The sequence below is a fragment of the Saccharomonospora xinjiangensis XJ-54 genome, from assembly GCF_000258175.1.
GTDB lineage: Bacteria > Actinomycetota > Actinomycetes > Mycobacteriales > Pseudonocardiaceae > Saccharomonospora > Saccharomonospora xinjiangensis.
The window spans coordinates 2,884,775-2,998,642 of the sequence record NZ_JH636049.1 but is presented as its reverse complement, the minus strand read 5'-3'; the positions used below and the strand labels follow the sequence as shown (position 1 = coordinate 2,998,642).

The 113,868-nt window shown below is 68.6% G+C and carries 108 protein-coding genes (2 of these 108 only partly in view); 52 read left to right on the top strand and 56 right to left on the bottom strand.

The window, feature by feature from the left end:
* The 4 genes in view from SACXIDRAFT_RS13455 to SACXIDRAFT_RS13440 are tightly spaced (at most 2 nt apart) and all read right to left on the bottom strand, a layout consistent with a single transcriptional unit that may run on beyond the window.
* Positions 1-166: the beginning of a GTP-binding protein gene (locus tag SACXIDRAFT_RS13455; RefSeq protein WP_006239115.1), read on the bottom strand. 434 nt of this gene lie to the left of the window's left edge; 166 of the gene's 600 nt are visible here — the first part of the coding sequence; the start codon lies at positions 164-166; the stop codon falls past the left edge of the window.
* Complete coding sequence (locus tag SACXIDRAFT_RS13450; RefSeq protein WP_006239114.1) at positions 147-503, bottom strand: DUF742 domain-containing protein; 357 nt, start codon at positions 501-503, stop codon at positions 147-149. The genes SACXIDRAFT_RS13455 and SACXIDRAFT_RS13450 overlap by 20 nt, the downstream gene beginning before the upstream one ends.
* A 2-nt stretch (positions 504-505) precedes the next feature.
* The gene (locus tag SACXIDRAFT_RS13445) at positions 506-901 is read right to left on the bottom strand and encodes a roadblock/LC7 domain-containing protein (protein ID WP_006239113.1); all 396 of its coding nucleotides are present in this window, start codon (positions 899-901) and stop codon (positions 506-508) included.
* Complete coding sequence (locus SACXIDRAFT_RS13440) at positions 901-2,400, bottom strand: ATP-binding protein (protein ID WP_006239112.1); 1,500 nt, start codon at positions 2,398-2,400, stop codon at positions 901-903. The genes SACXIDRAFT_RS13445 and SACXIDRAFT_RS13440 overlap by 1 nt, the downstream gene beginning before the upstream one ends.
* Positions 2,401-2,674: 274 nt before the next feature.
* Between SACXIDRAFT_RS13440 and nfi the strand changes: the two genes are divergently transcribed.
* Positions 2,675-3,388, top strand: coding sequence for a deoxyribonuclease V (gene nfi / locus SACXIDRAFT_RS13435; protein WP_040922170.1), 714 nt, complete (start codon positions 2,675-2,677; stop codon positions 3,386-3,388).
* Here nfi and SACXIDRAFT_RS13430 read toward each other — a convergent pair.
* Entirely contained in the window at positions 3,366-4,118 is a 753-nt protein-coding gene (locus SACXIDRAFT_RS13430; RefSeq protein WP_006239110.1) for a ZIP family metal transporter, read from the bottom strand. The genes nfi and SACXIDRAFT_RS13430 overlap by 23 nt on opposite strands.
* A gap of 290 nt (positions 4,119-4,408) precedes the next feature.
* Here SACXIDRAFT_RS13430 and SACXIDRAFT_RS13425 point away from each other — a divergent pair, with 290 nt between their 5' ends.
* The 4 genes from SACXIDRAFT_RS13425 (at position 4,409) to SACXIDRAFT_RS13410 (ending at position 9,454) form a co-directional block, all read left to right on the top strand.
* Positions 4,409-6,199 carry a thiamine pyrophosphate-requiring protein gene (locus SACXIDRAFT_RS13425; RefSeq protein WP_006239109.1) on the top strand — a complete coding sequence of 597 codons (1,791 nt, stop codon included), beginning with the start codon at positions 4,409-4,411 and terminating at the stop codon, positions 6,197-6,199.
* Between the two features lie 99 nt (positions 6,200-6,298).
* A complete protein-coding gene (locus SACXIDRAFT_RS13420; RefSeq protein WP_006239108.1) occupies positions 6,299-7,312 on the top strand; it encodes a LuxR C-terminal-related transcriptional regulator in 1,014 nt (337 codons plus the stop codon).
* 154 nt (positions 7,313-7,466) lie between these two features.
* A complete protein-coding gene (locus tag SACXIDRAFT_RS13415; protein WP_006239107.1) occupies positions 7,467-7,790 on the top strand; it encodes a type VII secretion target in 324 nt (107 codons plus the stop codon).
* A complete protein-coding gene (locus SACXIDRAFT_RS13410) occupies positions 7,787-9,454 on the top strand; it encodes an alpha/beta hydrolase (RefSeq protein WP_006239106.1) in 1,668 nt (555 codons plus the stop codon). The genes SACXIDRAFT_RS13415 and SACXIDRAFT_RS13410 overlap by 4 nt, the downstream gene beginning before the upstream one ends.
* 69 nt (positions 9,455-9,523) lie before the next feature.
* Here SACXIDRAFT_RS13410 and SACXIDRAFT_RS13405 read toward each other — a convergent pair whose 3' ends face one another.
* The 3 genes from SACXIDRAFT_RS13405 to SACXIDRAFT_RS13395 form a co-directional block, all read right to left on the bottom strand.
* Complete coding sequence (locus SACXIDRAFT_RS13405; protein ID WP_006239105.1) at positions 9,524-10,837, bottom strand: citrate synthase; 1,314 nt, start codon at positions 10,835-10,837, stop codon at positions 9,524-9,526.
* A gap of 165 nt (positions 10,838-11,002) precedes the next feature.
* Positions 11,003-11,932, bottom strand: coding sequence for a carbohydrate kinase family protein (locus tag SACXIDRAFT_RS13400; protein WP_040922647.1), 930 nt, complete (start codon positions 11,930-11,932; stop codon positions 11,003-11,005).
* 156 nt (positions 11,933-12,088) lie between these two features.
* Positions 12,089-12,676: a TetR/AcrR family transcriptional regulator gene (locus SACXIDRAFT_RS13395; RefSeq protein WP_006239103.1), complete on the bottom strand. Its 588-nt coding sequence runs from the start codon at positions 12,674-12,676 to the stop codon at positions 12,089-12,091.
* 71 nt (positions 12,677-12,747) lie between these two features.
* Here SACXIDRAFT_RS13395 and SACXIDRAFT_RS13390 point away from each other — a divergent pair, with 71 nt between their 5' ends.
* Positions 12,748-13,941, top strand: coding sequence for an acyl-CoA dehydrogenase family protein (locus tag SACXIDRAFT_RS13390; RefSeq protein ID WP_006239102.1), 1,194 nt, complete (start codon positions 12,748-12,750; stop codon positions 13,939-13,941).
* 4 nt (positions 13,942-13,945) lie between these two features.
* On the opposite strand, the gene SACXIDRAFT_RS13385 is transcribed toward SACXIDRAFT_RS13390, so the two are convergent.
* The 4 genes from SACXIDRAFT_RS13385 to pdxH form a co-directional block, all read right to left on the bottom strand.
* Positions 13,946-15,157: an amidohydrolase gene (locus SACXIDRAFT_RS13385; RefSeq protein ID WP_006239101.1), complete on the bottom strand. Its 1,212-nt coding sequence runs from the start codon at positions 15,155-15,157 to the stop codon at positions 13,946-13,948.
* Positions 15,158-15,168: 11 nt separating this feature from the next.
* Positions 15,169-16,080 (bottom strand): aldose 1-epimerase family protein, encoded by a 912-nt coding sequence (locus SACXIDRAFT_RS13380; protein ID WP_006239100.1) that lies wholly within the window; start codon positions 16,078-16,080, stop codon positions 15,169-15,171.
* A 100-nt stretch (positions 16,081-16,180) separates the two neighbouring features.
* Positions 16,181-17,488 (bottom strand): MFS transporter, encoded by a 1,308-nt coding sequence (locus SACXIDRAFT_RS13375; protein WP_006239099.1) that lies wholly within the window; start codon positions 17,486-17,488, stop codon positions 16,181-16,183.
* A gap of 74 nt (positions 17,489-17,562) precedes the next feature.
* Entirely contained in the window at positions 17,563-18,279 is a 717-nt protein-coding gene (pdxH, locus tag SACXIDRAFT_RS13370; RefSeq protein WP_006239098.1) for a pyridoxamine 5'-phosphate oxidase, read from the bottom strand.
* A gap of 269 nt (positions 18,280-18,548) precedes the next feature.
* Here pdxH and SACXIDRAFT_RS13365 point away from each other — a divergent pair, with 269 nt between their 5' ends.
* Positions 18,549-19,727 (top strand): citrate synthase 2, encoded by a 1,179-nt coding sequence (locus tag SACXIDRAFT_RS13365; RefSeq protein ID WP_006239097.1) that lies wholly within the window; start codon positions 18,549-18,551, stop codon positions 19,725-19,727.
* Between the two features lie 4 nt (positions 19,728-19,731).
* On the opposite strand, the gene SACXIDRAFT_RS13360 is transcribed toward SACXIDRAFT_RS13365, so the two are convergent.
* Positions 19,732-21,435 carry an SDR family oxidoreductase gene (locus SACXIDRAFT_RS13360; RefSeq protein WP_006239096.1) on the bottom strand — a complete coding sequence of 568 codons (1,704 nt, stop codon included), beginning with the start codon at positions 21,433-21,435 and terminating at the stop codon, positions 19,732-19,734.
* 175 nt (positions 21,436-21,610) lie between these two features.
* On the opposite strand from SACXIDRAFT_RS13360, the gene SACXIDRAFT_RS13355 reads away from it, so the two are divergent.
* From SACXIDRAFT_RS13355 to sepH, 4 genes are all read left to right on the top strand, one after another.
* Positions 21,611-23,422 (top strand): L-lactate permease, encoded by a 1,812-nt coding sequence (locus SACXIDRAFT_RS13355; protein ID WP_040922646.1) that lies wholly within the window; start codon positions 21,611-21,613, stop codon positions 23,420-23,422.
* Positions 23,423-23,427: 5 nt separating this feature from the next.
* Positions 23,428-24,801 carry a serine hydrolase domain-containing protein gene (locus SACXIDRAFT_RS13350; RefSeq protein WP_006239094.1) on the top strand — a complete coding sequence of 458 codons (1,374 nt, stop codon included), beginning with the start codon at positions 23,428-23,430 and terminating at the stop codon, positions 24,799-24,801.
* A gap of 45 nt (positions 24,802-24,846) precedes the next feature.
* Positions 24,847-25,983, top strand: a complete 1,137-nt coding sequence (gene serC / locus SACXIDRAFT_RS13345) for a phosphoserine transaminase (RefSeq protein WP_006239093.1) — start codon at positions 24,847-24,849, stop codon at positions 25,981-25,983.
* Between the two features lie 181 nt (positions 25,984-26,164).
* Positions 26,165-27,049 carry a septation protein SepH gene (gene sepH / locus SACXIDRAFT_RS13340; protein WP_006239092.1) on the top strand — a complete coding sequence of 295 codons (885 nt, stop codon included), beginning with the start codon at positions 26,165-26,167 and terminating at the stop codon, positions 27,047-27,049.
* Between the two features lie 111 nt (positions 27,050-27,160).
* Here sepH and SACXIDRAFT_RS13335 read toward each other — a convergent pair whose 3' ends face one another.
* Complete coding sequence (locus SACXIDRAFT_RS13335; RefSeq protein ID WP_006239091.1) at positions 27,161-28,315, bottom strand: NAD-dependent epimerase/dehydratase family protein; 1,155 nt, start codon at positions 28,313-28,315, stop codon at positions 27,161-27,163.
* A gap of 149 nt (positions 28,316-28,464) precedes the next feature.
* On the opposite strand from SACXIDRAFT_RS13335, the gene SACXIDRAFT_RS13330 reads away from it, so the two are divergent.
* The gene (locus tag SACXIDRAFT_RS13330; RefSeq protein WP_006239090.1) at positions 28,465-28,986 is read left to right on the top strand and encodes a GtrA family protein; all 522 of its coding nucleotides are present in this window, start codon (positions 28,465-28,467) and stop codon (positions 28,984-28,986) included.
* Here the strand turns inward: SACXIDRAFT_RS13330 and SACXIDRAFT_RS13325 are convergent.
* The 4 genes from SACXIDRAFT_RS13325 to SACXIDRAFT_RS13310 form a co-directional block, all read right to left on the bottom strand.
* On the bottom strand, positions 28,910-31,168 hold the full coding sequence (locus tag SACXIDRAFT_RS13325; protein ID WP_006239089.1) for a glycosyltransferase family 2 protein: 2,259 nt from the start codon (positions 31,166-31,168) through the stop codon (positions 28,910-28,912). The genes SACXIDRAFT_RS13330 and SACXIDRAFT_RS13325 overlap by 77 nt on opposite strands.
* Positions 31,169-32,113: an NAD-dependent epimerase/dehydratase family protein gene (locus SACXIDRAFT_RS13320; RefSeq protein ID WP_006239088.1), complete on the bottom strand. Its 945-nt coding sequence runs from the start codon at positions 32,111-32,113 to the stop codon at positions 31,169-31,171.
* A 335-nt stretch (positions 32,114-32,448) separates the two neighbouring features.
* The gene (locus SACXIDRAFT_RS23590) at positions 32,449-33,486 is read right to left on the bottom strand and encodes a DUF2537 domain-containing protein (protein ID WP_006239087.1); all 1,038 of its coding nucleotides are present in this window, start codon (positions 33,484-33,486) and stop codon (positions 32,449-32,451) included.
* Positions 33,487-33,507: 21 nt separating this feature from the next.
* A complete protein-coding gene (locus tag SACXIDRAFT_RS13310) occupies positions 33,508-34,308 on the bottom strand; it encodes a TrmH family RNA methyltransferase (RefSeq protein ID WP_040922644.1) in 801 nt (266 codons plus the stop codon).
* Positions 34,309-34,546: 238 nt separating this feature from the next.
* Between SACXIDRAFT_RS13310 and SACXIDRAFT_RS13305 the strand changes: the two genes are divergently transcribed.
* Together SACXIDRAFT_RS13305 and SACXIDRAFT_RS13300 are read left to right on the top strand one after the other, a co-directional pair.
* On the top strand, positions 34,547-36,043 hold the full coding sequence (locus SACXIDRAFT_RS13305; RefSeq protein WP_006239085.1) for a glutamate-cysteine ligase family protein: 1,497 nt from the start codon (positions 34,547-34,549) through the stop codon (positions 36,041-36,043).
* A 196-nt stretch (positions 36,044-36,239) separates the two neighbouring features.
* Entirely contained in the window at positions 36,240-36,863 is a 624-nt protein-coding gene (locus SACXIDRAFT_RS13300) for a superoxide dismutase (protein WP_006239084.1), read from the top strand.
* A 113-nt stretch (positions 36,864-36,976) separates the two neighbouring features.
* Here SACXIDRAFT_RS13300 and SACXIDRAFT_RS13295 read toward each other — a convergent pair whose 3' ends face one another.
* The 4 genes from SACXIDRAFT_RS13295 to SACXIDRAFT_RS13280 form a co-directional block, all read right to left on the bottom strand.
* Positions 36,977-38,323, bottom strand: coding sequence for an MFS transporter (locus SACXIDRAFT_RS13295; RefSeq protein ID WP_006239083.1), 1,347 nt, complete (start codon positions 38,321-38,323; stop codon positions 36,977-36,979).
* 45 nt (positions 38,324-38,368) lie between these two features.
* Positions 38,369-38,803 carry a MarR family winged helix-turn-helix transcriptional regulator gene (locus SACXIDRAFT_RS13290; RefSeq protein ID WP_040922168.1) on the bottom strand — a complete coding sequence of 145 codons (435 nt, stop codon included), beginning with the start codon at positions 38,801-38,803 and terminating at the stop codon, positions 38,369-38,371.
* A gap of 95 nt (positions 38,804-38,898) precedes the next feature.
* Entirely contained in the window at positions 38,899-39,630 is a 732-nt protein-coding gene (locus tag SACXIDRAFT_RS13285) for an isocitrate lyase/PEP mutase family protein (RefSeq protein ID WP_006239081.1), read from the bottom strand.
* Positions 39,627-40,331, bottom strand: coding sequence for a cytochrome P450 family protein (locus SACXIDRAFT_RS13280; RefSeq protein ID WP_006239080.1), 705 nt, complete (start codon positions 40,329-40,331; stop codon positions 39,627-39,629). The genes SACXIDRAFT_RS13285 and SACXIDRAFT_RS13280 overlap by 4 nt, the downstream gene beginning before the upstream one ends.
* Before the next feature lie 234 nt (positions 40,332-40,565).
* On the opposite strand from SACXIDRAFT_RS13280, the gene SACXIDRAFT_RS13270 reads away from it, so the two are divergent.
* Positions 40,566-41,288: an ArsR/SmtB family transcription factor gene (locus SACXIDRAFT_RS13270; RefSeq protein ID WP_006239079.1), complete on the top strand. Its 723-nt coding sequence runs from the start codon at positions 40,566-40,568 to the stop codon at positions 41,286-41,288.
* 244 nt (positions 41,289-41,532) lie between these two features.
* On the opposite strand, the gene SACXIDRAFT_RS13265 is transcribed toward SACXIDRAFT_RS13270, so the two are convergent.
* Positions 41,533-42,999: an NCS2 family permease gene (locus SACXIDRAFT_RS13265; RefSeq protein ID WP_006239078.1), complete on the bottom strand. Its 1,467-nt coding sequence runs from the start codon at positions 42,997-42,999 to the stop codon at positions 41,533-41,535.
* Between SACXIDRAFT_RS13265 and SACXIDRAFT_RS23825 the strand changes: the two genes are divergently transcribed.
* Positions 42,923-43,318: a DUF2530 domain-containing protein gene (locus tag SACXIDRAFT_RS23825; protein WP_345702384.1), complete on the top strand. Its 396-nt coding sequence runs from the start codon at positions 42,923-42,925 to the stop codon at positions 43,316-43,318. The genes SACXIDRAFT_RS13265 and SACXIDRAFT_RS23825 overlap by 77 nt on opposite strands.
* 36 nt (positions 43,319-43,354) lie before the next feature.
* Here the strand turns inward: SACXIDRAFT_RS23825 and SACXIDRAFT_RS13255 are convergent, their stop codons facing one another.
* Complete coding sequence (locus SACXIDRAFT_RS13255; RefSeq protein WP_006239076.1) at positions 43,355-46,183, bottom strand: sacsin N-terminal ATP-binding-like domain-containing protein; 2,829 nt, start codon at positions 46,181-46,183, stop codon at positions 43,355-43,357.
* Positions 46,184-47,167 (bottom strand): DUF3027 domain-containing protein, encoded by a 984-nt coding sequence (locus tag SACXIDRAFT_RS13250; protein WP_006239075.1) that lies wholly within the window; start codon positions 47,165-47,167, stop codon positions 46,184-46,186.
* 115 nt (positions 47,168-47,282) lie between these two features.
* Here SACXIDRAFT_RS13250 and SACXIDRAFT_RS13245 point away from each other — a divergent pair, with 115 nt between their 5' ends.
* From SACXIDRAFT_RS13245 to SACXIDRAFT_RS13235, 3 genes are read left to right on the top strand one after another with little or no spacing between them, the layout of a single operon-like run.
* Positions 47,283-48,068 (top strand): glutaminyl-peptide cyclotransferase, encoded by a 786-nt coding sequence (locus SACXIDRAFT_RS13245; protein ID WP_040922641.1) that lies wholly within the window; start codon positions 47,283-47,285, stop codon positions 48,066-48,068.
* Positions 48,069-48,106: 38 nt separating this feature from the next.
* Positions 48,107-49,915, top strand: coding sequence for an MFS transporter (locus SACXIDRAFT_RS13240; RefSeq protein ID WP_006239073.1), 1,809 nt, complete (start codon positions 48,107-48,109; stop codon positions 49,913-49,915).
* A gap of 10 nt (positions 49,916-49,925) precedes the next feature.
* Positions 49,926-50,423 (top strand): DUF2771 family protein, encoded by a 498-nt coding sequence (locus SACXIDRAFT_RS13235; protein ID WP_006239072.1) that lies wholly within the window; start codon positions 49,926-49,928, stop codon positions 50,421-50,423.
* Between the two features lie 63 nt (positions 50,424-50,486).
* Here SACXIDRAFT_RS13235 and SACXIDRAFT_RS13230 read toward each other — a convergent pair whose 3' ends face one another.
* The 3 genes from SACXIDRAFT_RS13230 to SACXIDRAFT_RS13220 all read right to left on the bottom strand — a co-directional run bounded on the left by SACXIDRAFT_RS13230 (position 50,487) and on the right by SACXIDRAFT_RS13220 (position 52,656).
* Positions 50,487-51,683 (bottom strand): globin domain-containing protein, encoded by a 1,197-nt coding sequence (locus SACXIDRAFT_RS13230; protein WP_006239071.1) that lies wholly within the window; start codon positions 51,681-51,683, stop codon positions 50,487-50,489.
* A 15-nt stretch (positions 51,684-51,698) separates the two neighbouring features.
* Positions 51,699-52,145, bottom strand: coding sequence for an RrF2 family transcriptional regulator (locus SACXIDRAFT_RS13225; protein ID WP_006239070.1), 447 nt, complete (start codon positions 52,143-52,145; stop codon positions 51,699-51,701).
* Positions 52,146-52,269: 124 nt separating this feature from the next.
* Complete coding sequence (locus SACXIDRAFT_RS13220; protein WP_006239069.1) at positions 52,270-52,656, bottom strand: cold-shock protein; 387 nt, start codon at positions 52,654-52,656, stop codon at positions 52,270-52,272.
* Positions 52,657-52,816: 160 nt separating this feature from the next.
* On the opposite strand from SACXIDRAFT_RS13220, the gene SACXIDRAFT_RS23585 reads away from it, so the two are divergent.
* Complete coding sequence (locus SACXIDRAFT_RS23585; RefSeq protein ID WP_232285300.1) at positions 52,817-53,050, top strand: hypothetical protein; 234 nt, start codon at positions 52,817-52,819, stop codon at positions 53,048-53,050.
* Here SACXIDRAFT_RS23585 and SACXIDRAFT_RS13215 read toward each other — a convergent pair.
* Positions 52,945-53,670, bottom strand: coding sequence for an HAD family hydrolase (locus SACXIDRAFT_RS13215; RefSeq protein WP_083840115.1), 726 nt, complete (start codon positions 53,668-53,670; stop codon positions 52,945-52,947). The two genes, SACXIDRAFT_RS23585 and SACXIDRAFT_RS13215, sit on opposite strands and share 106 nt — an antisense overlap.
* 81 nt (positions 53,671-53,751) lie before the next feature.
* Here SACXIDRAFT_RS13215 and SACXIDRAFT_RS13210 point away from each other — a divergent pair, with 81 nt between their 5' ends.
* The 3 genes from SACXIDRAFT_RS13210 (at position 53,752) to SACXIDRAFT_RS13200 (ending at position 56,497) form a co-directional block, all read left to right on the top strand.
* Positions 53,752-54,372 carry a TetR/AcrR family transcriptional regulator gene (locus SACXIDRAFT_RS13210; protein ID WP_006239066.1) on the top strand — a complete coding sequence of 207 codons (621 nt, stop codon included), beginning with the start codon at positions 53,752-53,754 and terminating at the stop codon, positions 54,370-54,372.
* 17 nt (positions 54,373-54,389) lie between these two features.
* Positions 54,390-55,358 carry a R2-like ligand-binding oxidase gene (locus SACXIDRAFT_RS13205; RefSeq protein WP_006239065.1) on the top strand — a complete coding sequence of 323 codons (969 nt, stop codon included), beginning with the start codon at positions 54,390-54,392 and terminating at the stop codon, positions 55,356-55,358.
* 101 nt (positions 55,359-55,459) lie between these two features.
* The gene (locus tag SACXIDRAFT_RS13200) at positions 55,460-56,497 is read left to right on the top strand and encodes an ion channel (protein WP_006239064.1); all 1,038 of its coding nucleotides are present in this window, start codon (positions 55,460-55,462) and stop codon (positions 56,495-56,497) included.
* Positions 56,498-56,675: 178 nt separating this feature from the next.
* Here the strand turns inward: SACXIDRAFT_RS13200 and SACXIDRAFT_RS13195 are convergent, their stop codons facing one another.
* Positions 56,676-58,358, bottom strand: coding sequence for an AMP-binding protein (locus tag SACXIDRAFT_RS13195; protein WP_006239063.1), 1,683 nt, complete (start codon positions 58,356-58,358; stop codon positions 56,676-56,678).
* Positions 58,359-58,460: 102 nt separating this feature from the next.
* Here SACXIDRAFT_RS13195 and SACXIDRAFT_RS13190 point away from each other — a divergent pair, with 102 nt between their 5' ends.
* Both SACXIDRAFT_RS13190 and SACXIDRAFT_RS13185 read left to right on the top strand, forming a co-directional pair.
* Positions 58,461-58,835 (top strand): YccF domain-containing protein, encoded by a 375-nt coding sequence (locus tag SACXIDRAFT_RS13190; RefSeq protein WP_006239062.1) that lies wholly within the window; start codon positions 58,461-58,463, stop codon positions 58,833-58,835.
* Positions 58,836-58,844: 9 nt separating this feature from the next.
* The gene (locus tag SACXIDRAFT_RS13185) at positions 58,845-59,471 is read left to right on the top strand and encodes an SRPBCC family protein (RefSeq protein WP_006239061.1); all 627 of its coding nucleotides are present in this window, start codon (positions 58,845-58,847) and stop codon (positions 59,469-59,471) included.
* A 77-nt stretch (positions 59,472-59,548) separates the two neighbouring features.
* Here the strand turns inward: SACXIDRAFT_RS13185 and SACXIDRAFT_RS13180 are convergent, their stop codons facing one another.
* Genes SACXIDRAFT_RS13180 through SACXIDRAFT_RS13155 form a run of 6 tightly spaced genes read right to left on the bottom strand, consistent with a single transcriptional unit; the run spans position 59,549 to position 64,296 of the window.
* Positions 59,549-60,367, bottom strand: coding sequence for a metallophosphoesterase (locus SACXIDRAFT_RS13180; RefSeq protein ID WP_006239060.1), 819 nt, complete (start codon positions 60,365-60,367; stop codon positions 59,549-59,551).
* A gap of 37 nt (positions 60,368-60,404) precedes the next feature.
* The gene (locus SACXIDRAFT_RS13175; protein ID WP_006239059.1) at positions 60,405-61,202 is read right to left on the bottom strand and encodes an HAD-IIA family hydrolase; all 798 of its coding nucleotides are present in this window, start codon (positions 61,200-61,202) and stop codon (positions 60,405-60,407) included.
* Positions 61,203-61,204: 2 nt separating this feature from the next.
* Positions 61,205-62,320 (bottom strand): sulfate/molybdate ABC transporter ATP-binding protein, encoded by a 1,116-nt coding sequence (locus SACXIDRAFT_RS13170; RefSeq protein ID WP_006239058.1) that lies wholly within the window; start codon positions 62,318-62,320, stop codon positions 61,205-61,207.
* Entirely contained in the window at positions 62,317-63,135 is an 819-nt protein-coding gene (locus SACXIDRAFT_RS13165; RefSeq protein ID WP_006239057.1) for an ABC transporter permease, read from the bottom strand. Before SACXIDRAFT_RS13165 ends, SACXIDRAFT_RS13170 begins: the two co-directional genes overlap by 4 nt.
* The gene (gene modA / locus SACXIDRAFT_RS13160) at positions 63,119-63,880 is read right to left on the bottom strand and encodes a molybdate ABC transporter substrate-binding protein (protein ID WP_006239056.1); all 762 of its coding nucleotides are present in this window, start codon (positions 63,878-63,880) and stop codon (positions 63,119-63,121) included. Before modA ends, SACXIDRAFT_RS13165 begins: the two co-directional genes overlap by 17 nt.
* The gene (locus SACXIDRAFT_RS13155) at positions 63,877-64,296 is read right to left on the bottom strand and encodes a TOBE domain-containing protein (protein WP_006239055.1); all 420 of its coding nucleotides are present in this window, start codon (positions 64,294-64,296) and stop codon (positions 63,877-63,879) included. The genes modA and SACXIDRAFT_RS13155 overlap by 4 nt, the downstream gene beginning before the upstream one ends.
* 104 nt (positions 64,297-64,400) lie before the next feature.
* Between SACXIDRAFT_RS13155 and moaA the strand changes: the two genes are divergently transcribed.
* The 5 genes from moaA to SACXIDRAFT_RS13130 all read left to right on the top strand — a co-directional run bounded on the left by moaA (position 64,401) and on the right by SACXIDRAFT_RS13130 (position 69,258).
* Positions 64,401-65,465: a GTP 3',8-cyclase MoaA gene (moaA, locus tag SACXIDRAFT_RS13150; protein WP_006239054.1), complete on the top strand. Its 1,065-nt coding sequence runs from the start codon at positions 64,401-64,403 to the stop codon at positions 65,463-65,465.
* Between the two features lie 38 nt (positions 65,466-65,503).
* Positions 65,504-65,815, top strand: coding sequence for a MoaD/ThiS family protein (locus tag SACXIDRAFT_RS13145; RefSeq protein ID WP_006239053.1), 312 nt, complete (start codon positions 65,504-65,506; stop codon positions 65,813-65,815).
* Positions 65,816-66,022: 207 nt separating this feature from the next.
* On the top strand, positions 66,023-66,895 hold the full coding sequence (locus tag SACXIDRAFT_RS13140; RefSeq protein ID WP_006239052.1) for a phosphatidylinositol-specific phospholipase C/glycerophosphodiester phosphodiesterase family protein: 873 nt from the start codon (positions 66,023-66,025) through the stop codon (positions 66,893-66,895).
* A 479-nt stretch (positions 66,896-67,374) separates the two neighbouring features.
* Complete coding sequence (locus SACXIDRAFT_RS13135; protein ID WP_006239051.1) at positions 67,375-68,049, top strand: LysM peptidoglycan-binding domain-containing protein; 675 nt, start codon at positions 67,375-67,377, stop codon at positions 68,047-68,049.
* Positions 68,050-68,619: 570 nt separating this feature from the next.
* Entirely contained in the window at positions 68,620-69,258 is a 639-nt protein-coding gene (locus SACXIDRAFT_RS13130) for a class I SAM-dependent DNA methyltransferase (RefSeq protein WP_006239050.1), read from the top strand.
* A 114-nt stretch (positions 69,259-69,372) separates the two neighbouring features.
* On the opposite strand, the gene SACXIDRAFT_RS13125 is transcribed toward SACXIDRAFT_RS13130, so the two are convergent.
* The 4 genes from SACXIDRAFT_RS13125 to SACXIDRAFT_RS13110 all read right to left on the bottom strand — a co-directional run bounded on the left by SACXIDRAFT_RS13125 (position 69,373) and on the right by SACXIDRAFT_RS13110 (position 72,575).
* The gene (locus SACXIDRAFT_RS13125; RefSeq protein ID WP_006239049.1) at positions 69,373-70,362 is read right to left on the bottom strand and encodes a molybdenum cofactor biosynthesis protein MoaE; all 990 of its coding nucleotides are present in this window, start codon (positions 70,360-70,362) and stop codon (positions 69,373-69,375) included.
* Complete coding sequence (gene moaC / locus SACXIDRAFT_RS13120; protein ID WP_006239048.1) at positions 70,359-70,877, bottom strand: cyclic pyranopterin monophosphate synthase MoaC; 519 nt, start codon at positions 70,875-70,877, stop codon at positions 70,359-70,361. Before moaC ends, SACXIDRAFT_RS13125 begins: the two co-directional genes overlap by 4 nt.
* Complete coding sequence (locus SACXIDRAFT_RS13115) at positions 70,874-72,274, bottom strand: NAD-dependent malic enzyme (RefSeq protein ID WP_006239047.1); 1,401 nt, start codon at positions 72,272-72,274, stop codon at positions 70,874-70,876. The genes moaC and SACXIDRAFT_RS13115 overlap by 4 nt, the downstream gene beginning before the upstream one ends.
* A gap of 106 nt (positions 72,275-72,380) precedes the next feature.
* Positions 72,381-72,575, bottom strand: a complete 195-nt coding sequence (locus tag SACXIDRAFT_RS13110) for a hypothetical protein (RefSeq protein ID WP_083840111.1) — start codon at positions 72,573-72,575, stop codon at positions 72,381-72,383.
* A gap of 64 nt (positions 72,576-72,639) precedes the next feature.
* Here SACXIDRAFT_RS13110 and SACXIDRAFT_RS13105 point away from each other — a divergent pair, with 64 nt between their 5' ends.
* The 3 genes from SACXIDRAFT_RS13105 to SACXIDRAFT_RS13100 all read left to right on the top strand — a co-directional run bounded on the left by SACXIDRAFT_RS13105 (position 72,640) and on the right by SACXIDRAFT_RS13100 (position 75,571).
* Complete coding sequence (locus SACXIDRAFT_RS13105; RefSeq protein WP_040922636.1) at positions 72,640-74,889, top strand: helicase-associated domain-containing protein; 2,250 nt, start codon at positions 72,640-72,642, stop codon at positions 74,887-74,889.
* A gap of 110 nt (positions 74,890-74,999) precedes the next feature.
* The gene (locus tag SACXIDRAFT_RS23070) at positions 75,000-75,158 is read left to right on the top strand and encodes a hypothetical protein (protein ID WP_157599665.1); all 159 of its coding nucleotides are present in this window, start codon (positions 75,000-75,002) and stop codon (positions 75,156-75,158) included.
* Between the two features lie 2 nt (positions 75,159-75,160).
* The gene (locus SACXIDRAFT_RS13100; RefSeq protein ID WP_006239043.1) at positions 75,161-75,571 is read left to right on the top strand and encodes a type II toxin-antitoxin system VapC family toxin; all 411 of its coding nucleotides are present in this window, start codon (positions 75,161-75,163) and stop codon (positions 75,569-75,571) included.
* A 113-nt stretch (positions 75,572-75,684) separates the two neighbouring features.
* On the opposite strand, the gene SACXIDRAFT_RS13095 is transcribed toward SACXIDRAFT_RS13100, so the two are convergent.
* The 6 genes from SACXIDRAFT_RS13095 to SACXIDRAFT_RS13070 form a co-directional block, all read right to left on the bottom strand.
* Complete coding sequence (locus tag SACXIDRAFT_RS13095) at positions 75,685-76,275, bottom strand: DUF742 domain-containing protein (RefSeq protein WP_006239042.1); 591 nt, start codon at positions 76,273-76,275, stop codon at positions 75,685-75,687.
* Positions 76,268-76,687 carry a roadblock/LC7 domain-containing protein gene (locus SACXIDRAFT_RS13090; RefSeq protein WP_006239041.1) on the bottom strand — a complete coding sequence of 140 codons (420 nt, stop codon included), beginning with the start codon at positions 76,685-76,687 and terminating at the stop codon, positions 76,268-76,270. The genes SACXIDRAFT_RS13095 and SACXIDRAFT_RS13090 overlap by 8 nt, the downstream gene beginning before the upstream one ends.
* 112 nt (positions 76,688-76,799) lie before the next feature.
* Positions 76,800-77,408 carry a GTP-binding protein gene (locus SACXIDRAFT_RS13085; protein ID WP_006239040.1) on the bottom strand — a complete coding sequence of 203 codons (609 nt, stop codon included), beginning with the start codon at positions 77,406-77,408 and terminating at the stop codon, positions 76,800-76,802.
* Positions 77,389-78,246, bottom strand: coding sequence for a DUF742 domain-containing protein (locus tag SACXIDRAFT_RS13080; RefSeq protein WP_006239039.1), 858 nt, complete (start codon positions 78,244-78,246; stop codon positions 77,389-77,391). The genes SACXIDRAFT_RS13085 and SACXIDRAFT_RS13080 overlap by 20 nt, the downstream gene beginning before the upstream one ends.
* Before the next feature lie 100 nt (positions 78,247-78,346).
* On the bottom strand, positions 78,347-78,802 hold the full coding sequence (locus SACXIDRAFT_RS13075) for a roadblock/LC7 domain-containing protein (RefSeq protein ID WP_005441445.1): 456 nt from the start codon (positions 78,800-78,802) through the stop codon (positions 78,347-78,349).
* A 3-nt stretch (positions 78,803-78,805) separates the two neighbouring features.
* Positions 78,806-82,069, bottom strand: a complete 3,264-nt coding sequence (locus SACXIDRAFT_RS13070) for a sensor histidine kinase (protein ID WP_006239038.1) — start codon at positions 82,067-82,069, stop codon at positions 78,806-78,808.
* A gap of 573 nt (positions 82,070-82,642) precedes the next feature.
* Between SACXIDRAFT_RS13070 and SACXIDRAFT_RS13060 the strand changes: the two genes are divergently transcribed.
* From SACXIDRAFT_RS13060 to SACXIDRAFT_RS13045, 4 genes are all read left to right on the top strand, one after another.
* Positions 82,643-83,668 (top strand): ABC transporter substrate-binding protein, encoded by a 1,026-nt coding sequence (locus SACXIDRAFT_RS13060; protein ID WP_006239037.1) that lies wholly within the window; start codon positions 82,643-82,645, stop codon positions 83,666-83,668.
* Between the two features lies 1 nt (position 83,669).
* On the top strand, positions 83,670-84,440 hold the full coding sequence (locus SACXIDRAFT_RS13055) for an ABC transporter permease (protein WP_006239036.1): 771 nt from the start codon (positions 83,670-83,672) through the stop codon (positions 84,438-84,440).
* A gap of 138 nt (positions 84,441-84,578) precedes the next feature.
* Positions 84,579-85,400, top strand: a complete 822-nt coding sequence (locus SACXIDRAFT_RS13050; protein ID WP_006239035.1) for an ABC transporter permease — start codon at positions 84,579-84,581, stop codon at positions 85,398-85,400.
* A gap of 1 nt (position 85,401) precedes the next feature.
* Positions 85,402-86,196 carry an ABC transporter ATP-binding protein gene (locus SACXIDRAFT_RS13045; protein ID WP_006239034.1) on the top strand — a complete coding sequence of 265 codons (795 nt, stop codon included), beginning with the start codon at positions 85,402-85,404 and terminating at the stop codon, positions 86,194-86,196.
* A gap of 8 nt (positions 86,197-86,204) precedes the next feature.
* Here SACXIDRAFT_RS13045 and SACXIDRAFT_RS13040 read toward each other — a convergent pair whose 3' ends face one another.
* Complete coding sequence (locus SACXIDRAFT_RS13040) at positions 86,205-89,066, bottom strand: sensor histidine kinase (protein ID WP_006239033.1); 2,862 nt, start codon at positions 89,064-89,066, stop codon at positions 86,205-86,207.
* 186 nt (positions 89,067-89,252) lie between these two features.
* On the opposite strand from SACXIDRAFT_RS13040, the gene SACXIDRAFT_RS13035 reads away from it, so the two are divergent.
* Positions 89,253-90,221, top strand: coding sequence for an ABC transporter substrate-binding protein (locus SACXIDRAFT_RS13035; protein ID WP_006239032.1), 969 nt, complete (start codon positions 89,253-89,255; stop codon positions 90,219-90,221).
* A 24-nt stretch (positions 90,222-90,245) separates the two neighbouring features.
* Complete coding sequence (locus SACXIDRAFT_RS13030; protein ID WP_006239031.1) at positions 90,246-91,892, top strand: DNA repair helicase XPB; 1,647 nt, start codon at positions 90,246-90,248, stop codon at positions 91,890-91,892.
* A 73-nt stretch (positions 91,893-91,965) separates the two neighbouring features.
* Here the strand turns inward: SACXIDRAFT_RS13030 and SACXIDRAFT_RS13025 are convergent, their stop codons facing one another.
* Positions 91,966-92,304: an alpha-amylase inhibitor gene (locus SACXIDRAFT_RS13025; protein ID WP_157599664.1), complete on the bottom strand. Its 339-nt coding sequence runs from the start codon at positions 92,302-92,304 to the stop codon at positions 91,966-91,968.
* 123 nt (positions 92,305-92,427) lie between these two features.
* Between SACXIDRAFT_RS13025 and SACXIDRAFT_RS13020 the strand changes: the two genes are divergently transcribed.
* Entirely contained in the window at positions 92,428-93,339 is a 912-nt protein-coding gene (locus tag SACXIDRAFT_RS13020) for a DUF72 domain-containing protein (RefSeq protein ID WP_006239029.1), read from the top strand.
* 10 nt (positions 93,340-93,349) lie between these two features.
* Here the strand turns inward: SACXIDRAFT_RS13020 and SACXIDRAFT_RS13015 are convergent, their stop codons facing one another.
* Entirely contained in the window at positions 93,350-93,928 is a 579-nt protein-coding gene (locus SACXIDRAFT_RS13015; RefSeq protein ID WP_006239028.1) for a type 1 glutamine amidotransferase domain-containing protein, read from the bottom strand.
* Positions 93,929-94,371: 443 nt separating this feature from the next.
* Complete coding sequence (groL, locus tag SACXIDRAFT_RS13010; protein ID WP_006239026.1) at positions 94,372-96,000, bottom strand: chaperonin GroEL; 1,629 nt, start codon at positions 95,998-96,000, stop codon at positions 94,372-94,374.
* A gap of 341 nt (positions 96,001-96,341) precedes the next feature.
* Between groL and SACXIDRAFT_RS13005 the strand changes: the two genes are divergently transcribed.
* From SACXIDRAFT_RS13005 to SACXIDRAFT_RS12990, 4 genes are all read left to right on the top strand, one after another.
* Positions 96,342-97,298 carry a siderophore ABC transporter substrate-binding protein gene (locus SACXIDRAFT_RS13005; protein ID WP_006239025.1) on the top strand — a complete coding sequence of 319 codons (957 nt, stop codon included), beginning with the start codon at positions 96,342-96,344 and terminating at the stop codon, positions 97,296-97,298.
* A gap of 83 nt (positions 97,299-97,381) precedes the next feature.
* The gene (locus SACXIDRAFT_RS13000; protein ID WP_006239024.1) at positions 97,382-98,326 is read left to right on the top strand and encodes an ABC transporter permease; all 945 of its coding nucleotides are present in this window, start codon (positions 97,382-97,384) and stop codon (positions 98,324-98,326) included.
* Positions 98,323-99,339 (top strand): iron chelate uptake ABC transporter family permease subunit, encoded by a 1,017-nt coding sequence (locus SACXIDRAFT_RS12995; protein WP_006239023.1) that lies wholly within the window; start codon positions 98,323-98,325, stop codon positions 99,337-99,339. Before SACXIDRAFT_RS13000 ends, SACXIDRAFT_RS12995 begins: the two co-directional genes overlap by 4 nt.
* On the top strand, positions 99,336-100,094 hold the full coding sequence (locus SACXIDRAFT_RS12990; RefSeq protein ID WP_006239022.1) for an iron ABC transporter ATP-binding protein: 759 nt from the start codon (positions 99,336-99,338) through the stop codon (positions 100,092-100,094). The genes SACXIDRAFT_RS12995 and SACXIDRAFT_RS12990 overlap by 4 nt, the downstream gene beginning before the upstream one ends.
* 6 nt (positions 100,095-100,100) lie before the next feature.
* Here the strand turns inward: SACXIDRAFT_RS12990 and SACXIDRAFT_RS12985 are convergent, their stop codons facing one another.
* From SACXIDRAFT_RS12985 to SACXIDRAFT_RS12970, 4 genes are all read right to left on the bottom strand, one after another.
* Complete coding sequence (locus tag SACXIDRAFT_RS12985) at positions 100,101-101,585, bottom strand: serine/threonine-protein kinase (protein WP_006239021.1); 1,485 nt, start codon at positions 101,583-101,585, stop codon at positions 100,101-100,103.
* A gap of 84 nt (positions 101,586-101,669) precedes the next feature.
* The gene (locus tag SACXIDRAFT_RS12980) at positions 101,670-101,876 is read right to left on the bottom strand and encodes a cold-shock protein (RefSeq protein WP_005441480.1); all 207 of its coding nucleotides are present in this window, start codon (positions 101,874-101,876) and stop codon (positions 101,670-101,672) included.
* Between the two features lie 144 nt (positions 101,877-102,020).
* Positions 102,021-102,614, bottom strand: a complete 594-nt coding sequence (locus SACXIDRAFT_RS12975) for an AIM24 family protein (RefSeq protein ID WP_006239020.1) — start codon at positions 102,612-102,614, stop codon at positions 102,021-102,023.
* Between the two features lie 4 nt (positions 102,615-102,618).
* Positions 102,619-103,296, bottom strand: a complete 678-nt coding sequence (locus SACXIDRAFT_RS12970; RefSeq protein ID WP_006239019.1) for a TIGR00266 family protein — start codon at positions 103,294-103,296, stop codon at positions 102,619-102,621.
* 75 nt (positions 103,297-103,371) lie between these two features.
* On the opposite strand from SACXIDRAFT_RS12970, the gene moeA reads away from it, so the two are divergent.
* The 5 genes from moeA to SACXIDRAFT_RS12945 all read left to right on the top strand — a co-directional run bounded on the left by moeA (position 103,372) and on the right by SACXIDRAFT_RS12945 (position 109,405).
* Positions 103,372-104,577, top strand: a complete 1,206-nt coding sequence (moeA, locus tag SACXIDRAFT_RS12965) for a molybdopterin molybdotransferase MoeA (RefSeq protein ID WP_006239018.1) — start codon at positions 103,372-103,374, stop codon at positions 104,575-104,577.
* A gap of 226 nt (positions 104,578-104,803) precedes the next feature.
* Positions 104,804-105,064 (top strand): GlsB/YeaQ/YmgE family stress response membrane protein, encoded by a 261-nt coding sequence (locus SACXIDRAFT_RS12960; protein WP_006239017.1) that lies wholly within the window; start codon positions 104,804-104,806, stop codon positions 105,062-105,064.
* A gap of 172 nt (positions 105,065-105,236) precedes the next feature.
* Positions 105,237-105,920 carry a phosphatidylserine decarboxylase gene (locus SACXIDRAFT_RS12955; RefSeq protein ID WP_006239016.1) on the top strand — a complete coding sequence of 228 codons (684 nt, stop codon included), beginning with the start codon at positions 105,237-105,239 and terminating at the stop codon, positions 105,918-105,920.
* 19 nt (positions 105,921-105,939) lie between these two features.
* Entirely contained in the window at positions 105,940-106,926 is a 987-nt protein-coding gene (locus SACXIDRAFT_RS12950; protein WP_006239015.1) for a CDP-alcohol phosphatidyltransferase family protein, read from the top strand.
* Between the two features lie 235 nt (positions 106,927-107,161).
* A complete protein-coding gene (locus tag SACXIDRAFT_RS12945; protein WP_006239014.1) occupies positions 107,162-109,405 on the top strand; it encodes an AAA family ATPase in 2,244 nt (747 codons plus the stop codon).
* A 63-nt stretch (positions 109,406-109,468) separates the two neighbouring features.
* Here SACXIDRAFT_RS12945 and SACXIDRAFT_RS12940 read toward each other — a convergent pair whose 3' ends face one another.
* Together SACXIDRAFT_RS12940 and SACXIDRAFT_RS12935 are read right to left on the bottom strand one after the other, a co-directional pair.
* The gene (locus SACXIDRAFT_RS12940; RefSeq protein WP_006239013.1) at positions 109,469-110,116 is read right to left on the bottom strand and encodes a LytR C-terminal domain-containing protein; all 648 of its coding nucleotides are present in this window, start codon (positions 110,114-110,116) and stop codon (positions 109,469-109,471) included.
* The gene (locus SACXIDRAFT_RS12935) at positions 110,113-110,436 is read right to left on the bottom strand and encodes a DUF3263 domain-containing protein (protein ID WP_006239012.1); all 324 of its coding nucleotides are present in this window, start codon (positions 110,434-110,436) and stop codon (positions 110,113-110,115) included. Before SACXIDRAFT_RS12935 ends, SACXIDRAFT_RS12940 begins: the two co-directional genes overlap by 4 nt.
* 129 nt (positions 110,437-110,565) lie before the next feature.
* On the opposite strand from SACXIDRAFT_RS12935, the gene SACXIDRAFT_RS12930 reads away from it, so the two are divergent.
* From SACXIDRAFT_RS12930 to thiC, 3 genes are all read left to right on the top strand, one after another.
* Positions 110,566-111,123, top strand: coding sequence for a peptide deformylase (locus tag SACXIDRAFT_RS12930; protein WP_006239011.1), 558 nt, complete (start codon positions 110,566-110,568; stop codon positions 111,121-111,123).
* A gap of 104 nt (positions 111,124-111,227) precedes the next feature.
* Positions 111,228-112,031 carry a hypothetical protein gene (locus tag SACXIDRAFT_RS21790; protein ID WP_006239010.1) on the top strand — a complete coding sequence of 268 codons (804 nt, stop codon included), beginning with the start codon at positions 111,228-111,230 and terminating at the stop codon, positions 112,029-112,031.
* A gap of 237 nt (positions 112,032-112,268) precedes the next feature.
* Positions 112,269-113,868, top strand: the 5' portion of a protein-coding gene (thiC, locus tag SACXIDRAFT_RS12920) for a phosphomethylpyrimidine synthase ThiC (protein ID WP_006239009.1). Its footprint extends 47 nt past the window's final position; the window shows 1,600 of its 1,647 coding nt (coding positions 1-1,600); its start codon is at positions 112,269-112,271; the stop codon falls past the right edge of the window.

The window sequence follows — 113,868 nt, the reverse complement described above, 5'->3', positions numbered from 1 at the left end:
CGCCGACGCTCGCGGCGGTCATGGTCTCCTCGGTGCGCAGCGGGGCGATCTCGCTGACCGAGCCGATCAAGGTCGTCTTGCCGACGCCGAACGCGCCGACGACCAGGATCTTGACCGACTCGGCGACGGTCGGGGACACATAACGCTCAGAGCTTTCGGAGCCCATTCAGCACTTTCTCCAGCAGTTCGATTTCGGGGATGACGAGTCGCTGCGGGCTGGAACGCACCACGAGATGCCCTGTGTCGATCAGATCCGACGCGAGCACGACGACGACGCTCACCGGAAGGCGAAGGTGCGCCGCGGCCTCCGCGACCGACAGCACACCCCGGCACAACTCCACCAGCGAGCGCTTCTCCCTGCTCGCCGACATCGGCAGCTGCGACTCGGGGTTGGCGACCAGCAGAGTCTCCGGCCGCAGCGTGTTGCGCGACGGGTGGGCACGCCCGCCCGTGATCACGTACGGCCGGATCGGCCGATCCTCGTACTCGCTGGGGCGGTCCATGGTCAGCGGCTGCGGGTCGGCGTGCTGAGGGTCCGCTCACCGATCTGGAGCACCTGTAGCTGCATCTGCTGCGCGATCAGACCAGGGTCGATGACGGGGTCTGTGACCACGGCGAGGCGCGAGCCGTCGCCTGCGCCGCGCACGAACAGGAACCCGCCGTCGAACTCGACCATCACCTGCTTGGGGTCACCACCGGAGCCGAACTCGTCGCCGACGCCCCTTCCGAGGGAGGTCAGACCCGCGCACGCCGCGGCGAGTTTGTCGGCGACGTCGGTGGCGGTGTGGTTCGTCTTCACCTTGAGCAGGCCGTCGGAGGTGAGCACGATCGCGTGCCGTACTCCGCGCACGCTCCTGATCTGCTCCAGCATCCAACTGTTGTCACCGGCATTGGCAACCATTACTCCTCCGAAGTGTCTTCAGGGTCGGAAGGCGGGTTCGGTGTCGCGGCGATGCGGTTGGTCGCGGCGGGGTCCGAACTGAGGAAGGCGCTCATCCACTGCCCCGCCTGTTCCGCCGCCTGCCTCGGGTCGGCAGGCTTCGCGGGAACGACGGGCAGGTCCATGGTGATCTCGGTGCTGTTCCCTGCCGCGGCCTTGGCCTCACCTCGGCGGGATTTGCGGCGCGGCAGCACGGGCGACTCGTCGGCGGAGCGGGCCGCACCTCCCGGTTCGCCCGAGACGGCGGGGCCGGGCAGCGGCAACTGCTGGGATCGCGGCGAGGGCTCCGGCTTCGCCACCTGTACGGGTCTGAGGTTGTCGGCCGTGTTGTGCTGCCGGGAGAGCGCGAGCTGCCCGCTCATCGCGGGGTGTCCCGACGGCAGCGGCTCGGTCAGCTCCGAAGGCACCATGACGATGGCGCGCACCCCGCCGTACACGGACTCGCCGAGATCGACACGGAAGCCGTAACGCCGCGCGTAGGTGCCGACTGAAGGCAACCCCGTCTGCGGTACCTCGCCGAGTGTGAAGAGATCGACATCCTTCTCGCCCGAGGCGATGGCCCTCGCCTGTTCGAGCCTCCTGTCGTCCATGCCGACACCGCAATCATCGATCTCGATCACGGCGCCGCGTTGGACGTGCCGCAGTGTCACGAGCACGTTAGTGGTGGGCGGCGACGACTGCGCCGCGTTGGCCAGCAGCTCCGCGACGATGTGGATGAGCGGCTCCGCCACCCTCGCCGTGACGGCGATCGCGGGGTCCCCCGACGCCTCCACCCGCTGGTAGGAGGTGATGCGGCCGGCCGCACCGCGCACGACGTCCGAAAGCGGCAGCGCCTCGTTCCACTGCTGGCCAGGGCGTTCACCGCAGAGCGCGGCGAGCGACTGCGCGTACCTGGCCTGCTGAGCGGCGGCGTGATCAACGCGCATGCTCGTCTCCAGCACGTCCGGATCGTTCGGATGCCGGTTGACCATGCGACCGGCCTCCTCCTGTATGCGGTGCGAGGAGGTCTGCACCTTGCGAGCCAGCGAGACGACAGCGGTGTGGACGGCGCTGCGTTGTGCCAGGTAGATGTCCCTGGCGTTCACGACGAGTGCCCTCATTCGCTCGAACTCGTGCGCTGCCTCGGGGTGCGTGGGGCCGTCGGGAAGCGGCGGCAGCAGTGTTTCGTCGGTGAGCGATTCCATGTAGCGCACGAAGGCTTCGTGCACCTCGCGGTTCGCGGCGTACTCCCTCGCGAGAGCGGCGTGGGAAGCCGCTGCGGCTCTTGCCGACCGTACGGTCAGCGCGACACAGGCGGCCAGAGCGGCCAGCGCCGCGACGCCGGGTGCCAGCCACCACACCTGACCGGTGTCGCCGGTGGCGAGGACAATCGAGGTCACGACCACGTAGGCGGTGGCGAGTGCGCCACACACCCAGGCGAGCGGATGCGGCCCACGCGGGGAGGTCGGGGAGGATTCCATGATCACCCAGAGATCGGTCGGGCTTGCCGGAACATGTCGGCACACCGCGTCATCGGCGCGCCGGAAACCGTGAATTCCAGTGCACCTCCATGCGATCCCCAGAAAAAGCCGACGGCACGAATGGCCTAGTTCTTACTGCTCCGCTCAGCGTAGTCGATCTTTCTGACCCCCGTACAGTCCGCGAAGGGCACACCCGCGTCTTCCGCGCTGTGCCCATGCTGTCGAGAATGGACGGCACAAGGCTTTCGTGCCGAAAGGAAACGGGGGAAGGCACGTGGAAATCCGGCTCCAGCCGTGGCCGAAGACGATACCCGAGGCCATCGAGACGCAGCGTCGTTTGCGGGGCAGGATAAGGACCGTTGACGATGCTGAGCACGCCGTGCGAACGGTCGCCGGTGTTGACGTCGCCTACGAAAGGGACGGCGACCGCCTCGCCGCGGCGGCGGTCGTGCTCGACTACGCCTCTCTTGAGGTGGTCGAGACGTCCACCGTGATCGCGACGGCGGAGTTCCCTTACGAGCCCGGCCTTTTCGCCTTCCGGGAACTTCCCGCGCTGGTGGAGGCCCTGCGAGAGCTTGCGACCACGCCGGATCTGATCGTGTGCGACGGGCACGGCCTCGCCCACCCTCGCCGCTTCGGGCTCGCCTGTCACCTCGGGTTGCTTGCCGATGTCCCGACGTTCGGGGTCGCGAAGACCGTGTTCGTCGGCGAGTTCGTTCCGCCTGCGTCGAGGCGGGGGGCGTGGTCACCGCTCACCGTGGGCGACGAGGGCTGGGGCAACGGTGAGAACATCGGCGCCGTCGTGCGCACTCGCGACGGCGTGAAGCCGGTGTTCGTCTCGGTAGGCCACCGGATCAGCCTCGACACGGCACGCGCCCACACGATCACGCTCAGTCGGCACGCCCGGCTGCCCGAGACGACGCGCCGCGCCGACCACCTCTCCCGCGAAGTGCTGGCAGGGCGCATCAGCCCCAGCGTTGGACGGTGAACGCGGTCAGGAACCCGACCGTGGTGATCAGTCCGGTGAGGACATGCGTTCGCTGGAACGCCTCAGGGATCATCGTGTCGGCCACCATGGCGAGGATGCCGCCTGCGGCGACAGCCGTGATCACGGCGATCGTGGCGGCAGGCGCTCCGTCGAGGAGGAGACTTCCCAGCAGCGCGGCCCCGCCGCACGCGAGCGCGATTCCCGCCCACACGCCGAAAACATAGCCCGCGCTCCGCCCCGCCCGCTTCATGCCAGCGGCACTCGACAGTCCCTCGGGGATGTTGGAGATGAACACGGCGGCGAGCACGGTGACACCGACCCCACCTCCACCGAGAACCGACAGTCCCAGCACAACCGACTCGGGAATTCCGTCGAGCAGCGCGCCGATGGCGATGGCCGCCCCGCTTCCCTTGGCCTCGTGCTCGGAGGGCTGGTGCGGGCCCGACCGTTTGCGGTGGCGGGCGCCGCGCCGGGACAGCAGCTCGTTCGCCACCACGTACGCGCACGCGCCCACCAGGAATCCCAACGACGTCGCGAGCAGCCCTCCGGTGCGCTCGGCCTCGTCCACCAGCTCGAAAGCCAGCGCCGACACCAGCACACCCGCGCCGAAGGCCATCACACCGGCCACCACGGCGGGCGGAATCGCGAACCACCAGCCCGCCGCGGCCCCGAGCAGCAGCGCCGAGCCCGCGAGCAGACCCCACAGTCCCGCTTCCAGCCACACCGTCATCACGCGTGTCCCCTTCCCACACCGTGAGTTCGAGTACCCACACCGCCGTGTCCAGCCGTGTCCAGCCGTGTCCTCAGCCTGTGTACGGGTGTCTGCACCCTGCGCTGCAAACACGCGTACGAGAACTGCGGACACGTGCGGAAAGTGCAGGCACCCGTGCGGGAAGTGCGGACACCCGTGCGGGAAGTGCGGACACGCGTGCGGGAAGTGCGGACACGGTTGAGAGGCACCCTTTCGGGTAGCCGACTCGCAGATTGGCGCTTCAGCAGCTTCTGCGCGAGGAGGGACAGATGGCCCAGACGGTCGGCGACTACCTGCTCCGGCGACTGCGGGACTGGGGTGTTCGACAGGTCTTCGGCTATCCCGGCGACGGCATCAACGGCATCGTCGCCGCGTTCGGGAAGGCGGACAACCAGCCGAGGTTCGTGCAGTCGCGGCACGAGGAGATGTCAGCGTTCGAGGCCGTGGGTTACGCGAAGTTCAGCGGCGAGGCCGGTGTCTGCCTCGCCACCTCGGGCCCGGGAGCCATCCACCTGCTGAACGGTCTCTACGACGCGAAACTCGACCACGTCCCCGTCGTCGCCGTGGTGGGCCAGACCGCCCGCAGCGCGATGGGTGGCAGCTACCAGCAGGAGATCGACCTCCAGGCGCTGCTGAAGGACGTCGCGTCGGAGTACCTGGTCGAGGTCAACGTCGCCGAGCAGTTGCCCAACGCTCTGGACCGCGCCTTCCGTACGGCTCTGTCGAGGAAGGCCCCGACGGCGCTGATCGTCCCGGCCGACCTTCAGGAGCAGGAGTACACGCCGCCCCGGCACGAATTCAAGCAGGTGCCGTCGAGCCCGCCGAGCACGCCGAGAGCCGTGGTGATCCCGCCGGAGGACGAGATCGCGCACGCGGCCGAGGTGCTGAACGCGGGCGAGCGGGTGGCGATCCTCGCAGGGCAGGGCGCCCGCAACGCGGCCGAGGAGCTGATGCGCACCGCCGACGTGCTCGGGGCCGGGGTCGCCAAGGCGCTGCTCGGCAAGGACGTCTTACCGGACGACCTCCCCTACGTCACGGGTGCCATCGGCCTGCTCGGAACCCGGCCCAGTTACGAGCTGATGCGCGACTGCGACACGCTGCTGATCGTCGGCTCGAACTTCCCGTACTCGCAGTTCCTGCCCGAGTTCGGCCAGGCGAGGGCCGTGCAGATCGACATCGACGGCGGCCTGATCGGCATGCGCTATCCGACCGAGGTGAACCTGGTCGGCGAGGCGAAGGCCACACTGCGGTCGCTGCTTCCCCTGCTGGAACGCAAGACCGACAGGTCGTGGAGGGACACACTCGAGCGCAACGTCGCCGACTGGTGGACCACGCTGCACGGCCAGGCCATGCTCGAAGCCGACCCGGTCAACCCGATGCGGGTGGTGCACGAGTTGTCGCACCGCGCCCCGCACGACGCGATCGTCACGGCGGACTCCGGGTCCTCGACGAACTGGTACGCCCGTAACTTGATGATGCGGGGGCGGATGCGGGGCTCGCTTTCGGGCACGCTCGCCACGATGGGCGCCGGTGTGCCCTATGCGATCGGCGCGAAATTCGCGCATCCCGATCGTCCGGTGATCGCGCTGGTCGGCGACGGCGCGATGCAGATGAACGGCATGGCCGAACTCGTCACCATCGCCCGATACCGGAAGCTGTGGCAGGACCAGCGGCTGGTGGTGTGCGTGTTCAACAACCACGACCTCAACCAGGTCACGTGGGAGCTGCGGGCGATGGGCGGCGCGCCGAAGTTCGAGGAGTCCCAGAGCCTTCCCGACGTCCCCTACGCCAAGTTCGCCGAGCTGATGGGCCTCGTGGGCATCACTGTGGACGACCCCGGTGACCTCGGCGCGGCCTGGGACACGGCGCTGGCCGCCGACCGGCCTGCCGTGCTCGATGTCCACTGTGATCCCGAACTGCCGCCGATCCCGCCGCACGCCACGTTCGATCAGGTCAAGTCCGTCACGGAGGCCCTGCTCAAGGGCGATCCCAACGCCTGGCACGTGCTGGTGCAGGGCGCGAAGACCAAGGCGAGGGAGGTGCTGTCGGGTTCGCGCTGACGGCACCCGAAGGCGGCCGGAAAGCATCCCCCGGTGAGCCGTCGATGACGGTACGGTGATCGCCACGTCGTCACGGCGAACACCGACACAGGGGGCCGGATGCTGGACTGCCTTGGCCTTGACGAGCAGGCCGAACGGATCTATCGCCTGCTGCTCGAAAGGCCGGAGAGCGACCCCTCACTGCTCGTCGAGAACCTCGGGCTTTCGCAGACCATCGTCACGGCCGCGTTGACGACGCTGGGCGAACTCGGCCTCGTCGAACGACTTCCGGCCGGCAAGGTGCGGCCCGTGCATCCGGCCATCGCCTTTCCCCCTCTGCTGGCGGGCGCTCGAAAGGCTCTGCGGGCCGAGGAGCAACGCCTGCACCTGGCTGCGGCGGCGGCCGAGGAGCTGGCCGCGCACGCCGTCAGGGGCGCGGCGTCGGCCACATCGGACGTGCAGCAGAACGACGGCACCGCAGCGGCCCTGCGCTGCCTCGAACACATCACCGCCACCGCCGCGCGCAGACTGGACGCGCTGGCGGCGGCAGGACCGTCGCCGGGTATCACCGACCCCACCGACTACACGCCGATCGTGGAGTTCGCCGTGAGCCTCGCCGAACGTGGCGTGCACCTTCGCGTGATCATGCTCGACAGCATCAACTACCTCACGCCGCTGGTGGCGGGCGCTCACCGCATGCGCGCGGCCGGTGTCGAGATCAAGACCGCGCCCGCGCTGCCGGTCTGGACGCTCGTGGTCGATGGCGAGTACGTCGTCTCCGCCGTCGATCCCGACGACCACACGCGGGGCAGCATCCTCGTGCGCACGCCCGGCGCGGTGGCCGCCGCCACCGACCTCTTCGAGCACTACTGGGCCTCGGCCACCTCGCTCGGCGGCGAGGAGCCCGGCGATGGACCTGCACCCTTGAGCAGGGCACAGAAGCAGTTGCTGATCATGGTGGCCAATGGCAGCAAGGACGAGGCCGTCGCGCGCCGGTTCGGCGTGTCCACCCGCACGGTGCGACGCATGATCGCCGAACTGTACTCGCTGGCCGGCGTGTCCAGCCGCATCCAGCTCGTGTTCAGGGCGGCTCAGCTCGGCTGGCTCGACGGTTCCGAACTCGACCGCGTTTGACCTCGGCTGACTTCGGCCCGAACCCGGCCGTCCTCGATCTCATCTCGGCCCGGCCTTGTCCTACGGCGGCCATGGCCGCTCACGGACGGACCCGGCCTCCTCACCTGCGCGTCCGACAGGACAAAGGACGCACGCAGGCGGAGGAGGACCAACCATGGCCACCACGGAAGTGGACAGCGAGGCGTTGCGGGCGGCTGCACGGAGCGCGTCGCGGACAGGCGAGCAGCTCTCCGAGAGTGCGGCAGGTTGCACGCTCGGCTGCGCCGCGAACGCTCTCGCGGGTTTCACCTCGGGTCCGGCGCTGGCGAAGGCGGCGGAGTCGCGGAAAAGCGGCGTGCGGGCGCTTTCCGACGAGCTGAGCTCGCTCGGTGAGCGTCTGGCGCAGGCAGCGGATCGGTACGAGGCGACCGACACCGACGCGGCAGGGGGACTCGACCGCATTCTCGCCCTGCTCAAGGCCGGGGTGACGACGCGGTGAACACCGAACAACTTCGTGCCGCCGACTTCGGCGCCGTTGACAGCGACGCAGGCGCCTGGCTGGCTCTCGCCGACGCGCTGTCGGACTCCGCGCGGCAGGTCGGCTCCGAGGTGCTCGCGGCCATCCGGAGTGGCGCCTGGCGAGGTTGCTCCGCCGACAAGGCGTGCGATGCGATCAGCGGCAACCAGGAACAACTGACCAGGTCTGCCGACGACATCGAGCGCGTCGCGACGGCGCTGGCGAAAGCGGCCGACGGCTGGCGAGGAGCGCAGGGCCGCCTACGCAGGGCCTGCGAGCAGGCGCCCGCGCTCGGGCTGCGCATCGCTGCTGACGGCACCGCCGAGCCGCTTCCCGGACGGGACGCGCAACCGCGGGACGTGCAGGAGCTGAGTTCCCTCGCCAAAGGGGCGCTCGCCGAGGCGAAGTCGATCGACGCCGAACTGGCCGCCCTCCTCGGCGAGGCAGGTGGCCAGGCGAGCACCACCGGGCTCGGCGGCGCGTCCCTCACCGTGCCGTCCGGCAAGACCCCCGACGAGATCGCGGCGTGGTGGAACGGACTGAGCCCCGCACAGCGCGACGAACTCGTCAAGCGGCAACCCGAAGTGATCGGCCGTCTCGACGGAGTGCCCGCCGCCTACCGCCACAGGGCCAACCTCGCCGTGCTCGACGAGAAGATCGACGACACCACCGGCGCCGAGCGGCAACGGCTGAAGGAGATCCGGGCCCGGATCGACGCCTCCCGCTCCGGCTCCGACGCCGCCGACGACATGTACCTGCTGAAACTCGACACCTCGGGCGACGGCAAGATCGTCGTATCCATCGGGAATCCCGACACCGCCGACAACGTGTCCGTCTACGTACCCGGCACCACCGCCGCGCTGTGGGGTGATCTCGACACCGATCTCGACCGCGCCAAGGCGATGTTCGACAAGGCGAGCGGCAACGGCGGCGACGTGGCCTCGGTGCTGTGGCTCGACTACGACGCCCCCGACAGCGTGCTGCTGCACGCGCCCGACCCCACCTACGCGGAGAAGGGCGGCCCCACGCTGAGGTCGTTCGTGGACAGTCTCAAAGCGACACACCAGGACGGGGTGCCGCACACGACGCTCGTGGCGCACTCCTACGCCTCCCTCGTGGTCGGCGAGGCGGCGAAGCAGTCGCCGGGAATGGAGGCCGACATCGTCACGGTGGGCGGCGCCGGGTTCGGCCTCGACGACACATCGGGAACCGACGTCGAGAAGGCGCTGAACCTCGAAGGTGAAGTCTACAGCGCCACGGGCGGGACGGACGTGATCCGCGCCGCCCACGGTTTCGAGGTACACGGTGACGGCCCCTCCGAACTGAAGGGAACGGAGAAGCTTTCGGTCTCCCCCTTCACGGGCCACACCGGCTATTGGGACGACGAGAAGTTCCTCTCCGACGTCTCCGCCGTGATCACCGGGGACAAGGACGACGTCTCGGGCCCATCCGGCCTGCAAACGTTCGTGGACGATGTCCTCACCGTGGACCCCGGCAACGACGAGTGGCTCGGCGAGGTCGGCAAGGACGTGTCCGCCGTGATCAAGGGCGGCGTCGAGACAGTCTCCAGCGCTGGAGACAAGATCGGCGCCGTCATCGACGGCGGTATCGACTCCGCGAAGCAAAGCCTGGAGAAGATTTTCTGACCCGCGTGAGAGGACCACCGCCCGACAGGACGGTGGCCCTCTCACGTGATCTTCGCCGTGATACCCGGCTCAGCGCTCCGACAGCGGCTTGTAGTCGCGCTGCTTCTCGCCGGTGTAGATCTGCCGAGGACGGCCGATCTTGGTGGCGGGGTCGGTCATCATCTCGCGCCAGTGCGCGATCCAGCCGGGCAGGCGGCCGAGGGCGAACAGCACGGTGAAGAACTGCGTCGGGAAGCCCATCGCCCGGTAGATCAGACCGGTGTAGAAATCGACGTTCGGGTAGAGCTTGCGCTCGACGAAGTAGTCGTCCGACAGCGCCCGCTCCTCCAGCCGCTTGGCGATGTCGAGCAGCTCGTCACCACCGGCGATCTTGGAGAGGATCTCGTCTGCGGTCTGCTTGATGATCTTCGCGCGCGGGTCGTAGTTCTTGTAGACCCGGTGCCCGAAGCCCATCAGGCGGACACCCTTCTCCTTGTTCTTGACGCGGTTGACGAACGTATCGACGTCGCCACCGTCGGCCTTGATGCCCTCCAGCATCTCCAGCACCGCGCTGTTGGCACCACCGTGCAGCGGGCCGAACAGCGCCATGATGCCAGCCGAGATGCTGGCGAAGAGGTTCGCCTCCGAGGAGCCGACGAGGCGGACGGTGGACGTCGAGCAGTTCTGCTCGTGGTCGGCGTGCAGGATGAAGAGGAGATCGAGCGCCTTCGCCATGGTGGGGTCGATCTCGTACGGCTCGGCAGGCAGCCCGAACGTCAGGCGCAGGAAGTTCTCGACGAGGCCGAGCGAGTTGTCCGGGTAGAGGAACGGCTGGCCGATCGACTTCTTGTAGGCGTAGGCCGCGATGGTGGGCACCTTCGCGAGCAGCCGGATCGTCGAGAGTTCGACGTTGTCGGTGTCGGCGGGGTCGAGCGAGTCCTGGTAGAAGGTGGACAGCGCCGACACCGCGCTCGACAGCACCGGCATCGGGTGCGCGTCGCGCGGAAAGCCGTCGAAGAACCGCTTCAGATCCTCGTGCAACAGCGTGTGCCTGTTGATCTTCGAGGTGAAGTCGTCCAACTGCTGCTTCGTGGGCAGCTCACCGTAGATGAGCAGGTAGGAGACCTCGATGAACGTCGAGTTCTGCGCGAGCTGTTCGATGGGGTAACCGCGGTAGCGCAGGATGCCTTGCTCACCGTCGATGTACGTGATCGCCGAAGACGTGGCGCCGGTGTTGACGAAGCCGGGATCGTAGGTGATGTACCCGGTCTTGGCGAGCAACTTGCCAAGCTCGATCCCTGGCGCGCCCTCCACGGCGCGAACGACGTTCAACTCGTGCTCGCCAGTCGGCAGGCGGAGTTGGACCTTCTCGCCCCCGGTCTGCGCCGCAGTCGCGTCGGACATGCACATGCCTCTCACGGTCACACGGGCCGGCTGTGACCGCAGGTCATGCGGGTCACACACTTCGCACACCGCCCCGCTGGGGTATGAATGCCCTCTAACGCTAGTCCAGAAGAGGCTGGTTACGCAGCCGTGGTGTTACCCACAGCTAACCGAGTGCGACCAGGTTCACACGCACTGCTGCAACTCCCGCTCGGTCGGCGGTTCCGCCCCGCGACGCGACACTGTGACCGCCGCCGCACGGCAGGCGAACGAGAGCAGATCGCGGCACTCGCGCTCGGACAGCGCGGAAACGTCTTTCACCTGGTGACGGACCAGCCACGCCAGCATGGCACCCTGCACCGTGTCGCCCGCGCCGATCGTGTCAACCACCTCGACCGCGATCCCGGGCACGGTGACCTCGGCACCCGAGGACGTGAGGAGAGTTACGCCGTCAGCTCCTTTGGTCAGGACCACCGCACGCGGCCCCGCGTCGAGCCACGAGCGCGCCGAGGTGAGCACGTCGTCGATGTCCGTTGCTCCGGCGAGCCAGCCCGCGTCGTCGAGTGACAGCTTGAGCAGGTGCACCGACGGCAGCCAGGAGGCGAACCGCACCCGGTAGGCGTCGGGATCGGGGATCATGTCGGCGCGGATGTTCGGGTCGAGTGCGGTCAGCACGCCGCGCCCGTGTTCCCTGCGCAGCACCGTCTCGTACACGCGCGCACCCGGTTCGAGCACCATGCCGAGTGTGCCGACCGACAGCGCGGCCGTGTCGTCGGGAAGCGGGCCGGGGTCGGCGACGAGCCGGTCGGCCGTGCCGTCGGTGTAGAAGCTGTAGCGCGCGCTGGAGTCGTCGTCGAGCGTGACGACGGCCAGCGTGGTCGGCTCGGCTCCCCGCTGCACGAGCGACGTGTCCACACCGGACTCTTGGAGCCTGCGGACGAGCGCGTCGCCGAAGGCATCGGTGGACACCCTCGACAGGAACGCCGTTGGAACGCCGAGCCGGGCCGCCGCGATGGCGACGTTGTACGGACCACCTCCGAGCCGAGGGGCCAGCAGGTCACCTTCAGCGCCTGCGGGGACGAGGTCAACGAGTGCTTCACCACCGGACACGATCACGGCTGCCGATGCTAGTGCCCTCACGAGTGCCTCCACCACGTTCTCGGTCGGGAGGGACGGCCCCGGAGCGCACCGTGCTCGGCACGACGGTGGAACGGCCGGTAGCGCGCGGGCTTGCCGTCGTCTCGCTCCTCGGGTGGTTTCCGTTGTCCCTGATCAGCCGGGCAGGCCGCCGCGCAGCCCGTTCAACAGCAGCTCCGCAAGAGCCTCGAACGCCTCGGCGTCCGTAGTGCGGGCTTTCGAGCCGACCACGCCGGACTGGATCGACTCGACGAGGATGCCCGCCATCTCGGCGATCGCGTCCGCGTGGCTGTCGCGGAACACCCCCTGCTCGACGCCGTCGGCGATGAACTGCCTGATGCGCCGCGCCGCCGCCTCTGAGTTGAACGCGTACACCGCGCGAGCGGGTTCGAATGCCGCGACGTCGGCCATGAACGCCGCTGACGCCCTGTCCAGTTCCGCCGAAACGCCCGCCAGGTAGGTGCGCACGGCCGTGGCGGCGTCGTCGAGACCCGCCACCTGCTCCTCGATGCGCTCCGCCGCGCCCTTGAAGAAGTGGGCGACGACCTTGGCCGCGAGTTGTTCCTTGCTCGGCGCCAGCGCGTACAGCGTGGTCTTCGAACACCGCAGCTTGGCCGCGAGGTCGTCCAGGGTGAAGGAGACGAAACCCTCGGCCAGGAACAACTCCTCCAGTTCGGCGAGCAACACACGCTGCCGTCGGGTTCGGGGGCCGCTGGGACGCATGGCGCCATCGTACGTTGTAGTACTCTGGATCGGACTTCAGTACTAATCACAGTACGCTTTCGGAGGCATCGATGCCCACGACGCCCACGACACCCGCAGGGTCCACAAGGCCCACCGGGTCCACCGTGCAGCGCCTGCTCCCTGACACCGAGTCCGAGGACCTGCTGGCACTCGCCCGCGAGATCGCGCGCGACGAGCTGGCGCCGCTGGCCGCCGAGTACGAGGAGAAGGAGACCTTCCCCCGCGAACAGTTCCGCATCCTGGGCAGAGCGGGGCTGCTCGGACTGCCGTACTCGCAGCGGTGGGGTGGCGGCGAGGTGCCGTACGAGGTGTACCTCCAGGTACTCGAGGAGATCGCCAGAGCCTGGATGTCGGTCGGCGTCGGCCTTTCCGTGCACACGATGTCGTGCTACGCGCTCGCCGAGTTCGGCACCGACTCGCAGCGCGACCGCTGGCTGCCCGCGATGCTGGAGGGTGAGTTGCTCGGCGCGTACGCGCTGTCGGAGCCCCACGCCGGGTCGGACGCAGCCGCGCTCTCGACACGGGCGCGTCGCGACGGCGACGCCTACGTCGTCAACGGGGTCAAGGCGTGGACCACGCACGGCGGCCACGCCGACTACTACACGACGATGGTGCGCACGTCCGACGACGGCGGCCGGGGTGTCAGCTGCCTGCTCGTCGATGGCGACACGCCGGGGCTCACGGCAGCGCCGCCGGAGCGGAAGATGGGGCTCACCGGCTCCACCACAGCCCAAATGATCTTCGAGGACGCCCGCGTTGGCGCCGACCGCCTGATCGGCGACGAAGGGCAGGGCCTGAAAATCGCGCTGTCGTCACTCGCCTCCGGCAGGCTCGGCATCGCGGCCTGCTCGGTCGGGCTCGCACAGGCCGCCCTCGACGAGGCCGTCGCCTACGCGAAGCAGCGCACCCAATTCGGCAAGCCGATCATCGACTTCCAGGGGCTCGAATTCCTGCTCGCCGACATGGCCGCAGCCGTGGACTCCGCGCGGGCTACGTACCTCGACGCCGCGCGCCGCCGCGACAGGGGAATGCCGTTCACCCGGCAGTCGTCGGTGGCGAAACTCGTCGCCACCGACGCCGCCATGAAGGTGACCACCGACGCCGTCCAGGTGCTCGGCGGCGCCGGGTACACGCGCGACTTCCCCGTCGAGCGCTACCTGCGCGAGGCGAAGGTGCCCCAGATCTTCGAGGGCACCAACCAGATCCAGCGCATGGTGATAGCACGGGAACTGCGCAAGGCGTGAGCGCTCACTCGCGATAGCGGCGGTCGGCGACCACACCCTCGCCTGCCGCCTCGTCGTAGTGGTACACCTCGCGGCCCCGCACGAACACGCGCAGGGCGCGGTTCATCACGTCGAGCGGGTCGCCCGACCAGATCGCGACATCGGCGTCGAGGCCGGGCTTGAGTGCGCCGACGCGGTCGTCGAGACCGAGGATCCTGGCCGGGTTGACCGTCAGCGCCCGCAGGGCCGTCTCCGGGTCGAGCCCGTCCTTGACGGCGAGTGCGGCCTGGTAGACGAGGAAGTTGATCGGGACGACCGGGTGGTCCGTGGTGATCGCCAGCTGCACACCGGCGCGGGCGAGGATGCCTGCCGACCGCAGCGTACGGTGGCGCAGCTCGACCTTGCTCCGGCTGGTGAACAGCGGCCCGAGGATCACCGGGACGTTCCGCTCCGCGAGGAAGTCGGCGATGAGGTAGCCCTCGGTGCCGTGGTTCACGACGAGCTTGTAGCCGAACTCCTCGGCGATCCGCACCGCCGTCACGATGTCGTCGGCGCGGTGCGTGTGCTGGTCCCAGTACAGCTCGCCGTCGAGGACGCGCGTCAACGTCTCCAACGTCAGGTCCACCTCGAACGGCTTGCCCTCGGCTGCGGCGGCGTCGCGCTGGGCCGCGTAGTTACGGGCCTTGGTGAACGCCTCCCGCAGCACCGCGGCGACACCGAGCCGGGTGGATGGCGTCTTGTCCTTGTCACCGTAGACGCGCTTGGGGTTCTCCCCGAGCGCGCTCTTCACGCTGACGTGCTCGGCGAACACCATGTCGAGCACCGTGCGGCCCCAGGTCTTCACGCCCACCGTCTGGCCGCCGATGGGGTTGCCGGAGCCAGGCTTGATCACCACGCTGGTGACACCGCCCGAGAGCGCGTCGTCGAACCCCACCTCGTAGGGGTCGATGCCGTCGAGAGCCCTGAAACGGGCGCCGTTCGGGTCGGTCATCTCGTTGGTGTCGTTGCCCGACCAGCCCTCGCCGTCCTCGTGGACACCGAGGTGGGCGTGCGCGTCGATGAAGCCGGGCAGGACCCAGGAGCCGGAGGCATCGACGAGTTCCGCCCCGTCCGGCACATCGACCTCGGCCTGCGTGCCGACAGCGAGGATCTTGCCGTTCTCCAGGAGTACCGTGCCGCCGTCGATGGGCTGCCCCTCGACGGGGACAACGTAGCCACCAATGATCGCAGTCGTCATGGTTCGCAACGCTAACGAATGTGGACGGCGATGCCCCACGAGGCACGCCAGGAAGCCCCGGGTTCGAGATCGATGAGGTCGGTTCCCGAGTTCAGCGCGTCGGCGGGACACGTCATCGGCTCGATCGCGATCGCCCTTCCCCGCCCCGGATAGTCGGACGGCGTGAACACCTGCACCCAGCCGAAGTCGGTGTCGGTCCACAGGTCGAGCGTGGTGTCGTGGTGGGACAGCAGGTGGTGGTACCTGCCGTCGTCGTAGGGCACGAGCCCGCCGAACGCCGTGTCGAGGTCGAGGCCGCCCACGATGCGACCGCCCCGCAGGTCGTGGTCGGTGCCCTCGACGTCGGTCTCCTCACCGAAGGGCAACTGCTCGTCGGCGACGTGGGGGCGCACGCGCGACGCCGCGAGCGTCAGCGTGAGGTCGTCGGTGGGCACATCGCCGATCCGCAGGTAGGGGTGCGTGCCAACTCCGAAGCCGACCGGCTTGTCCCCCTCGTTGCGTACCTCGTGTGTGACGGTGAGCCCGCGAGGGGCGAGTTCGTAGGTGATCTCCGCGTGCAGCGGGACCGGCCATCCCGCCTCCGCCCCGACCTCCACGGCGAGCCGGATGAACCACTCACCGTGTTCCAGCAGCTCCCATTCCTTGCGGCGAACGAGACCGTGGATGGCGTTACCCCTCGCCTCCTCGGTGACCTCCAGTTCCTGCGGCTCGCCCTCGTAGGTCCAGCGCGCGCCCTTGGTGCGGTTGGGCCACGGCAGCAACACCTGGCCCGCCGCCTTCGGTGGCGCCTCCTCCGCGTCGAACGTCTCAAGGTAAGGAACTTTGTTGATCTCGAAAGCCCGCAGTCCGGCGCCGATCTCGGTGACGACGGCGCGAGCGCCGCCCCTCGTCAGCTCGAACTGTTCCCCCGTCGGATTCGCCATGCCGCAGACGATACCGATGACACGAGACGCTGCGTGCCGTGTCCGCACCTCACGCACGGGTGTTGGCACTTGCGGTACCGGTGTTCGCAGATCGGGGGCGTCAGGGGCGGGGTTCGGCTCCCGTCCGGGCTCGGTAGTGCCAGAACGTGGGCAGCAGGAGCACGGCCACCACGACGCCGACGATCACCAACGCTCCTCCGCCCGCCGTCGCCGCGGCGGTTCCCACTCCGGCGGCAGCCCACCCGTGCGTCAGGTCGGCCAGCCTCGGCCCGCCCGCGACCACCACGGTGAAGACGCCCTGCATCCGCCCCCGCATCTCGTCCGTCGCGGCCGTCTGGAGGATCGCCTGCCGGTAGATGGCGCTGGCCATGTCGGCGGCCCCGCCTATCGCGAGGAACACCACCGCGAGCCACAGTGACTGCGCGAGCCCGAATCCCACCATGGCGGCGCCCCACACCGCGATCGCCGCCACGACGGCCACACCGTGTCTGCTGATCCGATGCGCCCACCCTGACATCAGCCCCAGCAGGAGCGCACCGAGCGGGATTCCCGCGAACAGCCAGCCGAGCGCCGTCCCACCGCCGGGCGGGTCGCCGAAGGTCCGCTCAGCCAGCTCGGGGAAGAGCGCCCGTGGCATGCCAGCGACCATCGCGATGACATCCACGACGAACGAGGCGAGCAGCACCTTCTGCGTCGTCAGGTAACGGAATCCCACGACGACGTCACGCAGCCCTGCCGTCCGGATCTTGCCGGAGAGCGGCGGCAGGGACGGCAGCCGCCAGATCGCCCACAACACGGCGAAGAGCGCGGCCGTGTCCACGAGGTACAGGGTCGAAAGCCCCATGACCGGCAGCAACGCGCCTGCGGCCATCGGCCCGAACACCGCGCCGAAGGTCATCACGGTGCTGGTCAGCGCGGCGGCGGACGACAGCAGATGCTCGGGCACGAGACGCGCGACAACGGCCTGCCGCGTCGGCATGCTCACGGCGAAGAACGCCTGGTTGACGCTCAACAGCACGAGCACGACCCACACCGAGTCGAGCCCGGCGAACGCCTGCGCCCACAGCAGCAGTGCGGTGACGGCGATACCGACGTTGGTGACGAGCAGCAGCGAACGCCGGTCCACCGTGTCGGCGACGGCCCCGCCCCACAGCCCGAACACCAGCAGCGGCACGAGCCCGAACAACCCGGTGAGGCCGACATATGCCGAGGAGCCGGTGATGTCGTAGATCTGTTTGGGCACGGCCACGGCCGTCAACTGGCTGCCGAGTGCGGTCACGACCGAGCTGAGCCACAGCCGCCGGAACGCCGGAATCCTCAGTGGCCTCCGGTCGGCGACGACCGCGCCGGCAATCCTGCGGACACGTCCTCGGGGCGCGGGCCGCGCCGGGGATGTCTGTTCGGCCACGGGCGAAGCTTAGCCGAGCTAACGACCTGGTCTCGTCGGCGTCGCCCTACCCGCGACCGGACACTCGCGCGGGCTCAGGGGGCGACGCGGCGAACCCGCCAGCCGTCCTCGGTGCGGACGAAACGCAGCCGGTCGTGGAGCCGGTCCTGCCTGCCCTGCCAGAACTCGACCACCTCGGGCCGGATACGCCAGCCACCCCAGTGTGGCGGCACCGGAATCCGCTCGACGTCGTGGAACCGGCGCTCGATGGCCCTCAACGCGGTGTCGAGGTCACGCCTGCCATCGACGACCTGCGACTGCGGCGACGCCCACGCACCGAGCTGCGAACCGCGCGGCCTCGTCGCCCAGTACTCCGCCGTCTCCGCGGGGCCCACCTTCTCCACCTCGCCCCGGACGTGCACCTGCCGGTGCAGCGGGTACCAGGGGAATGTGGCGGACGCATACCGCGTCACCGTGAGGTCGTGGCTCTTCGCGGAGGTGTAGTTGGTGTAGAAAACGATGCCGCGCGCGTCGAGCCCCTTGCACAGCACCGTGCGTGAGGAGGGGAGGCCGTCGGCGTCGGCCGTGGCCAGCACCATGGCGTTGGGCTCGGGAAGGCCGTGTGCGAGCGCCTCGTCGAGCCAGCGCTGAAGCTGCTCGGTCCAGGTCGGCGCGAGATCCGACTCGTCGAGAGAGCCGCCGTTGTAGGCGACCCGCATGGCGGGTAGTCGCACAGCGACATCGACGAGGCCGTCGGCAGCGTTGACATCCGTGTCACGCACGTTCTCAGCGCCGTTCCCGACTTCGGTCATCGCAACCTCCCGCACCTACCTGATCTCCCCGGCTTGTGGCCGACGGTAAATGGTCTCACAGGGACGCGAAAGTGCGTGAATGGTGACTGGGCCCACTCAGCGAGGAGAAGCGAATTCTGAATCGTTCTCGGAATCGTGACCGAAACCACCGTCGTTTTGATTGCTACCTCTCAGTAACACGGGCAAAGTCACTTGCCTACGCGCGACGAGGCGTGTGAAGCGTGACCTCCCGCGCCAGTGAAGACCGACTCGCACGAAAGGTCCACGCCATGACATCCACCTCGACGAGCGGGCAGACGACAGGCGCGGCGGGGGCCGGCGAACCGGACGACGGTTTCCGCCCCGGCCTCGAAGGCGTTGTCGCGTTCCGCACCGAGATCGCCGAACCCGACCGAGACGGAGGAGCGCTGCGTTATCGCGGCGTTGACATCGAAGAACTGGCGGGCGCGGTCGGCTTCGGCGACGTCTGGGGGTTGCTTGTCGATGGCCATTTCGAAACCGGGCCGACCGCCGACGAACCGTTTCCCATTCCCGTCCGCAGCGGCGACGTACGCGCTGACGTCCAGTCGGCGCTGCCCGCGCTCGCCCCGCGATGGGGTCTCGGCCCGCTGCTCGACATCTCCGATGCCGACGCCCGCGAGCAGGTCGCGCGCGTGTCCGCCACCGCTCTATCGTTCATCGCGCAGTCGGCGCGCGGCAGCCTCCGCCCCGACCTTCCCGCCGTGCCGGAGTCCCGCGTCGCGGAGGCCGAAGGCACCACAGAACGATTCCTGGTCCGCTGGCGAGGCGAGCCCGACCCCGCTCACGTGAAGGCGCTCGACGCCTACTGGGTCTCGGCCGCGGAGCACGGGCTCAACGCGTCCACCTTCACCGCGCGGGTGATCGCCTCGACGGGAGCCGACGTCGCCGCGGCGTTCTCCGGCGCCATCGGAGCCATGTCGGGCCCGCTGCACGGTGGCGCGCCTGCGCGGGTGCTTCCGATGATCGAGGAGGTCGAACGCACCGGCGACGCGCGCGCCGTCGTGAAGAGCATCCTCGACAAGAAGGAACGGCTGATGGGCTTCGGGCACCGTGTGTACCGCGCCGAGGACCCGAGGGCGAGGGTGCTGCGGCGCACCTGCCGGGAATTGAACGCGAAGCGGTACGAGGTGGCGGCCCAGCTCGAACAGGCCGCGCTCGCGGAGCTGCGCGAACGGCGGCCGGACAGGGCCATCGAGACCAACGTCGAGTTCTGGGCCGCGGTGATCCTCGATTTCGCCGAGGTGCCCCCCGCCATGATGCCCGCGATGTTCACGGCGGCACGGACAGCGGGCTGGGCCGCCCACATCCTGGAGCAGAAGCGCACGGGCAGGCTTGTGCGGCCCTCGGCGAGCTACGTCGGCCCCGGTCCACGGGCCCCGCGCGAGGTGCGCGGCTGGGATCGGGTGGCAGGAGCCACAGGAGCCTGACGCTTCAGACCCGGCGCAAGGCTGCGCGCACGAGCCCCGGAGCCCAGCGGGCGAGCAGGCGCGCGGCCTTCGCCTCCGCGGTGGGTGTCACCACAGGCAGGTCGTTCTCCACGGCCCGCAGCACATCCTTCGCCACGAGTTCCGGACGGGCGTTGCGCGCGGTGTAGAAGCGCTGGGCACGCTGCCTCCTGCGCTGCTGCTCCGCGTCGTCGGTGCCGGTGAAACGTGTCGAGGCGACGATGTCAGTGGCGACGAATCCGGGACACACGGCGCTGACCCCGACGTCCGACGCGGCGAGTTCAGCTCGCAGCGACTCCGACAGCATCAGCACGGCCGACTTGACGGTGGAGTACGCGGGCAGCATGGGGTTGGGCAGGAACGCCGCCATCGACGCGAGATTGACGAGGTGGCCGCCCTCGCCCCTGGCCACCATGTGCGGCGCGAAGAGCCTGCATCCGTGCAGCACACCCCAGAAGTTCACGTCGAGCAGCCGCCTCCACTCCTCCTCCGTCGTGTCGAGAAGCGGCCCGGCCATCCCGATGCCCGCGTTGTTCACCACCACGTCGGGCACACCGAGGTCGCGGACGACGGCATCGGCGAAGGCCCGCATGGCCTCCCCGTCGGCGACATCGACGTGGTGTGCCGCCACCGTCACCCCTGCCGACCGCACGGTGTGGGCCGTCTCGGCGAGTGACTCGGCATCGACGTCGGCGAGCACGAGATCGGCGCCTTCTCTCGCGAAGGCCAGCGCCGTGGCCTTGCCGATACCCCTCGCCGCACCGGTGACGACCACGAGCCGTCCGTCGAACCTGCCGACGCGCAACGCTGCCCTGCGCGCCCTCCTCAGCGCCCGCGTTTCCGCTCCACCCTCGACGTGCGCGACGAACTCGGCCGTCGCCGAGGCCACCCGTGCCGCATCGGAGCGCACGACCCAGTGGCCGCCGGGGATGCGCCGCACCCTGAGGTTCGGCGCCAGCTCCGCCACCTCCGTCTGCAACGGCACGCCGACGAACGGGTCGTCGCGCGGCGCGAGCACCTGAACCGGAACATCGACGGGGACCGGCCTGCGCCGCTCACCGGCACGGATGTTCGCCCGGTACAGGTTGAGGCCGAAGACGGCGTCGGCCGTCACGGGTGCGTTCTCCGCAGGCTCTCGCCTGCGCAGTACGGCGGAGGCGATGCCCGTGCGCCAGGCCAGTTCCGGCAGCACCGGCATTCGGAAGAACGCGAGGTAGGACGATTTCGCCAGCTGGGCGAGCACCGCACCGAGCGTTCCCGGTCGCCGCAGGCCCGACCGCAGCCAGCGAGCGGCGTGGTCGAGCGAGGGACCGGAGATCGAGGTGAACGACGCGACCCTGCCGGGCAGCCACGGTCCCGCGATCGCGTGCCACGCCTGGATGGAGCCCCAGTCGTGGGCGAGCAGGTGGACAGGACGCCGTGGCGAGGTGGCGTCCACCACCGCCCGTAGATCCTCGGCGAGCCGGTCGAGGCGGTACGCCTCGCGGGCGCGAGGCCGATCGGACTGCCCCGCGCCGCGCACGTCGTACGTGACCACCCGCAGGTCGTCCGGCAGGTGGGCCACGACGCCGTCCCACAGCGTCGCGTTGTCGGGGTATCCGTGCACGCACACCAGCGTCGGAGCGTGTTCGGGACCGCGCACCCGCACCGACAGCCGCACACCGTCGCTGGTCGTCACCGTCGTTCGCATCGGCTCATGCTATGGCGGTCCGTTCGCCACTCGAACTATTGACGAAGATCATGCCCGCTGTAACACTGTGTGATCCCGGTAACACCGCGCGAGAGCGGACGACATATTTCGCTTGGCGGAAGGGCACCTGAACCACCGACGAAGGCGGGGCGGGCAGGACATGGGCGACACGGGCATGGACACAGCCGCGGCCACGGACAACCTGGCAGTGCTGAGTCTGGTCGCGCTGACCCCCATCGCGATCGTCGGCTTCCTCCTCGTCGGCCTTCGCTGGCCTGCCAAGTACGCGATGCCCGTCGGCTTCGCCGTCGTCGTGGGCATCGCCGCGTTCGTGTGGCGTGTCGAGCCGGTCGTCATCGCCGCGTCGAGCATCGAAGGGCTCGTGCTGGCGATCGGGCTGCTCTACATCGTCTTCGGCGCGTTGCTGCTGCTCGGCACGCTGTCCGGAAGCGGCGCGCTCGCCACCATCCGCGCGACCTTCACCGACATCAGTCCCGATCGCCGCGTCCAGGCCGTGATCATCGGCTGGCTGTTCGGCAGCTTCATCGAGGGCGCTTCCGGGTTCGGCACCCCGGCCGCCGTCGTCGCGCCGCTGCTGCTCGCCCTCGGCTTCCCCGCGATGGCCGCCGTGCTCGTCGGGTTGGTCATCCAGAGCACTCCGGTGACGTTCGGCGCCGTCGGCACCCCCATCCTCGTCGGCGTCACCGACGGGCTCGGCGGCAGTCCCGCCGTCGAGGAGCGCGCCTCGGCACTGGGCCTTTCGATGCCCGACTACATCGCGAGCATCGCGCTCGACGCCGCCGTCGTCCACGCCCTGATCGGCACACTCCTGCCGCTCATGCTGGTGTGCCTGCTGACCGGATTCTTCGGGGCGGCCGACAGGCCGAGGGCGGCGAGGTTCGCCGACGGGCTCGGCGTGTGGAAGTTCGCCCTCTTCTCGGCGCTGGCGATGACGGTGCCCTACGTCGTGGTCGCGGCGGTGCTCGGCCCCGAGTTCCCGTCACTGCTCGGCGGTCTCGCCGGGCTGGCCGTCGTGGTCACCGCCGCTCGCAGGGGCCTCTTCCTGCCGAAGCAACCGTGGGACTTCGCTCCTCGGGAGAGCTGGCTGCCGGGCTGGACCGGAACGGTGACCCCGGAGACCGGCGTCGCGGGCCGCCGGATGCACCCGGCACGCGCCTGGGCGCCCTACCTGCTCGTGGCGGCCCTGCTCGTGCTGACGAGGACCGTCACCCCGCTCACCGACTTCCTCACCGGGTTGTCCCTCGACTTCGACGCCATCCTCGGCACCGGCATCGACGAGAGCCTCCAACCGTTCTACCTGCCCGGATTCGTCTTCATCGTGGCGAGTGTGTCCGCCTACGCGCTGCACCGCATGACCCGTGCGCAGATCGCCGCGTCGTGGAAGGTCGCGGGCAGGCAACTCGCGGGCACCGCCGTGGCCCTGTTGTTCGCGCTGCCGCTCGTGCGGGTGTTCATCAACTCCGGCGACAACTCCAGCGGATTCGAGAGCATGCCGCTGACCCTCGCCGACGGCGCGGCCTCGGCCGTCGGCGACGCCTGGCCGGTGCTGACACCGTGGATCGGCGCGCTCGGTGCCTTCGTCGCGGGGAGCAACACCGTGAGCAACCTGATGTTCTCGTTGTTCCAGTTCTCCACCGCCGAGCAGATCGGCGTGACACCGGAGCGCATCGTGGCAGGACAGGCCGTCGGGGGCGCCGCAGGCAACATGATCACGGTCCACAACGTCGTCGCGGCGTCGGCCACCGTCGGCCTGCTGGGCAGGGAAGGCGAGACCATTCGCAAAACGATCATCCCAATGATCTACTACTGCCTTTTCGCCGGAGCCCTCACCTTCGTGTTCACGAACGGGCTCGGCCTCAACCTCGGCACCGTGCTGCTCACCCTGCTGCTCGCCGCCGTCGGTCTGGTGATCCACCGGTTACGATCCGGGCAGTCGCCCCACACGCGAGACCGCGCGGCAGAATAGCCCGCATGCTGCCAACCACCGAACTCGCTCTGCTCCGCCGCGTGGCCACCGAACAGGTGTCCGGCCGCGCGCCGTCCCTCGTGGCCGCCGTGATCCGCGACGGCGAACTCGTCTGGTCGGCCGCGCGTGGCGAGGTGGGTTCGGCAGCGCCCGACAACCTCACGCAGTACCGCATCGGCTCGATCACCAAGTCACTCGTCGCCGCCGTGGTCATGCGGCTGCGCGACGAGGGGAGGCTGCGCCTTGGCGACCCGATCGACACCCACGTGCCGGGCACCGACTTCGGCGACGTGACCGTGGCCCAACTGCTCGCCCACACCAGCGGGCTCACCTCGGAGTCGCCGGGAGCGTGGTGGGAACGCACACCGGGAGGTACGTGGGCCGAACTGAACGCGAGCCTCGGGCCCGACGAGGTCAAGCACCGTGCGGGACGGCGGTTTCACTACTCCAACGTCGGCTACGGCGTGCTCGGCGAATTGGTCGCCAGACTGCGGGGCACCACGTGGCTCGACGCCGTCCGGCGCGAGATCCTCCAGCCGCTCTCGATGTCCCACACCACGGACCGCCCCGACGGCAGGCATGCGACGGGCTACGCGGTGCACCCCTTCGCCGACGTCGTCCTTCCCGAGCCGGAGCACGACGCGGGAGCCATGGCACCCGCGGGTCAGCTGTGGTCCTGCGTCGAGGACCTCGCGCGCTGGACCGCCTTCGTCGGCGGCGACACCGGAGAGGTCCTGCATTCCGACACGGTGGCGGAGATGCGCGAGGCCGCGGTGATCGACGACAGCGGCGCGTGGACCTCCGGCTACGGGCTCGGTCTCCAGCTCGTCCACGCGAACGGCAAGCGCCTCGCAGGACACACCGGGTCGATGCCGGGCTTCCTCGCCTGCACGATGATCGACCCGGCCACCCGCACCGGCGCCGTCGCGTTCGCCAACACGACATCGGGTGTCGGCATCCTCTCGCTCACGAACGATCTCATCGCGATGGCCGACGACTACGAACCTCCGCTGCCCGCCGAGTGGCGGCCTTCGCCGATCGAGCCCGCGCTGCTCGACCTCACCGGGCTGTGGCACTGGGGTCCCTCGCCGTACCACCTCAGGGTGCTGCCGAACGGCTGGCTCGACCTGAATCCCGCCACGGGCGCAGGCCGAGGGTCTCGATTCCGGCCTCTCGGCGAGGACCGCTGGCTCGGCCTCGACGGCTACTACGCCGGTGAGACACTCACCGTGGTGAGGGCCGCCGACGGCAAGCCGCACCACCTCGACCTCGCCACCTTCGTGTTCACGCGCACGCCCTACGACCCGAGCGCGCCCGTCCCCGGAGGTGTCGATGAGCGCGGATGGCAGCCGAGCGCGCAGGCCCCGTCCGAGGGGTGAGACGGGCCATTCACGATCCGGACCGCACGTGGAAGACTGAGGAGCATGACCGAACCCGCCACAGCCGCTGACCTCACCTTGCCGGCGGACCTCAAGCCCTCCGACGGCCGGTTCGGGTGCGGGCCATCCAAGGTGCGCCCCGAGCAACTGGCCAACCTCGCCAAGGACGGAGCGAACGTCCTCGGTACCTCCCATCGGCAGAAGCCGGTGAAGTCCCTCGTCGGCAGGGTCCGCGCCGGACTCACCGAGCTGTTCCGGCTGCCCGACGGCTACGAGGTCGTCCTCGGAAACGGCGGCACCACGGCGTTCTGGGACGCGGCGGCGTTCGGGCTCGTGCGCGAGCGCGCACAGCACTTCACCTACGGCGAGTTCTCGTCGAAGTTCGCCAAGGTGACCGACAAGGCGCCGTTCCTCGGTGAGTCGATCGTCGTCAAGGGCGAGCCGGGCAGCGCGCCGGAGATCGCGTACCAGCAGGGCGCCGACCTGGTCGCGTGGGCTCACAACGAGACCTCCACCGGAGTCGCCGTCGGTGTCCGCAGGCCGGAAGGCAGCGAGGGCGCCCTCGTCGCCATCGACGCCACCTCCGGCGCGGGCGGCCTTCCCGTCGATGCCTCCGAGTTCGACGTGTACTACTTCGCGCCGCAGAAGTCGTTCGCCTCGGACGGCGGGCTGTGGATCGCGCTCATGTCACCGGCCGCGATCGAGCGGGTGAACGAGATCGGCGCCACCGACCGCTGGGTGCCCGACTTCCTGTCGCTGCCCACCGCACTCGACAACTCGCGCAAGGACCAGACCTACAACACGCCCGCGGTGGCCACGCTGTTCCTGCTCGCCGACCAGATCGAGTGGATGCTGTCGCACGGCGGGCTCGACTGGACCACCGCACGCACCCGCGAATCGTCGAGCAGGCTGTACGAGTGGGCCGAGAAGACCTCCTACACCACGCCGTTCGTGAGCGACGCCGCGCTGCGGTCCCAGGTGGTCGGCACCATCGACTTCGACGACTCCGTCGATGCCTCCGTGGTCGCGAAGACGTTGCGTGCCAACGGCATCGTGGACGTGGAGCCGTATCGCAAGCTCGGCCGTAACCAGCTCCGCGTCGGCACGTTCCCCGCTATCGAACCGGACGACGTCACCGCACTCACCCGATGCGTCGAATGGGTTGTGGAGAACATCGCATAAGCGTGATCAAGAGATTCGCCTGATTGAGAAGTGGGTAGTCCGGCGCGTCGGCACTGGCTTGTGGGCCGTATCGAGCACGATCGATCACGGATGTACAGGGAGTCCGGCGCGCCTCACCCGTCAAGGCGACGCGCCGTTCTACCGTGGACACCCACACAGGTGATGTCTTTCGGAGGCGGGAATGCGAACGCTACGAGTGGTCGGGTTGCACGAGGACGGCAAGTCCATCGTGTGCGAAGACCCTGAGCGCCGCGAGCGATTCCTCCTGCCTGCTGACGAACGGCTGCGCGCGGCAGCACGTGGTGACATCGCCCGGCTCGGCCAGATCGAGATCGAGCAGGAGAACACGATGCGCCCACGCGAGATCCAGGCCCGCATCCGGGCGGGAGAGTCCGTCGAGGAGGTCGCGTCCGCCGCGGGCATGTCCCCGGCCAGGGTCGAACGGTTCGCCTACCCGGTGCTGGCCGAGCGGGCCCGCACAGCCGAGCTGGCACAGCGGGCTCACCCGGCTCGTGAGGACGGCCCCGACGTGCGGACACTCGGCGAGATCGTCGCTCACTCCTTCGCGCTGCGCGGGCAGGACTACACGCAGGCGAGCTGGGACGCATGGCGCTCCGACGAGGGAAAGTGGATCGTCGGCCTCACCTGGACCGCGGGCCGCTCGGACAACAGGGCACGGTGGACCTTCTCCCCCGGCGCTCACGGCGGCACCGTCGCAGCACTCGACGAGCTGGCGGAGACGCTGCTCGACCCCGAATCGCACCGCGCGCCGAGGGCGGTCGGTCAGCGTGACGACGTCCAGCGCGACACCGGTGAGGTGGCGGATCTGCCTTCGCGTGTGGGAGCCACGGTGATCGAGGCTCCCATCCCCTCGCCCATCGAGGACGCTGAGGACACCGGGGACGGCACGTCCCACACGTCGTCGCCGTTGCCCGCGAGGCAGGCTGGCGGCGGCCTTGTGCCCGAACAGCCGACGGCGGCCACCACGGCACGCGGCAAGAAGGGACATCCCACCGTGCCCGCGTGGGAGGACGTCCTGCTCGGAGTGCGCAGCCAACGAGGCTGAGCATGATGCTGAGCCTGACAACCCGGCTTGGCGTATCCCACCTGCCACGCACACGGGTCCGCAGCCTGCGACGCGGTTTCCCACGCGCAGGCTGCGGACACCTGACTCAGGTCAGGAGTTCTTCGCGCTGGCCCACTTCACCTTCGGCAGGAGAAGTTCGAGGTCCACGCGGTGCTTGTTCTCCTCGACGATGGGGAACAGCGACTCGATCAGCGTGTCGGAGAGCAGGTGCGGCTTGAGACCGAGGTCGATCAGCCCCGTGTGCTTCACGTTGTAGTAGTGCTCCTCGAGTTCCCAGCGCGGGTTCTCGAGGTAGTCGATCTCCACGGAGCCCGGATAGGTCTCGGCGACCAACTCGGCGACCTGCTTCACCGAGAAGCTCTCGGTCATCTGGTTGAACACGCGGAACTCGCCGCGGTCGGCCGGGTTCTCCACGGCCAGTCGCAGGCATTCGACGGTGTCGCGGATGTCGAGCATGCCCCGCGTCTGCCCGCCCTTGCCGTACACGGTGAGCGGCTGGCCGAGCGCGGCCTGGATGACGAAGCGGTTCAGCACCGTGCCGAACACGGCGTCATAGTCGAACCGGGTCGCCAGCCTCGGGTCGCGAGCCGTCTGGTCGGTCTGCTGCCCGTACACGACACCCTGGTTGAGGTCGGTCGCGCGCATACCCCAGATGCGGCAGCCGAACTCGATGTTGTGCGAGTCGTGAACCTTGGAGAGGTGGTAGAACGAGCCCGGCTTCTTCGGGAAGAGCATCCGGTCCTTGCGACCGTTGTGCTCGATCTCGATCCAGCCCTCCTCGATGTCGATGTTGGGTGTGCCGTACTCGCCCATGGTGCCGAGCTTCACCAGGTGGATCTCCGGGTTGATCTCGGCGATGGCGTACATGACGTTGAGGTTGCCGATCACGTTGTTGTGCTGCGTGTAGACGGCGTGCTCGCGGTCGATCATCGAGTACGGGGCTGCCCGCTGCTCGGCGAAGTGGATGATCGTGTCGGGTTCGTACTCCCGTACCACCCGGTACACGAACTCGGCGTCGAGCAGATCACCCACGAACACGGGGATCTCCTTGCCGGAGACCTCTTTCCACGCCGCGACGCGGACCTCGAGGTCCTCGATCGGGACGAGGCTCTGGGAGCCGAGTTCCTCGTCGTACTTTCTCCGGGCGTAGTTGTCAACGACGGCGACGTCGTGCCCGCAATCCGAGAGGTGGAGGGCTGTCGGCCACCCCAGGTATCCGTCACCACCGAGAACGAGGACTCGCACGACTCGACTGCCTCCAGATCGTTACTTGACAGTGCACCTGGACTCGATCTTCTTCTGGTGCACTGGTCCTATCTATTAGCTCTACCGTGTACCACTCGGGCGCACGGATCAACCCGCACGGAGGATACGGACGTTTCGACGCCACCTGAATGGCGGGTATGCACAATGGAGTGGTGAGCACCGCTTCGACGTCCGCAGGCCAAGCGCAGGCGACGACGTCTTCCCGGCCCCGCCTGCTGGTCAGGCTGTTCCGCGCCGCGACGAGTTCCGCGCTGGCCACCGGCATCAGCCAGGTGACCCTGATCGGGCTGCTGTGGTGGGGTGCCGCGCCCGTACTCGCCAGCGCCCTCGCGTTCGTCGCGGGAGCCATCCCCAACTTTTTCCTCGCCCGGCGCTGGGCCTGGGGCCGCAGGGGCACGCCACCGGTGAGAAGCGAACTCCTGCCCTACTTCGTGGTGATCGGCCTCGCCGGTCTGGCCTCGGTGGGCCTCACCACGTTCGCGGGCTGGCTCACCGAGCCGCTGAACCTCTCCGGCTTCGTTCGCATCGTGGTGCTCGACGCGGTGTTCCTCGGAAGCTACGCCGTCGTGTTCGTCATGAAGTTCGCACTGCTCGACCGGCTCGTTTTCCGCCACGCAACACGTATTCGCGTAGCCAAGTCCCCGTCATGACCCGCGCGTAGTTGGCGCCGTACTTCAGGCTGCGGCCCTTCTTGCTCGTGCCGTTGTTGCGCAGCCGCATGGACATCGGCACCTCAAGGACCCGCGCACCTCGTGCCATGACGCCGAGCAGCAGCTCCGACGACTGGTACTGCGGTTCGCGCAAGGTCACCGACGTGGCGAGCTCGGCCTTCATGGCACGGAAACCGAACGACGTGTCGGTGATCTTACGCAGGGTCAGAAGTGAGGCGAGCCACGCGAAAACCCGCACGCCGAGCCAGCGCACGGCACTGTCGTGCTCGTAGCTGCCGAGCCTGCGAGACCCGGTGACGAAGTCAGCCGTGTCGTCCAGAAGCGGCTTCACGAGCATCGGCATCTCGTTGTTGTCGTACTGCCCGTCGGCGTCGGTGGTGACGATGTAGCGCGCCCCGCATTCGGTGGCGAGGTGGTACCCGAGGCGCAGGGCGGCACCCTGACCTCGGTTGCGCTTGGCGACACACACGTACGCGCCCGCCTCGCCTGCCACCTCGGCGGTGTTGTCCGTCGCACCGTCCACGACGACGAGTGTGGACACCGGAAGGTCACCGCAGTGCGTCGGCATTCCCCTCAGCACCGCCCCGATGCCCTTCGCCTCGTTGTAGGCCGCGATCACCACCACCAGCGGTGTCAGCGGGCTGTTGCCGTAGCGCTGCCGGAAGTCGGCAACAGCCTCTGCGTCGATGTCGTCGGGGTAGTCGTCCAATGTGGGCCTCCGTCCTTTCGCCGCGCCGGTCGAATCGCCGCGCGCACCGATGATCGCGGCGAGTCCGAGCGCACCCCCGAGTGGGAGAAGTACGAGCGCGGGAAGTTGGTACCGCCAGGAGAACTCGAACGAAGCCGCTCCGAGCAGGATGATCAAACCACTGCCCGTGGCGAGCAGTGCCGCCCCCCTCAGGCCGGACCGGCGAGCACGCCCGACCCCGGCCGAGGCGAGCAGGCCGAGCAGGCCGAAAACCGCCAGCAGCGGACCCCACGTGTAACCGCCACCGAGCTGATAGCCGCGCAGGAAAGCGGTGAGGCCGGAGTCCGCGCGCGGCAACACCCCGTCGTAGGCGTACGTCGTCGCGTTGTACTCCTCGACAGTCGCGTCACCGATGTCGTAGTACGGGTACGTGAGCTGGAAGTGCCAGCGTTCGACAGGCACGTCGTTGTGATGTGTGCGCTTGACGGGGTCGAAGTTCTTCGCGAAGTCCCTCAGGATCGACCCCGTGAAGTCGAACGGCTGGTTCAGGAACACTTCCTTGGCGAACTGGTTGGCCAGCTGCTCCTTGCTCCGCGCGTCGGGAAGCCCCTGCGGTGGCCACTCCGGGTTTCCGTACACAACGTGCGTGTAGTAGTCAATCCCTTGCCGTGCCTCGATCGGCTCGTCGGGGCAGAAGAGCTGCAACCCGGCGTCGTTCCGGGGCAGTTCGGAGCAGTCCGCGATGCTGGCCGCGCGCCCGTACAGCACGTTGCCGGTGGCTCCCGTCAAGCCCCAGTGCCCTGCCTGTGAATAGAAGTACGCCGAGTACGGGAACAGCACCGCGGCGACCCCGAGCAGGCCGGCCGCGCCACGCACACCGATACGTTTCCACCCGGCCTTGCTGCGCCACGCCCCGCCTGCCAGCACGAGATAGGCCACCATCGGCACGACGAGCGTGAAGCCGATGGTCCTCGTGATGACGGCGAGCCCGATGAGGACTCCCGCGAGACCGGCCCTCCACCAGGAGGGTTCACTGTGTCCGGCACGGCCGAGCAGGGCCCACAGAACGCCGACCAGCAGCGCCTGGAACCACACCTCCGACATGATGAGCGCTTCGATCTGCAACTGATACGCGTCGAGCAACACCGGCGCGGCAACGAGCGCACCGATCCAGCGCCGGGAGGTGTATCTCAGGGTCAGCGCGTACAGCGACACCGCGAGCAGCACGCCGAGCACATGCTGTATCGCTTGGACGAACGCGAGCCCGCCGAAGGCGAACAGCACCTTCAGCACCACGGTGTAGCCGAGCGGGTTCAGATCCGTCGGGCGCAGAGCGTCCAGGTTGTTTAGATAGCGGAAGCTGTCGATGTAGAGCAGCGCAGGCTCGTAGGCCAGCCACACCAGCACACGCAGCGTGATGCCACCGGCGAGCAGGACGAGCAGCAGCCAGTGGCGGCGGAGGAAGCCCGTCACTCAGAACACTTTCTGCCTGTCGTTGTCGAGGAAGTACTGCCAGGTGGCCGCCAGACCGTCGCGCAGACTGAACGTCGGACGGTACCCGATGGTCTCCGCGCTGCGGGAGACGTCCACAACCACCGCGGGCATCTCACCACCCGGCGCGGGAACGTGTTCGACCGGGATCGGGCAGCCGGTGACCTCCCTCACCGTCTCGATCAGTTCCAGCACCGACACCGAACGGCCCGCACCGACGATGGCCCTTCCGACGTGCCCGCTGTCCCAGGCGAGTTCGATGCCACGCACCACGTCGTCGAGGAAGACCAGGTCGCGCCGCTGCGATCCGTCGCCGTAGACCTTCACCCCGCCGTCCGAGAGCGCGGCTCGCATGAGACGGGGCACGAAGCTGTCCTTGTGGCTCATGCCAGGGCCGTAGACGTTGGTGAAGCGCAGCGCGCAGGTGGTCATGCCGTAGGTGCCCGCGTAACCGGACAGCAGCATCTCGCAGGCCGCCTTGGTTGCGCCGTACGGCGTGAGCGGCTGCAACGGCATGTCCTCGGTGATGGTTCTCGTGCCGACATCGCCGACCACCGCGTTGGTCGAGGCGAGAACGAAACGGCGGACGCCGTGCATCCGAGCCAGTTCCAGCAGCTCGTGCGTGATGGCGACGTTCTCCGCATACGTCTTCGCTGGCATCTCCTTGGAACGCAAAACGGAGGTGACAGCGGCGAGGTGAATGATCCCGTCGGTGCCCGGCACAATCGCGCGTTCCCGTACCCGTGGGTCCGCCAGATCGCCCTGTACCGCGACGACTCCTTCGTCGTGTGGCGGCACGGGTTCTCGGTCCACGATCGTCACCCGTGCGCCGCGACGCCGGAACGCGGCGACGACCGCGCGTCCGATGAAGCCGCAGCCCCCCGTGACCACGACGTGGGGCGAGTCTGCATGCGTGGCGGAAGACATGGAGTCAAACTACCCGGTGCTCCGATCGGTCCAACCCGTACCCGCGACCCGATCAGCACACCGGAGTGGCCGGATGCCGGGTGACCTCAACGCCGTGTCCGCACCCTATGCACGCGTGTCCGCACCCTGCGCACATGTATTGGCACCCTGCGCACGCGTGTCCGCACCCTGCGCACATGCATTGGCATCCTGCGCACTGATGTTGGCGGGTTACGGCGGCAAGATCACCTGGAAGTGGACGCACATACCTGAAGTGCCGACACATGCACGGCAGGTGCGGACACACGCACGGGAAGTACCAACACGCGTGCAGGACGTGCGGACACGGCTTCGGCTCATGCGAAGGCGATCAGCAGGACTCCGATCCAGGACAGCGCCGTGCCTACGACGGCACCGAGCACGATCCACCGCACCACGGCAACGCGACGGCCCAGCCATAGCGAAGGGGCGAGCCCTCCCGTCACGACGGCCGCGGCGACGACGGCGACCCACCCCGCCGTCTCCGCCGCGAGAGAGGAAGCCAGCGCGAGCATCGCCACGACGACGAACACCGCGACGAAACCGGCGACCGTCAGCCCCGTGCCCCACGGCGTCGGGTCCGCAACGGGCGCGTCCCGCAGCGAAGGCGAAACGGCCGCCGCCCGCTCTGCCCGCACACGTGGCGCAGGCGGTGGTTGAACGAGCGTCGTCTCGTCGGTCATCGGATCGCGGTACCACACGGGCTGCCCGAGCACCGTCGCCACTCTGCCGACCAGTTGCCTGCCCCTGCGGGACACGACCTCCCTGCCTGCCCCGCCCGCGGTACGCCGAACGGCCGTGCACACCCGGGCCCATTCTTCGAGAGCTTCGGCGAGGTCGGCGCCGACGAGGTCGTCGAGGCGAGTGGCGGGACGGTCGCCACCTCGTGTCCCGGCTGCCGAGGCCGACGTGATCGCCGATGTGCTCGGGCCGCCCTCGCCGTCCTGGCGGCTCTCACCGCCTTCGACGGCCTCATGACTCCCGCCGCTGCCGCTGTCACCGTCACTGTCACTGTCACTGTCACCACGAGCCTCGCCGTGCCCGGCGTCCTCACAGCTCTCGCCGCCCCCGGCGTCGTCGCGCGCATCCCTGCTCTCGCGGCTCTCACCTCTGCCGAGGTCCTCACGACTCCCGAAGCCGCCCCCAACCTCACGAGCACCCCCGCCCCCGACGTCCTCACGACTCCCGCCGCTGCCGACGTCGTCGTGCGCCTTCCCGCCGACGGCCTCGGTGGTCGCGGTGGCCGGAACGGAGTCACCGACCTCGCGGCCTTCCTCCGTCCCGCCACTCCCACGCGGCGCGACGCCAATGATGACGGCGTGGTCGTCTCGCACCACAAGTTCGGCCTCATTCACACCCGCTCACCCGGCCTGACCTCACCTCGTCAGCTCGTAAAACGCAACAGCGGCCGCCGTTGCGACGTTGAGCGAGTCCACACCCGACGCCATCGGAATGCGCACCGCGCTGTCGGCGGCGTCGATGGCCGCGCGCGAAAGGCCGTGTCCCTCCGAACCGAGCAGCAGCGCGATGCGGTGGTAGCCGGCGTCCCGCACGTCACGCAACGCTACCGCGTCGGCGCGTGGCGTCAGCGCCGCAATGTGGAAAGCCCTCCGTCGCAGGTCGCCGAGCGCCTCCGGCCACGGGACCGGCGCGAAAGGAACCCGGAGGACATGCCCCATCGACACACGCACGCTCCTGCGGTACAGCGGATCGGCGCAGCCCGCGCCCAGCAGCACACCATCGACGCCGAGTGCGGCGGCGTTGCGAAACAGCGCACCGAGGTTCTCGTGGTCGTTGACCCCCTCCAGCACCGCGAGCACCCTCGACCGTCCGGCGATCTCGTCGAACGACGGTGCGGGGGCCCGGCTTGCCACGGCCAGCACTCCCCGGTTGAGATGGAAACCGACCACATCGGACATGGTCTTGGCAGAGGTGGCGTACACGGGCACACCGATCCCGGCGAGGTCGGTGGCCAGCTCGTCCAGTTTGCGGCGCACACCGAGCACAGCGCGCGGCGGGTACGGAGAAGCGAGCAGCCTCCGCACGACCACGACTCCCTCCGCGATGACCAGTCCGCGCCCACCGGGCCGGTCGGGCCTTCGGTCGGCGATGGTGAGGTCGCGGAAGTCGTCGAGACGCTGGTCCGCGGCGTCGTCGATCTCGATGATGTCGGTCAGCTCGGCCACGCCCGGAGTGTCGCACTCCACCGTCTCGCTGGGAGTCGGTACTCCGATTGCTGGGTAGCCCGGTCCTACGAACGGTCGTCCACGTGCGTTGGGTGATGATGAGGTGACAGAGAGCACCGGTTTGGCCGCTAGTCGCGGCTTTCCGGGTGTGTCAACGTTGCCGCCTGGCAAGGGGTCAACGCCAAGGCGTTCGGGTGAGCCGAGGCTGGAGCAGGAGAAGGAACATCCCATGGGTAAGGACGTGTCACCGGACGCCTTCACCCCGAGGGACCGGGGGCGTTACCGCCGCAAGGTGCAGCGCTGTCTGGACACTCTGGCGCGAATGCTCTCCGACGGCAGCTTCACGTTCCCGCGCAAGCACATCGGCCTCGAAGTCGAACTGAACCTCGTCGATGAGGACATGCGCCCTTCCATGTCCAACACGGCGGTGCTGAACGCGCTGGACGACGCCTCGTTCACGACGGAGTTGTCGCAGCACAACATCGAGTTGAACGTCCCCCCGTGCCCGCTGGACGGCACCTCGGCTCTCAGACTGGAATCGGTGCTGGACAGCTATCTCGACAAGGCGCACGTCAAGGCGGGGGAAGCGGGCGCGCTCGTTGCGATGATCGGTGTGCTGCCGACGTTGAAGTCGGAACACTTCGACGAGAAGTGGCTGACCAACAGCGCACGCTATTCGCTGCTCAACGAGGAGATCCTCGCGTCACGGGGTGAGCGGCCCCTGCTGTCCCTCGAAGGCGTCGGCCTTCCGGAGCGGGCACCCGAACGGCTCCGGTCGTTCGCCCAGTCGATCCTTCCCGAGGCAGCGTGCACGTCGGTGCAGCTACATCTTCAGGTGGCGCCCGAGGAGTTCGCTCCCCACTGGAACGCCGCGCAGTGCCTCGCGGGCGTGCAGGTGGCGCTCGGTGCGAATTCGCCGTTCTTGCTCGGCAAGGCGCTCTGGCACGAGACCCGCATCCCGCTTTTCCTTCAGGCGACCGACACCCGCCCCGAGGAGCTGAAGAACCAGGGCGTCCGGCCGAGGGTCTGGTTCGGCGAACGCTGGATCACCTCGATCTTCGACCTTTTCGAGGAGAACGTCCGCTACTTCCCCGGCCTGCTGCCGGAGACCGACGACGAGGACCCGATGGAGGCCCTCGAATCCGGCGAGGTTCCGAAGCTCACCGAGTTGCGCCTGCACAACGGCACGGTGTGGCGGTGGAACCGGCCGGTCTACGACGTGGTTGACGGCAGGCCGCACCTGCGGGTGGAGAACCGCGTGCTGCCCGCGGGGCCGACCGTGCTGGACATGATGGCCAACGCCACGTTCTTCTACGGCGCGCAACGAGCACTGGCCGAGCAGGAGCGGCCCGTGTGGACACAGATGTCGTTCCAGGCGGCCGAGGAGAACCTGTACGCGGGCGCTCGCAACGGCTTCGACGCGCACCTCTACTGGCCCGGCATCGGCTGGATACCGCCGGACGAACTCGCGTTGCGGGTGTTGCTGCCGCTGGCGAGGGAGGGCCTGCGGAACTCCGACGTGTCCGACGCCGTCGCCGACCGCTACCTCGGCGTGATCGAGCAGCGGTGCCTGCGGCAACGCACCGGAAGTGTCTGGCAGCGCGACACCGTGCTGCGGGCCGAGGAACGTGGCATGGACCGCGATGCCGCGCTCGCCACCATGCTCACGCGCTACCTGGAGTTGTCGCGTTCCGGCGAGCCCGTGCACTCCTGGCCGATCGACTGACGTGGCCGCCAACGCAGGTCAGCACAGCCAACACACCAGCCCTCACGGATGTGTTGGTGGCAACAGGCTCTTGACCTCCACCTAGCTCCACTTTGCAAGGTCAACTACGTCACGCCCCGGTTAGCCCGCCCACCCAGCGGCTACTAGGTTGGGCAGCGACGAGAAGGCTTGGTTCGCGAGATACGAAGGAGGGCTCATGCCCACGTACGAGCTTCCCGACCTCGACTACGACTACGGTGCCCTCGAGCCGTACATCTCCGGCGAGATCAACGAATTGCACCACAGCAAGCACCACCAGACCTACGTCAACGGCGCCAACCAGACGCTGGAGAAGCTGGCCGCCGCGCGCGAGGCGAACGACTTCTCCTCGATCGTCGGCCTCGAAACCACGCTGGCATTCAACCTCGCGGGCCACGCCAACCACGTCGTGTGGTGGAAGATCCTGTCGCCGAACGGTGGCGACAAGCCCACCGGCGAGCTGGCCGCTGCCATCGACGAGGCGTTCGGCTCGTTCGACAAGTTCAAGGCACAGTTCACCGCGGTCTGCACCACCATCCAGGGCAACGGCTGGGGAGCGCTGTCGTGGGACCCGATCGGCAAGACGCTGATCACCCAGCAGCTGCGCGACCACCACAACAACCTGATCCTGCCCACGACGCCGATCCTGCTGGTTGACGTGTGGGAGCACGCCTTCTACCTGCAGTACAAGAACGTGAAGCCGGACTACATCAACGCCCTGTGGAACGTGTACGACTGGGCCGAGATCGGCAGGCGCTTCGAGGACGCCAAGGCTGGTCGCAACGGCCTGCTGCTCGGCTGACCCGGCATCCCGCCGTACCGCTGAACCGGACGAGGCCCCGCACGAACCTGTGCGGGGCCTCGTCTCGTTTCCCGAACTGACTGCCACTCCCACCACGAAGCGACAAACTGAGGTTAGCCTAGCCTCAATTCGCGGGCAAGGGGTGTCCCGTCGTTCTGCTGACGGGCCCGGTTCGCGACGTACGCGCACACCAGCGCCGCAAGCAGCGCGACCGCTCCTCCGACGTAGAAGGGCGAGCGCCCGCCCAGCGCCTCCGCCAGCCAGCCTGTCATCGGCCCGCCGAGCGGGTTACCGCCCATCAGCACCAGGACGTAGAGTCCCATCACCCTGCCCCGCATCTGCGGGCTCACCGTCGTCTGCACCAAGGCGTTGGCGGTGTTCAGAAACGTCATGGTGGCGAAGCCGAGCGGCACGAGAGCGAGGCCGAACGTCAGATACGTCGGCATGAACGCGCCGATCAGCTCGATGACGCCGAGCGCGGCAGCCGACACGAGCAGCACCCGCAGGCTCGCACCACCCCTGCTGCCCCGCCTCGCCGCGGCGAGCGCCCCGGTGAACGTGCCCACGGCCAGCAGCGTCGAGAGCAGGCCGTAGCCGTCAGCCTCCGTGCCGAAGACGTTGGCCGACACGATCGCCAGCGACGTGAAGAACGTGATGCCGAACGTGCTCACGAAGAACACGAGCACCAGCACGGTCAGCAGATCGGGCCTGCCCCTGATGTACCGGAGACTCTCCCGCAGCTGCCCCCTCGCGCGGGCCACAGCGGGTACGCGGAACAGCTCGGCCGGGTTCATCAACGCGAGGCCCGCGATGACGGCGACGGTGCTCACGGCGTTGGCGACGAAGAGCCAGCCCGTACCGACGAGCACGATCACGAAACCCGCGATGGCAGGGCCGACGATGCGAGCCAGGTTGAAGATCGAGGAGTTCAGTGCCACCGCGTTCGCCACCTGGTCGCGGCCCACCATTTCGGAAACGAACGCCTGCCGTGCCGGCACCTCCAGCGCGGAGAGCGTCCCGAGCACGACGGCGAGGACGTAGACCTGCCAGAGCTGCGCCGTGCCGCTCAGCACGAGCGAGCCCAGAGCGAGCGCCTGAAGCGCTACGCCGGTCTGGATGGTCATGAGCAGCGTGCGCTTGTCAACCCGGTCGGCCAGCACGCCCGCCCACAGCGACAGCAGCAGGGTGGGCGTGAACTGCAACGCGACGGCCACACCGAGTGCCACGGGGTTGTAGCCGCTGAGTTCGAACACCAGCCAGTCCTGGGCGATGCGCTGCATCCAGGTGCCGATGTTGGAGATGATCTGGCCGCCGAAGAAGAGCCGGTAGTTGCGAACTCCGAGTGACGCGAAGGTGCCCCTCGGCCGGGTCGGTGGTCGCCTCTCGGAGCGCGGCGGCGCTGCTGGATCGTGGATAGCGGGCAGTTTCGGGGATGTCGCATCGCTACCCGTGATAGTCACGCGGTGATGTCGCCTCCTGTCAGGAGCATGACGGTCCGCGGTCGTTCAGCCGTGAGCCGCCATGCGCTCGATGATTTCCGCTGCCTCGGAGAGCACGTGGCGCTCCTCGTCGCTCAGCTCGGCCAATCGCAGATCGAGCCATGCCTCACGGCGCGAGATCGTCGCGAGCACGTAGTCCCGCCCCGGCTCCGTCAGCGCGACGATCGCCTGCCTCCCGTCGGTGGGATGCGGGCTCCGCTCGACGTAGGACAGCTCTTCGAGCGCGGCGATGACCCGCGTCATCGACGGCGGTTGCACGCCTTCCTTGGCTGCCAGCTGTCCCGGCGTCATCGAGCCGCACTTGTGCAGAGTTGACAAAGCCGAGATCTGGGTCAGCGACAGGTCGGCACTGGCTCGCTGCGCCCGCAACCTGCGGTTCAGCCGAACGACGGCGAGCCTCAGGCGGCTCGCCAGCGATCGTTCGTCAGCAGTTTCCGACACATCCTTAGCATACCTCACGATTAGCCTTCCCTGCCCTTGGCTCGACGAGACGGCCGCCATGATCGCAGGTGGCCCGCGACGCACCGCGAGCGATGTCACCCGCTGAGGAACCCGTCGGCCAGCTCGCGCGCGAGATCCACCGCCGCTCGCCGGGCTGCGCGGTAGAGCTGGGAGCCCGTGCTGATCCGCTTCACGCCGAGTGCTGCCAGTTCGGCCACCCCGTGAGAGCCCGGGTACCAGAGCACGTTGAGCGGCACCCCGATCCCGTTCACGAGGTCGGCGATCTCGGGGGCCGTCAACCGGCCGGGCACGAAGATCCCGTCGGCACCCGCATCCCGGTAGCGTTCCGCTCGCGCCAGCGTCGCGCTGATCGTCCGCTCGGCGTCCACCCAGTACGTGTCCACCCTCGCGTTGACGAACAGCCGGGGCACCCGAGCCCTCACCTCGGCCACCTTCGCCGCGTGCAAGCCCGCGTCCACGAGCCTGCCGGGACCCGCGCCGTCCTCCAGGTTGATTCCCACCACGCCGAGGTCGGCCAGCGAGACCGCCAGGTCCGCCACCTCACCGGGGTCGTCGCTGAAACCGCCCTCCACGTCCACCGTCAGCAGGCACGGCAGCGGGGCGAGGCGGCGCACGAACGCCACAACGTGATCGCGCGTCCTGCCTACCCCGTCGGGAACTCCGACCGAGGACGCGATACCGAAGCTCGTGGTGGCCACAGCCCTGAATCCGGCCTCGACCAGCGCCTCCGCCGTTCCGACGTCCCACACGTTGGGCAACAGCAACGGGTTTCCACCGTGATGGAGCGCGTGGAATTCGCCGCTCACCGTGCCTCCCGCGCCCGCTCGACGGCCCCCGCCGCGATGGCGACCGCGTGTTCCCTCCCCGGACAACTGTGCGCACCCGCACCGAAGGGAAGATCGGCCGAGGCGAGGTCCAGCAGCAGCGTCGTGCCGTCCCTGCTCACTCGCCGAGTCGTGCGCACCGGCGGGTCCGATCGCAGAACCTCGGCCACGACGTCCTCGGCGGCCCCTCGTGCACCGTCGCGCACCGCATCACGGCACCGGCCGATCAGCACGGCCGTCGCCTCGCACGCCTGCACGAGCACCCCGATCAACGCCACCGTTCGCTCGTCACCCCGACCACCACACGCCAGCACCAGCCGCTGGACGGCGGCGTCGGCGTCCTCGGACACCGGTGTGTGCGGCTGGTAGTGCCGGGCGACGACGGCGACGTCGTCCGGGTCCACCGCCAACCCCAACGCGGAGGCCACGACGCGAACAGCCAGCGTCTCCTGTGCGCCGTCGGCCAGCCGGGCGCCTTCCCGCAACGCGGCTGGATCGAGGCCGCGCAAGATCAGGCTCACCGCTGCCCGCCTTCTGCGGTGCCGAATCCCCGAGCTGAAGCGGGCCACCTCACCACGCAACCACTCCAGGCCGATCTCGTCGCAGCCGCGCACAGCAGGGACGACGTAACGGCGGTCGTTCAGCAAGCGGGAGACGGCTTCCGGTTCGTTGACGATCTGCATGTGTGACGACGCTAGGTGGGAAACGGTTCGGTGGGTGCCGAAGTGTTCCAGCGGCAGAATCGCATCATGAGTTCGGTGGATTCGACGGCGATGGATTCGGCGGGTTCGACGGATTCTCCGGCTCCGAGGGGCACGGCGGATTCGAGGGGCACGGTGGATTCGGTGAGTTCGATCGGCTCGACGGGTTCTCCAGGCGCGATGGTTTCTCCGGGTTCTCCGGGTTCTCCGGGTTCCATGGGTTCCCACACCGACCTCGCCGCCGTGGCGGCATTGCTCGCCGACCGCACCCGCGCCCGCTTCTGCATGGTGCTGCTCGATGGCAGGGCATGGACAGCCAGGGAACTCGCCATCGATGCCGGGGTCTCACCTGCGACGGCGAGCGAACACCTCACCAAACTCGTCGCGGGCGGCATCCTCGTCGAGCGCAGGCAGGGCAGGCACCGTTACGTGCAACTCGCGGGAGACCAGGTGGCCGGCCTGATCGAGGGCCTCGTGGCGCACGCGGATCTCACCGCAGCGTCGCGCCGCAGGCCGCAGGGACTCCGCGCCGTCACCGCGTCGGCGGCCCTCACGCGAGGGCGTACGTGCTACGACCACCTCGCGGGCGCGCTCGGCGTCGCGATCACCGACGCCATGATCGGACGCGGCCTGATCGAGGTGTCCCTCGGCTGTTCGCTCACCGAGGACGGCGCGACCTGGTTCGGCGACGTACTCGGTGTCCCGCGCGCCGACCTGCACCGCACCGGAAGACCCGCAGCGAAGGCGTGCCTTGACTGGACCGAACGCCGCACCCACCTCGCCGGAGCGGCAGGCGCACACCTGTGCCGGTCGCTGCTCACCCGCCATTGGGTGAAGCGCATCGGAACGGGCCGCGCCGTGCGCCTGACCCAGGACGGCGCCGTGGCCCTGCGGGACCTACTCGACGCCGATCTCGACACCGCCCTCGACACCGAGTAGCCACCACGCCGTGTCCGCACCTTGTGAACGAATGTTTGCACCTTGTGCACCCGTGTCCGCACCTTGTGCACTCGTGTCCGCACCTTGTGAACGAGTGTTTGCGATTTGTGCGCGTAACCCGCTCTGCGCACGCGTGCCCGCACTATCGGGGCGCGGACCCATGTACAGAAAGTGCAGACACTCGTACGAGAAGTGCGGACACGGGTGCAGGAAGTGCGGACACGGCGTAGGAGGGGTTGCTCCGTCAGCCGAGCAGTTGCTGGATCGGCTCGATGGCGAAGTACACAACGAACGCCGCCGAGGTGATCCACATGAGCGGGTGCACCTGGCGGACCTTGCCCGTGACCGTCTGGAGCACCACGTAGCTGATGAACCCAGCGCCGATGCCGTTGGAGATCGAGAATGTGAACGGCATGACCACGATCGTGAGGAAGGCGGGCAGCGCGACGGAGAAGTCCCGGAAATCCACCTCGGCGATCTGCCGCACCATCATCGCGCCCACGACCACGAGCGCCGCCGCCGCGGCCTCGATCGGCACCGCCTGGTACAGCGGCGTGAAGAACATGGCCGCGATGAACAGCAGGCCGGTGACGACGTTCGCCAGACCGGTACGGGCGCCCTCCCCGATCCCGGACGCCGATTCCACGAACACCGTGTTGGAGCTGGACGAGGCAGCGCCTCCCGCGATGGCGCCGACGGAATCGACGAACAGACCCTTGCCGACGTTCGGCAGCTTCCCGTCCTTGTCAACCAACCTCGCCTCGTGGCCGAGGCCGGTCATCGTGCCGATCGTGTCGAAGAAGTCGGTGAGCACGAGTGTGAACACCAGCAGCGCCGCGGTGATCGCGGGCACCTGCACCCAGGCGTTGAAGTCGAACGCGCCCACGAGCGAGAGGTCAGGAAGATCGAAGATCGCATCGGGCAGCGCGGGGTAGCCGAGGTTCCAGCCCTTAGGGTTCACACCGAGCGACGGTCCCGCGTTGACGATCGCCTCGATGGCGATGGACAGCGCCGTGCCGGCGAGAACGCCGATCAGGAACGCACCCTTGACGCCCCGCGCCACAAGGATGCCCATGAGGATGAGCGTCACCACGAACACGAACGTGGGCCACGACGCGATCGACCCGTCGATCCCGAGCTGCACCGGAACGGTGGTGCCCGCGACGTCGGGAATGCGTCGCACGAATCCCGCGTCAACGAGACCGACCAGCGCGATGAACAGGCCGATCCCCACGGCGATACTCGCCTTGAGCTGGTGTGGCACGGCGTTGAACACCATGGTCCGCACCCCGGTGACCACCAGCAGGAGCACAACGATGCCGTTGACGACGACGAGGCCCATGGCCGACGGCCACGTCATCTGAGGAGCGATGGACACCGCGACGAGGGTGTTGATCCCAAGACCCGCTGCGATGGCGAACGGATAGTTCGCGACGATTCCCATCAGGATGGTCATCACACCGGCCACGAGCGCCGTGACGGCGGTCACCTGATCGACAGGCAGGATGGCGCCTGTCACATCCTTGGCCGCGCCGGGATCGTCGGCCGAGTAGCTGCCGAGGATGAGCGGGTTCAGGACGATGATGTAGCCCATCGTCACGAACGTGACCAAACCACCTCGAACTTCCCGTCCGATGGTGGAACCTCGCTCGCTGATCCGGAAGAACCGGTCGAGCGGCGACCGCTGCTCCTGCGCGGTCACATCTGACATCGCTCACCTGCCTCGCGTCGTTTGCGGCAGCGGTAGCCTGTCCCACGTGGACGAACCGAAAGACCCACGGGAGAACGCAGGACGGCTTCGTCCTACACCTGAACTGCCGACATCAGTGGTCAGCCTCTGGATTCCCGTGACCGTCGGCACTGCACTCTGGCTGGTCGCCTTCGTTGTGCTGCTGGTCGCCGGTGTCCACGGCGTGTGGCTGTGGACGACTCTCGCGGGCGGCGGGCTCGGCCTCGTTGGCATGGCAATCATGGTGTGGCAGCGCGCCGCGTCCCGCAGAGGGTCGCGTTTTGCCCAACGAAACCTTTAACACACTCACGAGACGTGACTTCACCTGGACCACACGTCACCCCAGCACGGTGCGTGGGTCCGGATCGTCGAGCAGCCGTTCCAGCAGAACCCGATCCGGCCACCGGCCCGCCGCCCACGCGAACGCCCGCGCGAGTCCGGACGGCGAATCGGCCGCGTGCAGCACCGCCTGCTCATCGCGCCACCAAGGAACCGGGGTGCCGCCGACGGTCAGCTCCTCGTGGATCACGACACCGCCGTCGGGAACACCGATGCCCAGCAGACCGGCCACTTCCACGACGGCGGGTAGCTCCGACCACGCGGCGAAGCCCGCCTCGCCGTCCTCTTCCACGGCAGCGTCGATCTCGGTGATCTCGTCGCTCGCCAGCGGAAGATCGAAGACGTCGGCGAGTGCTTCGGCGTCGGCGAAATCGGCCGAGGCCACGATCCGTTCCGGTGGCCACATCGCGAGCAACCACGGCGCGTCGAGCACCACGACCTCATCACCGCCGTCGTCGGTGACCTCACTCACCGTTCCGGCGAGCGTACGCACCCGCTCGGGCGGTTCCACGTCGTCGGGCGAGAGTGCGGCCAGCATGCTGTGGGCCCGCAGCACGAGTCCGGTCGGTACCGTCCGCTCAGGGTCGCCGAGCCGATCACACAGCAGCCGTGCGTCCTCCGCGGCGGTTTCGGGGTCCACGGCGAGTTCGGTGCGCACTCCCGTGAGCACGAGAAGTTCGTCGGAGAGTCCCACGTCGGGCGCGGGGTCGAAGAGACCTGACAGCTCGGTCGCCGAAGGCAGGCGCCACTGTCTCGGCGCGCGGCCTGCCAGCAGGGCGTGAGCCGAAAGCCACGTACGGAGGCGCCCGTCCGGCGCCGTCAGCACGCGCCAGGTCTCCGGTTCCGACGCCAGCAGCCGCACCGCACGCGGCCACGCGTGGTCGTCAACGAGGTCGAGGTCGGGCACGGGCGGCTCGTCGTCGGTGGTCTCGCTGCCGCCGACCCGTTCGATGGTGAACGTGTCACGCACACCGCAGGACAGCAGGGTTTCGCGGTCCCACCTGGCGGCGACCTCGTCGGCCAGCACGTCCAGCGGCGCGTCGTCCCCGACGGCGTCGGGGTGCAGCACGTCGAGGATGGCGGCGTCGGGAAGAAGCAGCTCGTCGGCCCGTCGCACTCCGCTCCGCGCGGGCAGCGCCAGCGCGCCGAGTCCCGGCGCCGCACCCGCCGTCGAGACCCACGTCAGCACAGCGTCCGCGAGCGGCGTGCCGTCGAGCCCGGCCAGCGTGTCATCAACGCTGCGTGCTATTGCCTCGACCACAGCGGGGGCCCGCAGCAGTTCGGAAGGCCCTGCCTTCGCAGCGCCGAGCCGTTCCAGCAGCGGATGCCCGGCCTGGGAGTGAACGATGTGCAGGCCGGGGATGCCGAGGGAATCGACACCGCCAGCCGTGTCCTCGGCAAGCAGCACGCCTCGCGCGCCCGTGACTGTGCGCCCGTCCGCGAGCGGCACTGGCAGCGCCGCGAGTTCGTCGAGTTCCACCTCGGCGCGGTCCACGGCGGCGAGCAGCTCGTCGTAGAGCGCGCGCCACCACGCCGGTGCGCGCTCAACGCCGCCGAGCGCGTCCACCAGTTCGGCCGCCGTCAGGGCACGCGCACCGGCGACGGAGGCCGTGCGCGCGGCGTCACGCCCGCACAGGGGTGCCGCGACGAGTCCCGGGATCACGTCGGCGACCAGCTTCACCAGTCGCGGGGCGTGGAGGTCGAGCACGCGAGCCCGGCGGCCCGGAAGCAGGCCGGAGCGCGCCGAAGGCAGCCAGTCGTCGCCGGTCAGCCGTTCGACCACGAACTCGCGCAGCACACCGTCCACATCGGAGAGCGGGAAACGCCATTCGGGCACCAACGCGAGCCGGTGCCGCGCAGGCAGCGACCGCACGAGGCCGGGATAGGACCCGGCCGCCGCCCTCAACGCGCTCGTCACACCGGGCGCGTCCGCGGACGCGCTCACCCTGCGCCGCGACGGTTCCATCGGCACCGCCGTCGCGAGCAACCTGGCTGGCAGGGACAGTCTCTCGTCCGTGGGAGTCGGAGCGTGCAGCACGTCCTCGTCCAGAGGAAGGGGTCTGCCGTCGTCGGCGATCGGCACCGCCCAGACGCAGCCGGGTCCCCGGTGCGTCAGCCAGCGGGTCCGCCCTCCGTCGGGGGCGGACAGCACAACGTGGTCTCCTTCGGTCCGCCGCACCCAGCGACGACCATCGACGTCGATCTCGGCGAGCCACGGCAGCATCAGCAGCACGTCCGCGACCTCGTCCTCGATCCGCCTCAGCGGCTCACCCACATCGCCGCGAAGGGGAAGGCGGACCTCGGTGTCGAAGCCGTCCGGCAGCGGCGGCTCGTCGGCCCGCAGCTCCCACGGCAGCCGGAGGACGGGAACCTCGTCGGAGGCCCACACCTCGCGGGTACGTGCCTCGGAGAACGCGACACCCCCCGTGCGGGAGACGACGCGCGGTTCGCTCGTGACCGCGAGGACGGCGGCGAACCCGACGCCGAACCTGCCCACCGTCTCCTCGGCATCGGCGGGTTTGCCGGACGCCCGCAGGGACGCGAGTGCTGCGATCCCCCGGCGGTCGAGCGGCGCTCCCGTGTTGGCCACCCGGAGCTCACCGTCGGCAACGCGCACGCGCAGCCTGCCTGGCTCCCCCGCGAGGGCTGCGGCGTCGGCCGCGTTCTGCGCGAGTTCGACGAACACACGATCGCGGTAGGCGCCGACCCTCAGGTCGCGTTCGGCGTTGGTGTCCTCGGTGAATCGCGTCGGCGAATCACGCCAGGACCGCAGCACCGCCTGCCTGAGCTGTTCGATGGACGGCAGGTCGTCCGGCGACTCCGCCACTCAGGCGTTGGGGTCGGTCTCGGCGTGCGGTTCGTCCCGCTCTGGCTCCGGACTCGACGCCTCGCCGCTTTCGGTGCCGGCGTGAGCACCGGCGTCGGCACTGGTGCCAGCACCCGCCTCGGTGTCAGCACCCGCCTCGCCACCGGCGCTGCCAGCGCCTTCCTCGGCATCGGCATCGTCGGTATCACCGTCGGCGGTGTCCTCGTCGCCGTCGGCCGGGGCATCGCCCACCGGCTCGGTGTCGAGCAGCGAGTCGTCGTACACCAGCTCGGCGACGGGCACCGACGAACTCGTCTCGACCTCCACCTCGGAATGCGCTCCGCAGCCGAACTCGGCGTGCACCACGTGGCCGTCGGCAGGCGAGATCTCGTTGCCGCACACCCCGAACGCCGCCCGCAGCGACCCCGCGAGCTGAAGGTAGAACCCGCAGGTCCCGCACGCACCGGGAGCGCTGCGAGCCATGTCCGACCGTGGCCCGTACTCACTGCGGTGCCAGCGGGTGGCGGCCTCCTCCCTCCCGATCCGCGACATCACCCTGACGCGGCCGAGACCGATCTCGCGCCCAGCCTCCTCGGCTTCGGGGTCGTCGAGTGTCGCGTAGGCGGGAGCGAGCCTCGCGTCGTCCGGCTGGGTGGGGAAGATGTCGCCGACACCGAGATCGCCCGGGCGTACTCGCCGTGCCCACGGAACCCACCTCGGCGCCACGATCGCGTCCGGTCCAGGGGTGAGCACGACCTCGCTGATCGTCACGGGGGCGTCCTCGTCGGCGGTGGCCACGGTCACCGACCAGCGCCACCCCCGGTAGCCGGGCAATGCGGAGTCGAAGAGGTGGGTGACCGCGAAGGCGTCCTCGTTGACGGAGCCGACGTAGTCGCCGACATTGCCCTCGCCCGCGTCCTGCACCGCTGCCTCGCGCGCCGGCTCGACCGCATCGAGCAGCTTCCTGCGGATCGTGCCGTCGTCGAGCGTGAGCAGCAGCGTCATGGTTCCAATTGTGCAGCACCGAGGCATTACGCCGAAGCGGTGGGTTCGTGCCAGGGTGGTGCCCGTGCGTCCAGTGACCAGCAGGGTGACCAGAGTGTGCGCGACCGCGCTCACCATGCTCACGGCGGCGACCGTCGTGGTCGCGTGCGCGGGAGGGCCGGATCGTGGACCTGATCCGGCGTCGGACGGAGCCGTCGCGCCGGAGGAGTGGACCGTTGAGGTCGTCGAGGTGCTGCCTCACGACCCCGAGGCGTTCACCCAGGGGCTCGAGGTCGTGGGCAACACGCTGTACGAGGGCACGGGTCTCGTGGGCGAGTCCACGCTCCGCAAGGGGCAGCTCGGCGGCGAGCCCACGCTCACCGCCGAGCTGCCCGAGCCGCTGTTCGGCGAGGGCATCACGGTGGTCGGCTCCCGCGTCTGGCAGCTCACCTGGCAAGACGGTGTCGCCGTCGAACGCGACAGCGACACGCTCGCGGAACGCCGCAGGGTTCGCTACGACGGCGAGGGCTGGGGGTTGTGCTACCAGGAGCGGGCCGACCAGCTGGTGATGAGCGATGGCACCGATGTTCTCACGTTCCGCGATCCCCAGGGCTTCTCCGTGCTCGGCACCGTGGCGGTCACCGAAGGCGGAAGGCCGGTCAGTGACCTCAACGAGCTGGAGTGTGTCGGCGACACCGTGTACGCCAACATCTGGCACAGCGACCGCATCCTCCGCATCGAGGCCGCGACCGGGATCGTGACGGCGAGCATCGACGCCTCGGGGCTGCTCACTCCTGAGGAGGCCGCCGGAGCCGACGTACTCAACGGCATCGCGGCGCTGCCGGGGACGGACCGATTCCTCGTCACGGGAAAGCTGTGGCCGAAGATGTTCGTGGTGAGGTTCGTCCCGCGGGGTCGATGACCCGCACGGGAGCGCGTCGAGTACGGCAGGATTGGTCCATGCGTTCCGGTCGTAGGGGTAGGCGGAAGTGGACGCCCGACGAGCGGGCGAGCCGGACCGCGCACGATCCCGCGCGCGGTCGGCGCTCTCAGCCACCACCCGCGACCAGGGCGTATCCACCGGGTGGCGCCGTCCCGACCGCCGATGAGGCGCCGACGGGTGCGGTGCCGACACAGCCGGTACCGCCTCCCGCTCGCGGTGCGCGCCCTTACTCTGCGCGTGCCACGCCGCCGCCATGGCGGTCACAGCGCGCCGAACCGCCCTACGAGCACTACGACACCGGCGGCTACGCCCCCGGCCAGCCACGCGAGTCGTTCGACAGCATCGGCAGGAGCAGCGAGAACCACCGGGAAAGACAAGACAGGGAAGACACTGCCACGACCCGGCACGGCTTCGAGGCACCGCAGAGCGTCCCCCGGATGCCGAAGAAGCTCACCGTCACGCGAGTGGCGGCGCTGCGGAGCCGGGAACTGTCCGGGCAGGCTGTCGCCGCTTTCCGCAGGGCCGCCGCCGCCGACGGAGCCGACAAGTCGGGGCTGACCTCGCTCACCTACGCGGTGATGTTGAACTACGCGAGTGACGCGGCAATGGCCGTGGCGCTGGCCAACACGCTGTTCTTCGCGGCGAGCAGCGGCGAGAGCCGGGGCAAGGTGGCGCTGTACCTGCTGATCACCATCGCACCGTTCGCCCTGGTGGCCCCGGTGATCGGCCCAGCGCTCGACCGTATCCAGCGCGGACGAAGACTCGCCATGGCCATCGCGTCGGCAGGTCAGGCGCTGATGTGCGTGATCATGGCGTTGAACTTCGACACCTGGGCGCTCTACCCGGCCGCGCTCGGCAAGATGGTGCTGTCGAAGTCGTTCATGGTGCTCAAGGCCGCAGTCACGCCGAGAGTGCTCCCTCCCGAGATCACGCTGTCGAAGACCAACGCGCGGCTCGCCGTGTTCGGACTCGCGGCAGGTGGCGCGTTCGGTGCGGTGGCCAGCGGCTTGAACTGGGCCTTCGGATCGGCTGGTGCCCTGTGGTTCACCGCGCTCATCTGCGTGGCAGGCGCCGTGCAGGCCATGCGCATCCCGTCGTGGGTCGAGGTCACCGAGGGTGAGGTTCCCGCCGCGCTGACCGGCAACCTGCCCACGCGTGGCGCGGACAAGGCGGCCAAGGAGAAGAGGACCCGGCAGCCGATGGCGCGGCACGTGGTTGTGGCGTTGTGGGGCAACGGCTCCATTCGCGTGCTCACCGGGTTCCTCATGATGTTCGCCGCGTTCGCGGTGAAGGCCGAGACCGAGGGCAGCGGGCAGAGCGCGTTCGTGCAGTTGCTGCTGCTCGGTGTCATCGGCGCCGCCGCGGGGCTCGGTGGCTTCCTCGGCAACGCGCTCGGCTCCCGCATGCACTTCGGCAAGTCCGACCAGGTTGTCCTGGTGTGCCTGGCGAGCGCGCTGACCGCCACGATCATCGCCGCTCTGCTCTCCGGCATCGCCACCGCCGCGCTGGTCGGCCTCGTCGGCTCCACGGCGAGCGCGCTGGCGAAGAACAGCCTCGACGCCGTGATCCAGCAGGACATGCCCGAGGAGTCACGCGCGTCGGCGTTCGGCCGATCCGAAACCGTGTTGCAGCTCGCGTGGGTGTCCGGCGGCGCTGTCGGGCTGCTGCTGCCGCCCACGTACTGGATCGGGTTCCTCGTGGTATCCGCGCTGCTCGCGCTGGGGCTCGCCCAGACGTGGCTGGTGCGAGGCGGCTCGTCTCTGTTGCCCTCGCTGAGGAGGCGCGCGGCCCGACCCGGCCCCGAGCCGCAGCGAAGCGGCTCGTAGTCTCGCTGTCATGCGACGTTCAGTAGTGGCGCTGGTGGCCGCGGGCGCGGCGGCCGTGGCGACCGGCTGTTCCGCTCCACAGCCGCCCGAAGTGACGTTCTACACCGACGGCGACAGCGTCACGGCGCCGCCGCTGAGCTACTGCGACGCCCTTCTGAAGGACTGCGACACCGACGGCGAGCCCGTCAGCCTCGACGCGCGACCCGGTCGGCCTGTGCAGATCTCGCTGCCCGCCGAGATCGCCGAGACGCCGTGGCTGGTGATCGTGCAGTCCGCCGCGCCCGACGGCACACTGCTGCCCATGCGGCAGGAGGTGTTCACCGACGGCACCCGGCACGCGTACACGGTGGTGCCGGAGTCGCCGGGACACCAGCCGCTCGTCGTCGAGGTGCAGCAGCTCGGCGCCGCCTACGCCGTTGACGATTCCGACAAGCCGATCGTCGATGAACGCGGCGAGCCGCAGCTTGTGGTCAGGGGCGTCTGGTCGCTCCAGATCGAGCCTGTCTGAACTTCCTGTGACCCGGTCTGCCCACGCCTTTCGGTGCGCGGGCAGACCGGGTGAGACCGGAGGTCAGGCCGTCGCGTCGTCGGACAGCATCCCCGTGCCGAAGACCTCGGTGAAGATCCGCTCGGCTGGCACCCCGCGCTTGCGAAGCCCCGCCCGCACCTGCGCCATGAACGGCATCGGTCCGCACAGATACACCAGCGCGTTCTCGGGAAGCGGCAGCTGCTCGACGTCGATCCTGCCGGGACGTGCCTCACCCGTCGCGCCGTCCTCGTACCAGACCAGCTGGCGGAACGAACGCAACTGCGCTCCCGCGTGTGCGACGTCGGCGAGCAGCGCGTGCCGCTCGGGCGAACGGTCGGCGTGTGCGGCGACGACCTCACGGAACGGCTGGGTCCGTCCGATGTGGTCGAGCATGCCCGCCATCGGGGTGATCCCGATGCCCGCACTGATCAGCACGATGGGATCGTCGCTCGGGTCGAGCACCACGTCGCCCGCGACCGGCCCCACCAAGAGCGTGTCGTCCGCCTCGACCTGATCGACGAGGAAGTTGGAGACCAGCCCATCCGGGGCGCCGTCAACGCCGCGAACCCTGCGGACGGTGATCCGCAGCGAGCCCCGGCCCGGCCCCTGGGACAGCGAGTACTGCCGTGGCTGCCTCCGCCCGTCCGGCAGGGTCACCGCGACGGAGACGTACTGGCCCGGCTGGAAGTCGGGCACGGGGCCGCCGTCGTCGGGAACGAGCGTGAACGAGACCACGTCCTCGGCTTCCTCGACCCGCTTCGCGACCCGCCACGACCGCCACGGCGACGCGGGCTCCACCTCCGCGCGCTGGTAGAGGCGCGCCTCCGCCGCGATCAGCTCGCACGCGCACAGCCAGTACACCTCGTCCCATGCCCTGCGCACCTCCTCGGTCACGGCGTCGCCGAGCACCGCACCGACAGCGCCGAGCAGGTGACGGCCGACGATCGTGTACTGCCCCGGCTGCACCCCGAGCGAGACGTGCTTGTGCGCGATGCGCTCCGCGATGGGCGCGAAGTCCACCTCCCGCTCCCCCACGAGGTGCTCGGCGAACGCCACCACGGCCGCGGCGAGAGCACGCTGCTGGTCGCCGTTCGCCTGGTTGGCGAGGTTGAACAGGTCGAGAAGTTCCGGGTGCGCCGCGAACATGTCGGTGTAGAAGCGGGACGTGATCTGTGGGCCGTGGTCACGTACCACCGGCAATGTCGCCCGGATGACTCTGTCCGAATCTGCCGACAACATGGGGGTTCCTCCGTCTCAGCGCGCCCCGGGTTCCCCGGGACTCCATCCGATGGTGAGCAGCACCGGCCCGTTGCCCTCGTTGACGAGATCCGCGAGCGACATCTCGTCGAGGCTGCGCAAGAACGCCTCGTGAGCCCTGCGGAAGGCGGCCCTGAGCTTGCACTGACCTCGTAGCGGGCACGGCGGCTCGTCGCACTGCACGACCTCGTCGGCCGGCTCCAGCTTGCGCACGATGGACCCCACACCGGTCCGCAGTGCCGTCGGAGCCAGCTCCACACCGCCACCCCGCCCTCTGACCGTGGCGAGCAGACCCAGTCTTTGCAGTCGCTGCACCACCTTGGCCAGGTGATGGCGGGGAACGGCGAGGGCGTCGGCGAGCTCGTCGATCGTGCGACGGCCGTCCTTGGCCGCGACGTACATCAACACCCGGAGAGCGATGTCGGTGGACCGGTTGAGCTGCACGGCGTCACGCTATCGTGAACAGGATTCACGGATACCTGTTTTGTGATACACGACTCCAGGACTCTTCTTTGACTGCACAAAAAAGGCGGGCAGCACGTGCCCGCCTCCGCTCGACCCTGGCCGATTACGGGTCGAGGTCGCGCGCCACGGCCCGCATCACCTCGGCGATGCGCTTGGTGTTCTTGCGATCGGGGTAGCGGCCCCTGCGCAGATCCGGCTGGACCTTCATCTCCAGCAGCTTGATCATGTCCTCGATGAGGCCGTGGAGCTCCTCCGCGGGACGCCGCCTCGCCTCGACGACGGAGGGCGGCGGGTCGAGCAGCCGGACGGAAAGGGCCTGGGGTCCTCGCCTTCCGTCGGCGACACCGAACTCCAGCCGCTGGCCTGCTTTCAGTGCCTCGACGCCCTGCGGTAGCGCGGACTTACGAACATAGACGTCCTTGCCTCCGTCCTGCGTGACGAAGCCGAACCCCTTGTCCGCGTCGTACCACTTGACCTTGCCGGTCGGCACTGCCCCTCACCGTTCCTTCGCTCTCCTGCAACAGACCACGCTGTTCGCGCGGCCCCGCATGACGAACGCGCCCCAGGCGTACCCAGGACGCGCACCCACCTAGCCTATCTCGCCACACACGCTACGGCGAGGGCGATTGCTCCCGCTTAAGATGTCGGGCATGGGAACCGCTGTCCACGACACGAATTCGGCCACAACGCGAAAGCCCTGGCTAATGCGGATCGGCATCGGACTGTTCAGTGTCGGCATGCTCGCCGTGGTCGCGGTGTTCGTCCTGTTCGCCGCGGGCTACTCGGAGCTGCCGGTGTGGTTGTCGGCCGGAGCCGGAGTGATCACCCCGCTCGGCCTCGCCCTGGGCTTCATCTCGCTGGTCCGCGAACACCGTCGCGGCTGAGCAGTCCCTCGCCTTTCGCCGTACTCGCCGAGCCACGCGGGGAACTCCGTCAGCGAGTCGAGTACGACGTGCGCGCCCGCGGCCAGTAGCTCCGCCCTGTCACAGGGGCCCGTCGTCACACCGACGGCGACGGCACCCGCGGCCAGTGCGCCCGCGATGTCCCCCACGTGATCACCCACGAAGACGTCGGCCCCGTGCGCGGTCAGCGCCGCGGCCTTCCCGACGGACCAGAGTTCGCCCACGAGGGAGTCCACCGTCCAGTCGAGGGCGCGCATGTGCAGCGCGGCGTTGCGCGCGTACTTGCCCGTGACGACCAGTGAGCGGCCACCGGTTTCGCGCACGAGGTCGAGAGCCGCCGCCGCTCCCGGTAGCGCCACGGTGCGGGGGATCACGATCTCGGGGTAGATCTGACGGAACCGGGCGACGAGCGCGGGGATGCGTGCTTCCGGCGCCCCGAAGCCACGCAGGACGTGGTCGAGCGGCGGTCCGAGGTGCGCGGCGAAGTGCTCGCCGTCGAACGGCAGCCCCGACTCGACGGCCAGCGCGTTCATGGCCTCGGCCATGCCCGGCCTCGGATCGATGAGCGTCATGTCGAGGTCGAATCCCACGCAGGTACCCACAGGCTCACGGTAACTGCTTGACATCGAGAATTGACTCGTCCAGCTCATTGACATGTCGGGCTGATATGTCAAACTCACCGTGTGTCGCACGTCACGAGTTACGTGGAACGAGCCAGAGCCTCGCTGCGCGAGCAATTGCTCGACGCCGCCGCCGGAATCCTGACCCACAGCGGCTACGCCGGGCTTCGCATGGCCGACGTCGCCTCGGCGGTCGGTGTGAGCAGGCAGACGGTCTACAACGAATTCGGCAACAAGTCCGCGCTCGTCCAGGCGGTCGCACTGCACACGTTCGCCGAGTTCACCGACGGCATCCGGCGCTGTCTCGACGACGCCGACGGCGTGCTCGCCGGTGTCCACGCCGCGACCAGGCACACCATCGAGCACGCGGGGCGGAACCCGCTCGTCGCCGCCATCACGGGGGCGCAACCTGCCGAGGACCTGCTGCCCCTGCTCACCACGCGAGGGCAGCCGGTGCTGGGAGCCGCCACCGACCTCGCCGAGTCGTACCTGCGGGAACAGCTTCCCGATCTCGCCGATCCCCGGTTCGTCGCGGAGACCATGGTGCGGCTCGCCCTCAGCCACCTCGTCCTGCCCACCGGCTCGGCCACCGAGGCCGCCGACCGCGTGTGCGCCGTCGTCGGAGCGCTCATCGAGTCACCCATCAAGTCGCCCACGAAGCCAGTCGCCGAAGAAGCGACGTGACCGAAGGGAAGAACACCATGACCGCGAGCACGGCCGAGCACCGTGACGGCTTTCATTCGCTGCGCAGGGGCGGGCTCAACTGGAACTCCTTCCCGCTGCGGCTGTTCGTGAAGGGCAACCGCAAGTTCTGGAACCCCGCCGACATCGACTTCAGCGCCGACGCGGCCGACTGGGATGCGCTGACCGACGACGAGCGCCGTTCCGCCACATACCTGTGCGCACAGTTCGTCGCGGGAGAGGAGGCCGTCACCGAGGACATCCAGCCGTTCATGAAAGCCATGGCCACCGAGGGCAGGCTCGGTGACGAGATGTACCTCACGCAGTTCTGCTTCGAGGAGGCCAAACACACCGAGGTGTTCCGGCGGTGGATGGACGCGGTGGGGCTCACCGAGGACCTGCATCCCTTCGTGGCGGAGAATCCCCACTACCGCACGCTGTTCTACGAGGAGCTGCCTGCCTCGCTCGGCGTGCTGGCCGAGGACCCGAGCCCGCGCAACCAGGTTCGCGCGAGCGTCACCTACAACCACGTCATCGAAGGTTCGCTCGCGCTCACCGGTTACTACGCCTGGCAGAAGGTCTGCACGGGGCGGGGAATCCTCCCCGGCATGCAGGAACTCGTCCGGCGGATCTCCGACGACGAGCGCAGGCACATGGCGTGGGGCACGTTCACGTGCAGGCGGCACGTCGCGGCCGACGATTCGCTGTGGGAGGTCGTGCAGCAGCGCATGGGCGAGTTGCTCCCGCACGCCCTCGGCATGATCCAGTGGGTGAACGAGCAGTTCGAGACGCCGCCGTTCGGTATCGACAACAACGAGTTCATCCAGTACGCGGCTGACAGGGCGCAGCGCCGCCTCGGCGCCATCGAATCGGCACGCGGAGCGAACATCGCCGAGATCGACCTCGACCACTCCCCCGAACAACTGGAGGACGCCTTCGGCAGGGAGGACGAGAAGGTGTTCGCCGAGGCGGCGGAACAAGTGTCGTGAGCCCGCGGCTCGCGGATGAGGCCGGACTGTGCCTGTGGCAGGCTGGGGGCCGGAACTGGTAGAAACCAGACAGCCAGTACCCGTCGCCGCAGGAGGAAGCCATGCCGTTCTTCCTGTCGCGGCTACTCAAACGGTTCGCGTCACTGACCTCATGGGCCACCCCGGTCGTTGTGATCGCGTTCGTCTTCCTCACCAGCTGGCCGCTGATGACACTGGCCGAACCCGAGGGCAGTGAGCTGGTTCAGCCAGCCAACTACTGGTGGTACTTCATGGTGACCGCCGCGACCGTCGGCTACGGCGACTTCTACCCCGAGACCCCGATGGGGCACATCGTGGGCGGCTACGTCATCGTCGGCGGTATCGCGGCGCTCACGACGGTGTTCACGAAACTGGCTTCGATGCTGGAGAAGGCGAGGGGACAGCGGATGCAGGGGTCGATCACCGTGGACGTGTCCGGCCACACCGTCCTGCTCGGATACGCCCCCGGCCGCACCGAACGCATCGTCGCCGAACTCCTCGCCGACAGCGGCGGACGGCATGGTGAGCTGGTGTTGTGTGCCTTCGACGACGTCGGCAGCCACCCGATGCCCGGCGAGCCGGTGACGTTCGTGCGCGGCGATCTCACCGACGCCGCCGTGCTGCGCAGAGCGGGTGTTCACCGCGCGGCCGCCGTGCTGGTGGACGTCGGTGACGACAATCAGTCGCTCGCCGTCGCGCTGGCCGTCGATCATGTGATCACGAACGCCCATGTCGTGGTCACGCTGCGCGACCTGGAGCGTTCCTCACTGCTGGGCTATGTGAGCGCGAACATCCGGCCGGTGCAGTGGCACACCCCACGCATGATCACCGAGGAACTCCAGTCGCCCGGCATCAGCGAGGTCTACGCCGAGCTGATGACCCACGGCGGGGCGAACACGTACTCGGTGATCGTGCCTGCCTCGGCAGGTGAGGTATCGGTGGAACGTTGCCGTTCGGCGCTCGGCGCTCACCACAACGCCACCCTGCTCGCCGCGCGAACGGACGAGACGCTGCACGTCAATCCTGCTGGGACCACGACGCTGCCGCCTGGTTCGGTGCTGTACTACGTCAGCACCGAACCGTTGAGCGAGACCCAGGTCGAACGCGCGCTGCGCGCCTAGGTTTCCGCCGCGCCGTCGCGGCACAGCGGCAGGATCGTGTTCACCGCGGCGAGAGAATGGGACCCGGACAGCGAGAAGGCGGCGAACCTCGCAGCCGTTGGGCTCATCCAGCTGGGGCCGGACCCCGGCACCGCGACCTGGCGGCAAAGCGGCAGCGGAACGCCGCGCACTGGACGCCCTACCGGACTTCGCCGCCCCCTGCCTCGGCACCGGCATCCCCTGCGGTGGCGGCGAGATCGAGCAACTCCACCGCCTTCTCCCTCATCTCCACCTTGCGGATCTTGCCGGTGACCGTCATAGGGAAGTCCTCGACGACGTGCACGTAGCGCGGGATCTTGAAGTGGGCGAGCCTGCCGGTGCAGAACGCACGAAGGGCCTCCGCCGTGATCGGCTCGGCGCCGTCACGCATCCGCACCCACGCCATGAGTTCCTCGCCGTATTTCGCGTCAGGCACACCGATCACCTGCGCGTCGAGGATGTCCGGGTGGGTGTAGAGGAACTCCTCGATCTCGCGAGGGTAGATGTTCTCTCCGCCCCGGATCACCATATCCTTGATGCGCCCCGTGATGGTCACGTAGCCGTCGTCGTCCATCACCGCGACGTCGCCCGTGTGCATCCAGCGGGCCGCGTCGATGACCTCGGCCGTCTTCTCGGGCTGGTTCCAGTAGCCGAGCATCACCGAGTAGCCACGCGTGCAGAGTTCGCCCGGCGTGCCACGCGGCACGGTCAGCCCCGTCTCGGGATCGACGATCTTCACTTCGAGGTGCGGCCCCACCCTGCCGACGGTGGAGACGCGGCGCTCGACGGAGTCGTCGGCTCTCGTCTGCGTCGAGACCGGCGAGGTTTCCGTCATGCCGTAGCAGATCGCGACCTCGGCCATCCCCATGCGCTCGATGACCTGCTTCATCACCTCGACGGGGCACGGCGAGCCCGCCATGATGCCGGTGCGCAGGCTCGCGAGGTCGTAGCCGTCGAAATCCGGGTCGGCGAGTTCGGCGATGAACATCGTGGGCACTCCGTACAGCGATGTGCACCGCTCCGCCTGCACCGCCTCCAGTGTCCGCTTCGGGTCGAACGAGGGAGCGGGGATCACCATGCACGCGCCGTGCGTCGTGGCGGCGAGGTTGCCCATGACCATGCCGAAGCAATGGTAGAACGGGACCGGGATGCAGATCCGGTCCTCCTCGGTGTACCCGCACAGCTCGCCGACGAAGAACCCGTTGTTGAGGATGTTGTGGTGGGACAGCGTGGCGCCCTTGGGGAACCCGGTCGTGCCCGACGTGTACTGGATGTTGATCGGGTCGTCGGCACCAAGCGCGGCCTGTGCCCGTGACAACGCGGCGGGATCGGCCTTCCTGCCGTCGTCGAGCAGGGCACTCCAGTGTTCCCCTCCGATGATGACGACGTCGGTGAGTGCGCCACATCGAGGGCGGACCTCGCGGATCATGCCCTCGTAGTCGGAGGTCTTGAACTCCTTCGCCGCGATTAACATGGAGATCCCGGCCTGCGTCAGCACGTATTCGAGTTCGTGGGAGCGGTACGCGGGGTTGATGTTGACCAGGATCGCGCCGATCTTGGCTGTCGCGTACTGGGTCAACGTCCACTCAGGACAGTTGGGCGCCCAGATGCCGACGCGGTCACCCTTCTCGACACCTCGCGCCAGCAGACCGACGGCGAGTGCATCGACGTCGGCGACGAACTCGCGGTAGGTCCAGCGGCGCCCCGTCGCATGATCGACGAGCGCGTCCCTCTCCGGATACGCCTTCGCCGTGCGATCGAGATTGTCGCCGATGGTGTCCCCGAGCAGCGGAACCTCCGAGATGCCGGACGAGTAGCTCGGGACGGCTGGCGCGTTGGACATGGTGTCTCCTCGACGGTGAAGCGACGACACAACGAAGTCTAGGGAGATCCACGTCACGAAAGCCATCTCCGGTTCCCGCGACTTTCGCGGGACAATGGCGGGGTGCGAGCGATACTGAACGTGATCTGGCTGGTGCTGTCCGGGTTCTGGCTGGCGCTCGGCTACACGCTCGCGGGCATCATCTGTTGCCTGCTGATCGTCACGATCCCGTTCGGCCTCGCCTCCTTCCGCATCGCGGGTTACGCGCTGTGGCCGTTCGGTCGCACCGTCACGGAGCGCCGCACGGCCGGGGTCCCCTCGATGCTCGGCAACATCGTCTGGCTGATCGTGGCGGGCTGGTGGCTCGCGCTCTCGCACATCGTGACGGGTATCGCGCTCTGCGTCACGATCATCGGCATCCCGCTGGGAATCGGGAACTTCAAACTCGTTCCGGTCTCGCTCCTGCCGCTCGGCAGGGAGATCGTTCCGACTCGCTGAAAGGCCGACATGGAAACCGCTTGCGACATCGTCGTCCGTGCCGGAAGCGACCGCGTGTGGGAGCTGGTGACCGACATCGAACTGTCGATCAGGTTCAGCCCCGAACTTCAGCGAGTCACCTGGCTGGGCGGGGCCACCGGCCCCAAGCTCGGCGCGAGATTCGAGGGCCACAACCGCAGCGACGCGGTCGGCGAGTGGCGCACCGAGTCGCACGTCGTCGCGTTCGAACCGCCGAAGACGTTCGCCTGGGCAGTGGTGGACCCCGACGGCCGTTTCGGCGACACCGAGACCGACCCGGCGAAACCCATGGCGACCTGGCGTTTCGACCTCACGCCGCACGAGGACGGCGTCCTGCTGCGGCAGGGTGTGCGGCTCGGTCCAGCCCGCTCCGGGCTGTCGAAGTTCATCGACGCGATGCCTGACAAGAGGGACGCGATCATCGCGTACCGCCTCGCCGACCTGCGCACCAGCATGGAAGCCACTCTGCGCGGCATCAAGGAACTCGCGGAGAGCCGGGGAGCACTTGTGACACCCGCGAAACGACTAGGGCCAGTGCCGCATCCGAGCGGGCCTGTGCATACCGATCGCGAGGCAGGCTCACTGCTGCGGGCACTGCGTGACGAGGAAAATCACTGAGACCCACCATCCGTGATCCCGAAATCCCGCACCCGCCGAACGACCGCGGAGCCCGATGGCGCGCGAGAACGGCCTGCTCAGCGTCGGTCGGTTGCGGGCTCGGCGGGTGTGTAGGGCAGTTCGACCACGAGGCACGGTCCACCCGCGAACAGACCGGCGTCGATGCCGAGCGCCTTCCCTCCCGCGTAGAGGTGGGGAGCTTCGAGTTCGACGGGATGGACGCCGACCTGGTCGGCGATGACGCTGTGGCCGTGGACCACGCGCTGGCCGCCGAGCCGCGTCAGCAACTCCTCAGCCGCCTCGGCACCGTCCGGACCCCGAAACGCGAACCTGCTCGTCATGCGACGCCACAGATCCCACCACTGCGCGAGGTCGTGCCCCGCGAGCACCTCCCCGACGGCCGTGTTGATCTCCTCGACGGTGTCACCCCAGTCCAGGTAGTCGAGGGTGTCGGAGTGCACGAGCAGGTGCTCGGCCGCCACCGCCACGACGGGGCGCGAGCACAACCACTCGATGTGTTCGCCGGTGAGCGCGTCCTGGTCGGCGAGCTGTCCGCCGTTGACGGCCCAGCTCCGAGCGAAGCATCTGCCCGCGCCGCCGGGCACCGGCGCGTCGCCGAACCGATGCATGCCGAGCAGGAGGATCTCGTGGTTGCCGAGCAGGCTGTTGACGAAGCCGTCCGACGACGGCGCCTGCCGCTGCAACGACCGCACCAGATCGATGACACCGACGCCGTCGGGTCCCCTGTCCACGAAGTCACCGAGGAACCACAGGTGGGCGTCGGCCCCGATCCAGTTGCCGCCGTCGTCAACAAGCCCGGCGTCGCACAATGCGTCGGCCAGCTCGTCCCGGCAACCGTGGACGTCGCCGACGACGAACGTGGGATGGTCCTTCACGCCCCGACGATAAGCCCACGTCGTTCGCCTGCTGAGATCAGCCCGCCCGGAACGGGTCGCTGGTGCGCCCGACGAGCTCGGCGACGGAGCCGACGACCAGTGTCGGGCGGAAGGGATAGCGGTCGGCCGCTTCCCGTGTGGAGATGCCGCTGAGCACCAGTACGGTCTGGAGCCCCGCCTCGATTCCCGAGTGGATGTCGGTGTCCATCCGGTCACCGATCATGATCGTGTGCTCGCTGTGCGCGCCCAGGGCCCGCAGCGCCGAACGCATCATCAACGGGTTGGGCTTGCCGACGTAATAGGGGGAACGGCCGGTGGCCCGCTCGATGAGGGCGGCAACGGAGCCCGTCGCGGGAAGCACTCCCTCCCGGCTCGGCCCCGTCGGATCGGGATTGGTGGCGATGAACCGGGCTCCCTGCTCGATGAGGCGGATGGCCCTGGTGATGGCGGTGAAACTGTAGGTCCTGGTCTCACCGAGCACCACGTAATCGGGATCGATGTCGGTGAGCACGTAACCCGCCTCGTGCAGTGCGGTGGTCAGCCCCGCCTCGCCGATCACGAACGCGGAGCCGTTCGGACGCTGGTTGCGCAGGAACCTCGCCGTGGCGAGAGCAGAGGTCCAGATGGAGTCCTCCGGCACGTCGAGGCCGGTGCGCGCCAGTCGCGCCCTCAGATCACGCGGCGTGTAGATGGAGTTGTTGGTCAGCACGAGGAACCGGGTTCCTTGCGCCTTCAACTCCGCGATGAACTCGTCGGCACCGGGCACGAGGACCTCCTCGTGCACCAACACACCGTCCATGTCGGTGAGGTAGTTCCACTGCGGCTGCTCGCTCATGGTCACCACCCTATGGCCGGGTCTGGCCCTCGCGCGGGTTCCGGCGCGGCGTGCACGGCGACGACCGCCGCCTTGACGGCGAGTCGCACCGGTGTGCCCGGTTCGAGCGCGAGGTCGGCGACCGAGGCGGGGGTGAGGTCGGCGCTGATGCCCTCACGGGTGCGCAACCGGACGACGGGTCCGTGCGGCTCGACAGCCGTCACCACGGCGTTCACGACGTTGCGGGGTGACCCGGCCACCTCTGCGTCGTGGGGATGGACGGCCACCGCGCCGGGGTTGAACACGGCCACGGCCGCGTCACCGTCGGCGAGGTCACGTGCGGGCACGCCGTGGAAGGACTGCCCGCTCGCCGTCCGCACCACCGCGCCGCTGCCTGTGCGCGTCGCCGTGCCTGGCACGAGGTTCACCCCCGCGAGGCGCGCGGTGAACACCGTCCTCGGCGCCGCGAGCACCTCACGGGCGGGACCCTGCTCGACGATGCGCCCCTCGGCCAGCACGGCCACGTGGTCGGCCAGCGTGAGCGCGTCGAGTGGATCGTGGGTGACCAGCACCGTCGCGAGTTTCCTCCCGCTCTCCCTCAGCACCCGCCGCAGCACCCCGCGCACGGCGGGGGCCGCGTCCACGTCGAGCGCGGCAAGCGGCTCGTCGAGCAACAGCAGGCCGGGCTCGCCCGCGAGTGCCCTCGCGAGACCCACCCGCTGCGCCTGGCCACCGGACAACTCGGCAGGGGAACGGTCGGCGAACTCGCGAGCGTCCACCTCGTCGAGCCAGCGCCGCGCGACCTCGCGCGCCTCGGCCTTCGACGCTCCCCGCGATCGGGGTGAGAACGCCACGTTGTCCAGCACCGACAGGTGCGGGAAGAGCAGTGCGTTCTGCGCGAGCAACCCGACGCCCCGTTCGTGCGCGGGAACCCGCACACCGTCACCGTCGAGCACGCGGCCTCCCAAGCGCACGTGAGCCCGTTCGGCCCGCACCAGCCCTGCGAGGCAGGAGAGCACCGTGGACTTCCCCGCGCCGTTCGGGCCGAGTACGGCGAGTACCCCGCCCTCCGGCACGCTCAGCGACACGGAGAGTTCGAACGACCCCCTGGTCAGGGTCAACTCGGCGCGTAGTGTCACGACCGCACTCCCTCCAGTGCCCTCGGCCTCGCCACCACGATCACCACGACGGCCACCACCACCAGCAGCAACGCCACCGCCACCGCGCTGTCGAGGTCGGCCTCGGCCTGGCGGTAGACCTCGACGGGCAACGTCCTCGTGACACCTTCGAGGCTGCCCGCGAACGTGATCGTGGCGCCGAACTCGCCGAGCGCACGGGCGAAGCTCAGCACAACCCCCGACCCGAGCGACGGCAGCAACAGCGGCACGGTCACCCTCGAAAAGACCGTCATGGGCCTCGCTCCGAGGGTGGCCGCCACCCGCTCGTAGCGGTCACCCGCAGCCCGCAGCGCCCCCTCCATGCTCACCACGAGGAACGGCATCGCCACGAAGGTCTGAGCGATGACCACCGCCGACGTCGTGAACGGGATCCGCACACCGGCGAGCACGTCGAGCACGTAGCCCAGAAACCCGTTGCGGCCGAGCAGGAAGAGCAGCGCGAGCCCCCCGACGACGGGCGGCAACACGAGCGGCAGCAGCACAACGGCCCGCAACAACCGCACACCCCGCGCCCCCGATCTGGCGAGCACCACGGCAAGCGGAACCCCCAGCACGACACACAGCGCGGTGGAGATGGTCGCCGTGATCAGCGAAAGACGCAGCGCGTTCAGCGAGGCCGGTGAGCCGAGCTGCTCGGGCAGTCGCGCTAGGTCGATGCGCGCGAGCAGCCCCACGACAGGCAACACGACGAGCGCGAGCGCCACAGCCGAGGGCAGCCAGAGCACCTTCGGAACACCCGCTGGCACGTCGCCGCCGCGCTCATTCCGGGAGGCCAAACCCCGCCTCCTTCAGGAGCCGCCGTCCCTCGTCGGACAGCACGAGTTCGACGAACCGGCGCCCCGATGCCGCCTCCTCCGCCCCTGCGGGTACAGCGATGGGATAGGTGTTGACGACATCCGCAGACTCGGGGAACGGCACCGCCTCGACGTCGGAGGCGCCCGCGACGTCAGTGACGTAGACGAGTCCGGCGTCGGCCTCCCCGACCTCGACCTTCACGAGCACCGACCGCACATCGGCCTCCTCGCTGGCAGGCCGCAGCGACACCCCGGTGCGGCGCTCCATCCGCTTCGTCGCCGCCCCGCACGGCACGGACGGCGCGCACACGACGACGGTGAGCCCCGGGTCGGCGAGGTCGGCGAAGCCCGTGATGCCGTCGGGGTTGCCGCGTGGCACGGCGATGGTCAGCGTGTTCGTCGCGAACGGCGTGGCGGGACCGTCCAGGAGCTCACCCTCTTCCAGCAGGGCCATCGGCGCGGTGTCGGCCGAGGCGAACACGTCGGCAGGCGCGCCCTCGGCGATCTGCTGGGCCAGCCGCGAGGAGCCCGCGACGTTGAGCCGCACGTCGATACCGTCCTCGGCCTGCTCGAAACGCCGCTCGAACTCCCCGAAGACATCGGTCAGTGAGGCGGCGGCGAACACGGTCAGCACGCGCTCGCCCTTCCCGCCGCACGCGGTGACCGAGGTGGCGACGGCGAGTACGACCAGTGCCACGGCAGGCACACGACGACGTGCCCGGCTCATCTCGCCTCCCGCTGCCCGCTCGGCGAGGGAGTCTCGACGATCACCTGCGTCGCCTTGACCACGGCGACGGCCACCACCCCCGGCCGCAGCCCGAGTTCAGTCACGGCCTCCGCACTCATCAGCGACACGATGCGATTGGGACCGCACTGGATCTCCACCTTGGCCATCACCGCATCGGCGACCACGTCGGTGACGAGCCCGACGAACCGGTTCCTCGCCGATCGCGCCACCCCGGTCGGGTCCGGTGAGCTGTCCGCGCTCCTGCGGGCGAACTCGGCGAGTTCGGCGCCGTCGAGCGCCTTGCGTCCCGAGGGGTCGAGGTGTTCGGCGAGCAGTCCCGCCTTGATCCAGCGACGCACGGTGTCGTCACTGACCCCCAGCAGGCGGGCTGCCTCCGCGATCCGAAAATGCGGCACGAACCCGACGATATCTCCGCAGTTGCGGAACCGGTAGTCATCGTTGGCGAAGCCGGTGGTCGGCGAACCCCACTTTCGTCAGCGTCGCCACTAGGCTGGGCACGGTGACGGGAGTGGACCTCGGCATCCCAAGGGTGCCTGCCTCACGCACGGCCCCCGACCGGCCGCGCCCTGACAATCCTGCGCTCATCGACTCCTTCGGCAGGGTGGCCACCGACCTCAGGGTTTCGGTCACCGACAGGTGCAACCTGCGCTGCACCTACTGCATGCCTGCCGAGGGCCTCGACTGGATGCCGAAGGAAGATGTCCTCGCCGACGACGAACTCGTTCGCCTCGTGGACATCGCGGTGCGCCTGCTCGGCGTCACCGACATCCGGTTGACCGGCGGAGAGCCGCTTCTGAGGCCCCATCTCGAAGACATCGTGGCAGGCATGGCGGCTCTGCTGCCGCGCCCCCGCATCGCGATGACCACCAACGGCGTCGGTTTCGCCAAGCGCGCCCGCGCGTTCGCCGAGGCGGGGCTCGACCGCGTCAACATCTCGCTCGACACCGTCGATGCCGAAACCTTCGCCCACCTGACCCGCAGAGACCGCCTCGGTCACGTCCTCGACGCGCTCGCGGCGGCCAAGGACGCGGGGCTGGAGCCGGTGAAGATCAACGCGGTGCTCATGCGCGGCGTCAACGACCACCAGGCCGCCGATCTGTTGCGCTTCGCCGTGGAAGGCGGCTACCACCTGCGGTTCATCGAGCAGATGCCGCTCGACGCCCAGCACGGCTGGAGCAGGGCCGACATGATCACCGCGGACGAGATCCTTCACCTGCTGAGTACCGAGTTCAGTCTCACGCCGAGCCCCGCGGAGCGCGGCGGCGCTCCGGCCGAGAGGTGGCTCGTTGACGGCGGGCCCCATGAAGTCGGCATCATCCCTTCGGTCACCCGGCCGTTCTGCGCGACGTGCGAGCGGACTCGCCTTACCGCCGACGGCGCTGTGCGGTCCTGCCTTTTCAGCACCACGGAGACCGACCTTCGCTCCCTGCTCCGCGAGGGCGCCGACGACGAGCAGATCGCGAAAGCCTGGCGGCACGCCATGTGGGGCAAACTCGCAGGCCACGAGATCAACGAGGCCGGTTTCGCCCAGCCGATCCGCCCCATGAGCGCGATCGGCGGTTGACCACCCGCCAACCCCAAGCAGGCAATCCGAGGAGTGCGATGAACACAGCAGGCACAGGGGACGTGATCGAGACATCCCGGGAGGCGGAAGGGCGCGCCGTGACGGTGCGGGTGCGCTATTTCGCCTCCGCTCGCGCGGCTGCCGGTGTGGACAGCGAACTGGTACAGCTGCCGGCATCGGCGTCGGTGGCCGACGCGGTCGCCCACCTTCGCACCGCACACCCCGACGGCCTTCCTCGCATCCTGGACGCCGCGAGCTTCCTGCTCGACGGCATCGCGGTGCGCGACCACGACCGTCCGCTGCCCGACGGCGCGGAGCTGGACGTGCTCCCTCCCTTCGCGGGAGGCTGACCGACTGCCGGGGGGAGAGCCCCGATCGGCGAGCACGACGGGCACCGGTACGAACCAGCCCCACCGTCGGCATTCCGTGCACCGAATAATCCTCACAGCACCGCGTCCGCTGGCCGAGCAGGGCGATACGCCATCCGTAGCCGGACCGTGACGCCGCGGTCACGGTGAATTCACCGGTTCCTCGCCGACGCTCGTCATGCTGGCGCCGTGCGCCTCTCTCGTCGTGCCTTCGGGCTTGTGGTGGCCACGGCCGCCGCCTCTCCCCTGCTGTCGCCGTCCGTCTCGGCCGCCGCGCTGGGAACACCGCAGGGCGTCCGTGTCCGGCCTCTGCCGCGAGCACACGCCCACAACGACTACGAGCACACCCGGCCACTGCTCGACGCGCTCGACACCGGGTTCACCAGCGTGGAGGCCGACATCCACCTCGTGGACGGTGAACTCCTCGTCGGACACGACCCGTGGGACCTCACGCCCGAGCGCACCCTCGAAGCGCTGTACCTGGAGCCGCTGCGGCGCCGCGTTCTGGCGAACCACGGCTCGGTGTACATGCGGCGCACCGACTTCCAACTGCTGATCGACATCAAGACCGAGGCCGAGTCCACCTACGCGGCGCTGGAACGCAGGCTCGACGACCCCCGTTGGGCCTTCCTCTTCACCCGCTACGCACGCGGCCGCGTGTGGCGTGGCCCGGTCACGGCGGTGCTGTCCGGCAACCGGCCGAGAGCCGTGCTGGAGGCGCAGCCGCGCAGGCGCGCGTTCTACGACGGCCGGATCGTTGACGGCACCGACCTCGGCATCGGCGCGGACGCCAGGTTGACGCCGCTCGTCTCGGACAACTGGACCAAACTCTTCACGTGGCCCGGCGCGGGAGAGATGCCCGAAGCCGAGAGGGAGAGGCTCCACTCGATCGTCCAGCGGGCGCATGCCGCGGGGCAGCGGGTGCGGTTCTGGGCGACGCCCGACGCAGCGGGTCCGGAAAGGACGGCGCTGTGGCGGGAACTCGTCGCGGCAGGCGTGGACCACCTCAACACCGACGATCTGTCCGGTTTGGCCGATTTCCTCACCGCGCACCGGCACTGACCCTCCCGCACCGAAGAGCCTGGAGGGCCCCAGAAGGAGCCGCCGTTCGCCACACGCACCAGTGCCACGAACGGAGCAGAGCGGTCTAGACCGGGGTGACCCATACCTCACTTTGGGTGAAATATTTCAGAAGGGAAACGGAATAATAACGGCCGTCTGATCAGCGAAAACACTGGAATCGCACAAGGTTGCGTGCTGTTACTGTGAGCTAGCTCACCCCTGCAAAAATTTCCGATCACGCTCGGCGTTACGTACCGTCGCATTCCGGTTGGCCCCGAACCGACCGACGACCGGGATTCCGTTGCGCCGAGCCCAGTCCGGCGGAATCCCGGAACCGAAACCCCGAGCAACAGAGCTTCTTGGACTGGGACGGGAAGGAACCGGCATCCCCCGGTGCCGGCTGCCGATCGAAGATCCGATCGGCCAGGCCATCCGGCCTGCCTCGCGATCTCGTAGGGGCGGAAGCCGAACGAGTCAACATGGCTTACCGAGGCAAGCACCGCAAACCCTCCGCAGCGTCGCGCAACCTCGCTCGCGTCGCCGTCGCCGGCATCGCCGTCGGCGCCCCGCTGACGATCGCGGCCACCCCCGCTCAGGCGGACAGCGTCAACTGGGACGCCATCGCCGAATGCGAGAGCGGCGGCGACTGGAGCATCAACACCGGCAACGGCTACTACGGCGGCCTCCAGTTCAGCCTCAGCACGTGGCAGGCGTACGGCGGCACAGGCATGCCCCACGAGACGTCCCGCGAGCAGCAGATCGCCATCGCGGAGCGCGTCCTCGACGGCCAGGGCATCGGCGCATGGCCGGTCTGTGGCTCGCGGGGCTACACCGGCGGCAGCTACGAGGGCACCAACACCGAGGGCGCCGCTCCGAGCACCGGCAGCGGCAACAGCACGGGCAGCGGCTCGTCGTCGGAGCCCGCGCAGGAGGCCGACCCGGCCCCCGCTCCCGCGCCCGAGCCGGCCGCACCGGCCAGCGTCGCCAAGTCGAACCCCGAGGGCGACTACGTCGTCAAGAAGGGCGACACCCTCAGCGAGATCGCCAAGGAGAAGAACGTCGAGGGTGGCTATCTCGAACTCGTCGAGCTGAACGACGGCTACATCTCCAACCCCGACTACATCGTGGTGGGCCAGAAGATCGCCACCAAGTGACCGAACCGGTCACCCACACCCGCATTCGATCGCGGGTTCCGCGAAGGTCCCACCGCTTTCCCCCGGGTGGTGGGGCCTTCGCGTACCTCACGAAGCAGCCCTGCGACCGGTCGAGACCAATGGACGCGGCCACCGCCGGGCACCAAGCGACCGGACGCCAAGCGATCGAATGCCGTGTCACCGGGCAGTGCGACCGGGCAGTGCGACCCGGCACCGTGTCACCCTGCAGCCGAACCGCAGATGCCGGACCGCCGGGCACCAAGCGACGGGCACCAAGCGGCCGGGCACAAGGCGGCCGGGAACCGTGTCACCGGGCATCGATCGATCCGACCGGCCACGCAACCAGATCGGACACAAGGTGCCGATCCAACGGACCAGAACCGGCCAAGCGTCCCTGCACCGCGTCCTGGGCCGAGCGACCGGGCACCGCGTCCTGGGCCGGGCACCGGGCGAACAGAATCGTCAGGCGCCAGGCCACGAGGGACCGCGTGAGCGGGCATCGTCTGGCGTCTCTGCGGCTGCCGTCGCGCCGTCCGAAGTAGCCGACGGGTAGCCAGTAGGGTCGCCACGGTGACCACAACACCTCCCCACCTGCACACCACGCAGCAGGCGTATGACGCCGTCGCCGTTCGCTACGCCGAACTGGTCCGCGACGTACTCGACGACTTCCCGCTGGATCGGGCGATCCTCGCCGCGTTCGCCGAACTGACCAGGATCGTCGGCGCGGGCCCTGTCGCCGACCTCGGTTGCGGCCCCGGCTATCTGACGGCGCACCTCGCGGAACTCGGGCTGGACGCGTTCGGCATCGATCTGTCGCCAACGATGATCGACATCGCCTGCCGGACCTACCCTGAGCTGCGCTTCGAGGTCGGTTCGATGGCGGCACTGAACTCGGCCGACGGCGTGCTGAGCGGCATCGTGTCGTGGTACTCGCTCATCCACGTCCCACCGCAGGAGATCCCGTCGTACCTCGCCGAGTTCCGCCGTGCGCTGAGCGGCGACGGCACGCTCCTGCTCGGGTTCTTCGAAGCCGAGGGCGGGCCGCTCTCCACGTTCGACCACAAGGTGGTGACGGCCTACCGGTGGCCCATCGACGATCTCGCCGCGCTGGCGGGCGAGGCCGGATTCGCCGAGGTGGGCCGGATGCTTCGTCAACCCCACACCGACGAGCGGTTCCGCAGGGGCCATCTACTCCTGCGAGCCCGCTGAATCGCCCGGGGGAATCCTGCGGGCCCCACGTGGCACGAACAGTGGGACCGCAGGACTCCAGGTCCACACCGGTACCGGCGAGTGGCGTCCCGGCCTCGGTAGAGGCTCGGCGGCTCAGGGCGAGTTGACCCACTCGTCGGTGCCGTCGCCGAACCACTGGTGCTTCCACACCGGAAGGCGTGCCTTCACCTCATCGACGAGATCGGAACATGTGGCGAACGCCTCCGCGCGATGGTCGGCGGCCACCGCGCAGGCGAGCGCGACGTCGCCGATCTTCAACGTGCCGAGCCTGTGGCTGACCGCCACGGCGCGGACCCCGTCGCGGTGGGCGACGACGTCGGAGACGACCCGTGCCAGCACCTCACCGGCGGTGGGGTGTCCCTCGTAGTGCAGGGACGTCACGGTGCGCCCGTTGTCGTGGTCGCGCACCACACCGCCGAAGGTCACCACCGCACCTGCTCCGGCTTCGGCCACGAGGCGGGCGTGTTCCTCCACCGAGAGGTCCTCCTCGGTGACGTGTGCCAGAGCCACCCTCGGCCCAGCGCCGTCGCCGTTCACCTCGTGGACCGCGGAGACATCGTGCACCGCCTCGCTGCCGTGCCTGCCCTCCGCGACGCCCCGCGCGGGCCGGTGGTGGTCTCCACCGGCGATCTGGTCGAGCGCGTGATCGAGAACGTTGTCGAGCACCGCGAGGCCGTCGTTGACGCCGCCACGCGAGCCGGGAAGGTTCACCACGAGTGTGCGGCCCGCGACGCCCGCGAGACCACGCGACAGCATGGCCGTGGGAACCGTGCCCTGCCCCTGCGCTCGGATGGCGTCGGCCAGGCCCGGCAGTTCGAGATCGAGCACACCCGCCGTGGCCTCCGGCGTCCGGTCGGTTGGCGAGACCCCGGTGCCTCCCGTGGTGACGATGAGGTCCACGTCCTCGGCGAGCGCGGCGCGCAGCGCCGTGGCGACGGGTTCACCGTCCCGCACGACCTGGGGTTCGGCCACGTCGAACGAGCGCCGTTCGAGCCACTCCTTGATCACCGGGCCGGTGCGGTCGGGATAGACACCCGCGGCCGCCCTGTTGGACGCCACGATCACTCGCGCCGTGCGATTCACGCGTCCTCCCCTGTCTGCTCCGCCACGTCGGCCTCGCGGCGATCCTGGCCCCGCTGCCACACGCCCGACTTCCCGCCTTCCTTGCGCACCAACCGCACGCCGTCGAGCATCGCCTCGGGGTCAACCGCCTTGATCATGTCGTGCAGGGCGAGTCCGGCGACGGCGACGGCGGTCAGCGCCTCCATCTCGACACCCGTGCGGTCGCTGGTGCGCGCCGTGGCTGTGATGTCCACACCGTCGGTGGTCAGCTCGAAATCGACATCCACCCTGGTGAGCGCGATCTGGTGACACAGCGGGATCAGCTCGGAGGTCCGCTTCGCCCCCATGATCCCCGCGATGCGGGCGGTGGCGAGCGCGTCACCCTTGGGCAGACCGCCCTCTGCCAGCAGCCCGAGAACCGTGGAGGTCGTGCGGAGCGAGCCGCGCGCCACCGCCGTTCGCGCGGTGACGTCCTTGGCCGAGACATCGACCATCCTGGCCGCGCCCGCGTCGTCGAGGTGGCTCAGTTCACTCACGACGTCGAGACTACTTCGTCCCCCCGGGCAGCGGCCTTGACGGCCTCGGCGACGGCAGGCGCCACGGCCGTGTCGAACACGCTGGGCACGATGTAGGAGGCGTTCAAGCGGTCGTCAACGACGTCGGCGATGGCATTGGCCGCGGCGAGCAACATGTCGTCGTCGATCTTGTGTGCCTGAGCGTCGAGCAGGCCACGGAAGACACCGGGGAACGCCAGCACATTGTTGATCTGGTTCGGGTAGTCGCTGCGCCCCGTGGCGACGACGGCGGCGTGCCGCTGCGCTTCAAGTGGGTCGATCTCCGGGTCGGGGTTGGCCAGCGCGAACACGATCGCCTCGTCGGCCATCGTGGCCACCTGTTCGGCCCCGAACAGATTCGGTGCGGACACACCGATGAACACATCGGCCCCCACCAGGGCGTCGTGCAGTGTGCCGGTCTGCTGCTGCGCGTTCGTGCGCTCCGCGATCAAGCGCAGGTTCTCGTCGAGGCCGGGGCGTTCGCGGTGGACGATGCCGTCGATGTCCACCGCGACGATGTCGGCGGGAGCCTTGCGCAGCAGCAAGCGGATGATGGCCGACCCCGCGGCGCCGACACCGCTGACCACGATCCGGCACTTCTCGATGGGCTTGTTCACCACCCGCAACGCGTTGCGCAGCGCGGCCACCACGACGATGGCGGTGCCGTGCTGGTCGTCGTGGAAGACGGGGATGTCGAGCTGCTCCCTCAGTCGGCGCTCGATCTCGAAACACCGAGGCGCGGCGATGTCCTCCAGGTTGATGCCCGCGTACACCGGAGCGAGGGCCTTGACCGTCCTGATGATCTCCTCGGTGTCCTGGGTGTCCAGGCACACCGGCCAGGCGTCCACATCGGCGAACTTCTTGAACAACGCCGCTTTGCCTTCCATCACGGGAAGCGCGGCGGCAGGACCGATGTTGCCGAGACCGAGCACGGCCGAACCGTCGGTGACCACGGCGACCGTGTTGCGCTTGATGGTCAGCCTTCGGGCGTCGTCGGGGTTGGCCGCGATGGCCTGGCACACGCGGGCGACACCCGGCGTGTAGGCGCGCGAGAGGTCGTCACGGTTACGGAGAGCGACCTTGGGGCTCACTTCCAGCTTGCCGCCGAGGTGCATGAGGAACGTCCGATCGGACACCTTCCGCACGTGCACGCCGGGCAGCGAGTCGAGTGCTGTGGTGATGTCGTCGGCGTGATCGGCCGACAACACGTTCGCCGTGATATCGACGACGATGGCGTCCGCGTGCGACTCGACGATGTCGAACGCCGTCAGGACACCACCCACCCTTCCCACGGCCGTGGTGAGGTCGCCTGCCGCACTCGCCGACGGCGGGGCCTCCAGTCGCACGGTGATCGAGTAACCGGGACCGGGAACGGGCATGGGCTTACCCCCGCATCAATTGCTCAGGCTGGCGCTGGATTCGGGGGAAAAGCCTATCGGCATGGGCGGGTTCACAGCCGAGCGGATGGTTGACTCGCCGGTAACGTCACGCCGACTTGTTGATCTCGGTCTCGGGATGCACGTAGGGCACGGAGTCGAGAGGGAAAGTCAGCTCGCCGAAGGGAGAGAGCGCGCCCTGCCGGTCGGCCGCGAGCTCGCTGACCGGGTGCTCGACGTCCGGCCACTCCGGGTCGATCCGGTGCTGCTTACGGTTGTCGGGCTTGCCCACGTCGTCCTCCATACGTTCGACCAACGACTGACCATAGTGTGCCCGATGTGGCACGCCGAGGGATATGGTGGTGACGATGGCCGCCCTCTCGCTCGCGGACTGGCTGCGTTCACTGCCCGACGACGACCTCGCCGATCTCCTGCGCGCGCGGCGTGATCTCGCCACTCCACCTCCCGCGAACTCCGACGTTCTCGCCACCCGTGCCAGCACGGCGGGATCGGTCGCGAGGGCCTGCGAGAACCTCGACAGCGCCACGCTCGCCGTGATCGAAACGCTGCTGGTGGCAGGGGCCGACGACACCCCGGTGGCGATCGGCCGCCTCCGCGAGCTGCTCACCGATGTTCCCCCGCACTCGCTCGGACGGCTGCGCTCGCTGGCACTCGCATGGGGACCGGACGACGCCGTCACCGTCGCTCCTGCCGCGCGTGAGGTGTTCGGCCCCTTCCCCGCAGGGCTCGGCGCCTCCTCGCCCGGACTCGCCGAACTCGGGGCGGACGCGGTGGCAGATCGGCTCGCCGAGGTGGGTGAGGACGAGCGGGCCCTGCTGGCGACGCTGTCCTCCGGCCCTCCGGTCGGGCGAACCCGGGATGCCGCGACCGACCTGCCGCTGGCCTCCGCCACGACGCCGGTGCAGAAACTGCTGGCCAGGGGCCTGCTGGTGCGGCGTGACGAGCAGACCGTGGAACTCCCCCGCGAGGTGGGGATCGCGCTGCGCGGGGGCGTCGTGTTCGGAGCGGGTGCGCTGAACGAGCCCGAACTGCCGCTCAACCGGCATGAGCAGTCCGATGTGGACGCCGCAGCGGCTGGGGAGGCGATGGAGTTGCTCCGGCACGCCGAGGCACTGTTGCGGTCGTGGTCCGAGCAACCGCCTCCCGTGCTGAAATCCGGCGGCCTCGGGGTCAGGGAGCTTCGGCGACTCGCCCGCGGCCTCGACATCGACGAGCGAAGGGCCACGCTGCTGGTCGAACTCGTCGTCGGAGCGGGCCTCGCCGCGGCCGACGAGAACACCTCGCCGGAGTGGGTGCCTACGACGTTGACCGACTCGTGGCTGGCGATGCCTCCCTCCGGGCGCTGGCTGACGCTCGCGCAGGCATGGCTGGACCTCCCCCGGATGCCCGGGCTCGCCGGTGGCAGGGACGCGCGGGACAAGGTCGTCGTGCCGCTGTCGGAGGAGTTGCGCAGACCTCTCGCGCCCACGATCCGCCGCCGTGCTCTCAGCACCCTCGCCGAATTGCCACACGGCGCCGGTGTCACTGCCGACGACCTCGTCGCGCTGCTGACGTGGCGGGCCCCGCGCAAGGGCGGGCGCACGCGGGACGCGGCCGTACGCGACGTGCTGACCGAGTCGAACGCGCTCGGCATCGTGGCGCTGGGCGCGCTGAGCACCGCAGGGGGATCGCTTCTCGACGGCGAGGCGCACGGCGCGGCAGCCGCCATGGCCGAGGCGCTGCCCCGGCCGGTGGACCACATCCTCGTGCAGGCCGACCTCACCGTCGTCGCCCCGGGGCCGCTCGAACCGGACCTCGCCGCCCGGATCGAGGCCGTCGCCGACATCGAGTCGGCAGGACACGCCACGATGTACCGCGTCAGCGAGACCTCGGTGCGGCGGGCCCTCGACAGCGGGCGCACCGCCGACGAGTTGCACGAACTGTTCCGCACCCGGTCGCGCACGCCGGTCCCGCAGTCGCTGTCGTATCTCATCGACGACGTCGCGCGCAGGCACGGCCGCCTGCGCGGTGGGGTCGCGGCGTCGTTTCTGCGGTGTGACGACGAGGTGCTGCTCGCCGAGGTGCTGCGCACTCAGGCGGCCTCCGAACTGGAATTGCGCCGCATCGCGCCCACAGTCGTGGTCAGCCCCTACCCGCTGGCCGAGGTGCTCGACGTGCTGCGTGCCGCCGGGTTCACCCCGGCAGCCAAGGGGCCGGACGGGCGCATACTCGACCTCCGCCCGAGCGGCAGGCGCATCCCGGCCCGTGGCCGCACGTCGAGGCAGGCGGAGCCGACCAGGGTCGGCCCCATCTCGGATGCCCAGCTCGCTGCCGTCGTGACACACGTGAGGGCAGGCGACAGGGCGGCACGCAGTCGCAAGGGTTCGGTGGTGCGGCTACCTGCGGGCGGTGGGGCCGACACCTCGGCGACCATGGCGTTGCTGTCGCGGGCGGCGAACGAGCAACGCGAGGTGTGGATCGGCTTCGTGGACTCCCACGGCACCGCCACCCAGCGCGTCCTGACACCCGTGCGCGTGGGCGCGGGACTGCTGGAGACGTCCACGGGCGAGCGCTACCCGTTGCACCGGATCACCTCGGCCGCGCTCGTCGAGGACTGACCGCATGCGTTGTGCATGCTAGAGTCTATTCCATGGGTGACACACTTCAAATCCGCAACGTTCCACCGGAACTCCACGCAGCTGTCGCACGACACGCACGGGAACACGGGATGACCATTTCGCAGTATCTACTGCGCCGCATCTCCCAGCTCGAAGGGAAGCCCGTAATTCGGGATACCCTCGACGACCACTGGCGCAGGACCAGCGCTTACGAGCGGATCGCACCCGGCACAGCGGCCGAACTTCTATCTGAAGACCGGGATCGCTGAACATGCTGGTCATTGATGCATCTGCGCTGGTGGACATCCTCACCGCAGCTCCGGAATCCATTCCCGCCTTGGCAAAACGGGTCCAGAACGCTGAATGGATGATGGCACCGGAATTGATTGATTACGAAGTACTCAACGTGCTGCGCAAGATGGTTTCCCGGGGCATGATCGGGGCCGACTTCGCTGGAGTCTGTCGGCTCACCCTGCACGATTTACGGCTCGAACGGTATTCGTTGACAGATTCGATGGCCGACCGAGTGTGGGAATTGCGCCACAACGCATCAGCCTATGACGCGGCCTACCTCGCGCTCGCCGAAACAAGGGAAGTTCCGTTGATCACCTCCGAACGCCGGCTCGCAGAAGGTTTGCGGAGACTGGCGAGGACTTCGATCGAGAGCTACGCAGCCGACTAGAGCACCAAGTGCGGACACGCGTGCAGGAGGTGCGGACACGCGTGCACCAAGTGCGGACACGCGTGCAGGAGGTGCGGACACGCGTGCACCAAGTGCGGACACGCGTACGGCGATTACAGGGAGCGGAGACCGTTCAGGATTCGCTCCATGAAGTCGTGGGAATCGCGGTCGGCGAGGACGAAACCGGGCCGCTGGATGTCCACGGCCCTCGCGTGCGCGAGGTCGTCCACCAGCACCTTCACCACGCCCAGCGGCAGCCTCGCGAAGGCCGCGATCTCGGCGACCGAATGCACATCGACACACAGGTCGCAGATGAACCGCTGCTCCGGCGAGACGACACCCTCGTAGCGCCTGCCACGGTCGGTGGTCACGACCAGCGCCTCCAGCGCGAGTTCCTTCGCGGGCCTCGTCCTGCCCCCGGTTCGCGCGTACGGCCGCACGAGCGAACGATGCGTGAAGTGCGGTGGCGCCTGCGCCGTCCTCGGCTGCGAGGGAACGCCGCCGCGCCTGCCCTCCGGGTACGGGGCGGGAGCACCGCGGGGGAAACCGCTCGGTCCCGCCGCCTGTCCCGACTGCTGGCGCACGCGCTTCGCCAGTTGTGTGATGCCGGAGACGCTGTTCAGGTCGAACCTGCTGGGGTGGTCGAAACCTTCCCTGTCGGTGGGTCTGTTCAGTGCCTCCCACTCGTCCACGCCGTCAGCCACGCGTGCCGCCCTGGAGCTTCGCCCTCGGCTCGGGGGTGAGCTGCTGGCCGACGCGATCGACGAGCAACGTCATCTCGTACGCCACCGTGCCGATGTCAGCGCCGGGCGAGGCGAGCACGGCAAGACAGGACCCGTCACCGATCGACATGAGGAACAGGTATCCGTTCTCCATCTCGACAACGGTCTGGTTCACGGTGCCGCCGTCGAAACACCGCGCGGCCCCGTGTGTCAGTGACACAAGGCCGGACGCCACCGCGGACAACTGCTCGGCACGCTCGATGGGCAAGCCCTGCGAGTTCGCGAGCAGTAGCCCGTCGGCGGACACCACCACGGCGTGCGCCGCCCCCGGTACCCTGCGCACGAAATCGGTGATGAGCCAGCCGAAGCTGCCCTGCTGGGCTGATGCGGTCACTGTCCCTCCCTAGCCTCCCGCCCGCTGTAGCGGCAAGACTATTAGCCAGGTCAATCCTGCCGAGCCCGTTTCCCCCGACCGCCAGGCTCAATCACGCCGGTGGCCCAGCCGATCACCCCGCACGAAGTGCCGTGTCGTGAGCGATGGCGTGCTGCACGATGGAAATGAGCACCTGCTTGGCCGACTCGCGATCCCTGGCGTCACAAGCCATGATCGGCACCGATGGCGAAATGGTCAACGCGTGCCGGACATCTTCGATCTGGTGATGCAGCAGCCGGTCGAAGCAGTTGATCGCCACGACGTAGGGCAGCTTCCGATTCTCGAAGAAGTCGATCGAGGGGAAGGCGTCGGCGAGCCTCCTGGTATCGACGAGCACCACCGCACCGATGGCGCCGTACGCCAGGTCGTCCCACATGAACCAGAAGCGGTGCTGCCCCGGCGTGCCGAAGATGTAGAGCACCAGGTCGGAGTCCAGCGTGATCCTGCCGAAGTCCATCGCGACCGTGGTGGTCATCTTGTTCGGCGTCTGCGAAAGATCATCCACCGAGACGCTCGCTTCGGTCATGGATGCTTCGGTGGTCAGAGGGTCGATCTCCGACACAGCTCCGACGAGCGTCGTCTTCCCGACACCGAAACCACCGGCGACCACGATCTTGGCCGACTGGGTCGGGCCTGACGTCGTCGGCGCGGTAGCGGAGGTGTCAAATTCTCCGAAGCCCACTGAGAACCCTTTCCATGAACTCGATACTGGGCCGGTCTCCCACCATGGAGGAGGACGCGGAGTGCACAAGCACTAGGCCGAGACCGGCAACGTCACCAACGAGGATTCGCACGACACCGAGCGGCATCTTCAGCAGCGCTGCCACCTCGGCGACCGACCTCGTGTCGAGGCACAGCCCGCAGATGGTGCGGTGTTCCGGCACGCGCACCTTCTCCAACCGCCTACCCCGCTCACTTGTCGAGATCAGAGCCTCGATTGCCAGGTCGTAATCCGGCTTCGTCCTGCCGCGCGTACGGAAGTACGGGCGGACGAGGCCCGAGGACTCCTGCACCTCCTCGTGCTCGACGTCCCTGTGATGACGAGGAACCGGAGATGGCGGCAGCTCGCCGGACATCGGGCCTGGATCGTACCCGCCGCTGTCGTAGCCGTCGTAGGTGTCGTAGCTGTGAGCGCCGGAGCGCTCGTGGGCGTCGTAGCGGTCGTGACCGCCACGGCCGCCGTACGCGGAGTCATACCCCGAGTCGTACCCATGGCCGTTGTCGGCGTCGGAGAACCCGCCCCCGCCCATTCCGTACAGTTCGGCTCCGGGACCGGACAGCAGCGAGGAACCGCCGTAGTCGGCGATCTCGAAGTCCGCCGGTCCCGGCGAGTCGAGCCCGCCGGAACGCAGCCACTCCCCCGTGTCGAGGGGATCATCGACCCGGCGCGAAGGACGGCGCGCCCTGCCGCCGAGGCCGTCACGGCCGCCGAACGCCGCGCCATCCGGCTCGCTCGGCCAACCCCCAGCCGCACGGTCTCTGTCGAGCCGTCGATCACCTCGTGAGTGCCCGGAATCCACGGCGGTCTCCTCAGTGTGTTGTCACCGAACTGCGTTGTCTCACCGAACTGCGTCGTCGTGTCGCGAAAGCGCGTGCGTCGCCCGTACCTTCGCCGGGCCGCTACCGGCGGGAGCCCTGCAACTGAGCCCTCAGCTCCGGGGTCATCTGCTGACCGACGCGATCCACCAGCAACGTCATCTCGTAGACCACGAGGCCGATGTCGCTGTCAGGCGCGCCGAGCACCGCGAGGCAGGAGCCGTCGGACACCGACATGAGGAACAGGAAACCGTTCGCCATCTCGACGACCGTCTGTGCCACAGGGCCGCCCTCGAACACCTGCGCGGCGCCGCGCGCGAGACTCGTAAGGCCCGACGCCACGGCGGCGAGCTGGTCGGCCCTGTCCTTCGGCAGGCCACGCGAAGCCGCCAACAACAGCCCGTCCGCCGAGACGACGACAGCGTGGGCCGCACCGGGAACCCGGTGCACGAAGTCGGTGATGAGCCAAGCGAAGCTGCCTTGCTGTCCGGAGTTGCCCTTCTTCGGCGCGCCCGGATGCGCTGAACCCGCGCGTGTCAACTTCTACTCCTTCGCCCCGTTGTGACGGGTGTCGTTGCCCGTCTCGTCGAATTGCTCACTCTGGGCCGACGGCTCCTTGAGCGCGTGGCGGCCGCTCTGGTAGCCACGCTGGAAGCTCTTCATTCGGTTGCGCGCCGCCTCGGCCGATCTGGCGACGGCACTGCGTCCCGGTTCGCCGACAGTGGTGTCGGCGAAAGCGTTCCCCTTGCTCGGCGAGACCGAGCCCGGCACCAAGTATGCGTTGGGCACACGCTTGGGCAGACCGGCGGGCGTGACCTCGTCGTGCCGCTCCTCCAGCAGGGCGTGAGCGGCCTGCCATCCGGAGTCCGACACGCTGCGCCAACCGCTTTCACCGGTGCCGCTCTCGGTTGTGGTGCCGGTGGTTTCCTGCTCCGTGTCCCCGTTCATCTCGGCACCCGCCTGCTTCTGGCGTTCGGGTTCGGACACCTGCCCTGGCGCGGCACCCCACGCCTCACCGTCGGCTGTTTCGGTGGCCTGTTCGGGTTCGAGCGGAGTCTCCTCGCTGAACCACCGCGACAGCACGGACTGATAGATCGGCAGTCTCCTGGTGGGTACATCGTCCTCCAGTGCGCTCCCGTCCCTGCCTGCCGCCGGAGCACCGGATCCCCGATGCTGATCCTTCGGGACGTAGAGCGTTTCCTCGTTCGGTGACACCTCGGAGGCGTACGCCTCAGCGACGTGGCCGTCCCTCGTGTCGCCGTCGGGAGACTCGACCGGCCACTGTGGCTCTTCGGGCTCTTCGGGCTCTTCGGGCACTTTGGGCACTTTGGGCTCTTCGTGCCCTGCCGATCCCTTCGGCGCGACAGGTCGCGGCAGCTCGGCTCCCGGCTGCCGTGCTGGTTCGGGAGGAGCGGGACTCATGAACGGGCCCGCCGCCTTGCCGGTGCCTCCGACGAGGTCGTCGAGACTGATGGGCTGATCCAGAGGGCGGAGGCCGTTCTCGACGTGCGAACCCGACGACGTGCCGTGCTCTGCCTGCGGCTCCGGTCGCGGCTCCGGGTTCGGCGCAGCGGGGGGAGCAGGCGGCGGTGCCGGGGGCCGGTCCGCCTTGGCGGAGGGCTTGCGTGGCGCGGGCAGCGGAGGAACGCCGGACGGTTGTGACGCCGTGTCCTGCCGCGACGGCAGGGATGTCTCGGACATCGTCTCGCGTGGCGCGATGGGCGGTGCCGGCGGCAGCGCGGACGATGCGGAGGGCATGGAAGCCGAGGAGGCCGAACCGGTGAGCAGGTCGCTCGGCACGACAACCCTGGCGATCACGCCGCCCTCGATGTCCTCGTTCTCCCTCAGCCGCACCTCGATGCCGTGCCGCTTGGCCAGCCGCGCGACCACGTAGAGACCCATGCGCCTCGTCACCGACACGTCGAGGTCCGGCGGGTCGGCGAGCCGCTCGTTGGCCTCCGCCAACTGCTGCTCGGACATGCCGACACCGCGGTCGGTGATCTGAATGGCAAGCGACGTGCGCCGCGTGACAACCGCCCTCACCGTGATCTTGGTCTCTGGTTCGGAGAAGTAGGTCGCGTTGTCGAGCAGTTCCGCGAGCAGGTGCACGAGGTCGTGCACAGCCCTTCCGTGAACCGAGACCTCGGGGATGGTGCCGAGTTCGACCCGCGCGTACTGCTCGATCTCCGAGACCGCGGCGCCGATGACGTCCGCGGCAGGCACCGGTTTGGACATCGTCTTGGTGAGCCCCGCTCCGGAGAGCACGAGCAGGCTTTCACCGTTACGGCGCAACCGGGTCGCGAGGTGGTCGAGCTCGAAAAGGCTCGCGAGCTGGTCGGGGTCCTGCTCGTCGGATTCGAGCCGGTCGATGACGCCGAGCTGGCGCTCCACCAACCGCTGGCTTCGGCGGGAGAGGTTGACGAAGATGCCGTTGACGTTCTCGCGCAGCAGCGCCTGCTCGGCCGCGAGGCGGATGGCTCGCTCGTGGACGACGTCGAACGACCGCGCCACTTCGCCGATCTCCTCGCGGGTGTGCACGGGGACGGGCGTGACGGCGTCGCGCGACGCCTCCATCGGGTTGGGATCGGCGAGAATGCGCCGCACCGTCTCAGGAAGCCGGACGTATGCGATCTCCAGCGCGGTCGAGCGCAGGGTGCGCAGTGGCCTGGTCAACGCCCTCACCACCAGCAGGGTCAACGCCACCGTGGCCACGAGAGTCGCGGTCATGAGACCGAAGAACACCCAGGCTGCCTGGCTGGCTTGCCCCGCGAGCGTCTCGGCGTGTGCGCGCAGTTCCCCGAGGAGTTCGGTCTCCATCTGGCGCATCATGTCCACCGTGTCGCCGCCGTCGGTGAACAGCTGCCGCGAGCTGATGTTCAGCCCGCCCGCCGAGTTGATGGAGGAGTACGCGGTGGCGATGAGCCGCGCCCTGTTGTCAACGGCGGCACCCGAAACGGTGTCGAGGTAACGCTGCTGTTCGCCCAGCGTGGCGTTGGAGCTGAAGTTGCCGACGGCAGCCTCGGCACTCGCCTGCGACGACAACGCTCGGGAGAGCAGGTCGGCCACGAAGTTGTGGTGGCCGACGGCGAGCTGGATGGTCGCGTTCTCCCGCGACGTGTGTTCCTTGGCCTCGGTGATGGCCTGCACCGTCGTGCCCCTGCGCAGCAGCTCGCGATCGGTCACGGACAGGTTCACCGTCCGGCCGAGGTTGACGAGCGGCTCCAGGATCGAGTTGTAGATGGTCTGGACCGTGAGGTCCGGGATGTTCGTGCTGTTGATCTTGTCGCGGAGCGGGTCGAGGGCGTTGAGCCGCTGGATGGCGCGTTCATAGGTGCGCTGAAGGTCCTCGTCACCGAGATCCCGCTCCTCGAGCATGTCGCGAAGACGCGTCACCTCGGCGTTCACCTTCGCCGTCTGATCGTTGACGGTCTTGGTATCGACCCAGTCGGACGACATGTCAACAGCCTGGAGCGTGCGCTCCTTCTGAAGTTCGTGCACGAGCGCCGTGACCTGCTGCGCCACCTCGACTTGCGTGACGGTGTCGCTGTACTCCGCGGCGTCGTTCAGCTCCGAGACAGCGCGGAGGCTGCCGAACGCCAGTGCGGTCAGCAGCGGAATGATGAGGACGACGGCGAGCTTGTAGCGCAGCGGCCAGTTGCTCAGCTTCCATCGCGACGTCGTGACCTCGGAGCCGACGGTTGGTTCCGCCGCGTCCTGCCGCGCAGGATTCTCCTGTCCCTCCCGGCTCTGGGCGCTGTCCTTGTCGGGAGCCAGCCCATCCCCGTCCGCGGTCTCAGTCTTGGGCACCGCTTTACCACCATCGTTGTCCGAGCCGGAACCAAACCGGCGTCCTGGCCGAGCACTTGTCACTTTCCGCACACGCTTGCGTACGCCCAGCCCCCGTTCGGTGACCAGGCAGCGGAAGCATGCCGGGAACCCCCAGAAGGGTCAATCCTCGAGTGAGCATTCCGGGTACCGAAGCACACGGTCGGCAGCAACCCGACCGATCGACCTGGATTCCACCAAACAGTCATCCACCCGTCACTACTTCGGCGTTCCGTGACCCCCAGTTGAGACACAGAATGTAGCGAAGACCCCACAGGGATGTAAGCCCTCCGGGTTTGTCCTCGTTGGACATCACTGAGTGTCAACCCCTTGGGGAGCACACAACTGCGCCTCGCGACTGAACCCAGAGTTAATTAGACCACATGACCAACCACCCGAACGAGTGGACCAAGATCACCCATAGATCGCATACCGGCACGCATTGTGAGTAGCGCATCAAATCTCTACAGTAACCGTGGCTCACTGAGCGATCTGGGAGGGCATCGCGCTCAGTCAGCAGATCACCAAACTGTTGAACCTCACTGAGGAGTGGCATTGCTTCGACACGGCACCACGACGAGAAAGAAGTCCAGACCAGCGCGTCTGGCCGCAGCTGTGGTGACTGCGGGACTTCTTGCCACCGCCAGCGGATGCGGATTGCTGAGCGGCGAGGAGGACACGCCGGAGTCGCAAAATGGTAACGGCTCCGTCGAAAAGTCCACCATCACAGTCGCTCATCTGCCCTCCATCGACGTCGCTCCGCTCTACATCGCGAAGAACAAGGGCTACTTCAAGGATGAAGGCCTCGACGTCAAGATCGAGCAGGCGGCCAGTGGCCAGGCCGCGACCCAGAAGATGATCGGCGGTGACGCCGACATCGTCCAGTCCAGCTACGTGCCGTTCCTGATGGCACACACGGGCGGGGCGGCCGATCTCAAGATCGTCGCCGACGCCGTCTCCGCCGCCCCTGACACCTTCGTGCTCGTCGCGAAGAAGGGCGGCTCCGTGAAGTCGATCGATGATCTCGAAGGCAAGCGGATCGCGGTGTCGGCGCTCAACACGATTTCCGACACGATCGTGAAGTCGGCGATGAAGACGAACGGGCTCGACTACGAGAACGTCGAGTTCGTACAGACGTCGTTCCCCGACATCGCCTCCGCCGTCGCGAAGGGCCAGGTTGACGCGGGTCTGCTCATCGAACCGTTCCTCACGATGGGCGCCGAGGAACACGGCGTGACCCCCATCGCGGACGTCGCCACCGGACCGACGAAGGACTTCCCTCTCGCCGGATGGGGAGCGCTCTCCGAATTCGTCGAGCAGAACCCGAAGACGGTGGCCGCCTTCCAGCGGGCGATGGAGCGGGCCACCGAGGACGCGCAGGACCGTGATGCCATCGAGCCGGTCATCCAGGACACGGCAGGCATCGACGCGGCGACCGCGTCGCTGGTGAACCTGCCGAACTTCCACGCGACCTTGGACGCCTCCCGGCTCCAGCGGGTTCCCGACATGATGGTGGAGTTCGGGTTGCTGAAGGAGAAGCTCGACATCGAATCGCTGATTGTCGCTCCGAGCAAGAGCTGACGTGCGACCTGTAGTACGAAACCTCGTCGGCCTGATCGCCTTCCTCGGTCTGTGGGAACTGGTGGTCAGGCTCGACCTGGTCAAGGAAGAAGACGTTCCACCCGCGACGGTCGTGCTGACCAGGATCGCGGACCTGCTCGGGCAGGAGGAGTTCCTGCGCGACACCGTCGCCACCGTCCTCGCGTGGGCGCTGGCGCTCGGCATCGCCGCGGCCATCGGAATCCCGCTCGGACTGATCCTCGGCAACTTCCCCAAGGTGCGGCTCGCGACAAGGGCCGTCGTGGAGTTCCTCAGGCCGATTCCGTCTGTGGCGCTCATCCCGCTCGTGCTGGTGTCGATCGGCGGCGGACCGGAGGCGAAGATCACTCTCGCGGTGTACGCCGCGTTGTGGCCGATCCTCTACAACACCATCTACGCCTTCGACGAAATCGATCCGCTGCTTATCGACACCGCGCGGTCGTGCGGGGTCGGCAAGGCGGGGATTCTCACCGCCGTCGCGCTGCCGCACGCGGCTCCGTTCGTGTTGACGGGCATCCGCATTTCGGCGTCGGTGGGTCTCATCGTCATCGTCAGCACGGAGTTCATCGCGGGAGCGAACATCGGCATCGGCAGCGTCATCCTCGAAGCCGCTTACGGCGCAGGCAGAACGGACATCGTGCTCGCGGGCACCGTGGTGGCCGGGCTCATCGGCTACCTGGCCAACGAGGGTTTCGAAAGGCTCGGCGGAAAGCTGTTCAAGTGGCACAAGGCCACCACCTCGGAGGTGGCATGAGCGAGGATTTCCAGCCGCTCAAGGCCACCGACCGGGTGCGGGTGCCCCGCAAGAAACAGGAGGTGGCATGAGCGAGACTCGTGGACCGCGCATGGCCACCGACCGGGTGCGGGTGCCCCGCAAGAAACAGGAGGTGGCATGAGCAAGGCAGCAGGTGCCGTCGGGAACTTCCTGTTGAAGTGGTCGCTCGCGATCGCACTCGTCGTGGTGTGGGAGTTGGCGACCACGGCCGCGGGGAGCGTGTTCTTCCCTCGGCCGACGGAGATCGTGGCGGCGGCGTTCGACGTGTGGTTCTCCGGCGCGGCCTCGCAGCTCTATCTCGCGGAGACCGTCTTCGAGGATGTGCTGCCGAGTCTCGGCAGGGTCTTCGGGAGCTGGGCGATCGCCGTGGTCGTCGGGGTTGCTCTGGGCACGGCGCTCGGCCGGTCGCAGGTGGCGCTGGACTACACGGGGCCACTGTTGTCGTTCATGCGGGCCGTCCCGCCACCGGCGTTGATCCCGGTGTTCCTCGTGCTGTTCGGCATCGACAACACGATGAAGGTCGTGACGATCGTGTTCGGCTCGATCTGGCCGATCATCCTGAACACGGTTGACGGAGTCCGCTCCGTCCATCCGTTGCAGCAGGAGACCGCGCGGTCGTTCCGCACCCCGCGCCCCTACTGGATCATGATGGTGGTGCTTCCCGCTGCCCTTCCCAAGATTTTCGCGGGTATGCGGCTCGCCCTGTCCCTCGCGTTGATCCTCATGGTGATCGCGGAAATGGTGGGAACGACCAACGGGATCGGTTTCGAACTGATCTCCGCGCAGCAGAGCTTCGACTTCACGACGATGTGGGTGTGGATCGCGCTGCTCGGAGTACTGGGCTACGGGCTCAACGCGATGCTGCTCGCCGTGGAGCGCAGGGCACTGTCCTGGCAGCCGGGGAGAAGCGCCGCTGACGCCAAGACGACGGGAGCGTGACATGGCAACAATGCTGGAGGTGTCGGGCCTCTACCACCGCTACGGCGGTGGGGACGGCACGCACCTCGCGGTGGACGACCTGACGTTCACCGTGGAGACCGGGGAGCTCGCGTGCATCGTCGGGCCTTCGGGATGCGGCAAATCGACGATGCTGCGCTGCATCTCGGGGCTGATCAAACCGTCCGGCGGTGAGGTGTCGCTGCACGGCGACAAGGTGGACGGTGTTCCGGAGGATCTGGCCGTGGTCTTCCAGGACTACAGCCGGTCGCTGTTCCCGTGGCTGACGGTGCGGCAGAACGTGGAGTTCCCGCTGCGGTGGCGTGACATCGCCAAGGCCGAACGCCGCAGCAGGGCCGAGGAAGCTCTTGAGTGGGTGAACCTCCCCGGTGTGGCGAACAAGTACCCGTGGCAGCTCTCCGGCGGGATGCAGCAGCGGGTGTCGATCGCGAGGGCGCTGGCGAGAAGGCCCGCTCTGCTGCTGATGGACGAGCCGTTCGCCTCGGTGGACGCGCAGACGCGGTTCGAGTTGGAGGACCTGCTGCGGACGGTGCAGGCCCAGAACGGCAGCACCATCCTCCTCGTCACCCACGACATCGACGAGAGCGTGTACCTGGGTGATCGCGTGCTCGTGCTGTCGAAGTCCCCCGCCACCATCGTGGCCGACCTGACGGTCGATCTCCCCGCGGAACGCGATCAGATCACGACGAGGGAGTCCCCCGAGTTCGTGTCGCTGCGGGCGGAGGTGGCGAGGCTGCTGCACGGCGGAGCCAGGACCCCGGCCGGAGCGGGCGACTGACGACGAGGTCATTCGCCACGCGCGTGGCGGCCCTTCCGCACGCCATGTTGGAGGCTCGTCATGCGTGCCCTGACCGCCTCCGGTGAGCGGTTCACCGGAGGCGGTCGCTCACCGCGTCTGTCCACGGCGCCGTGGCCGGGCGGGTGGGGCTTCGGCACGGTGCCGTCGTCCTCGGCCGACAGCGCCGACGCGATCGACGACGGCACAACGGGTGTCGGTTCGGTCCTCTCGGTGTCAGCCTCGATGTCCTCGACAGCGTCGGCGTTCCTGACGGCGTCGGCGTCCTCGGCGCCGTACCCGGTGTCGTGGGACGCCGGTTCCTCGAATTCGCCGGGCCAGTGGACGTCCTCCGCGCCGGGAGCCTGCTCGTCGGGGAACCATTGGGACAGCACGGCCTGGTAGGCGGGCAGCCGATCGGTCGGCACCTCCTCCTCCAGTGCCGGCGCGTACCGCGCATCGTCGTCCTCCGTCGGCCACGCCGGTTGAGCGCCCAGCTCAATCGTGGTGCGGCGCGGCGAGAGCGCGGCAGGGGGAAGAGCTGCCAAGGGGCCTGCCGGATCCCAGGCGCCGCCAAGGTCACGGGTGCGCTCGGAGTCCGAGGTTTCCCCCGGCCCTGTCGGCTCAGGATCGACGTCGTTGTACTCGTCGTCGTTGTACTCGTCGTCGTTGTACTCGTCGTCGTACTCGTCGTCGTAGTCATCCGGGTACTCGCCGGGATACTCGCCTGCTTCCTCGTCCTCATCGGACACATCGTCGAGCACCTCGTCGGACACCCACGTCGCGGCAGGCTCGCCTGCTGTCGCGCCCATCGCCGTTTCGGCACCGCCGGCGTCCGGTTCGACGGCGAACGGCTCTGGTTCCCGCTCCGAGGGAACGGGCAGTTCGATGGACTCGGGCGTGTCGGGCTCCACCAGGTCGGTGGGTACCAGCACGGTGGCCACGAGACCTCGCGGTTCGGCTGCGGCCAAGCGCACCTCGATACTGTGCCGCCGCGCGAGCCTGCCGACGACGTAGAGCCCCATCCGGCGCGACACCTCGACGTCCACGTCCGGCGGTTCGGCGAGGCGGGCGTTGGCCCTCTCGATCTCCAGTTCGGGCATGCCCGCGCCCCTGTCGAAGATCTCGATGCGCCACTGCCTCTCGCGCGTCACCGAACCGGCTACCGTCACGGGCTCGTGTTCCGGCGAGTACGCGGTGGCGTTCTCGAACAGCTCGGCGATCACATGGATGAGGTCGGCCGCCGCGTCACCGCGAACGGAGAGCATCGGCGGCGTCTCGACCGCGATGCGCTGATAATGCTCCACTTCGGACAGAGCAGCACCGATGATCTCCGAGGCGGGAACCGATCCAGGCAGCGGCCTTCCCGCGTCCTCTCCCGCGAGCACGAGCAGGTTCTCGCTGTTGCGCCGCATCCGGGTGGCGAGATGGTCCAGCTCGTACAGACCACCGAGGATCTCGGGATCCTGCTCGTGTTCCTCCATGCGGTCGAGCACGACCAGCTGCCGCTCGACGAGGTCCTGACTGCGCCGGGAGAGGTTCACGAACATCGAGTTCACGTTCTCCCTGAGCATGGCCTGCTCACCCGCGAGTCGCACGGCCTCGCCGTGCACGGCGTCGAACGCCCTCGCCACCTCGCCCAGCTCGTCGCGCGTGTGGACGGGCACGGGTTCGACGGCGCGGGTGACCATGTGCTCCGGCGTGGGATGTTCCTCGGCGAGGATGTCATCGACGGCCGCGGGGAGTTTGTTCTCCGCGACGTCGAGCGCGCTGCTGCGCAGCGCCTTCAACGGCCGCAGCAGCGACCGCGTGATCACCACGGCGAGGATGGCCGCGAACAGCAACGCGCCGAGCACCACACCCGCGTCGGTGCCTGCCGATCGGCGCGCGTCGGCGGCGAGCGCGTCCGACCGTTCCTGCAACTGCACGAGAAGCGCTTCCTGAACCTCCTTCACCAGATTCACGGTGTAGGTGGACGCGCTGTCCCACTCGTCGGCCGACAACCCGGCGAGGTCGCCGCCGTTCTCCGCCCGCGTGAGCACCGATTCGACGATCCCGTTGCCGAGATCGACGACGAGACCGATCACCGTGTCGCTGTACATGCGCTGCTGCTGCGGGGTCGCGAACGTGAAGAAGGCGTCCTTCGCCGCCGTCAGCTCGGCCTCCGTGGCGAGGAGCGTGCGCTCGGTGCCCTTGGTGAGCTCGCCCCGCGCGAGCGCCTGAGCCACGACAGCGCGCCTGACCGACATCTGGTCCTTCACCCTCGCGAGGGCGTTGGCCGCGAGCCTGCTGCCTGCCAGCTCGCGATCGACGGCGTCCGAGACGAAGACCTCACCGACACCGAGCACGTCCGAGATCAGCTCGCTGTACGAGCGGAGCACCGCGTCCGACGGCAGGTCGGTGTTCTCCCCCGCGTACCGCAGACCCGTGAGGGAGTCGAATTGGCCCGCGATGCGTTCGAACGACCCGATCGACTCGCGCGAGAGCGCGTGTTCCGACTCGACAAGCGCCTTGTCGAACGCGCCGACGGCGGAATCCACCTTCGCGCGCTGCTCCCTGAGTTCGGTGAGGGGCTCCTTCCTCCCACCTGCCACGAATCGCACGGTGAGGTCGCGCTCCCGCTGGAGGTGGTGCACCGCCTCCGCGACCGCGGTCTCCACCCTGATCCGTTCGGCGCTCTCGCTGAACGTCGCCGCCCTATCCAGGTCGTCGGTGGCGCGGAGTGTGACGAGCACCAACACAGCCACAGACGGGATGAGCAGCATCACCAGCAGCTTGGTGCGCAACCGCCAGTGACGGATACGCCAGCGGCCCCCCGTGTTCCCGGCGATCGCCGCGCCGTCCCTCGGAGGGCGTTCACCGCGACGAGTCACCTGGGCTTCCTTCGGTCATCCACAGCAGGCCGGTCCGCTTCGAATTGCGCAGGAGGAGGGTAACGACACCCTGTCACATTCGAAGGGACGCCCGTGGCCGGAGAAGGGTTGCCGACGCATGGTATTGCCTTGATCGCCCTAAGCTCCACACATTGTCGGGATTTCACCTGAACTTGGAGGCGGCCGGTGCGAAGTCGGGTACACGTGCTTTTCGTCCTCGCTGTCGTTTTGCTCCTCGGTTCCTGCTCCGTGTTCACCGAAACGACGAACACCACCGCGCCCGCGCCCGAAAGGGACCGTCTTGTCGTGGGCGTCGGCAACGCGGTCGAGACCGCCCCACTCCGGCTGGCTGTCGCCGACGGCCTGTTCCAGCGCGGCGGGCTGAGCGTGGAACTCGTCGAACTGAAGGAGGGTGACGACCCCGTCTCGGTGCTCACGAACGGGGAGGTGGACGTGGTGTTCGCCAGCAACGTCGCCCTGTTCCGAGCGGCGGGAAAGGGCGCCAAGATCCGGCTCCACGGCGAGGCCTACGTCGCGGGAACCGGATCGATGGCGCTCGTGACACTGCCCGATTCCGCCTACACCGACCCCGGCCAACTGGAGGCCCCTCGCATCGCGGTTCCCTCGCCCAACGGCCTCGGATCGCTCACGTCCCGTTCCGTTCTCGAAGCCGCAGGCGTCGATCCCACCAAGGTCACTTTCCCGGTGATTCCGTTCGACGGAATGGTGGAGGCATTGCGTACCGGCAGGGTGGACGCGGCCTGGCTCACCGAACCACACCTCACCGCCGCGCAGACGGAACACGGTGTCCGGCTACTCGCGGATTGTGCTCACGGCGCCACGGAGAGCTTTCCCATGTCCGCGTACGCGGCGACCGAAAAATTCAGTTCCGCGAATCCGAGGACTCTCGCGCTGTTCCGGGAACTGCTGGCGAAGGCTCAGCAACGAGGTGCCGACAGCGGCGCCGTGCGCGGGGAGCTGACCCACCTCGGTGACATCGACGACGTCACAGCCTCACTGGTGTCGCTGGGCTCGTATCCGCAGGTGGTCCACGCCGAGAGACTTCAGCGGGTCGCTGACCTCATGCACGGCGCGGGACTGCTCTCGGAGCGCCTCGATGTGGCGTCGTTGGTGCCGAAGGGGGAACTTCCCTGATCCCGGGCACGTATAAAGGAGGGCGTGACTGATGGCCCCCTGATCGTCCAGTCGGACAAGACGGTGCTGCTGGAGGTCGATCACGGCCTCGCCGAGGACGCACGCATCGCCATCGCGCCGTTCGCCGAACTCGAACGCGCTCCTGAGCACGTCCATACGTACCGGATCACCCCGCTGGCGCTGTGGAACGCCCGCGCTGCGGGGCACGACGCCGAGCAGGTGGTCGATGCCCTCACCACGTACTCCCGGTTCCCCGTGCCGCAGCCCCTGCTCATCGACGTCGTTGACACGATGGGCCGGTTCGGCAGGCTCCAGATCCAGAACCACCCGGCCCACGGCCTCGTGATGGCCACAACCGACCGCGCGGTACTCGAAGAGGTCCTGCGCCACAAGAAGATCTCCCCGATGCTCGGCGCGCGCATCGACGACGACACCGTCGTGGTGCATCCCTCGGAGCGGGGCAGGCTCAAACAGGCGCTGCTGAAGGTCGGGTGGCCCGCCGAGGACCTGGCGGGGTACGTGGACGGCGAGTCCCACCCGATGTCGCTCGCCGAGGACGGCTGGGCGCTGCGGGACTACCAGCGGCAGGCCGCCGACGCCTTCTGGGCCGGAGGTTCGGGCGTGGTCGTGCTCCCGTGCGGAGCCGGTAAGACGCTCGTGGGCGCCGCGGCCATGGCTCGGGCACAGGCCACGACCCTCATCCTCGTCACCAACACGGTCGCGGGCAGGCAGTGGAAACGCGAACTGGTGGAGCGCACCTCGCTCACCGAGGACGAGATCGGCGAGTATTCAGGGGAGAAGAAGGAGATCCGTCCCGTCACCATCGCGACGTATCAGGTCGTCACCCGCCGCACGAAGGGCGAGTACCGCCACCTCGAACTGTTCGACTCGCGCGACTGGGGACTCGTCATCTACGACGAGGTGCACCTGCTTCCTGCCCCGGTGTTCCGCATGACGGCCGACCTCCAGTCGCGCAGGCGGCTCGGGCTCACGGCGACGCTCGTGCGTGAGGACGGCCGTGAGGGCGACGTGTTCTCCCTCATCGGCCCCAAGCGCTACGACGCCCCGTGGCGCGACATCGAAGCGCAGGGGTGGATCGCACCCGCCGAGTGCGTCGAGGTGCGCGTCACGCTCACCGACGCCGAGCGCCTCGGCTACGCCACCGCCGAGAGCGAGGAGCGCTACCGGCTGGCCTCCACCGCCCGCACCAAGATCGGCGTGATCTCCTCGATCGTCGAGAAGCACGCGGGCGAGCCGACCCTCGTCATCGGCGCCTACCTCGACCAACTGGAGGAACTCGGCGCCGAACTGAACGCACCCGTCGTGCAGGGTTCGACGAAGAACAGGGAGCGCGAAGCTCTGTTCGACGCCTTCCGCAGGGGTGAGATCGACAAACTCGTGGTGTCCAAGGTCGCCAACTTCTCCATCGACCTTCCCGAGGCGTCCGTGGCCATCCAGGTCTCCGGCACCTTCGGCTCCCGCCAGGAGGAGGCCCAGCGGCTGGGAAGGCTGCTGCGGCCGAAGGGCGACGGCAGGCAGGCGCACTTCTACTCCGTCGTCGCGCGTGACACCGTGGACACCGAGTACGCCGCCCACCGGCAGCGCTTCCTGGCCGAGCAGGGCTACGCGTACCGCATCGTCGATGCCGACGACCTGCTGCGGCCCCTGTGAGGTAGTCCTCCGCGACCCACGGCGACCGTTGTGACGCGCCGCCGCCGGAGAGCAGGCTCCGGCGGCGGGGTGTTCAGCAGGGCTTGTGACCCTCGAAGCGGCGCGGATAGCGCGGAACGGTGTTCGACGCCTGCTGCCCCGGCCGCAGCTCGATGCACACGCTGTCGGTGCCGAACGCCCAGACCACCCGGACGTACTTCGTGGTGGAGCACGAGTAGTTCCACACGTACGCCGTCTGCGTCACGGTGCCCACGTCAACCCACGACGACACACAGTTCGGGGTACCACCCAGAACCCCTACGTCCGAGCTCGCGGGCGCGGCACTCGCCGATCCCGCCCCGAGCATCGTGGTGAGCGCCACCGCCGACGCCGCAGCGGCGAGCGACTTCCTCATTCTCTTCGGACCAGTCACAGTGACTTCCCTTCCGGGCACGCCCGACTGCGCGCCCGTGACACTGTGCCACACCTTCACTCCCCCGCGTACCAGTTTGTTCGAATCATGTTCGAATGATCACGTCCGCATCAGCTCGCTCTGATGCGCCCTTCCTGCCACCGTGCCACCCTGGCCGATGGCAGGAAGGAGCGAGGCATTCCGGGTGACGGCGAAATCCGTGTCGGCACGTCAGGGTGGATCTACCCGGCCTGGCGTGGGGAGTTCTACCCGAAGGGACTGCCGAAGCGGAGGGAACTCGAATACCTCTCGCGGCGCGTGAACACCGTGGAGATCAACGGCTCGTTCTACTCGCTGCAACGCCCCCAGAGATACCTGCGGTGGAAGTCCGCGACGCCGGACGACTTCCGGTTCGCGGTCAAAGGCGGCCGGTTCATCACGCACATGCGCCAACTCCGGGGCGTGGAGGCGGCATTGGCGAACTTCTTCGCTTCCGGCGTGCTGGCCCTCGACGACAAACTCGGCCCCGTACTGTGGCAACTCCCGCCCCGGCTGCCCTTCGACGCCGCCCGCCTCGCGTCGTTCTTCGCGCTGCTGCCCCGCAGTACCGGCGAAGCCGCCGCGCTCGCGACCCGGCACGACGAGAAGGTGACGTTCGAGCCCTACACGGAGGTGCGGACGAACCGGCGGCTGCGTCACGCACTCGAAGTGCGCCACCCCAGCTTCACTGATCCGCGGTTCCCCGAACTGGTGCGCGCTCACGACATCGCGCTCGTCGTCGCCGACACGGCGGGCACCTGGCCCTACCTGGAGGAGACGACCTCCGACCTCGTCTACATCCGGCTCCACGGGGACGTGGAACTCTACTCGAGCGGATACAGCGACGCGGCGCTGCGGGAGTGGGCGGGCAAGATCCGCCGATGGCGTGCGCAGGGGCACGACGTCTACGTCTACTTCGACAACGACGTCAACGTGAAGGCACCCGGCGACGCGATGGCGCTGGCTGACGAACTCGGCCTGCACCGCGCGCCGCCGGGTGATTCCTCGGGAGGTTGAGAAAGACGGCTCAGGCGTTGGCCTTCTGCCTTGAGTGCTCACCTTCCGCGATCTCCTCGACGAGTTTCGAGCAGAACGCGGGCAGGTCGGCCGGTTTGCGGCTCGACACGAGCCCGCTGTCCACCACGACCTCCTCATCGACCCACTCGGCGCCGGCGTTGCGCAGATCCGTCTTGAGACTCGGCCACGACGTCATCCTGCGACCGTTCACGACACCGGCCTCGATCAACGTCCACGAACCGTGGCAGATCACCGCGACAGGCTTGCTCTTGGAGAAGAACTCGCGGACGAAGCCCACGGCGTTGTCGTCGGTGCGCAGAAGGTCGGGATTGGCGACGCCCCCTGGCAGCACCAAGCCGTCGTAGTCGTCAACGCGTGCCTCCGTGACCGTCTTGTCAACGGAGAAGGTGTCGCCCTTGTCGAGGTGGTTGAACGCCTGGATGCTCCCGGTTTTCGTGGAGATCAGCTCGGGCGTGCCGCCTGCGTTCTCGACCGCCTTCCACGGCTCGGTCAACTCGACCTGCTCCGTTCCCTCCGGCGCCGCCACGAACGCGACTCGACGGCCGGTGAGTGTGTCCGCCACGCTCATCACTCCTTCCTTGGGTACGCCCTCGGGCTACCCGTCCGAACGAGTGAACGAAACGACCGTGTCCGCATCTCCTGCACGCGTGTCCGCACTTCCTGCACGCGTGTCCGCACTTCCTGCACGCGTGTCCGCACTTCCTGCACGGGTGCTGGCACTTCCTGGACGCAACCACGAGCCCCACGCAGGAACTCGCACCTCACCTCGCGCGCGGGGCCCCGCCTGCGAAACATGCGCCCACAGCCTGCCAACTCCGCACCTGGCGACCCGTGCACAAACTGCCAACACCCGTACACAGACTGCGGACACGAGTGCACAAACTGCCAACACCCGTACACAGACTGCGGACACGAGTGCACAAACTGCCAACACCCGTACACAGACTGCGGACACGAAAAGGCCCGGCCCCACCGAGGGAGCCGGGCCTTTCCGTGGCTACGGGGCCGGAATCACATCATGCCTTCCATGCCACCCATGCCGCCTGCCGCGTCAGCGGCCTTCTCCTTCTCCGGCTTGTCCGCGACCACGGCCTCCGTGGTCAGGAACAGCGCGGCGATGGAAGCGGCGTTCTGCAGCGCGGAGCGGGTCACCTTGGCCGGGTCGATGACGCCGGCGGCGACCAGGTCCTCGTACTCGCCGGTGGCGGCGTTGAGGCCGTGACCCTGCGGCAGGGACTTGACCTTCTCCGCCACGACGCCGCCCTCGAGACCGCTGTTGACGGCGATCTGCTTGAGCGGGCTCTCGACGGCCACCTTGACGATGTTCGCACCGGTCGCCTCGTCGCCTTCCAGCTTGAGGCTCTCGAACGCGGACTTGGAGGCCTGGAGCAGAGCGACGCCACCACCGGCGACGATGCCCTCCTCGACGGCTGCCTTGGCGTTGCGCACCGCGTCCTCGATGCGGTGCTTGCGCTCCTTCAGCTCCACCTCCGTGGCGGCGCCTGCCTTGATGACCGCGACACCACCAGCGAGCTTCGCGAGACGCTCCTGGAGCTTCTCGCGGTCGTAGTCGGAGTCGCTGTTCTCGATCTCGGCGCGGATCTGGTTGACCCTGCCCTGGATCTGCTCGGCGTCACCGGCACCCTCGACGATGGTGGTCTCGTCCTTGGTGACGACCACCTTGCGGGCCTGACCCAGCAGGGAGATGTCGGCGTTCTCCAGCTTGAGGCCCACGTCCTCGCTGATGACCTGGCCGCCCGTGAGGATGGCCATGTCCTGCAGCATCGCCTTGCGGCGGTCGCCGAAGCCAGGAGCCTTGACGGCGACGGACTTGAAGGTGCCGCGGATCTTGTTGACGACCAGGGTGGCCAGGGCCTCGCCCTCGACGTCCTCGGCGATGATCAGCAGCGGCTTGCCGGCCTGCATGACCTTCTCCAACACAGGGAGCAGGTCCTTGACGTTCGAGATCTTCGATCCGAACAGCAGGATGTACGGGTCCTCCAGAACGGCTTCCTGCCGCTCCGGGTCGGTGGCGAAGTAGGCCGAGATGTAGCCCTTGTCGAAGCGCATACCCTCGGTGAGCTCGAGCTCGAGGCCGAAGGTGTTGGACTCCTCGACGGTGACGACGCCTTCCTTGCCGACCTTGTCGAGCGCCTCGGCGATGAGCTCACCGATGGTCTTGTCGGCCGCGGAGATCGACGCGGTGGCGGCGATCTGCTCCTTGGTCTCGACTTCCTTGGCCATCTTGTGCAGCTGCTCGGTGACAGCCTCGACGGCCTGCTCGATGCCGCGCTTCAGCGCGATGGGGTCGGCGCCCGCGGCGACGTTGCGCAGCCCTTCCTTCACGAGGGCCTGCGCGAGCACGGTGGCGGTGGTGGTGCCGTCACCAGCGACGTCGTCGGTCTTCTTCGCGACTTCCTTGACGAGTTCGGCCCCGATCTTCTCCCACGGGTCCTCGAGCTCGATCTCCTTCGCGATCGAGACACCGTCGTTGGTGATCGTCGGCGCGCCCCACTTCTTCTCGAGCACGACGTTGCGGCCACGGGGGCCGAGCGTCACCTTGACGGCCTCGGCGAGGGTGTTCAAGCCGCGCTCGAGACCGCGGCGGGCGTCCTCGTCGAACGCAATCAACTTGGCCATTGCGGTGTGGTCCTCCGGTAGTCAGGACACGTCCTCGGCCAGGCTCGGTGCCCGCGACGGACGACCAGTTCGGTATTGCCGAACGTGGCCTCACCGTCCCGACCTTCAGGCGGCGGTCGGCGACCTACCGCCTAGCACTCGACGGTGCCGAGTGCCAATTTCGTGTTTAGCACTCTCGGGGTGCGAGTGCAAGCAGAATGCCCCCTCATCGCCCATCCCGACCGCGATCACCACCCCGGCGATATAGCTCACTTTGCGACCGGCGTCACTCGCCTCCCGTCGTCAGCCCACTTAAGTTAGCCTCACCTATCTTGAAAATTCGATCTTTCTAGGGAGCAAGCATGCGTGGGAGTCACCGCCGAGGGGCGCTCGCCGCTCTCCTGGCCGGCCTCGTGGGCCTGCTGACCGCGTGCGGCGGGGTTGACGCGGACACCGCCGACGGCGCCAACGGCAAGGGGGCCGTCACCATCGAGCACGCCCAGGGGTCCACGTCGCTGGACGGGACACCCGAGCGGGTCGTCGTCTTCGATCTCGGTGTGCTCGAAACGCTCGACGTCCTCGGTGTCGAGGGCATCGTCGGTGTTCCCGAGGTTCCCAACCTGCCGAAGCCGCTCACCAAGTACGGCTCCGACGACTACACCAAGGTCGGCAGCCTCAAGGAGCCCGACTTCGAGCAGGTCAACGCGCTCGAGCCCGACCTCATCATCGTCGCTGCGCGGTCGGCGCCCGCCTACGCCGAGCTGTCCGAGATCGCGCCGACCGTCGATCTCAGCGTTGACGCGACGAACTTTCTCGCCAGCGCCTCGGAGCGCATCGAGACGCTCGGCACGCTGTTCGGCAAGGAGGACGCCGTCAGGGAACGGCTGGACGCCCTTGCCGCGAAGGCCGAGGAAATCACATCCTCGGGTGCGTCCGAGAAGACGGGCCTCGTGGTGCTGACCACCGGCGGCAAGCTCAGCGCCTACGGCCCCGGCTCCCGGTTCGGCTTCGTCTACGACGAGCTGGGCGTGAAGCCTGCCGTGGACGGGCTCTCGGACGAAGCCCACGGTGACGCCATCTCCTCCGAGTTCGTCGCCGAGGCGAACCCCGACCTGATCTTCGTGATCGACCGCGACTCCGCCATCGGCGAGGCAGGCCAGTCGGCCAGGCAGGTTCTCGACAACGCGCTGATCAACGGCACCACCGCCGCCAAGGAGGGCGGCATCGTCTACCTCGACGCCGCGCAGTGGTACCTCACGTCCAACGGGCTGCCGTCGCTGGAGTCCATGGTGGCCACCGTCGGGGACAGCGTGGCGTGACGACGTCGGCAACATCGGCGAAGCGACCGGCACGGTCAACGCGGCGGGCCAGGCGCTCCGGCCAGGTCCGCCGCCGCCACATCGTGCTCGCCGTCGGGCTCCTCGCCCTGGCGTCGTTCGGCTCCCTCTTCGTCGGCGTCAGCCACCTGACACCTGCCGGGTTGCTGGCAGGCGACGAGAACCAGCTCATGATCCTGTGGGAGTCACGGCTGCCGAGGCTACTGGCGATCCTGCTGGCAGGCTCGACGCTGAGCGTCGCGGGGCTGGTCATGATGAGCCTGACCCGCAACCGGTTCGTCACACCTTCCACGGCAGGCACGGCCGAGTCTGCCTCGCTCGGCGTGCTCGTGGCCACCGTGTTCTTCGGCGCGGAGGCGGTCGGGGTGAAGATGGCGGTGGCAACCCTGTTCGCCCTGCTCGGCACCGGCATCTTCCTCGCGCTGCTGCGGCGGCTGACGTTCGCCGACATCATCGTCGTGCCGCTCGTCGGCATCATGTTCGGCGGCGTGATCTCGGCGTTGACCACGTTCTTCGCCTACAGGGCCGACCTGTTGCAGACGCTGGCCGCCTGGACCAGCGGCGAGTTCTCGGGTGTCCTCAGAGGACGTTACGAACTGCTGTGGATCACCGCGGCCGTGGCGCTCGTCGGTTACCTCTTCGCCGACCGGTTCACGCTCGCCGGACTCGGCAGGGATTTCGCCGTCAACCTCGGCGTCCACTACGACCGCGTGGTCACGACGGGTCTCGTGCTGGTGTCCGTGATCACCGCCGTCGTGGTGGTGACGGTGGGCCACATCCCGTTCCTCGCGCTCGTCGTGCCCAATCTCGTCACGCTGCTGCTCGGCGACAACCTTCGCCGCGTCCTTCCCGTGACGGCGCTCGCCGGGGCGTTCTTCGTGCTGTGCTGCGACGTCGTCGGCCGCACGATCCGGTACCCGTACGAGATCCCGGTCGAGACGATCGCGGGTGTCGTCGGCGGAGCCCTCTTCATCCACCTCGTGCTGCGGGCAAGGCGGAAAGCCGCATGACCACAACCTCCGGAACCGAGCGAATCGGCCGCGTCACGAGAGTCGGCCGGCCGGCAGCCGAGCTGAGGCGGCAGCGCCGTGTCATGGGCGTTCTCGCCGCCGTCACGCTGGCAGGCGCCGTCGCGTTCTGCGTCGTCGGCCTCACCGGCAACATCGAGTACGCGCTCGGCATCCGCCTGCGCAGAGTGGCCGCCATGGTGGTGGTCGGCGTCGCCGTCGGCTACTCCAGCGTGCTGTTCCAGACCGTCACGAACAACCGCATCCTCACCCCGCAGATCATGGGGTTCGACTCGTTGTTCGTCCTGGTTCAGACGCTGATCGTGTACTTCGCCGGCGCGATCGCGTTGAGCAGCGCCGATCCGCACGTGCTCTTCGCCGTTCAGGCCGGAGTGATGGTCGCGTTCGCGTTCGCGTTGCATCGCTGGCTCTTCGACCGCAACAGCCGCGACCTCTACCTGCTCGTGCTCGTCGGCGTCATCTTCGGCACGCTGTTCTCCAGCCTGTCGTCGCTGGCCGCGAGGCTGATCAATCCGAACGACTTCGTGACGTTGCAGGACAGCCTCTTCGCGAGCTTCAACTCCATCGACGAGAGCCTGCTGTGGTTCTCCTCGGTCCTGCTCGTGGTGCTCTGCGCGCTGGGCACTCGGCTGTTCCGCAAGCTCGACGTGGTCGCACTCGGCAGGGACACCGCCGTGGGACTCGGCGTGAACCACCGGTCTGTGGTGAATCGCGCCCTCGTGCTCATCGCGATCCTCGTGTCGGTGTCCACGGCGCTGGTCGGCCCCGTCGCCTTCCTCGGCGTGCTCGTGGCCAACCTGGCACGGCAGCTCACCCGCTCGTTCCGCCACGCCGTCGTCGTGCCTGCCGCGTCGCTGCTGGCGGTGGCGACGCTGACGCTGGGGCAGCTCGTACTGGAACAGGTGCTCGGCACGGACACCGCACTCAGCGTCGTCGTGAACTTCGGCGGCGGCCTCTATTTCATCGCCCTGCTCGTCCGGGAGTCAACACGATGATCGAGATCAACGGCGTCAGCAAGAGGTACGGAGAGACGACCGTCGTCAACGACGTCTCGCTGTCCATCCCGCCCGGCGGGATCACGTCCGTGATCGGGGCGAACGGCGCGGGCAAGTCAACGTTGCTCTCGATGGTGAGCAGGCTGCTCGAACCCGACAGTGGATCGATCACTGTGGACGGTCTCGACGTCGCGAGAACCCGTACCGAGGAACTGGCGACGAGATTGGCCGTGCTGCGGCAGGAGAACCACACTTCGGTACGGCTCACCGTGAGGGAACTCGTCTCCTTCGGACGGTTCCCGCACTCGGGCGGGAGGCTGACGAGCACGGACCACGACATCATCGACGACGCGGTGGAGTACTTCGAGCTCACCGCGTTCGCCGACCGTCCACTCGAAACGTTGTCGGGCGGGCAGCGTCAGCGCGCGCACGTCGCGATGGTGCTCTGCCAGAGCACCGACTACGTGCTCCTCGACGAACCGCTGAACAACCTCGACATGCGGCACTCCGTGCAGATCATGCGCAGGCTACGGCGCATGGCCGACGACTACGGCAAGACCGTCGTCATGGTCGTCCACGACATCAACTTCGCCGCGCGGTACTCCGACCGCATCGTCGCCATGCGTGACGGCGCGCTGGTGGCACACGGGGCGGTCACCGACGTCATGACGCCGGACGTGCTGCACACGGTGTTCGATCTCGACATCGCCGTGCACGACGTCGGAGGGCGCCGCATCGGCGACTTCTACGGCTGAGGCTTCTCAGCCGCCCGGCACGATGGGGATGCTCGTCGGCGGCAGATCGCTGCTCGTCCCCGGGTTCTTGCCTGTGGGAACACCGCCCTGGCCAGGGCCGATCGGGATCGACGGGATCGACGAGCTGCCGCCCTGAGTACCGGGGCCGACCTCGCCGCCCTCGTCGCCGTCGTCGTTGCCGTCACCAGAGGTCAGCAACACCACCACAAGGACTCCGACCCCGACGACGACCGCCGCGGACAGCGCCCAGACCCACCACCGTGTCGAGCGTTTCCCAGGAGGGCTGCCGTACTGGTGGCCGCCTGCCGAGGGTGCGTAGCCACCCGGCAATTGTGGTGAGGGGGAGCCCTGCGGCGGAGTGCCGTACGGCGAGTGCGGCATCGAAGCCTGGTATCCCTGCGCCGGTCCCTGCTGTCCGAAGTGTTGCGCGCCCGGATGCTGCTGGGGATGCTGCTGCGGCTGCTGCCCTGGATAGCCCGCCATCGGTTGCTGCGCCTGGTGTGCCTGCTGCGCCTGTTGCGGAGGAGCACCGAACTGCCCCTGCCCTGCCTGCTGTCCCTGCGGCATCGCGGGACCGCCTTGAGCACCGAAAGGCTGCACCGGCGCCCCCTCTCCGACTCGGCCGTGTTTCTGTCGTGTGCCCGCATCGTCGTCGAGCGCCTTGCGTGCCGCCGAAACCAACTCGACACAGCTCGCATACCGCTGTTCCGCCGACTTGGCCATGCCCTTGCGCACGACCTCGTCGATGGCGGCTGGCAACGCCGGAACCGCCTTGACCACCGAAGGCACGTCACCGCTCAAGTGCCCCTTGATCACCGTCTGCACGTCCCCCTTGAACGGGGGTTGCCCCGTCAGGCAGGCGAACAGCATGCAGGCGAGCGCGTACTGATCGGTGCGGCCGTCCAGCGGCTCCCCGCGCAGATGCTCGGGCGCCGCGTACGTCGGCGAGCCGAGAAAGTCACCGCTGCGCGTTCGGTGTCCCGTCGTTCCCCGCCTCGTCAGGCCGAAGTCGGCGATGTAGACGTGCTCCCGCGCCGATTCCCGGCTGGTGACGAGAACGTTCGCGGGCTTCACGTCGAGGTGGACGAGACCGCGCTCGTGCAACGTGTCGAGAGCGTCCGCGACCTGGTCGAGCAGGCCGAGTGCACGCTCGGGCCGCATCGGGCCTCCCGAGATGAGGCTCGCTAGGTCAGAGCCGTCAACGAGCCTCATCGCGATGTAGAGCATCCCGTCGAGGTCGCCGAAGTCGTAGAGCGGCACGATGTTGGCGTGATCGATGGCCGACGTGTTGCGGGCCTCGTCCACGAATCTCTCGCGGAATTCGGCATCCGCGCCGAGGTGCTCCCCGATCACTTTGAGGGCCACCTTGCGTCCCAGACGCACATCGGTGGCCCTGTACATCACGCTCATGCCACCTCGGCCGAGCACACCGTCGATGCGGTAGTTGCCCAGCCGCCGACCTGTCAGGTCGGCCGACTCCTCGCCTGCCACAGAGCGCAGCCTAACGCCTGCACCTCGGCCCCGGTGCCCGTGTCCGCGAGGACGTGACCGGGGTCCGGAGCCGAATCACGAGCGCTACGAGACCTTACGGACGTCGGCGGCCTGACTGCGGCCGTCGCGCCCGGCCGTGATCTCGAACTCCACCCGGTCACCCTCGTCGAGGGTCCGGAAACCCTCCGCCTGGATGGCGGAGTAGTGTACGAAGACATCGGGGCCTTCGGGAGACTCGATGAACCCGTAACCCTTTTCCGCGTTGAACCACTTGACCGTGCCGACAGCCACGGCGTCCTCCTCGTGCCATACCAGACGCGGACAGTCGGTGCCTGCCGCGCTCCAAGCGACGATCACGCTACCCGAAGAATGCGCCGTAGCAATGGTCAATTCGCGGTAAATACGTGGCGTGAGCGGCCCTTCCTCCCCCGCTCTCTACGGCCGGGCCCTGGTCTGCACCAGCACCGTTCCCGGACCCGCCACGTCCAGTGCGAGGCCCTCGCCCGTCCTGACCGACTGCGGCTCCGCCGGGTCGAGCGCCCGTAACCTCACCTGCACGGTGTCGGGAAAGGCCAGGACGAACAGCGGGTTCACGGTCACCACCTCGCCGGCCTTGAGCGTCAGTGCGTCAACCGGCCCTCGTGAGGCGAACACCAGTGAGCCGACACCGCTGAAGTGCTTGAGGAAACCGGAATCACCCCCGAAGAGCGACTGGTGAGCCGGCCACGGGTGATCGTGGCGCACGGTGGCAGGCCGGGCCAGCACCGCGTCGGAGGCCACCGACCAGCCCAGCTGCCCGCTCAGCTCCAGCGGGTACACGTCACCGGGCTGTCGCGGGGCGAGATCGATCCACCCGCCCTGCGCGGGCGCCGTGAAGATCGCCGGGCCGCTGCTCTTCCCCTTCTTCGAGCGCGTGACGCCGAAACTGTGCGCGAGCACGGTGTCGGCGGACGCCTCGACGGCCTCGCCCGACGTGAGCGTGACCCGTGCGACTCCGAAGGCAGGAGTGTGCCGAGTGCGGACGTGCATCGGCCTACCTTGACGGCATCCGGGCGATCAACCACGCCAGCAGCGCGTCCGGGTTGCGGGTCTGCGTGAGGATCTGCCCGGGGCCCGCGAAGTCGAACACGAAACCCTCGCCGCTCTTCAGCGACTGGATGACCCCCTGGGACACCTTGCGAAGCTGCGACTGCACCGTGTCGGCGTAGGCCACCACATGCCCCGAGTCGATCGTGACGTACTCACCGGGTTGCAGGTTCACGACGTCGATGGCGCCGTAGCAAGCCACGACCAGCTGCCCCTGCCCGACGGCGTGGGTGAGGAACCCGCCCTCACCGCCGAAGAGGTTGCCGAACCCGCCCCACTTGGTATCCAGCTGGATGCCGTGCGAGTTGGCGAGCCACGAACCGCGCGTGACACACCAGCCGACACGGCCGTCCATCTCGATGATCCGGACGTCACCGGGAAGTCCGGGAGCGACATCGACCCACCCCCCGTTCGGCGGAGCCGTGTACGTCGAGACGAACAGCGACTCGCCACCGAGGATGGCTCTCCCAAGCCCCTTCATGACGCCACCCTGCGTACTGGCCTGCATGTGCATGCCGTAGCTGGTCGCGACCATGGCCCCCGATTCGACCTGCGCGGGTTCATGCGGCGCCAGCAGCAACCTCGCGACCGCGAACGACGGCTGGTGACGGACCTGTACCTGCACTGTGTCTCCCCTGTTCGTGCAACATCCGGCGCGGGCAAGTTTGGCACGAGCCCCCCTGGCGACGAGGATGGTCTCGTGATCTCCGTCGAAGAACACAGGAGCAGGGTCCGCGACGTGGTCGGAACCCGGCCGGTCGCTCACCGCGCGCTGGCCGACTGCGCCGGACTGGTACTCGCCGAGGACATCGGTGCAGGCGTTTCGCTTCCGCCGTTCGACAACTCCGCGATGGACGGTTACGCCGTCAGCTCGGCCGACGTCGCGATGGCGAAGGCGGGCTCACCCGTCGTGCTGCCGGTCGAGGGCGACATCCCCGCAGGGCTCACGGACGTGCCCGCGCTGCGGCAGGGCACGGCGCTGCGGATCATGACCGGCGCCCCGGTACCTGAGGGCGCCGACAGCGTCGTCATGGTGGAACACACCGACGGCGGCGAACGGCGGGTCACGATCTCCGCAGCCGTCGAGGCAGGCACCCACATCCGCCGTGCGGGCGAGGACGTCAGGGCAGGCACCGTCGTCCTGCGCGCCGGGACGGTGCTCGGGCCAGCACAACTCGGACTCGCCTCCGCCGTGGGTGTGGACCGGCTGCCCGTGTTCGAACCACCCCGCGTGCTGGTGGTGTCAACGGGAACCGAACTCGTGCACCCGCCTCGGCCACTGCGGCACGGCCAGATCTACGAATCCAACAGCGTGATGCTCGTGGCGGCGCTCAGGTCACTCGGCTGCCACGTCGAGACCATCCGCTGCGTGGCCGACGACGTCGCCACATTCCGCGCCGCCGTTGAACCGAAGCTTGCCGGAACCGATCTCGTGGTGACGTCGGGGGGAGTCAGCGCGGGCGCGTACGAGGTCGTGAAGGACGCGCTCGCGGGCGTCGGAGTTAGCTTCGGCAAGGTGGCGATGCAGCCAGGCGGCCCGCAAGGGTGCGGGCGGTGGCAGGGCGTTCCGGTGGTGACGCTGCCGGGCAACCCGGTGAGCGTCCTCGTGTCCTTCGAGGTGTTCGTGCGACCCGCGGTGCTGGCGGCACTCGGGCACGCGAACCCGGAACGCACCCGCGTGCCTGCCCGGCTGACCGAGACGTTGACGTCACCGAAGGGCAAACGGCAGTTCCGGCGCGGCTACTACACGCGGGAAGAAGGCGAGGTCGCCGGCGTCGTCGCCCCGAAGGGCGGCCCAGGCTCCCACCTGCTCGCGTCGCTGGCCGAGGCTAACTGCCTCATCGTCCTCGACGAGGAGACCGTCGAGGCCCCGAAAGACTCCACCGTCGAGGTCCTCCTCCTCTGACCCGTGTCCGCACTTGATGCACCCGTGTCCGCACTTGATGCACCCGTGTCCGCACTTGATGCACCCGTGTCCGCACTTGATGCACCCGTCCCTCTAGTGCAAGCACCCGCACGGTGAGTGCAAACACCCGTACGAGAAGTGCGGACACGGCGGGTCGGTGCGGCCGCACCTGGTGTGCATATGTGCTCGCGGACGGTGATCGGACGCTGTTCTAGGCTCCGGCGCCATGGGCTTTCTCTCCTGGATCATCTTCGGCGCGCTCGCGGGCTGGGCGGCAGGTCTGATCGTCGGCGGCAGCCGCCGCCGACACCGGGGTTGCGTTCTGAACGTGCTGGTGGGCGTGGTCGGAGCCACCCTCGGCGGCTTCGTCTACCGCCTCGCGACGGGAGAGCCGAAGACCTTCGCGTTCGACTTCCCGAGCTTCGGCGTCGCGGTGCTCGGCGCCGTGCTCCTGCTCGCCGTGTTGCAGCTGCTCGAACGGCGATGACCGCCGACAAGGGACGGGAGCACCAGCATGACTACCACCCTTTGTAACGTTTTACCTACAGTTGGTGACGATTCGGCGAGAACGTCCTAACATCGACGATCCGCGGCCGGGTGGCGTACGACGTCGGGGGGCGGACGGCACCCGGCCCGTCCATTGCGGGAAAATCGACGTCATGAGCGCCAACTCGCTCGGCCATGCCGCGCGTCTCGTCCGTGAAACCCTTCCCCCGATGCACCGTGCGGGCCGCCCGTTCGTCGCGGGTGGTGCCGCAGCCACCCTCCTGCTGAGGAAGCTGTCCCCCCGGCTCGGCCTGCTGGCCGGGCTCGGCACGCTGGCGACGGCGGCCTTCTTCCGCGAGCCGAAACGTGTCCCTCCGCTGCGCGACGACCTCGTGCTCGCGTCGGCCGACGGACTCGTGTCGCTGATCGAGGAGGCGACCCCGCCCGCCGAACTCGGCCTCCCCGACCGGCCGCTCACCCGCGTCAGCGTTTTCCTTTCCGTTTTCGATGTTCACGTCCAGCGAACGCCCGCGCGCGGTACGGTCGAGAAGGTGGCCTACCGGCCCGGCAAGTTCCTGTCCGCCGACCTCGACAAGGCCAGTGAGGACAACGAACGAAACTCCGTGCTGCTCCGGCTTCCCGACGGGCGAGCGCTCGTTGTGACGCAGATCGCGGGGCTTGTGGCGAGGCGTATCGTCTGCGAAGTCGGTGAGGGCGATCACGTCGAAGCCGGGGCGACCTACGGTCTGATCCGGTTCGGCTCACGGGTGGACACCTACCTGCCGCCCGGAAGCCGGGTGCTGGTCCGTAAGGGCCAGCGCACGATCGGCGGCGAGACCCCTCTCGCCGAGGTATGACTTTGTGAAGGACTGATATATGTCCCGGACCACACCCGGTGTCCGGCTCCTGCCGAACGCGATCACCGTGCTGGCGTTGTGTGCCGGTTTGTCCGCCGTGCAGTTCGCCCTCGGCGGGCAGTACGGTCTCGCGCTCGGCGCCATCGGGCTCGCAGCGGTGCTCGACAGCCTCGACGGCCGGATCGCACGCATGCTCGACGCGACCTCCAAGATGGGCGCGGAGCTGGACTCCCTTTCGGACGCGATCTCGTTCGGTGTGGCTCCCGCGCTGGTGTTGTATGTGTGGTTGCCCGACCCCGGCAAGCTCGGCTGGGTGGCCGCGCTGATCTTCGCTGTGTGCATGGTTCTGCGGTTGGCGCGGTTCAACACGCTGCTGGATGACGTCGAGCAACCGCCGTACGCGAGTGAGTTCTTCGTCGGTGTGCCCGCACCCGCAGGTGGTTTGCTCGCGCTGCTTCCGGTGATGGCCACGCTGGAGTTCGGTCAGGGCTGGTGGTCGAGCGGTTCGGTGGTGTGGGTGTGGACGGTGGCGATCTCCGCCCTGTGTATCAGCCGCATCCCGACGATGTCGTTGAAGAAACTGAAGGTTCCCGCGAAGGCCGCCGCGCCGCTGCTCGTCGTCGTCGGCCTCGCGGCGGCGGCGACGATCCAGTACCCGCTGATCGTGCTGATGAGCGTCCTGCTGCTCTACCTGGCGCACGTCCCCTACGCTGTGCGCCGCTACCAGTGGCTCGCGAAGCACCCTGAGGCGTGGGACGTGCCGGCGAAGGAGCGCAGGGCCATCCGCCGTAGCCGCACCCAGCGCCGTATCGGGCTACGGAAACCGCAGTTCCACAAGGTCGCAGGCGCGGCCCGGCGCGCGGTGAAGCGCCCCCGCGCCACGACGGCGCACGTGCCGAGGGTCTACCCGCCCGACACCATCGCCGCCCCCCGTGGTCGCATCGACGACCGCGGCCCTCGCAGGCGGAACTGGCGCAGGATCGGGCTGAGGCAGGGCAGGGAGTGACCCGCGGTTGTGCGTGATCGCCGCGACCACGCACAACCCTTCGTCCTGGACGGCACCTCGGTCTCCGGGGGCAGGGCCGTGTTCGCCTCGCACGGCGCATCCCCGACCGACGTACGACTGACGAGCGCGGGAAACGTACGAGGTACCGACACCCGCACACCAAGTGCCAACACTCGCACACCAGGTGCGGACACGGCTGGGGGGTTGGCGGGCTTGGCGCGTCTAGAGTGGTGATGTGTCGTCACCACGGCTTCCGCTGACCGTCCGCCACACCACTTCAGCGCTCGACTCCCGAAGGGGTGTCATCCGGCTCCATCCGGAAGTGCTCGACGCGCTCGGGCTGAGGGCGTGGGACGCCGTGAGGCTCACCGGGGCCAGGGTCAGCGCGGCGCTCGCCGCAGCCTCGCCTCCTGGTTCGGCGCCCGGCGTCGTGCTCGCCGACGACGTCACGATGGCCAATCTCGGGATCACGGAGGGCTCCGAGGTGATCGTCGAGCCGTGCGAGGTGAGCGCGGCTCGCAGCGTCACGGTGGCCGGTTCGCGGCTGGCCACGATGTCGCTGACACCGCACACGTTGCGGTTGGCGCTGCTGGGCAAGGTGTTCACGGTGGGCGACGCCGTGTCGCTGCTGCCGCAGGACCTCGCTCCTCCGCCGGGGTCGGACGTCGCCGCCGCGCGTGGCGTGCTGTCCCGCTCGATCGGTGCCTCATGGACGACGGAACTCCTCACGATCACCGCCACCGACCCGCAAGGCCCTGTCGCCGTCGGTCAGGCGACCGTCGTCTCGTGGCGAGGTGACACACCGCCGCGCCACACATCCGCTCCCACGCAGCCGGACACGACGCCGATCGATGTGGAACCGCTGGACGTCGGCACCCAGCCCGGTGGCCAAACCGGTAACCAGGAGGACGCCGCGCCGCCCCTCGCGGACCTCGCGGGCGCCGAGACCGCCGCCCGCACACTGTCCGAGTGGCTCGACCTCGCGTTCCACCGGCCCGATCTTCTCAGCAAGCTCGGTACCTCACCACACCTCGGAATTTTGCTGTCCGGTCCCGAGGGCGTCGGGAAGACGACACTGGTGCGTTCCGTGGCCCGCGCCTCGGAGATCGACGTCGTGACGGTGGAGGTACCCACGCTGGCGGTGCTGGAGCCCGACGCGGCTGTCGCGCGGCTGGCTGAGGCCGTCGCGGCCACGTCACGCGCGGAGCCGAGTGTCCTGCTGCTCACCGACATCGACACCCTGCTGCCCGCGTCATCGCCGCCTCCCGTCGCGACGGTCGTGCTCGACCGGCTTCGCGAGGCCCTCACTCGCGCGGGCCTCGCCGTGGTGGCCACGACGGCGCACCCCGAAGCGGTCGATCCCCGGCTGCGCGCGGTGGACCTGCTGGACAGGGAGTTGCGCCTCGGCATGCCCGACGCGCGGACACGGGCGGAGTTGCTGGGAGTGCTGCTGCGGCAGACACCGCTCGACAGCGGCATCGACCTGGGGGCGGTGGCCGAGCGCACGCCGGGTTTCGTTGCCGCCGATCTGGTGGCGCTGCGACGCGACGCCGCTCTGCGCGCGGCCCTGCGCCACACCGGCGAAGGCGGCGAACCGCGTGTGCGCCAGCAGGATCTGCTCGACGCGGTGGAATCCGTACGCCCGATCTCGATGTCCACCACCGATACATTGGCCACAGGTGGCCTCACACTCGACGACGTCGGTGACATGGCGGACGTCAAGCAGTCGCTGACCGAGGCGGTGCTGTGGCCGCTGCGTTACCCGGACTCGTTCGCGAGGTTGGGCGTCGCTCCGCCTCGCGGCGTGCTGATCTACGGCCCTCCCGGCAACGGCAAGACGTTCCTTGTGCGCGCGCTCGCCGGCACCGGGGCGCTGAATGTGTTCTCGGTGAAGGGCGCCGAGTTGATGGACAAGTGGGTCGGCGAGTCCGAACGCGCCGTTCGCGAGCTGTTCCGCAAGGCCGCTGAGGCCGCGCCGTCGCTGATCTTCCTGGACGAGGTTGACGCGCTGGTGCCCCGGCGTGGGCAGTCGAGCGATTCCGGCGCGTCCGACCGCGTCGTCGCCGCACTGCTCACCGAACTCGACGGTGTCGAACCGTTGAGGGACGTCGTTGTCGTCGGCGCCACCAACCGCCCCGAGCTGGTCGATCCCGCGTTGCTTCGCCCTGGCAGGCTGGAACGGCTGATCTACGTGCCGCCGCCGGACGCCGAGGCACGGGCTCAGATTCTTCGGGCGAGCGCCCGGAACACACCGCTGGCCGACGACGTGGATCTCGACGCGCTCGCCGCCCAGCTCGAACGGTACTCGGCGGCCGACTGCGCGGCGCTGATCAGGGAGGCCGCGCTGACCGCGATGCGGGAGTCGCTTGAGGCCGCCGAGGTCACCGCCCGGCATCTCGCCAAGGCCCGCGAAGCTGTGCGCCCGTCACTGGACCCGGCGCAGCTCGCGGAACTCGAAGCGTACGCGGAATCCCGCTGACCGCGCGGCAGCGCAGAGGACCCGACGGCCCTGCGGCGTGGTCAGCCGCGAGGCACGCGGGATTCACTTGGCGGTGTCAGGCCCCGCGTAGTCGCTCGTGACGATCATGATGAGGCCGGGACTTGCGTCGGCGATACCGTCGAATCTCGGCTCGACGCGCATGCCGAACGTCTCGGCGAGCGCGCGTGCGGTGGCCTCCTCGTCGGTGCCAGGCCGGTAGTAGATGGTGCTGGCGGGGATCACACCGGCCGAGTAGTTGCCGGTCTCGACGACGTCCCACCCCAGCGCCTCGAGATCCTCCGTCGCCTCGGCGGCGAGGCCCTTGACCGTGCTGTTGTTGTACACCCGCACCGGCACGGAAACCTCGGAGATCGGCCGGTCCTCGGCACCGCCGGAGTCGCCGGAGTCGCCCGGATCGGCGCCGTCGCCGGAATCCCCGGGCGCACCGGTCGGGTCAGCACCGTCGGTGCCGCCGTCCTTCTCGCCGCCCTTCTCGCCGTCGCCCTGCTTCTCCGAGGACGGCGCGGGCTTGCGACTCTCCTGCCCGTTGCCGGGTGTGGGATCAGCGGGCGAGGTGGCGGCGGCATTGTCGGGTTCGTCCCCGCCCGAAACGAGCGTGACGCCCCCGACCGCGGCCGCGACGACGGCGACCGCGAGCAGTCCCAGCCCCGCGGCCCGCATGGGCCTTGACACCCCGTCGAAGATGCTCATGGCAGTTCAATCCCCAACCGCCGTGCCGCGCGGGTGCGCTGCCGGGAAGCGCGCACCTTTCGAAGCCGCTTCACCAGCATCGGGTCCGCGCGCACGGCTTCCTGCTTATCGATGAGCTTGTTCAGGATCTGGTAATAGCGCGTGGGCGACACGCCGAACTGATCGCGGATCGCCTGTTCCTTGGCGCCCGCGTATCTCCACCACTGGCGCTCGAACGCGAGGACGTCCAGCTCACGCTGGGTCAACCCGGACCCGTGTTCTGCCTGTCCGCTCTGCGGGGACGGGCGGCCATCCGGGGCCATCGACTCCGCGGCGTCCATCTGACTCCTCGCAGGTTCGGGTGAATCACCTGGTCTCTTCCGGTTTGCCATTAGATCACGAAAGAAGGCGTCCGCGTGGGTAGCACGCCCGGCGCGTCTGGGTGTCGGGCACCGCTAGGATGGCGAGGCGTGACCATCCACGCCATTCGCATCGCAGGCGACCCGGTGCTGCACCAGCCCACCCGCGAAATCTCGACGTTCGACGCCGAGCTGGCCACGCTCGTCGATGACATGTTCGAGACCATGTACGCGGCCGAAGGGGTCGGCCTCGCGGCCAACCAGATCGGCGTGGACCTCCGCGTTTTCGTCTACGACTGCCCTGACGACGAGGGAAACCGCTTCAAGGGCGTCGTGGTCAACCCGGCCCTGTCCACTTCCGAGATCCCGGAGACGATGCCCGATCCCGACAACGACTGGGAGGGGTGCCTCTCCGTGCCGGGCGAGTCCTACCCCACGGGCCGGGCCTCATGGGCGAAGGTCACCGGGTTCGACGTCGAGGGCAATCCCATCGAAGTGGAGGGCACCGGATACTTCGCGCGGTGCCTGCAACACGAGACCGATCACCTCGACGGCTACATCTATCTCGACAGGCTGGTCGGCAGGCACGCCCGCGCGGCGAAGAAGATGCTCAAGTCCAACAGGTGGGGCGTGCCGGGCAACAGTTGGCTGCCTGGCGCGGAGGACTGAACGGGATCGGGTCCGAGATTGCTTCCCCGGCGCTCGGCGCAAGAGCCGTGCCTTCGTCTCGGAGGCTTCGAGCGGACGGCACCGGCTGCGGCTGAGAAGACGGCGTGACCGCGCGCGATGAGCCTTCCCCGCTGGCCGGCCTCGACGCCGTGGACTGGAGCCTCCGGTGGGACTGCGAGGGTGCCGTTGACCGGGTTCCCTCGTTGCTGCGCCAGTTGTGGACCGGCAGCTCGGGCACCGTCGGCGAGTTACGTAGGCGGCTCGCGCCCGACCATTCACTCCACACCTGCGTCGCTGTGCGTGATGCGACCCCCGCCGCCGTGCCTTTCCTGGTGAGACTCGCTCAAGACTCAAGGACGCCGAAGCGGGGGCTCGTACTCGACCTGCTCCTGCGGATCGCGGACGCGGTCGCCGACGGACCTGTCGAGACCTGCTTCGGCAGGTGGCCCGAGGCGTGGCTGACAGCGTGCGGACGCGCACTGAGCAGGACCGGCGTCGAGGAGTGGTTCGCGCTCCTCGATAGCACCAGAGACGGGGATCGGCGCAGGGACGTGCTGCGGCTGCTCGCGATCGGCCGCTGGTTCGACAAAGGCGGGCTGATGTTCAGGTTGTGGCAGTCGGTGCTCGATGCCTCCGATGCCGGACACCTCGCCGAGCGCCTGATCGGCTTGGCCTATGCGACCCGAGGACGTGCTCGGCCTTGCGACGACGCCGACGCCTGGGCCGTCGAGCTGTCGAATTGGCTGGAGCAACGGCCCTACCCTTCGTCCGCCGACACCGGCGACGCTGTGAGCATCGCGCTGCGGCACCTCCCCGGCTGGATCGACACCGGAACCGTCGATGCGCTCGCCGATCTGGTGCACGACGAGCCGCGCTCAGGCGAAGCGGACGCGCCGAGGACCGGATGACCTGCGACGTGCGGCTCGGCAGGGAGAAGGCAGCCGTGTCCAGTCGTGGCCACTCCCACCGTTGCGGCGGGTTGAGTTGCGCTCGGCGGCATGGCATGGTCGGGAGGACAACTACAGAAGTCGCGGGAGCTCGCGCCTTGGCGGGCTGAGAGGGCGGCTGGTGTCCGTTCGGAAGGACCCGGTGCCGCCGACCGCATGAACCTGACCGGGTAATGCCGGCGTAGGGAGTGAGTTTTCTTGACGGCAGCCGAACGCGCCACGGTTCGTCCCAGCGTCACCACCGGCCCCATCACCGGATCGCGCAAGGTCTACTCCGTAACGGAGTCGGGCCTTCGGGTTCCGGTACGGCGAATCGATCTCTCCAACGGTGAGCACTTCGACGTCTACGACACCTCCGGCCCCTACACAGAGGCCGAAGCAAAGAACACTGTGGACGTCCACAAGGGACTTCCACGGCTCAGGGAGTCCTGGGCGGAAGGCCGCGAGCACAACACACAACTCGGCTGGGCGAAAGCCGGGGTCGTCACGCCCGAGATGGAGTTCGTCGCGGCCCGCGAGCGCGTCGATCCCGAGTTCGTGAGGGCTGAGGTGGCCAGGGGCAGGGCGGTGATCCCCGCCAACCGCAGGCACCCCGAGTCGGAGCCGATGATCATCGGCAAGAACTTCCTCGTCAAGGTCAACGCCAACATGGGCAACTCCGCCGTGTGGTCGTCGGTCGAGGAGGAGGTGGACAAGATGGTGTGGGCGACCCGCTGGGGCGCCGACACCATCATGGACCTCTCGACGGGCAAGCGGATCCACGAGACCCGGGAGTGGATACTGCGGAACTCGCCCGTCCCGGTCGGCACCGTGCCGATCTACCAGGCGCTGGAGAAGGTCGGCGGCGAGCCGGAGAAGCTGTCGTGGGAGGTCTACCGCGACACCGTGATCGAGCAGTGCGAGCAGGGCGTCGATTACATGACCGTCCACGCGGGAGTGTTGCTGCGATACGTCCCGCTCACCGCGAACCGCGTGACGGGCATCGTCTCGCGCGGCGGCTCGATCATGGCGGCCTGGTGCCTCGCCCATCACAAGGAGTCGTTCCTCTACACGCACTTCGAGGAACTGTGCGACATCCTGCGGGACTACGACGTGACCTTCTCGCTCGGCGACGGGCTGCGTCCCGGCTCGATCGCCGACGCCAACGACCGCGCCCAGTTCGCCGAGCTCGAAACCCTCGGCGAGCTGACCCACATCGCCCGCGAACGTGACGTGCAGGTGATGATCGAGGGCCCTGGGCACGTGCCCATGCACAAGATCAAGGAGAACGTGGAGCTGGAGGAGAAGCTCTGCGGCGAGGCGCCGTTCTACACGCTTGGACCGCTGGCCACCGACATCGCCCCCGCCTACGACCACATCACGTCGGCCATCGGCGCCGCACAGATCGGCTGGTACGGCACGGCGATGCTCTGTTACGTCACGCCGAAGGAACATCTCGGCCTCCCCGACCGCGACGACGTCAAGACCGGTGTCATCTCGTACAAGATCGCCGCGCACGCCGCCGACCTCGCCAAGGGGCATCCGTACGCCCAGGAGTGGGACGACGCTCTTTCGAAGGCTCGCTTCGAGTTCCGCTGGAACGATCAGTTCAACCTCTCGCTGGACCCCGACACCGCGCGCGCGTTCCACGACGAGACGCTTCCGGCCGAGCCTGCCAAGACTGCGCACTTCTGCTCGATGTGCGGGCCGAAGTTCTGCTCGATGCGCATCACGCAGGACATCCGCGCCTACGCCGAGGAACACGGCCTGACCAGCACCGAGGCGATCGAGGCAGGCATGAGGGAGAAGTCAAGGGAGT

Coding starts and splice junctions, on each gene's coding strand:
- SACXIDRAFT_RS23070 (WP_157599665.1), top strand. CDS start 75,000: ATGACCATTTCGCAGTATCTACTGCGCCGCATCTCCCAGCTCGAAGGG.
- SACXIDRAFT_RS13115 (WP_006239047.1), bottom strand. CDS start 72,274: ATGCCCGTTCCCGGTCCCGGTTACTCGATCACCGTGCGACTGGAGGCC.
- SACXIDRAFT_RS13385 (WP_006239101.1), bottom strand. CDS start 15,157: ATGACGACTGCGATCATTGGTGGCTACGTTGTCCCCGTCGAGGGGCAG.
- SACXIDRAFT_RS13360 (WP_006239096.1), bottom strand. CDS start 21,435: ATGCGAACGACGGTGACGACCAGCGACGGTGTGCGGCTGTCGGTGCGG.
- SACXIDRAFT_RS13380 (WP_006239100.1), bottom strand. CDS start 16,080: ATGGCGAATCCGACGGGGGAACAGTTCGAGCTGACGAGGGGCGGCGCT.
- SACXIDRAFT_RS13445 (WP_006239113.1), bottom strand. CDS start 901: ATGGTTGCCAATGCCGGTGACAACAGTTGGATGCTGGAGCAGATCAGG.
- SACXIDRAFT_RS13420 (WP_006239108.1), top strand. CDS start 6,299: ATGCTGGACTGCCTTGGCCTTGACGAGCAGGCCGAACGGATCTATCGC.
- SACXIDRAFT_RS13330 (WP_006239090.1), top strand. CDS start 28,465: ATGGCGGGTATGCACAATGGAGTGGTGAGCACCGCTTCGACGTCCGCA.
- SACXIDRAFT_RS13105 (WP_040922636.1), top strand. CDS start 72,640: ATGGCCGCCCTCTCGCTCGCGGACTGGCTGCGTTCACTGCCCGACGAC.
- modA (WP_006239056.1), bottom strand. CDS start 63,880: ATGAGCCGGGCACGTCGTCGTGTGCCTGCCGTGGCACTGGTCGTACTC.
- SACXIDRAFT_RS13250 (WP_006239075.1), bottom strand. CDS start 47,167: ATGACGCTGCTGCTCACGCTCGACGACGGCACGATCCGCAGGAAGCTG.
- SACXIDRAFT_RS13015 (WP_006239028.1), bottom strand. CDS start 93,928: ATGAGCGTGGCGGACACACTCACCGGCCGTCGAGTCGCGTTCGTGGCG.
- SACXIDRAFT_RS13175 (WP_006239059.1), bottom strand. CDS start 61,202: ATGAGCGAGCAGCCGCAGTGGAACTACCTCACCGACATGGACGGTGTG.
- SACXIDRAFT_RS12935 (WP_006239012.1), bottom strand. CDS start 110,436: ATGGACGCCGCGGAGTCGATGGCCCCGGATGGCCGCCCGTCCCCGCAG.
- SACXIDRAFT_RS13205 (WP_006239065.1), top strand. CDS start 54,390: ATGACCGCGAGCACGGCCGAGCACCGTGACGGCTTTCATTCGCTGCGC.
- serC (WP_006239093.1), top strand. CDS start 24,847: ATGACCGAACCCGCCACAGCCGCTGACCTCACCTTGCCGGCGGACCTC.
- SACXIDRAFT_RS13200 (WP_006239064.1), top strand. CDS start 55,460: ATGCCGTTCTTCCTGTCGCGGCTACTCAAACGGTTCGCGTCACTGACC.
- sepH (WP_006239092.1), top strand. CDS start 26,165: ATGCGAACGCTACGAGTGGTCGGGTTGCACGAGGACGGCAAGTCCATC.
- SACXIDRAFT_RS13135 (WP_006239051.1), top strand. CDS start 67,375: ATGGCTTACCGAGGCAAGCACCGCAAACCCTCCGCAGCGTCGCGCAAC.
- SACXIDRAFT_RS12940 (WP_006239013.1), bottom strand. CDS start 110,116: ATGAGCATCTTCGACGGGGTGTCAAGGCCCATGCGGGCCGCGGGGCTG.
- SACXIDRAFT_RS13430 (WP_006239110.1), bottom strand. CDS start 4,118: ATGACGGTGTGGCTGGAAGCGGGACTGTGGGGTCTGCTCGCGGGCTCG.
- groL (WP_006239026.1), bottom strand. CDS start 96,000: ATGGCCAAGTTGATTGCGTTCGACGAGGACGCCCGCCGCGGTCTCGAG.
- SACXIDRAFT_RS13450 (WP_006239114.1), bottom strand. CDS start 503: ATGGACCGCCCCAGCGAGTACGAGGATCGGCCGATCCGGCCGTACGTG.
- SACXIDRAFT_RS13300 (WP_006239084.1), top strand. CDS start 36,240: ATGCCCACGTACGAGCTTCCCGACCTCGACTACGACTACGGTGCCCTC.
- SACXIDRAFT_RS13390 (WP_006239102.1), top strand. CDS start 12,748: ATGCCCACGACGCCCACGACACCCGCAGGGTCCACAAGGCCCACCGGG.
- SACXIDRAFT_RS23825 (WP_345702384.1), top strand. CDS start 42,923: ATGGTGGAACCTCGCTCGCTGATCCGGAAGAACCGGTCGAGCGGCGAC.
- SACXIDRAFT_RS12975 (WP_006239020.1), bottom strand. CDS start 102,614: ATGCACGTCCGCACTCGGCACACTCCTGCCTTCGGAGTCGCACGGGTC.
- SACXIDRAFT_RS12960 (WP_006239017.1), top strand. CDS start 104,804: ATGGGCTTTCTCTCCTGGATCATCTTCGGCGCGCTCGCGGGCTGGGCG.
- SACXIDRAFT_RS13195 (WP_006239063.1), bottom strand. CDS start 58,358: ATGTCCAACGCGCCAGCCGTCCCGAGCTACTCGTCCGGCATCTCGGAG.
- SACXIDRAFT_RS12950 (WP_006239015.1), top strand. CDS start 105,940: ATGTCCCGGACCACACCCGGTGTCCGGCTCCTGCCGAACGCGATCACC.
- SACXIDRAFT_RS13425 (WP_006239109.1), top strand. CDS start 4,409: ATGGCCCAGACGGTCGGCGACTACCTGCTCCGGCGACTGCGGGACTGG.
- SACXIDRAFT_RS13240 (WP_006239073.1), top strand. CDS start 48,107: ATGCGTTCCGGTCGTAGGGGTAGGCGGAAGTGGACGCCCGACGAGCGG.
- SACXIDRAFT_RS13230 (WP_006239071.1), bottom strand. CDS start 51,683: ATGTTGTCGGCAGATTCGGACAGAGTCATCCGGGCGACATTGCCGGTG.
- SACXIDRAFT_RS13405 (WP_006239105.1), bottom strand. CDS start 10,837: ATGTCCGACGCGACTGCGGCGCAGACCGGGGGCGAGAAGGTCCAACTC.
- SACXIDRAFT_RS13280 (WP_006239080.1), bottom strand. CDS start 40,331: ATGCAGATCGTCAACGAACCGGAAGCCGTCTCCCGCTTGCTGAACGAC.
- SACXIDRAFT_RS13265 (WP_006239078.1), bottom strand. CDS start 42,999: ATGTCAGATGTGACCGCGCAGGAGCAGCGGTCGCCGCTCGACCGGTTC.
- SACXIDRAFT_RS23585 (WP_232285300.1), top strand. CDS start 52,817: ATGGGAACCGCTGTCCACGACACGAATTCGGCCACAACGCGAAAGCCC.
- SACXIDRAFT_RS13350 (WP_006239094.1), top strand. CDS start 23,428: ATGCTGCCAACCACCGAACTCGCTCTGCTCCGCCGCGTGGCCACCGAA.
- SACXIDRAFT_RS13110 (WP_083840111.1), bottom strand. CDS start 72,575: ATGGAGGACGACGTGGGCAAGCCCGACAACCGTAAGCAGCACCGGATC.
- SACXIDRAFT_RS12995 (WP_006239023.1), top strand. CDS start 98,323: ATGACCACAACCTCCGGAACCGAGCGAATCGGCCGCGTCACGAGAGTC.
- SACXIDRAFT_RS12990 (WP_006239022.1), top strand. CDS start 99,336: ATGATCGAGATCAACGGCGTCAGCAAGAGGTACGGAGAGACGACCGTC.
- SACXIDRAFT_RS13020 (WP_006239029.1), top strand. CDS start 92,428: ATGCGCCCTTCCTGCCACCGTGCCACCCTGGCCGATGGCAGGAAGGAG.
- SACXIDRAFT_RS13245 (WP_040922641.1), top strand. CDS start 47,283: ATGCTCACGGCGGCGACCGTCGTGGTCGCGTGCGCGGGAGGGCCGGAT.
- SACXIDRAFT_RS13235 (WP_006239072.1), top strand. CDS start 49,926: ATGCGACGTTCAGTAGTGGCGCTGGTGGCCGCGGGCGCGGCGGCCGTG.
- SACXIDRAFT_RS13005 (WP_006239025.1), top strand. CDS start 96,342: ATGCGTGGGAGTCACCGCCGAGGGGCGCTCGCCGCTCTCCTGGCCGGC.
- SACXIDRAFT_RS13365 (WP_006239097.1), top strand. CDS start 18,549: ATGACATCCACCTCGACGAGCGGGCAGACGACAGGCGCGGCGGGGGCC.
- SACXIDRAFT_RS13270 (WP_006239079.1), top strand. CDS start 40,566: ATGGGTTCCCACACCGACCTCGCCGCCGTGGCGGCATTGCTCGCCGAC.
- SACXIDRAFT_RS13355 (WP_040922646.1), top strand. CDS start 21,611: ATGGACACAGCCGCGGCCACGGACAACCTGGCAGTGCTGAGTCTGGTC.
- SACXIDRAFT_RS13305 (WP_006239085.1), top strand. CDS start 34,547: ATGGGTAAGGACGTGTCACCGGACGCCTTCACCCCGAGGGACCGGGGG.
- SACXIDRAFT_RS13185 (WP_006239061.1), top strand. CDS start 58,845: ATGGAAACCGCTTGCGACATCGTCGTCCGTGCCGGAAGCGACCGCGTG.
- SACXIDRAFT_RS13415 (WP_006239107.1), top strand. CDS start 7,467: ATGGCCACCACGGAAGTGGACAGCGAGGCGTTGCGGGCGGCTGCACGG.
- SACXIDRAFT_RS12955 (WP_006239016.1), top strand. CDS start 105,237: ATGAGCGCCAACTCGCTCGGCCATGCCGCGCGTCTCGTCCGTGAAACC.
- SACXIDRAFT_RS13045 (WP_006239034.1), top strand. CDS start 85,402: ATGGCAACAATGCTGGAGGTGTCGGGCCTCTACCACCGCTACGGCGGT.
- SACXIDRAFT_RS13320 (WP_006239088.1), bottom strand. CDS start 32,113: ATGTCTTCCGCCACGCATGCAGACTCGCCCCACGTCGTGGTCACGGGG.
- SACXIDRAFT_RS13440 (WP_006239112.1), bottom strand. CDS start 2,400: ATGGAATCCTCCCCGACCTCCCCGCGTGGGCCGCATCCGCTCGCCTGG.
- pdxH (WP_006239098.1), bottom strand. CDS start 18,279: ATGACCGAAGTCGGGAACGGCGCTGAGAACGTGCGTGACACGGATGTC.
- SACXIDRAFT_RS13100 (WP_006239043.1), top strand. CDS start 75,161: ATGCTGGTCATTGATGCATCTGCGCTGGTGGACATCCTCACCGCAGCT.
- SACXIDRAFT_RS13395 (WP_006239103.1), bottom strand. CDS start 12,676: ATGCGTCCCAGCGGCCCCCGAACCCGACGGCAGCGTGTGTTGCTCGCC.
- SACXIDRAFT_RS13145 (WP_006239053.1), top strand. CDS start 65,504: ATGAACACAGCAGGCACAGGGGACGTGATCGAGACATCCCGGGAGGCG.
- SACXIDRAFT_RS13050 (WP_006239035.1), top strand. CDS start 84,579: ATGAGCAAGGCAGCAGGTGCCGTCGGGAACTTCCTGTTGAAGTGGTCG.